Source organism: Rhizobium sp. No.120, assembly GCF_054558365.1.
Genome location: NZ_BAAJNQ010000002.1, coordinates 56,351 through 168,702, shown reverse-complemented (window position 1 = coordinate 168,702; position 112,352 = coordinate 56,351). Strand labels below are relative to the sequence as shown.

The window sequence follows — 112,352 nt, the reverse complement described above, 5'->3', positions numbered from 1 at the left end:
CTACGGCCAGGAAGAATATTGGGAATATCCGAAAACCGCCGGCGACTGCGAGGATTTTGCCCTTCTGAAGCGCAGAATGCTGATGCAGAGCGGCATTTCCGCATCCAATCTGCTGATGACGGTTGTGCGCAAGCCCGATGGCGAGGGACATGCCGTGCTGACGCTGCGCACCAAACAGGGCGATTTCATCCTCGACAATCTCGAAGACGAGATCAAGGTCTGGAACCAGACCCCCTATTCCTACCTGAAGCGCCAGGCAAGCTTCAACACCGGTCGCTGGGTGACTATCGAGAATGGCAACGACGTCCTAGTCGGCGCCGTCAAGTAAGCGAAAGCCAAACTTCTCTTCAATGCAGATAGGCCGGCCCATCGGACCGGCCTTTTGCTTTTCACCACGCATGAAAACGTCCCTTACTTTCGGGTAAGGGCGACGTGGTCATCACCACAAACGTCAACTGTTTTTATGGCTCTGCTGGCCTGCCTTGACGTGCTGCTCATGGGTACCACCGCGCGAGCCGCCAGAGTGCTGCTCGCGAGAGCCGCTGGACGAAGCATTCCTCGCATTGTCGTTTTCCATGTTCTTGTGGCTTTGTTGGCCAGCCTTCACATGCTGCTCGTGGGTTCCACCTTGGTTTGCCATTGGATCGTCTCCTTTGGTTTGCATAGAGGCCAAAAGCGGCCTCGTATTGCTAACCGATGGCAGTGGAAGGCGTTCCGACTTTTAACATTTCGTGATCAGAAAATGACGTCGACCTTCCGGCCGACAAACCAAAACATTGTCCATCCCTTACCGCCGGTCCTTCGCTTGGGCATCCCGAGCTTGTCCGAAGGGCGTTCGACGCTCGAAACGATCATCAGATCGTTTCGTCGGCGACGCCGAACGCATCTCACCCATTTCCGATCAGAATGCCGGCACCCAGCACAAGCGAGCCGCCGAGGACGACCTGGAAGGCAGCCCGCAAGAAGGGCGTTTCCATGTACTTGTTCTGGATGAACGCGATGGCCCATAGCTCAAAGAAAACAACCACGGCCGCAGTAATCGTCGCAGTCCAGAAATGCGGAATGAGATAGGGCAAAGCGTGGCCAAGGCCGCCTATCGCCGTCATGATACCGCAAGCGAGGCCGCGCTTGATCGGCGAACCGCGCCCGGAAATTTTGCCGTCGTCATGAGCGGCCTCGGTAAAGCCCATCGAAATACCGGCGCCAACCGAAGCCGATAGACCGACGAGAAAGGTTTGCCAGGTCTGCTGTGTGGCGAAGGCGGCGGCAAAGATCGGCGCCAGCGTCGAGACGGAGCCATCCATCAGGCCGGCGAGACCCGGCTGCACATAGGTCAGCACGAACTGGCGGCGTGCCTGCGCATCCTCCTCGTGCTTGACCTCTTCCGGCGTATGCTTCTCGCCAAGCATGCGGGCGACGTCTTCATGGCCTTGCTCGGCAAGTGCGAGATCGCCGAGAAGCTGGCGCGTCGAAGCGTCGGAGACCTGCTTGGCCGCTTCGATATAGAAATTATAGGCCTGCTGTTCCATCGCCTCGGCCTCGTTACGCATGGCATCGAGAGAGAGGTTCTTACGCAACCAATCCGGCTTGCGCTCGTAAAAGCCACTCACATGCTCGCGCCTGATCAGCGGAATGCGCTCGCCGAAGCGTCGACGATGCATATCAATCAGCATCTTGCGATGACCGTCCTCGACCTCAGCCATATCCTCGAACACTTTGGCGGACTCGGGATAGTGCGGACGGAGCGTATCGGCATAGGCGAGATAGATGCGGGAATCATCCTCTTCCGCCGCTATGGCGATCGCTAGGATTTCCTGTTCGGAAAGCGAGGTGAAGGGGCGTTTGGACGGGCGGAACAGGCCTAACAGCATCGGAGACAACCTTATGACTTTAGAATTATTCTAAATCTAAAGTCAGCGATGACGCTGGTCAAGCGGGATGTGGCGGCTTGTGGACTGTGCATTGAGGAATTCACGATTCATCGCGATAATGTCAGCCACCGCGCGGCGGTTTGACAGATTGCCGCAACATTCCGATGACGCCTTGGGCCGAACCGGCAAATTGCTTACATAGATGAAGACAGCTGTGGCTTGCGGCGATGTCCCGCCCGAGCCAGGAGATTATCATGGAACAGGAACTGACGGCCCGTGCCGCTCATCTCGCCGGCATTCGCGAGAGAGCCGAGGCGGAAATGGCCGGCATGGGCATCGATGCTGCCTTCATCGACAGGCTGGTCGATACATTTTATGGACGCGTTCAGTCACATCCCCGACTCGGGCCGGTCTTCGACGGACGCCTTGCCGGACGCTGGCCGGATCACATGGAAAAGATGAAACGTTTCTGGTCCTCCGTCGCCTTCAAGAACGGCGCCTATGGCGGCAAGCCGGTGCAGGCTCATCTCGGCGTCGAGGGCATGGCGGCCGACCTCTTTCCCGAATGGCTGGCGCTTTTCTCCGAAACGCTTGGCGACATCGCGCCTTCGGCGGACGCCAAAATGTGGTTCATGGTGACAGCCGAACGCATCGCCAAGAGCCTGACGCTCTCACTCTTCCATAATCCAGCGCTGGACGATCCCGCGCTAAAGAAGGTTTAAAGTTTGTCCGACAATAGGCTCACTGCGGCGTCGTGCATTGGCCGAAGCCATGAGCTGCCGACTTTCGCTCTTTTTATCGCTTTAAGATATTTGACGGTAAATCGATCAGAGAGAGTTTGTTTTGCAATTGAGCATGCCTTTGACGCAGTCCGCCCTGCTGCTCATCCTGACCACACTGTCTTTGGCCGTCTCTTGCCGTTTAGCGCGCTATCCGCAGAGAACCAGTGTGGGGATTGGACTTGGCGTCGGTACTGGCCTTGTACTGATCATCGCCATGTCCTCGCTGGTTGGGTTCCTAAGCGAGGTCCTTCCCTTCGGCCAAATCGATTTTTGGTTGGCAAGCTGGGTGAGCAGCCTCTTTGGCTGAACAAGCGCAGTGCCTGGATTAGCTAGCTGCTGCTTTTCGTCGCAAAAATCGTAGCCCCGATGCTAGCGGCAACAACAAGCGCCGTGCCGAACATTTGTGACGGCGTCATCGGTTGCGACAGGATAACAAAACCGGCAACGGCGCCGATGGCGGGTTCGAGGCTCATGAGAATGCCGAAGGAAGATGTCGGCATGCGCTTGAGCGCCACCATTTCCAGCACATAGGGCAGCAGCGGCACGAGCAGCGCCAAGCCGGCTATTTCAAGCAGGCCGAAGGCCGTCAGATTGGGCACTGCGGAGGCATAGCCAAAGGGCGTGGAGACGACTGCCGCGACCAGGAGCGACATGGAAAGCCCCTCAAGCCCCTGAAAGGCATTGCCGACCTTCTTCGTCAAAAGAATGTAGCAGGCCCATCCTGTCCCAGCCCCGATGGCAAAGAGAATGCCGGGGAGGTTGCCGACCCACTCTTGGCCATCATAGGCCAGCAGCAGAACGCCGACTGCAGCAAGGATCGGCCAGAGAAGCTGGCGGCTGAGCCCGAAGCCGAGGGTCGCGACCAGCAACGGCCCCAGAAATTCGATGGCGACGGCAAGACCCAGTGGAATGCGCGCGATCGCCGAAAAGAAGGAGATTGTCATCAGCGCCGATACGGTGCCGAGCGCCAGCACGCCGAGCCATTGCGAGCGGCTGTAGCTCACAATCTTGGGCCGGACGATAAGCGCCAGCGCGATAGACGCGAAGACGAGGCGCAGCCAGGTCGCGCCGGCCGGGCCATAGGCATGGATGATCGGAGATGAAAGCGCCGAGCCGAACTGGATTGACGACATCGACATAACGCACATCAGTACGCCCGCGGCAACGCCGCCGGTCGATGGCGTAATATCCGGATGCGGCATCAAGGCTGCGCCGCCGTCTGTGCCACTCTCGACAAGTTTCTGTTCCATAACCTCTCCCATCAGGCGAGGTTTTTTAGAAGCTTGACCTTATGCTGGCAAATTCAAACTTTTCATCCTGCGATCAGGCGCTTTGATGCAAGAGTCTCTCACGCTGCGAGGCCTTGCAGCACATTTGCGACGTTAACGCCTATTTCGGACACGCCATAGCCACCCTCCATGCAGACAAGCACGGGCAGCCCGGCGGCCGCGATGCGCTCACCCATGCGGACGAAGTCCTGCGAGGTCAGCTTGAAGAAGGAAATCGGATCGCGTTCGAACGTATCGACTCCGAGCGAGAGCACGATCGTCTCCGCGCCGAACAGCTTGATGCGGGCAAGCGCGTCGTCGAGTGCCGCCGACCAGACCTCCCACCGCGTACCCCGCGGCATCGGGTAATTGCGGTTGGCGCCCAACCCATTTCCCTCGCCTTCCTCGTCGGCATGGCCGAGGAAATAAGGAAAGGCATGGATGGGATCGCCATGCAGCGAGGCCGTGAAAACATCGCCGCGCCGGTAGAATATGTCCTGCGTGCCGTTGCCGTGATGGAAATCGACATCGAGCACGGCAACCTTGGCCGCGCCCTGATCAAGCAGCCGCTGCGCCGCGACCCCGGCATTGTTGATGAAGCAATAGCCGCCGAAGAGATCGATGCCGGCATGATGGCCGGGCGGACGGCAGAGCGCGAAGGCGAAGCGGTTGCCGGCGTTCAGCCAGTCAGCGCCGGTCAGGGCGCAGCGCATCGATGCGAGCGCCGCCTCATAGGAGCCCTTGGTGATCGAGGTATCGGCGGCATTGGCATAATGGCCGATCATGCCGAGGATATTGTCAGGTACGCGCTGACTGGTGCGCCTGACGGGAAAGGAATTGGCGATCGCCTCGCCCTTGTAGCCGGCCGCAACCCAGCGCTCCCATACAACAGCGAGAAAATCGAGATAGGCGGGATTATGCACCTTGCGCGCTGTTTCCAGCCCATGGGCTTCGGGCGCAACGACATCGGTGAAGCCTGCTTCCTTGACGGCGGCGAGGATCCATTCGGCGCGGAAGGGCGCTTCGAAGGGCGTGACGAGCTGGCCATCATGCAGCTCGGTCTTGGCGTCCCTGAGCTTGTGATCCTCCGAATAGATGACCCGCATCATCCCCTCCTCCATCGCCGGCTTTGTTCTGCTGACAATACGAAGGCTTACATGCATCGCGCCCGATAAAAAAGAGCGGGGCGTGGTCTTGAATGCTTCTGCAAACAACTGCACCTTCTGCCTGCATTTGAGGAATTGGAGGCGGCATGAAACTGCTGATGGTCGATGTCGACGGCGTGTTGGTGCATGGCCGTCCGAGCGACGGATTGCCGCTGTTCACCTATCTGGAGCGCGATCTGGGACTGAAGCTGGAGGTACTGCAAGAGGCATTCTTCAAAACCTGCTGGCCTGACATCGTCACCGGCCTCGATGCGCTGGAGCCGAGGCTTGCGGAAGTTCTCGGCAAGATCGCCCCCCATCTCAGCGCTCGAACGCTGATCGACTACTGGTTCGAAAATGACTCCCGCCTGGACTATAGCCTGCTCGACGATCTCGCCGTACTACGGGCCGGGGGAACGAGGATGTTCCTGGCGACCAATCAGGAGCATATGCGCGCCGCCTATCTGATGGACGAACTCGGGCTCTCCGACTATTTCGACGGCATTTTCTATTCCGGGATGCTGGGTTATCAGAAGCCGGCGCCGGAGTTCTTCCGGCTGGCGACCGAGCGCGTCGGCATCGCGCCCGGCGACATCGCCTTCATCGACGACTACCCCGCCAATATCGAAGCGGCGCGGCAATTCGGGTGGAAGGCAATGCATTGGACATCAACCTCCAAGTTGCAGGATGCCATTGCCGTTTTTTCTCAAGCTCAGTCGGAATAGGTGAAGACGACGATCTGTTCGCTCGGCAGTACAATAAGCTGAACGTTCGAGCCAGTCGTAAAAAAGCCGCCGACGCCGGTGGCACCGTCTTTGATAGCTTGCATCCGTCTGGCCCCAAATCCGGCACAGGACATTGATCCTGCCACAGCGCCATCGCCAAACCATTCGCTTGGAGCGGGAGTTGCCTGCCATGCGGCATAAGAGTATCGATAGCTGTTGTCCCGGGCGTTACCCCTTCCTTGGCGGGCGTCGTGGAAGAACGCGATACCCTGATCCTGGATTCTCTCGATCGTATCCGATTTCAGCTGAAAGAGAACGGCGCCGCATACCTCGTGCCGGATGGGCAGCATGATGGTGCGCCAGTCGAAATCGTTACCCCAGATAACGTTGCTTGTTGTCTCAAGCACGCTTGGCAGAGCCTTTCTGTAAAAGCTCACAACACGGTCCTGATAAACGCAATAGGCCAGAATCAATATGAGAACAGCGCCACCAAATATTCGCGTTCGCATCGTCTAAACGTTCTGCCACATTCTGGATCAAGCCATCCTTGGAAACCGCTACCTGACGCATATCAAAAGTTGATAGTCAATCTTAGCGGCACAACCACTCTAAGCAAGTCCTATTTCAACTCCTTCAAGCCGCAATACGCTTATAGAAAATGGTCGTGTCGCAAAGGCCGCCCTGAGGCCACATCGCATAATCCGGCACCACGCCGACGCGCTGCCAACCGAGACGCGGATAGATCGCCTCCGCATCGCTGCCGGTCGCCGTATCGAGCACGAGCAAGGTCTTGCCGATACGGGCTGCCTCGCGCTCCGCCGCCTCCATCAAGAGGCGAGCAAGTCCCTTGCCTCGCGCGGATCTGTGCACAAGCAGCTTTTTTAGATCGCCGCGATGGGGCTGGTTCGGCATCTGGGCTGCGCCCACTTGCACCGTGCCGACGACCCTGCCCTCGATCACGGCGACAAAAAGCAATGTCGCGCCGCTTTCGACGCTGTCGGCTACGCTCTGCCAATAAGGCAATGCGTCGGCAGGTCCATAAGGCTGCATGAAGCCGACGGACGCACCGCCATTGACGCAATCGGCGAGCACGTCGCAGAGATCGGAGAGCATCTCGCGAGCGTCGACAGCGGAGAGAAGACGAATATCGGGCATAAAAAGATCCTTGAGTGTTATGAACGGCCGCGATCGAGGATGACGCTGTAGCGCGCCGGCACCTCGCCCGGATTATGGAAGGCGTGGCCATCGCCAACGCCCATGAAAAGACAATCGCCAGCCGTGAGGCGATGAATGGTGTCACGATGCGTCACCTCCATCTCGCCCTCGAACAGCCAGACATGCTGGGTCATGCCGGCGCTTGCCGTATTCGGCGGGAAGATGACGCGCGCGCCGGCAGGGAAGATGACTTCGACGACATCGACCTTCGATTCGGTTCCCGGCGGCGAGACGGCGCGCCTAACATAGCCGGTGCCGGGGTCGCGCCAGATGGCCTGCTGATCGCGGCGGGCAAGCGGCGACACCTCCTTATCCTCCTCAGCAAAGAAGGCCGAAAGCGAAAGGCCGAGCGCAGCGCAGAGCCGCGACAGCAGCGAGGCCGTCGGGCTCGCCTCCGCCCGCTCGATGCGCGAGATCATGGCACGGCTGACGGCCGAGGCATTGGCAAGCTCATCCAGCGTCAGTCCGCGGGCGATGCGCAACTCCTTGATGCGCACGCCGATCGCCAGTTCCAGATCATCATCCGCCATGACTCATGTCTCACGCTTCGTGATTCTACTATATGAGAAATACACGATCACATGATGGAATCAAGTATGTTTCGACATGGCTCGACGGCGGACCGGAAAAGGCTAACATAACGTGAAGATAGCCGCCAAAACCCCGCTTTTCCGCTTTGCGGCGCGGGGCGGCGCTGCTATATGGCGCGCATGAGCACCAATTCCACTACTCCGCTTTCGCATATCCGCAACTTCTCGATCGTGGCCCATATCGACCACGGCAAATCGACGCTGGCCGATCGCCTGATCCAGACGACGGGCGGCCTTGCCGAACGCGAGATGTCGGAGCAAGTGCTTGACAATATGGAGATCGAGCGCGAGCGCGGCATCACCATCAAGGCCCAGACGGTGCGCCTGCACTACAAGGCCAACAATGGCGAGACCTATATTCTCAACCTGATCGACACGCCCGGACACGTCGACTTCGCCTATGAAGTCTCGCGCTCGCTGTCGGCCTGCGAGGGCTCGCTGCTGGTGGTTGACGCCTCCCAGGGCGTGGAAGCGCAGACGCTAGCCAACGTCTATCAGGCGATCGATAACAACCACGAACTCGTCACCGTCCTCAACAAGATCGACCTGCCGGCGGCCGAACCCGACCGCATCAAGGATCAGATCGAGGAAGTGATCGGCATCGACGCCTCCGACGCCGTGCTGATTTCGGCCAAGACCGGCCTTGGCATCCCCGACGTTCTCGAAGCTATCGTGCACAAGCTGCCGGCGCCGAAAAGCGCAGGTGGCGAAAAGGCACCGCTCAAGGCGCTACTGGTTGACAGCTGGTACGACACCTATCTCGGCGTCATGGTTCTCGTGCGCATCATCGACGGTACACTCACCAAGGGCCAGACCATCCGCATGATGGGCACGGACGCGAAATACCAGATCGAGCGCGTCGGCGTTCTCACGCCGAAGATGGTTGCCGTCGACAGCCTTGGCCCCGGCGAGATCGGCTTCATTACCGCTTCGATCAAGGAAGTCGCCGACACCCGCGTCGGCGATACGATCACCGAAGACAAGCGTCCGACTGCCGAAGCGCTGCCGGGCTTCAAGCCGGCACAGCCTGTCGTGTTCTGCGGTCTCTTCCCGGTCGATGCCGCCGATTTCGAGGATCTGCGCTCGGCCATGGGCAAGCTTCGCCTCAACGACGCCAGCTTCTCCTTCGAGATGGAATCGTCCGCCGCCCTCGGCTTCGGTTTCCGCTGCGGCTTCCTCGGCCTGCTGCACCTCGAAATCATCCAGGAGCGCCTGGAGCGCGAGTTCAATCTCGACCTGATCGCGACGGCGCCTTCCGTCGTCTATCAGCTTACCATGACCGACGGCACAGAGATCGAGCTGCATAACCCGGCCGACATGCCCGACGTGGTCAAGATCGCCGAATTCCGCGAACCGTGGATCAAGGCGACGATCCTGACGCCGGACGATTATCTCGGCTCGATCCTGAAGCTCTGCCAGGACCGTCGCGGCATCCAGACCGAGCTGACCTATGTCGGCAACCGCGCCATGATTACCTATGACCTGCCGCTCAACGAAGTCGTCTTCGACTTCTACGACCGCCTGAAGTCGATCTCCAAGGGCTACGCCTCCTTCGACTACAGCCTGACCGACTATCGCGAGAGCGACCTCGTCAAGATGTCGATCCTCGTCAATGCCGAGCCGGTGGATGCGCTCTCCATGCTGGTGCACCGCTCGGCCGCCGAAAAGCGCGGCCGTGTCATGTGCGAAAAGCTAAAAGACCTGATCCCGCAGCACATGTTCCAGATCCCGATCCAGGCCGCCATCGGCGGGCGCATCATCGCCCGCGAGACGGTGAAGGCGCTGCGCAAGGACGTGACCGCCAAGTGCTACGGCGGCGACGCCACCCGCAAGCGCAAACTGCTCGACAAGCAGAAGGAAGGCAAGAAGCGCATGCGGCAGTTCGGCAAGGTCGAAATCCCGCAGGAAGCGTTTATCGCCGCGCTGAAGATGGGGGATGAGTGAGCGACTCGAAGAGCGGTACCTCACCTCCCATTGAAGATAAGGCCGCTCGCGTCAGCAAGATTGAGCGCGAGCGTCTCTGGTTGATCGAAAATGCCGAGGCGATTGCAAAGGCAAATGCCTATGTCGAAAGACATGGTTTGCCTTTTGCACGATACCGTCAGTTCTGACAGCGGGCTTCACCACGTCAGCCTTACCCCTGCCCCATATACTCCCTCGTCAGCCCCTCATACTCCTCCATCGCCGGCAGCGCGGCATAGCTATGCTTGGCCGGCGTCGTCACCCATGGCAGCTTTTCGCTCGTCCAGGTCTCCATGAAGGGCGTGAACCAGGTGGCGTCGTCGAGCATGGTGGCGCGGATATTGACGAACCAGTCGACGCCTTCGAGCTTCGTAAATAGCCAGCTCATGCAATGCGGGCAGAAATAGTGATGGATGACATCGCCGTGCAAGCCGCCGATGACAGGCTCGCCTTGCGTCACCTCGAAGCCTTGCGAGGGGATGGCGGCGCTCAGCGAATAGGGGCCGCCGGTCATGCGCTGGCAACCCGTGCAGTGGCAGGCCATGGTGAGCATCGGCTTGGCGCTGATCTTCAGCCGCACCTGCCCGCAACGGCAACCGCCCTCGCTCGGTAATTCCAGCGTGCTCATGATGTCATTTCCTCCCATGTCATGAATTATCGACGCGCGGCACATCGCTGTCGGATTCGACTGTCGCGCGATTAACTAGAGATTCTTTACGATCCTCAAGCCTCTGCGACCTGGGGAAGTTTCGCCTCAGCGCCAATCGTCTGCACCCAGGCCCTTGCGATGGCAAGGCCGGCCGTTTCGGCTGCCGCCGCATGCTTGGCGACAAGTTCCGGATAGCGATCGAGCCAGCCCGGCTCCTTACGCTCGATGGTGTCCCTGAATTCGCCGCGCCAGCGCTCGACCACGGCAGCATTGGCCTCGAAGTGGAATTGCGTGCCATAGGTGGCACGGCCGATGCGGAAGGCCTGGTTCGGCGTGACGCCATTGGCGGCAAGGCGCGTGGCTCCATCAGGCAAGGTAAAGGTGTCGCCATGCCATTCGAAGATGGTGAATTCATCGCCGACATCGGCGAGCAACGGGTCCCGCTTCCCCTCGTCAGTGAGGCCGATCGTCTTCCAGCCGAATTCATGGGCGGTGCCGAGCAGATTTTCGGCCTCGTAGGCACGCGCCAGGATCTGGCTGCCGAGGCAGATGCCGAGCACGGCCTTGTCCTCACCCTCGAAGCGGCGCATCAGCCGCGCCAGCTCCGGCAGATAGGGATGGGTGTGGTCGTCGCGGGCGCTCTGTTCGCCGCCGAGCACAACCAGAGCGTCCCAGGACCTCGTTTCCTTCGGCAAGGCCTCGCCGCCCCAGGGGCGAAACCAGTCGATCTCGGCTCCGGCCTCTTCGAGCGCAATGCCGAGAGCGCCGAGCGGGGTGTTCTTCATATTCTCGATGATGGCGACGCGCATACCGTTGATTCCCGAGCAATGTTACCACCGGAGATGAGCATGAGGCGGCAGGAGAGGCAAGTGGCCAGAGCGTTTCAACACTCAACGGAAATGTCGAACCACTCCGGCCGTCTGTCCTTGCGCAATTCCGGACGGAAAACCGCCTGGCACTTTTCCTGGAATTGCTTTGGCTTGCAGCGGACTAAAGTTGAACCTAAATCTCAGCAAACAACGAAGGATCAGGACGATGAGCGACAAGCCCCGCATCACCATTCTCTATTGCACCCAATGCAACTGGCTGCTGCGCTCCGGCTGGATGGCGCAGGAGCTGCTGCAGACCTTTACCGACAGTCTCGGCGAAGTGGCGCTGATACCGGGCACCGGCGGTGTCTTCGAAATCCGCATCGATGGCGAGCTTTTATGGGAGCGCAAACGCGATGGCGGCTTCCCGGGGCCGAAGGAGCTGAAGCAGCGGGTGCGTGATGTCATCGACCCTGAACGTGATCTCGGCCATACCGACCGCGCGTCGCTGGAGAGCTAAGTTCCTGCTGCTCGGGGCATCAGTCGAAGGGCGAACGGCAAGGCCGGGTGCCGTTGTTGATCGTCGTATAGCTGTCGGTGCCGGGATTGTAGGTCCGGTAGCGCTCGGCGCACCAGGTCTGATGCCGCTTCAGCTGCTGGGCCGCCGAGGGATAGACCGTTCGCGGCGGCGGCGTAAAGGTTTCGCGCGGAGGAACCTGAACTCGCGGGCTGCCAAAGCGGTTGAGGCCTCCGTTATTGGGCGGCGTGATCGGAAGCGGTTGACCTGGGCGGGTGTAGAACTGCCGCTCGCCGAAACCGAAGCAGCCGCGGGAATCGCAGATCACGGTATTGGTGCGCGGCGGAGTGATGAGCTTCCGGGAGTCCGAGGCGGCTGTCGCGAAATCCACCTGCGACAGCGAGGCAAGCGCGAGGACGCAGCCAAACGCGATCCTATGAAAAGCAGCCATGACATACTCCTGTTCCGGACGCTGCGAACCTATGGCGGGCGGCCGCACCTCTTATCTTAGTTGGGGTCATGACGATGGCAAAACCAGTGCTGCCGCAACCGGAACCTATCGATCCACGATGAGTTGATCGCCGCCACCGCTTGCGCCATAACAGCCCGACCATTGCAAGGGAGATTGCCTGTGAGCAGCTTGAAATTCGGCACCAGCGGCCTTCGCGGCCTATCCGCAGACCTCACCGGACGGGCATCGGCGCTCTACGCGACGGCCTTTGCCCGTCATCTGCTGAAAAACGGCCATGCCAAACCGAGCGACCTCATCCTCGTCGGCCGCGATTTCCGCGAATCGAGCCCGGCGATCTCCGCCACCTGCATCGGCGCGCTGAAGCGGGCCGGCCTGACGCCGATCGACTGCGGCACATTGCCAACGCCGGCGCTGGCGCTTTACGGCCTGCAGCTGAAGGCAGCCTCGCTGATGATCACCGGCTCGCACATCCCCGCCGACCGCAACGGCATCAAATTCTACCGGCCAGACGGTGAAATCGACAAGCGCGACGAAGTGGCGATCAGCGAGGAGGCGCTTGCGATCGGCGATACAGTGCTCGACGAAACGCCTGCCGAGGCGGAAAACCGCACGGCCGAGACGGAGGCGCTGTTCCTGGAGCGCAACAAGGGCCTGCTGCCACCAGGCAGCCTCGCCGGCCTCACCATCGGCGTCTATCAGCACAGCACGGTGGCGCGCGATCTCTTCGGTCAGGTACTGACCCATTACGGCGCCCGCGTCGTGCCGCTCGGCCGCTCGGAGAGCTTCATTCCGGTCGATACCGAAGCGGTCTCGGCCGAGACCATCCGCCTCATGAAAGCCTGGGCGCCGGAACATGGGCTGGATGCCATCGTTTCGGCTGATGGCGACGGTGACCGGCCGCTGGTCGCGGACGAAACCGGAGAACCGCTGCGCGGTGATCTGCTTGGCCTCATCGCGGCAAATTTCCTCGGCGCGCAAGTGGTCGTCACGCCGGTCACCTCCAATTCCGGCATCGAGGCCGCCGGTTCCTATGCCGTCACCCGCACCCGCGTCGGCTCTCCCTATGTGATCGCCGGAATGGACGAGGCCATTGCGGCCGGCAAGGCCAATGTCATGGGCTTCGAGGCCAATGGCGGCACGCTGACATCAAGCCGCTTCACCGTTGAGGGAAAACCTTTCGAGCCGCTGCCGACGCGCGACAGCTTCCTGCCGATTCTCGCGACGCTCTACGCCGCCGCCAAGGCACGCAAACCGCTTTCGGCCGTTGCCGGCAGCTACCGCCTGCCCTTCGCCGCCGCCGACCGTCTGGAGAATTTTCCCGTGGAAACCAGTGCCGCGCTAATGGCCTATCTGCGCGCCTCCGACGCCAATCTTTCGGATTTCCTGAAGCCGATCGCGACGGTGGCTTCCAAGAGCGATATCGACGGCCTGCGGGTGACACTTGTGGATAACCGAATTATCCATTTCCGCCCTTCCGGCAATGCCCCGGAAATGCGCTGCTACGTGGAAGCATCGAGCGAAAGCGAGGCAAAGGCCCTGCTGGAACAGGGGCTTGGCCTGATCAGCGCATGGGCCGCAGCCCGGGTTTGACCCGGGCTCCACCCGCTTTTTTCACGATTGCCACGAAAACTTCAAAAACCCTGTTGACACCGGACGGCCACCCCCTTACATGCGTGTCCGTCGCCCAGATGGCGGAATTGGTAGACGCGCAGGTTTCAGGTACCTGTGCCGCGAGGCGTGGAGGTTCGAGTCCTCTTCTGGGCACCATTTCCCTTTTCAATTCGGTTTATTCCTATATGGATTTTTTTAAATCCATATGTTTGAAGCCGTTGAGATCTCCACCAAATCGGGATTTCTTATTTCAGGTTCTGCCAATCCGATTTCGCCGGAAGCAGTGGGATCACGATAGATCTACGACTCCGACAACCGCTCTTGATTTGGCGAACGGCTCATTCGGTTTCCAGTTGCCGATGAGCTCTTCCGGCATGATATTCATACTTTGATTACGAGCCCGACGGGCAACGCAAAACCTGCATCTCCGGTGAATATCCGGAGGCACCCTCGCTATCCGGCCGATTGCCAGCGTCAGTTTCCAATATTTTTCCCGTTCCGTACCAGATCATACTGACCGCTATGAGCGACACGACTCCGTCCGAGACGTAATGCCAGCCGGTACAGACCGACATGAAAGCGATCGCGGCAAAGAAACCCCAAGCAATGATACCCAGCCAGCGATTGAGGCTCGCCAGAAAGAAGGCATTTAGCGCGGCAACCGCCACATGAATGCTTGGCATGGCGCTGATGCCGCTGCCGAGATAGGGCCGCCCACTCTGATACGCCTGGAACAAATAGTTGGAGACCGGCCATGTATCCGAGACATTACTCAGACGCTGCATGGAAGTGGCAAGATCGGCAAAACGATCGCCACCGTAAATTCGATCATAGAAAATGGGGCCGACTGACGACAGCGCCATAGCGAGAATAGTTCCGCAAATGATCAAAGTCAGAGCGTGAGCAAGCAGATATCTGGCACCGCTCTTCCGATCCGACCAAAAGCCAACGAAAACGAACATAGCGAACCACATCACCTGCCAGGCGATTTCATACTGGAACGCCAGAATAGCAAGCGTCGGCCTGTTGAGTATCATGTGAGCGAAGACCCATGCGTCAGCGCCCAAGATGGTTCGATCTATGCTGGCCAGCAGAGGATCGGCATAGAAGGGCTTGATTTCGGGGATCGCGATCTTGAAAGTCGTGAAAGCCGTAAGGAACAGCAGGAAGCACATGACAATGGCCGCCGTCTGCAATCCACCGTTGTGAAGCATGCGCACCGCGCCCCGCAGTGGGGCCTTCTTGTCTGTCAGAATACCTCCGGCGATCAGGCTGACGAACAAAATCGTAGCAATGCCGATAGGCAATGTCTGGGCATAAATGCCTAGCAAAGTGAAATAGCGGAAGGGCCAGACGACCACTGCGAGCCCAACATATGATGCGCAAACGCCGAAGAGCGCAGCCCAGCACCGGCTTGCACTGCTCTGTGCTGTTACTGCGATGGAAGGGGACCGGCCCGACATGAACTCAAACTCTTAAATTGAGACGGTGAAATGTACCTTGAGTTGCGTTACCAATTGGTTTTTGCTTTCACTTGAAGCACGGATCTGCAGATGATTTTCTTGGGTGCGAATATATGCCGTTCTCATGGTAGTTATTCGTCCGAAGCGGGAAGCTTTCCAAACGACTCTCCGAAACGAAGCACGAGCCAGCCCGCAAACGGTTGACTGTCGCGACCGCCGCGACGTAGTAAAGAGAAACCTCGAGGGATTTTTGATGGATCACAAGAGCGACTGGTACGATCTCATCGTCGGCAACGGCAATGTCAATGAAGGGCTGGTGAGGATAATCGGTTTCATCCTCGCCGTGATCGTGATCCTCAGCCTAATCTTCTGGATGATCTGAGGGGTTTCGATCCGGATGGTCCGCGCGCTTCACTACGTCTGTTGCATATCGGATCTAGTGAAGGCTCCCAGGGTCCGGCCTGACGCTAAGCCCTGCCTCTTGTGCTGCCTCCAGAAAAGCCTTCCGCGATTCCTCCGCGGAGGCCATGCCGAGCACGGCATCGAGGCATATGAGCACAGCCTCATCCACAACAGGCCCGCCAACCACCGGCCATTCTTCGCTCAAGCAGTTCGCCGCATCGAGTGCATTGGTTATGATCGCATAATTCCCGGCGCCGCCTAGATCGACTATGACGGGATTGTTCCAATCACCATACTCCATCCTCACGCCTCCTCGATATCGAGCGTGATCAATGCCGCTATCAGAAGCGATCCGGTGCCGTCCCATGCGGTGGTTGTCCTGTAATAATGCATGAAATCAACTCCTCCCTGACGCCATGAGGCGATAACGGGAGCGGCGGCGAGAAGTTCCTGGGCGCAGATCTGCCGCCGGATTTTCTTGAGCCTCATCGGCTCGTCCCGCTCACCGAAGGCTTCTTGCCATGCATTGGTGCCGATCACTCCTCCTGCGCTTCGCGCTATGCGCAAACCTCCATCCCATTACGGCGCTAGCTTCCCCGCTTCCGACTGGTTAACTTTTGAAGCAGGGAGGTGAGACGAATAAGGGGAACAACAAAATGGACCACGTCTACAATCTGCTCTGGCTTGCCTTCAGCGTCGCTCTTCTCTTCGCCGCATTGAACCGGCGGCTAGCCGGAGATTTCGTCACCATGTGGTATCTACTCGTCATCACAGCCGTAACTGTGACGGCCTGGGCAGGCTTTTTTCCGACCGATATGGCGAACCTGCGGGCTGGCTAATCTGCGGCCGCATGTCCACGCCGATTGCGGCAGCCGCCGTTTCGTTGCCTGCAAAAAAGCCGCCGAAATCTCTTTCGGCGGTTTGGAATATGATCGAAGGTCTGGCGAGCGTTCTAAAGTGGGAAGCGATCTTTCAGATTCGCTTCCCACACTTTAGGTCTTTGATTTTGCGCATGTCGTTGTCGCAAAACCGCTGCACACTTTTGCGCGACATGCCCTAAAGCTTCGGGCTCAGCGGCACGATGGCGGCAAAGCGCAGCCAATCCTTCTGCGCCTTCGGCGTCCAGGCGGCCTCGGCGATGGCCGGTAGGCGCGGAAAAACGAGGCGGTTGAAATAGTCGCGGGAGATAAAATTTTCCTGCCAGATGCAGGCCTGCACGCCCTTCATCAGGTGCTTCAGCTCATCGGGAAAATCACCCTCGGCCTCGTAGGCATAGGTATGGGCGGGCGGCACCGTTCCCGCCCAGCTCGCGCCCGGTTCCTGCCAGGCATCAGCCTGCACCATGTCGAGGTAATAGGCCTGGCCCGGTGTCATAACGACTTCATAGCCTTCGCGTGCCAGCTCGATGCCGACCTCCGGCTTTTCCCAGGCCATGAGCAAAGTGCCTTGAGGATCGACACCACCGCCATGGGCAACTTCGTTCCAGCCGGCAAGCTTGCGACCGCGTTCGGTGAGCATGGTCTTGATGCGCTTCAGGAAATAGGACTGCAGCGCGAATGTCCCCGATATGCCTTCCCTGTCCATCAGCTTGCGGGCTAAAGGTGAAGCAAGCCAGGAACCATTGGCGACCTCGTCGCCACCGATATGGATATATTCGGAGGGGAAGAGCTCGACCATTTCGTCAAAGACCTTGACGAGAAACTCGTAGGTTAGCTCGATGGCCGGGTTCAGCGCATTGTTCGGGAAGCCTTGTACGGAATGATAGCTGTCGGGAGCTTCCTGCCCATCCGTCAGGTCAGGCAGGGCGACGAGGGTCGCGGTACTGTGGCCGGGGATGTCGATTTCCGGGATCACCTCGATGCCGAGCGCGGCGGCATGGGCAACGATCTCGCGAACGTCATCCTGCGAATAGAAGCCGCCGACCGGCTCGGCGGCATTGCCAAGCTGCGGCAGCAGCGGCTCGTCCGGCCCGCGCAGCACCCCCGTGGTGGTCAGCTGCGGATAGGCACGGATCTCCAGCCGCCAGGCTTCGTCATCGGTCAGGTGCCAATGGAAGATGTTGAGCTTCAGCCAGGCAAGAATGTCGAGCAGGCGAAGGACATCGTTCTTCGGGGTGAACTGCCGGGAGACGTCGAGATGGCAACCGCGCCAGCCGTAACGCGGCCGGTCGGCGATCTGGCCCGATATCGGAAAGCGGAACTTGCCAGGCTCGCGCCGCGCGCCATCGAGAAGCTGTGCCAGTGTCGTCAAACCGTATAGACGGCCCGCCTCGGAGGAGAAGGAAAGCACGACTTCATCGCCGGAGAAGGAAAGCTCATAGGCTTCGCGCGCAAGTGCAGGCCGTTCGACAAAACGTAGCGCCCTGCCCTGCGGTGCGGCGATGAGGCTGAAGGGAATGTGATTGGACGGAAAGAGGCGCCGGAAAAGCGCCTGCGCGGCAGCGAGCGCCTTGACGCTTGCGGCATCGGAACCTTCGGCCGGATAGAGTGCAACCGGAAAATCTTCGCCCGGCTTGACGTCGATCTCCGCCGGCCAGGGCTGGATCGCGTAGGGAAGCTCCAGCTTGCCTTCGGGCAGCAGCGCCGGCGGCGGCTCACTGACGCGATCGGCAAGCAACAGGTCCGAGGTGAAGACTGTGATGTGCGTGCCGTCTTGCAGCGTCACATAGGCGGATTTGGCGCCGTCGGTGCAATGGCGCGCTATGCGGTGAAGTGCAGAGACGGTAAATGTCCAGCTTCCTCCGGGTGCGATGGACAGGCCGGGCGGCGGCGCAAACTCATGAAAATTGGCATTGCGGCGCACGAAGACGGCGTTGTCGCAGGCTTGGGGATCAACGAGGCGCGTCAGGGTCGTGTAGGCGAGACGGAAATTCGAAAGAGGCGCATCCGAGAAATTGAAAAGCGTCAGGGTCAGCCGACCGTGCTTTCCGCCCTCGGGCGACCAGGTGTTTTCGAGATGATAGGAGGAAGGCTGCATGATGTTCCCCTTTGGCAGTGCGCTTCAATAATGTTCGGATTGCGAGAAGGTGTGGGCGAGTTCCGCCTGGCCCGCCGTCAGGCCGCAATCGACCGGCAAGCAGACGCCGGTGATCGCCGCGGCAAGCGGGCTTGCGAGAAATGAGACGGCATTGGCGACATCGACGGGATCGACGACGCGCTGCAGCGCGTACCAGCGTTTGGCTTCTTCGAAGACATTTGGATTGGCCGCAGCACGGACTTCCCAGGCCTGAGTGCGCACGGTACCAGGCGCGACCGCATTCGAGCGGATGCCAAACTTGCCGTATTCGACCGCAACCAGCCGGGTAAAATGCAGAAGCCCGGCCTTGGCGGCGCTATAGGCCGGATGGCCGAAGACGGCCATGCCGTTGACGGAGGCGATATTGATGACCGACCCCTTAGACGCCTTCAGCATATTCTCGACCGCGCGGAAGCAGAGGAAGGCTGCCTCGAGATTGAGGGCGTTGTCGGCGCGCCAGATGGCGGGCGTGGTATCATGAAGGCTGACGGCGCGGGCTGCACCGGCATTGTTGACGAGCGTCTTCACCCCACCGAGATCCGATGCGGCCCTGGCCATGGCAGCGACGTCGTCATCCCCGGTGATATCTGCCTTGAACGTGACGAAACGCTCCGCCGGCCCAAGTTCTCCCGCCGCCTTCTGCATGGCAGCCTCGTCGATATCGACCAGCAGGATGATATCGTGGTCATCCGCCAGGCGCTTTGCGATGGCCCGGCCGATATCACCGGCGGCCCCTGTCACGATGGCAACGGATTTGCTCATATGCTTCCCTCTAATCAGATCTTGAATACTAGTCCCCCAGCAGCTGGCGATCGTCGCCATCACGGTGAGTGACGAGCTGCTGCTTAATACGGCGCAGCGTCACGGTAGCTTGCGGCTGGATACGATAGGCGACCAGACTAGCGAGAATATCCACCACAGCGAGATAGGCGATGCGGGTCGATGTCGGCCGATAGATATTGTCACCTTCCGGAAGATCGACCGGCAGCGTGATTTCCGCAGCATGGGCGACCGGGCTGTCGCTCTGCGTCAGCGCGATGGTCGGCACCTTGGCTTCGCGCGCCAGCGTGAAGGCGCGCACCAGCTCGGCGTTACGGCCGGAGAAGGACGAACCGATCAACACGTCCGTCGGCTTGGCGGCGGCGGCCATCATCAGCTGCATGCTGTGGTCGGAGCTCGCGGTAATGCGAAGGCCTAGCCGGAACAGGCGGTTCTGCAGCTCGGTCGCGATCATCGAGGAATTGCCGCCGGAGCCGAAGGCATAGATCATTTCGGCGCCGGCAAGCCGGTTCGCCGCCCGCTCGATGGCAGCGACATCCAGGCCACGATGCAGCAGGAAGAGTGCATTCTGCGCCTTTGTAATAATATCCTGGGCAACGTCGGCCGGGGCAATGCTCTTCGGCTCGGGCTTCAGATAGCGCATGCCGACATAGGCGGTGCGTGCGAGCTGCACCTTGAAATCGGAAAAGCTCTCGCAGCCTAGCCGCCGGCAGAAACGCGTCACAGTCGGCGGCGATACATCGGCCTTGCCGGCCAGCTCGATGATGGAAGCATTGACGGCGAATTCGAAATCATTGAGGACGATATCGGCGATGCGGATTTCCGATTGTGAAAGCCGGCCCCTCTCTTCCTGCATGGTCGTGAAGATATCCATCAGCCCCCCTTTGTCGCTGGTTCACCCACGTTTGACACGTAGTCAGCGACGCGATCCATCTCAATCTTCCCGATCCCCTCGGCATCTGTGGACAGATGCGGCTCGTCATTCGTTCCCATTTCGCCGGAACCGTGACATGCGATGGCCACCATGCAGTTCCTGCAAATTATTTTCTTGATAAGTTGACAAATGACCATAGAAAGCGGAATTTGACCAGTGAAAATCGCAAATTATGAAAAGAATTTAAATAACGGCGGATACCATGCGTGATCCTTTCAAGAATCCCTTCCCTGCAAGCGATACCGCCAGGCATTCGATCTGGGAGATGCTCGTTCCGCGTGACATCGATGCTTTTCTTGCTGGCGACTGGTCGAAGGTCGCGGGCGATTTCGTCGAGGAAGGCTTCATCGGCATCGACGGCAAGCGCGAGGTCAGTCCGGATAAATGGCGTCTCGCCTTCCCGACGCTGTCAGCCTATCGCGACGAGTGGCTGCGCCAGGCGCGCGACTTCGCCACCCAATCCTTTGCCGAAGACCCGCGCACTGCCATCTTTACCACGACGACGCTCGAAGACATCGAAATTGAGGGCGAAATGGCGCTGGTGCGCAAGAAGTTCGACGGCAGCCTGAAGAAATCGGATGGCGGCATCGACGTTCTGAAGTGGCAGACACTTTACTATTGCCGCCTGCATGAAGGACGCTGGAAGATCTGCGGCTTCACCGGCTACCTGCCGAATCCCATGGAATAGAGGCGACAGCGTTGCGCATTTTCACCGCGGCCCTCGCGACCGAGACAAATACTTTCTCCCCCATCTGCGTCGACCGGCGCGCTTTCGAAGCCTCTCTCTATGCGCCGCCCGGCACGCATCCGGAAACACCGACGCTGTGCTCGGCACCGATCACCGTCGGTCGGCGCATTGCGGCGGAAAAGGGCTGGGAGGTAATCGAGGGTACCGCCACCTGGGCCGACCCGGCCGGGCTTGTCAATCGTCATGCCTATGAGGAACTGCGCGACGAAATTCTTGAGCAATTGCGTGCGGCGATGCCTGTCGATGCCGTTGTTCTCGGACTGCACGGCGCCATGGTTGCGGACGGCTACGAGGATACGGAAGGTGATTTCCTATCGCGCGTGCGCGAGATCGTCGGGCCGGATATCCTGCTCTGCGCCGAACTCGATCCGCACAGCCATCTGACGGCAAAGCGTCTCGCGGCCGCTGATTTCTTCGTCTATTTCAAGGAATTTCCGCATACGGATTTCGTCGATCGCGCCGATGACCTCTGGCGCATTGCCATCGATACGCTGGAAGGCCGCGTGAAGCCGGTCATGTCCGTCTTTGATTGCCGCATGATCGATGTCTTTCCGACCTCGCGCGACCCCATGCGCTCCTTCGTCGACAAGATCATGACGATGGAAAAGAGCGACACCGATATCCTGTCCATTTCGGTCATTCACGGCTTCATGGCGGGCGATGTAGCGGAAATGGGCACGAAGCTGCTCGTCGTCACCGATAACAAGCCGGTTAAAGGCTCTGAAATCGCCCGCAATCTCGGCCTGGAACTCTTCTCAAAGCGCGGCACCTTCATCATGCCACAGATCGACGAGAAGCAGGCGGTGAGCGAGGCGATGGCTGCTGCGTCGGGGCCAGTTGTCATCGCTGATCTCTGGGACAATCCCGGCGGTGGCACGGCAGGCGACGCAACGGTCATCCTGCAGGAATTGCTCGATCGCGGTGCTACCGACACGGCGATCGGCACGATCTGGGACCCGATGGCCGTGCAGATCTGCATGGCTGCCGGCGAAGGCGCGGAAATCCCGCTGCGCTTCGGCGCCAAATCGGCACCGGGCACGGGCAACCCCATCGACGGTCTCGTCAAGATCGTTCGCCTTGTTCCGAATGCCGAGATGCGTTTCGGCGAAAGCTTCGCTCCGTTCGGCGATGCCGCACATATTCAGCTCGACGGAATCGACATCATCCTGAACTCGACGCGCGCCCAGAGTTTCGATCCGAGCCTGTTTTCCGTCATGGGCATCGACCCGACAACGAAAAAGATCCTGGTCATCAAATCGACCAATCATTTCTACGCCTCCTTCTCCAAGATCGCATCGCAGATCCTTTACTGCTCCGCGGGAACGCCTTATCCCAACAATCCGGCGCGCACGCCTTACCGCCGTGCGCGAAAGGATATCTGGCCGATGGTGGCGGATCCCTTTGCAGAAGAACGGAAAGACGCCTGACATGGCTGCCAGTATCGCTCACGACATCGCAGTGGAAATCAGCCCCAAGCCCGGCAACCGAATCGAAGAACTTTCGACCCCTCGCCCGATCATCGACGAAGACCGGCTGGCCGCGAATATTGCGCGCGTGCAGTCCTACATGGATGCGCACGGACTGAATTTCCGCCCTCACATCAAGACGCACAAAATCCCTGCGCTGGCACGCGCCCAGGTCGCCGCCGGCGCCAAGGGCATCAATTGCCAAAAGATCACCGAGGCGGAAGTCTTCGCCAATGCAGGTTTCGAGGATATCCTAATCACCTTCAATATCCTCGGGGTTGAGAAGCTCGCACGCCTTTCGGCTTTGAACGACCGCATTTCCGGCCTGAAGGTTGTGGCCGACAGCACCGTGACGGTTGACGGACTCTCCGATTGGTTCGCCGCCCGCAAGCCGCTGACCGTGCTGGTCGAATGCGATACCGGCGGCGCGCGCTGCGGCGTCCAATCGCCTGCGCAGGCGGCCGCTCTCGGCAAGCATATTGCCGGCAAGCCCGGTCTCGTCTTCGGCGGCTTGATGAGTTATCCGAAGCCAAACGATGCAGCCGCGACACAGGCTTTCCTCGTTGAAGCCGTAGCGCTGCTGAAGAATGATGGCATCGAATGCCCGATCGTCAGCAATGGCGGCACACCGAGCCTTTTCGAGGCTCATCTCGTCACGGCCGCCACGGAGCATCGCGCCGGAACCTATATCTATAATGACCGCTCGATGGTGCGTGCGGGCCATTGCCGAGAAGAGGATTGCGCCATGCACATCCTCGCCACCGTCGTTTCCCGCCCGACCGAAGACCGTGCCGTCATCGATGCCGGTTCGAAGGCTCTGACCTCGGACCTTCTCGGTTTTGCCGATTACGGTCAGGTGGTCGACTATCCCGACGCTGTCATCAAGGGGCTATCGGAAGAGCATGGTGTCATCGATCTGTCGAACTGCGCAGGCTCCCGCCCGCAGATCGGCGACAAGATCCGCATTATCCCGAACCACACCTGCGTCGTTTCCAATCTCTTCGACCAGATGGTGTTCCATCGCGATGGCGTTGTGACCCGCGTAGAAGAGGTGGCGGCTCGCGGTTTGGTCTGGTAAGGCGATCCGCCATCCGCGGGTTGCATTCGGGGCCACCCTCGTCCTTCGACAGGAACATGATGAAGGCTGAGCAAGCTCCGAGCATAAGCTGGGCGAGATTGATCAGCCCTCCTGGTGAGGAGGGCCCAAAGGGCCGTCTCGAACTACGAGGGCGATGGGTTGCTTCCAGGCCTGCTCCCTCAGGAGGCGGCTCGGTTTAGCAGGTCCATATCGATTTCAGCCAGTTCCACCCGCCGCTCGAATGCCTGCCCATTCTCGTCGAAGAGGTGGCAATCGGCGAGGCGGATACCTGTCTTGAGCGGGGCGTCCATGCGGATGGCTGCACTGCCCTCCAGCGTCGCACAGAAATTCTCATCGATGCCATCAGCCGTGGCGTAGGCGACTGTCTGCGCCCCGAGCCGCTCCACGACCGTCGGAACGATGGTCAGGGTCAGATCGCCGTCTCCGAGCTGGACATGCTCCGGGCGGATGCCGAGCGTCAGCGGCTTGCCGACAAAGCCGGGGCGCGGCGTCACGGGCAACAGACCCTTCTGGCCCTTGTAGTCCACCTCCACGCCCGCATCGCTGACGCCTGTGCACGTTACGGGCAGGAAGTTCATCTTCGGATTACCGATGAAGCGGGCAACGAAGGTATTTGCCGGCTTATGATAAAGCTCCAGCGGCGCGCCGACCTGCGATATCTCCCCGGCATTCAAGACGACGATCCGGTCCGCCATGGTCATGGCCTCGACCTGATCGTGCGTCACGTAGATCATGGTTGCCTGCAGCTGGCGGTGCAGCTTCGCGAGCTCGATGCGCATATCGGCACGTAGCGCGGCATCGAGATTCGACAGCGGCTCGTCGAAGAGGAATATCTTCGGCTCTCGCACGATGGCACGGCCGATGGCGACACGCTGGCGCTGACCACCGGAAAGCTGGCCGGGCTTTTCCTGCAGGCGTTTATCGAGGTGTAGAATGCGCGCTGCATTCTCGACCTTGGCCTTGAGCTTGTCCTCTGCCATCTTCTCCACCCGCAGCGGGAAGGCGATGTTCTCGAACACCGACATATGCGGATAGAGAGCATAGGACTGGAAGACCATGGCGATGCCGCGCTTGACGGGCGGCAGATCATTGACGCGGGCGCCGTCGATCTTAATGTCGCCGCCGGTCACATCGTCGAGACCTGCGATCATGCGCAGCAAAGTCGACTTGCCGCAGCCGGACGGACCGACAAAGACGATGAATTCACCGTCATTGACGTCGAGCTCCACCCCCTTGATGACCTCGAAATGACCGTAAGATTTTTTGACCTGATGAAGGTGCAGCTTTCCCAAACTCTGTCTCCGCGCGGCGCCGCCATTTAGCGGGCAGGGCTCCAAAGGCGCCGCGCGCGATGCGCGCGGCCCGGTGACTTGCAGACTTACTTGTACTGCTCGAGATCAGCAGCGGCCTTCTTCAAGGCATCCGCCGGCTGAGCCTGACCTGTCACGACCGACTGAACCATGGCGATCATGACATTCTGGAAGCCCTTATAGTCCTTGAACAGCGGCTCGGGACCACCATAGGCGATACCGTCGATGAACGGCTTCCAGGAAGGATCCTTCTTGACGAACTCGTCAACCATCGGAGACGGGCGCAGCGGCGTGAGGCCGGCACCGCCCTGGAGTTCGTACTCACCCTGCGGGCCGGGAGACGTGATGAACTTGGCGAATTCGATCGCCTTGTCCTCGACGCCAGACCCCTTGAAGACGGCAAGGCTGTCGGTGATGAGCAGCGTGCCCGGACCTTTTGCCGACGGGCCGAGCGGCAGCGGTGCCACACCCCAGTTGATTTTCGTTTCCTTTAGGCGGTAGGCAGCGCCGGAGCCGGCTTGGAGCATACCGACCTTGCCATCAAGGAAGATGGCGCGCATTTCGTTCTGCTCGTAGGCCGTCGGTCCTTCGACCGAATAGGGCGTAATGTCCTTGTAGGCCTGAAGGGCTGCCAGAACTTCGGGGCTGTCGAGGGTGATCTTATCGCCGTCGATGACCTTTCCGTTGTTGGTGTAAACCCAGTGCAGGAACTGGTGCATGGTATTATCGAAGGTTTTGGCCGAGAGGCCGTATCCGGGGATGCCGGTCTTTTCCTTGATCGTCTTGGCGTCGGCGATTTCCTCGGCCCAAGTGGTCGGCGGCTTCTCGGGGTCAAGGCCGGCCTTCTTGAAGAGGTCCTTGTTCCAATAGAGCGCCTTGGTCGAGAAAGCGATCGGCGTACCCCACTGCTGTCCATCGATAGTGACCGTATTTACGATCCCCGGATAATAGGCCTTCTTCTCGTCGTCCGTCATCGGGATCGGAACGATCAGATCGTTGTCAGCGAACTGCTTGAGCGTACGGGAACCGACATAAGCCATGGCGACCGGCGTGCCGGCTGCAGCGAGCGTCGTCGCCTTGTCCTGGCACAATTCCCATCCGACGAGTTCTGGCTTGACGGCCCAGCCCGGATTCTTGTCTTCCCACTGCTTGATATATTTCACATGGATCGGATCGATGCTGTCGCCACAATAGATCCAGCTGATCTCCTTGTCGGCCGCCTGGGCGTTCACAGCGCCAAGCGCGGTGGAGCCGAGCAAAGCAAGGGCAAGAAGCCCCGTCTTGAAATGGAATGTCACGTTTAAGCTCCCGTTCTCTCTGGTGGTTGATTGATTTTATTGCTTCACCGCGCCGGCGGTCAGTCCGCTGACGAGATACCGTTGCAGAAGGAAGATCACGACCAGAGCCGGCGCGATGCCGACGAAACTTGCGGCCATGAGTTCGTTCCAGACGACTTCCTGCCGGCCGAAATAGGCAAAAAGCCCTACCGGCAGCGGCATGTATTCCGTTTTCGAATTGAAGGTAAGAGCATAGATGAACTGCTGCGCGTAGGCCTCGATGAACGAGGAAATCGCAACGACGACGATGCCGGGCATCGCGATCGGCAGGATGACGCGGCGCAGCGTATAAAACTGGCTCGCGCCATCCACATAGGCTGCCTCATCCAGCTCACGCGGGATGCGGCGGATATAGGTGTGCAGCAGCCAGATCCCGGTGGGAATGATGAAGGCCACTCCCGGGACGATCATGGCAAAATAGGTGTTCAGCACGCCGAACGAGCGCATGAGCCGGAATAGCGGGATGAGCAGCACGGCGCCGGAAAACATCTTGACGGCAAGAAAGGCACCCAGCAACAGGCCAGATCCCTTGAACTCGAAACGCGCGAAGGCATAGGCCGCCGGCACGACCAGGATCAGCACGATGATGGTAATCGTGCCAGAAACCAGGAACGAGTTGAAGATATACCAGCCGAAACCCGGCACGCTCGTCCACATGGTGCGGTAGGCCGCAAAAGAGCCGTTCTCGGGAATGAAGCGGTAAGGCGAGGAAAAGAGCTGGCTAAGCGGCTTCAGCGACACCAGGAACCCTTCGATGAAGGGCGCCAGCACGAAAGCCAGAAACAGCAGGATTCCGGCATAAATGCCGATAAGCTCATACCATTTGTAGCGATGAATCATCGAAGGGTGGCTCATCGCTGCTTGGCTCCCATGGAAAAGCGGCTGGTCAGGCGAAAATAGGCAAGGCAGAAGAGCGACAGGAAGATGCAGATCAGCACCGCACGCGCAGCACCCTCGCCATATTTGTAGGAGCCGATCGCCGTTCGGTAGGTGTCGATGATCATCGTCGTCGTTTCACCGTTCGGACCGCCGCGAGTCAAAATCCAGATGATGTCGAAGGAATTGAAGGTCGAGATCAAGGAAAGCATCGACATGGTGACCAAAGACGGCACCAGCAGCGGCAGGGTGATGCGACGGAAGCGATAGAAACGGCCGGCGCCATCCGTCCAGGCCGCCTCATAGAGATCGTGAGGAATCGCCTGCATGGCCGCCAACATATAAAGAGTAACCATCGGCACGCCGATCCAGACGTCGGTGACGATCGTCGCCCAGAAAGCCGAGCTGCCGTAGGCGAGGAACGCGACCGGGCTGTCAACAATGCCGAAGCGTTGCAAGAGGCCGGAAATCATGCCGAACTGGCCATTGTACATCCAGCCCCACATAAAGATGCCGATCGCCATCGGCACGATCCAGGGCGGCATGGTCAGGACACGGAAGAGCGCGCGGCCCGGAACGGCCGAGTTCAAGAGCGCCGCTCCCCACGTGCCTATGATCATCTTGATCGACACGGAGAAGAAGGTCCAGATGAAGGTGCGGACGATAACGCCTGCGAAAGTGTCGTTGAAGATCTTCGCGTAGTTCTCGAAACCGACCCAATTCGTCACCTTCTTCAACGACGCATCGGTGAAGGACAGAATTATCGTGTCGACCAGCGGATAGGCGACGATGACGGTGACATAGAGGAGAGCCGGAAAAAGCAGGAGCCAGGCGAAGATGACCGTGCTGCGTTGAACACCCATCCCGCGCCCCTCCCTAGGCGGCTCTTGAATGAAGCGCTTCGTCGAACTCGTCCCATATCGGTCGGAGATCGACGACGGCCCTCTTCATGCGCGCCTCGTCCATCGAAAGCGCCAGAATGCCGGCTTCCAGCGCATTCTGGGTCGACACCGGCAGGTGCAGGCCCGTCTTGACGTGCGCGATGATATCGGCGGCCATCTGTTCATCGGCGCCGTAATGCTGCGAGAGCGTGGTGGCCGCATAGGTGTTTTCGATCACCTTGTTGCCGGTCAGCATCTCGTGGACGTTCAAATAGCCGCGGATGAAATCACCTTCGGCCATGCCACGCGAGCCCATGATGGCAAAGCGGCGAAACTGATCCGGGACGTTCAGATTGGTGTGGAAGTTCATGCCGACGCCATTGGCATATTCGACGATTGCCACCTGGTAATCGATGATGTCGCCGTCGCTGTCGAAGACCTTGTCCGATCCCATCCAGCCGCTCGGCTTGCGATGGAAGAGTTCGAGATCGTTAATACCTTCCCGTGCCGGGTCGTTTTCCGGAATGAAACTCTTGCGGCCCCCGAAGCTTGCCACCCGCTCCGGCCGCGCGCCGACCACACCATTGTATAGATCGAGGTCGTGGCAGCATTTCTCCAGCATGAAGCTGCCGGAATAATGTTCGTAACGGCGCCAGTCACGCATGAAGAAAGCGCCGTGATAGGGCTCGATATGCTCCGCCGCCTCGATGGAAACGACATGGCCGAGTTTTCCCTCGGCCTGGGCGGTCAGGAGATCGCGGTACATCGGCGAATAGCGCAGGACGAGACCGACATTTAGGCGCTCATGACCGAATTTCGCCATCAGGCGGGCCAGCTCGATACTGTCCTTGATCGTGGTGACGATCGGCTTTTCGCAGAATATCTTGAGTCCAGCTTCGAGGCCGATGCGAATATGATCGAGATGCATGTGGTTCGGAGAGCCGATCATCAGGAGATCGATTTTCTCGTTGGCAATCAGCTCCTGAGGCGTCGCATAGGCCTTCCCGGCAGATATGCCTCGTTCGGTCAAACCGGGCAGGCCCGCCGGCGCCGGATCGACATAGCCAGCAATCTCGAAGCTCTCATCGATCGCCTTGAAGACATAGCCAAGGTAGCCCAGGCGGAATCCCAGCCCAATGATTCCAACGCGCATGCTTTTGAGTTCCCATTACGTAATTTATTTTCGTAAGCTTGGGACAAATTTTCGCATTCGTCAACGACGTTCGCGCATTTTACGAGAAACATGAAATTTATTTTCAGAATGGCAAAACTTGCGCGACATTGGCGCGCTAGCCACGCTCGCCTTGATTGCGATGGTGCTCAACGCTGCTGCTTAAATCGGCAGAGTGCCTGTGGCTTATCTATCCGGGCCGTTATACTGCCAATATTGGTAGTTGGGTTTTCTGGTGCTGCTGGAAACGACGCCATTCTGCTCGCAAACGTAACCGAGGCGTGGCAGGCCACGGTAGAATGGGCCCTCGTGAAAATAATCTGCGTACACGGTGGCTGTGCGGCATTGAAACTTCTCGTCAGCAGCCATTTTTGGCGCAGTAACTCCCGGAAGATCCTTGTAAGGATAGACGGGAGCGACATATGGGTTGGGCAGGAGCGGATTGTCGGCAAGGGCGACCACCGGCATCAAGGCTGCAAGGGACATAGCAGCAATGGCGATTTTCGATTTGACCCACATGAACTGCAACGCTCCTTTGCACCTGCGAGCGCAACGATCATACGCCGCATGCAATAGATATAATGGGGCCGCAGTCATGCGCCAACGGGTTCCGCGACCAAAATCGCGCGTAAGCGGCGGTTTTCATCCAGCCGCGGCCGGCCATTCACGCTACGTTACACCAAACAAAATGCTTTTATCTGCAAATACAACACAGACGTGCCGCCGCAGTTTGCGACAAGTGATAAGCATGTTATATAGTGTGGAAATTGTCATCTTAGTTGCTGTCGCCACGATTTCTGTTTGCAGGAGTAATAGTCATTCTCGAACAGATTAATCGTCTCCCTCCCTTCCTCGATCCCGGAACCGCTGATGATATCGCTCAGCAGGTTTCTATCTATGTCATCAATCTCGATCGCTCGCGTGATCGCTGGGAACGGCTGTGCAAACAGGCGGTCGAATACGATCTGCATCTTACCCGCATTCCCGCCGTAGATGGCCGCATCGTCGCTGACGCCGACCGAGTCGATTTCCACCCCCCTTCATTCACGTATCACAACGGCCGCAAGCTCCTGCCGGGAGAATACGGATGTTATCGCAGCCATCTCATCGCCCTTGAGCAATTTGTCGCCAGCGGCGACAGGATGGCGATCATCATGGAAGATGACGTCGAGCTCAACGAGAGGCTGATACCGCGCGCGATCGCGGCGATGGACGGCGCCAAGGGCGCCCGTCTCGTCAAACTCGTCAACCATCGTCTCGTCGGTTTCAAACCGATCCACGAAACCAGCGAGAATGACGTTGTCGGCCGTTGCATGCATGGTCCGCAGGGATCAGCTGCCTGTTACATCGTCAACCGCAAGGCCGCCAAAAAGCTGCTGATGACGCTGAAGCCCATGCTTCTTCCCTATGACGTCGCCCTGGAACGCGGCTGGTCCACCGGCGTCGCGACGTTCACGACACTGGAAAATCTCGTCGATTTCAGCCCCCACCGCGCCGATACCACGATCGGCAAGCGCGTGCATTACCGCGCCGTAAAGCGCCATCCCCTCTTGCGGCTGACGGCACATTGGTTCCGCACCTGCGATCAGGTGCGGCGCTGGTACTACGCCATTGCGGTGAAACGGTAGCTGCCGGTGTCGCGGCAGGACACGCGTCTATAGCTGTACGACGTTATCAAGGTTCGGCTGGTCGACCGTCAGATCCGCCTCACGCTCGCGATAGACGAGATCGACCACTTCGCTGCTCGGCGTATAGCCGGAAACGAGATTTTGCAGCATGGTTCTGGCCAAGGGAATATCGTTTTCATCCAACGCCGCCTCAAGTGCAGCAAGCCGCTTCAACAGCTCCGGCCAAGGCAGGAAATCCTCCTTGGCCTGCATGATGCGCGGATGACTGGTCGGCTGCGGATTATCGCCGATCAACAGCTCTTCATAGAGCTTCTCACCTGGCCGTAGGCCGGTAATTTCCAACTCAATATCGCCGTCAGGCTCGTTTTGGTTCCGCACGGTCAAACCGGACAGTTCCACCATGCGACGCGCCAGATCGGCAATGCGCACCGGTTCGCCCATGTCGAGCAGAAACACGTCGCCGCCGCCCGACATCGCGCCCGCCTGGATCACAAGCTGCGATGCCTCGGGAATGGTCATGAAATAACGGGTGATATCGGGATGCGTGAGCGTGATCGGCCCACCATCGCGGATCTGCTGGCGAAAGAGGGGCACGACGGAACCGGAGGAGCCGAGCACGTTGCCGAAGCGCACCATGGCGAAATTGGTGCTATCGGCACCGGGCTTGCGATCGGCATCCATCGCCTGTAGCACCATTTCCGCCAGCCGCTTGCTCGCACCCATGATGTTGGTCGGACGCACGGCCTTGTCGGTACTGATAAGAACGAAATTTTCGACGCCATGTTCGCGCGCAGCCTCGGCCGCTATCTGCGTTCCCTGCACATTGTTACGGATGCCTTCGGCGGGATTGTATTCGACGAGCGGCACATGCTTGTAGGCGGCGGCATGATAAACGGTCTTCGGCCGCCAGGCCCGCATGATCTGCCTCATCCGCTGGCCATCCCGCACAGACGCCAGGAAGGGAATGATACGTATATCGGCATAGCCGGCGGAGGCGGCCGTCCTCTCCAGCTCGCCATGGATGGCATAGAGGGCGAATTCGCTCTGCTCGATCAACAGCAGGGCGGTCGGGCCGTTCTTCAAAATCTGGCGGCAGAGCTCGCTGCCGATCGAACCGCCGGCGCCGGTGACCATGACGACCTTATCACGAATATTCTTCTCGATCAGACCGCGGTCGGGAGCGATCACGTTACGGCCAAGCAGGTCTTCGATGTCAAGCTCGCGCAGATCGGAAACCGCGACGCGGCCCTGCGCAAGCGCTGTCAGATCTGGCATAGTCCGCACCGTGACGCGAGCCTTGCGCATATCCTCGAGGATTTCGTTGCGCCGCTGCCGTGTGGCATTCGGCAGGGCGAGCAATACGCCTTTGATCTCGCCCGAGACCACGAGCGCCGGCAGATCGGCAGGATCGTAGATCGGCAGTCCGCCCATGATGCTGCCATGCAGATTGCGATCGTCGTCAAGATAGCCGACGACGTTTAGCTCCGCGCTATTGGCAAGGGCGCCTGCAAGCTGCCGCCCTGACGCGCCGGCGCCGTAGATCAACACTTTTCCGAGCTGATTGCGGTTGAGAAGGCGCTGATAGGCGTTGCCGAGCCAGTAGCGCGTCCACATGCGCGATAGGCCGATCGCGATCAGCAGCAGCAAGGGCTGCAATATGCCGACGGTGCGGGGTACGCCCGGCACGCTGATGGCGGTAAAAATCGTCATGAAGGCCAGCGCATAAATCGCCACCGCCTTGACGACCGTGACGAAGGCCGAAAGACCGGCATAGCGGAAGATCGCGCGATAGAGGCCTAGCACGATGAAGATCGGAATGGCGAGCAGAAGCGAGACGATGGCCGGCAGCCACTCGACGCCTTCGAGGATGACCCAATCGTCGAGGCGAAGACAATAGGCGAACCAGACCGTCAGCACGCACAGGCTGGCGTCGACCAGCAAGGCAAGCGCGCGCTTGGTAGAGCGCGGCAAGGCCAGAAACGGCAGGACGAGTTTATCCGCGGGCACCATCGGTCAGCTTTCCCTGGCGCCAGTCGTCGGAGCAGCGCACCGCTTTTCTCGCATAGATTGTCTCACAAAATACCATACACCACCTAATGACCGGATTGCGCTTCTATTAGCAAGATCCAATCATCCGCAGCGCCGATTTACATTTAGAACAGTCGGCGCGCAATTGCATCCTCAACGCTGAAAAAGCCAGTGACAGGAAAAGATGGGATCGGCGGTTACTTGCCGAAATAGCTGCGGATAACGGGATGCCGGAACAGACCGAGGAGAACAGCAAACGCCATGCCGAGACCGGCACCGAAGATCGCTCCGGCGATAAGACCGGCCACCATCATTACCTTGCGGCTCGGCCCATCGGCCTTTAGCGGCGCTTCCGCCTCGGAGATCACCCGGATGTTGCTCTGCGAGAGATCGTGGGCATCGCTCGCCTGCCCGGATCGTTTCAGAAGCGATTCATAGAGATCGCGGGCCGCGGTCGCCTTACGCTGCAACTCGTTCAGGCCGACAAGTTTGCTTGATGTATTGACCTGTGAGGCCTTTTGCACGGCGAGTTCCTTGGCGACATCCTGTTCGGCTTTCTGCGCCTGCTCGTAATCTGCACGGGCCGAGGTCATCTGCCGCTGCAGCTCCGCGCGGATTTCCGCGGCGAGGCTATCCAGCGATGACTTCGCGGCAAGCAGGCGCGGGTGGCGGGCGCCGAGCTGGCTCTGGAGGCTGCCGACATTGGCGGCCATCGTCGCATATTGCTGCCGCAGGCTGCTCAATGCGGTCGACGTCACCCCCGCTGAAGGATTGTTGGAGACGACCTCCTCGAAGCTCAGCTTTCCGGCTGCATCGGCTCGAGCTTTCGCCTCGATCGTCTTCTGCTGGCTGGTGATGAGCAGGTCGTTCAGCGCAGTCAGGCGCTTGTCGGAAATCAGATTGCCCTCGACGGCGACCATATCGTTGTCGGCGCGGTAGGCCTCGACAGCCTTCTCGGCTGAAAGCACCTGCTGGCGCAGATCTTCGAGGCGGCTGTCCAGCGCCGTATTGCTGCTCTTGTAGCTGTTCGACGCCGCCTTGCTCTCCTCGGCCAAAAAGGAGGTCACGAGCTGATTGGCGATCGCGGCCGATTTCTGCGGATCGCTCGTCGTCACTTTCGCAGTCACGACATAGGTGCTGGATTCGCGGGCGATCAGGATGGCTTTTGCCAAGGCGGCCGTGGCCACATATTTTGCCGCCTCGCCGGTGGCGCCGCCATTGAATTTCGGGTCCTGATCGAGTTTCAGCGCATCGACGACGCGACCAAGCACCTTGCCGGAAGACAGGATTTGCGTCTGGCTTTCGATCATCGTCGTGATCAATTCCGGTGGCGTCGGCGCCTGCTGAGCGGAATCAGAGCCTCCGACGGGGCGGGGGTCGAAGTAGAGGCTGGTTTCAGCCGTGAATTTCTGCGGAATAAGGGGAATGACTGCGCCGCCCAGCAGGGCGCCGGCACTCGCCAGGGCAAGAACCACAAACTTCTTCGCCCAGATCGAAGCGATGGCCGATCGAAGATCGAGCAACGGCAACTTTGCCGTCGATGCCGTCGAAGCAGCGGCAGCCATCGGCGAAGCAGCAACCAGCTCGACGGTCGGCGTCGCCGCAGCAACAACGGGCGGCGCAACCGCCTGCTCCTCTACATCGGATCGCTTCGACGGGCTTTGCGGAACAGCGGCAGCCGCGACGGGAGCCTCAAGCTTTTCGGAGTATGCTACGGGTTCGGCTGCGACAACGAAATCCCGAGGACGCAAGACAGGACTGCGCAGGCGCACGCCATCGCGCCGTCCATCAGACGGCTCGGTGTCGCGCCAACCCGCAAGTCGGTCCGATCGCTGGCTTCGTTCCATTGAGCTCATTACAGACTTTCAGTGCTTCGCAGGCGGATTCCACGCAGCAGACGCGCGAAGTCTAGAAAGGTTTGGCTAACGGAACATTAAGGACGCTTCCAGGAAATCGCGCCGCGGGCATCGACGCAACCCATCCTTTCATCATTGCTCAACACCATAGTTCCTATGAAAAGCCATAGCCGCACGGAAGACAGGGGCATGCTATGACCGCATCGACGACGAAATCTCTGCGACGCCTGCTGGCGGCTGCCGTTATGCTCGCCTTTACGACTGATGCCGGAGGCGCATTTGCCGCCGCGCAACTCTGTTATCGCGGCGTCAATCTCTCCGGAGCGGAATATGGCGAACGCGGCGGGGTCATCAATGTCAATTACACCTATCCGTCCGAACAGACCGTGCGCTACTTTGCCGAAAAGGGCATGAACACGATCCGCCTTCCCTTTCGCTGGGAACGGCTGCAGCCGGTGCTCGGGGCCTCGTTTGACGGTGACGAGCTGAAGCGCTTGAAGGATGCCGTCGACCTCATCCAGAAGCACGGAATGTCCGTCGTTCTCGATCCCCATAATTACGCCTATTACGACAAGATCCAGCTCAAGCAGCCTCCAGCGACGGATCTGGCATTCGGCGATTTCTGGGCGCGGCTTGCGGTGGAGTTCTCCAACCGTAAGGGCGTGGCCTTCGGCCTGATGAATGAGCCGCACGATATCAAGACTCCCGACTGGCTCGAACTTGCCAATACCGCGATCCGCAGCATCCGCACCGTCGGCGCACGCAATCTCATTCTCGTGCCGGGCACGAACTGGACGGGCGCGCATAGCTGGTCCGCCGATGTGCTTGGCGGCGGTGCAAACGGCACGGTCATGCTCGGCGTCAAGGATCCGCTCGATTTCTACGCCTTTGAATTTCACCAATATCTGGATTCCGACAGTTCCGGCACGCACCCGGTCTGCGATGGCACCGACAAAGCCGTAAAGGGCATGAACGACGTCACCGACTGGCTGCGCAAGAACGGCAAACGTGGATTTCTGGGCGAATTCGGCGTCGCCGCCAATGATGGTTGCCTCGACGGTCTCAAGCAGGTTCTCGACATCATGAACGCCAACGGCGACATTTGGCTCGGTTGGACCTATTGGGCTGCCGGCGACTGGTGGCCGCCGGAGGAGCCGCTTAATGTCCAGCCACGCAACGGCCGCGACAAACCGCAGATGAGAGTCCTCGCCGAGGGGCTTAATCGAAAAGTGTCGCTGCCGGCCTCATGTGCGCTGGTCAAGCCTGCGAAATGACCCAAGACGGGCAGCCGGCCCTTTGTCGCGAATCATCGGCCTGATATGCTGCCGCCGCCAGTGAAGAGGTTACCACTCCGGATATCTGATGCAACGTTCAGGCGAAAAGCAGCCGATCAATTTCGTCATTCTCACGATTTCGCTGCTGGCGGTCTGCTATAACTGCATCCTTGCCTTCATCAATCACAATATCACACAGCTGACGCCGAGCTCCGTCGTGCTGTCCGAAGTGCTATTGCAGGTCGCCGCCTTCACCTACCTGCTGACGAAAGGCATATATGAGGAGGACATAGCACCGCTTCTCTATCTGCTGTTGACCATCGTGCTGACGATCTTCGTCATGGCCATCAACAAGCAGGCCTACATCGATCACCTCCGCAACGTGATGATCATCTTCGCTTTTTCCATCATGGGGCGGCTGGCCAACGAGCGCACCGTCAAGCTTGCCTTCAAGATTTCATGCTTCATCGTGCTTGCCGTGCTTGTCCTGGAAATCGTGTCGGTCAAGCAATATGTCGCGCTATTTCATCCGGCTGAATATTTCCAGAATACGCGCGGCGTGCCGCCGGCGACCTATAGCGATCTCGGCCTGTTTCGCGGCGCGCTCGGCTTCGAGGGCCGGTTTTCCTTCGGCCTCATCGACCATCGATCGTCCTCCATCTTCCTGGAGCAGGTCTCGCTTGCCAATTTCTGCGGCGTGATGGTGCTGTATCTGATCAGCTTTTCCAATCGTCTCGGGTTGCTGGACCGACTGCTGTTTTTCTCGACGGTCGTGTTGATCCTGCTCACGAATGACACACGCACGATGCTGATCTTCAGCCTTATCTGCGTGGCCGGCTATTTCATCTATCCCTGGCTCCCGAAGACGCTCGACCTGCTGACAATGCCGGGGATCATCGTAGTCGGCTTCGTCATTCACGCGCTCGAGCCTAGCGTGACGGGCGATAATTTCGTCGGGCGCATCAATGGAACGGTCAAAGCCTTCCTCGGCATGGAACTGCAGAGCACGATCGGCCTGCAGCTCGATCAGGTCGGCATCTTTTTCGACAGCGGATATGTCTACATCATCTATGGCGCCACCATCTTCGGCCTGATCCTGTTCTGGCTCTACGCCTCGCTCTATCCGGGCGGCGAAACGGTCAATCAGCGACGTCTCGGCCATGCGCTTTCCCTTTTCCTCTTCCTCAATCTGATGATCGGCTCGACGGCCATCTTCTCGATGAAGACGGCCGGGCTCGTCTGGCTTCTTGTGGGATTCCTGAAATTCAACGAGGGGAGTCTGGCGAAACGGCCGCAAGAGCTTTCGCTGGCAACCAACAGCTGAGGCGGGGATGCGCCGTTCGAAGGCGCAACGGGAACGGCTTTTTGCCCGTCATCCTGCCTAAATATCCGTCGAAACATGGCTGGGGGGAGGTATTTCCCAGACCTCCGATTTCATCTAAGCAGGCGGACATCCTCGGGATAGAAGAGATAAAGACATGACGAGCTATGTATTGACAGTGACGTGCAAATCGACGCGTGGGATCGTTGCGGCGATCTCGAACTATCTGGCCGAGCAGGGCTGCAACATCGTCGATTCCAGCCAGTTCGACGATCTCGATACCGGCAAGTTCTTCATGCGCGTCTCCTTCATTTCCGAGGAAGGTGTCGGCGGACCGGCGCTTGCCGGAGGCTTCAAGCCGATCGCCGAAAAGTTCGCCATGGATGCGGAGATCCATGATGCCAAGAAGCGCATGAAGGTGCTGCTCATGGTCTCGCGCTTCGGCCATTGCCTGAACGACCTGCTCTATCGCTGGAAGATCGGCGCGCTGCCGATCGACATCGTCGGCGTCGTCTCCAACCATTTCGACTACCAGAAAGTGGTCGTCAATCACGACATCCCCTTCCACCACATCAAGGTGACGAAGGACAACAAGCCGCAGGCCGAAGCCCAGCTTTTGGAACTGGTCGAGCAGACCGGCACCGAACTTGTCGTACTGGCCCGCTACATGCAAGTTCTGTCGGATGCTCTCTGCCGGAAGATGTCGGGCCGCATCATCAACATCCACCATTCCTTCCTGCCGTCCTTCAAGGGAGCGAACCCCTATAAGCAGGCCTATGAGCGCGGGGTGAAGCTGATCGGGGCGACGGCGCATTACGTCACCGCCGATCTCGACGAAGGTCCGATCATCGAGCAGGACACGGCGCGCATCACGCATGCGCAGTCTGCCGAGGATTATGTCTCGATCGGCCGCGATGTGGAGAGCCAGGTGCTGGCCCGCGCCATCCATGCGCATATCCACTATCGCACTTTCCTCAACGGCAACCGCACCGTCGTCTTCCCGGCAAGCCCGGGCTCCTATGCCTCCGAGCGCATGGGGTGAGGCGCGAGCGCGCGATTTCGGCTGGCTTCTTTCCCTTTTCGCTCCGACACGCGATTTGATATCACCGGTATCGAATCGCCCGGAGATCGAGGAGAGGACATGTCATTCTACCGCACTGGAACGCTGCTGCTTGTGGCGTTCCTATTATCTGCGCCGGCATCCCATGCCGAAACGGCGGAACAGGACCCTTCCAAGATCGACCTCGCCAAGCTGATCGAATGCACGACCTATGACGTGCCGAGCTACAATAACTTTGCCCTATGGCTGACCGGGCCGGATAGCGTGGCAGCTATGAAGCAGCTCGGTCTCAGCGAGCTGCCGTCGGACAATCCCTTTCTGCGCGAATTCCAGCTTTCGTCGCCTGTGACCGTCTTCGGGCGACAAACGAACAGGATCGTCTTCGCCTCCACGGGGCCGCTTGCGGTGCTCGACGAGGCAGACCCGCATTCACTCGCCAAGCAGCTTGGCGTGATAGCTTCGGTCGACCAGCCGAATAAGTTTCTTGGCGAGAAGGTCGTCCTATCACAGAAGGATCAGCAGGAAAATTCGGATACCGTGCTGGAAACGCGCATCTCGCTCAACGTCTCCACTGTCAATACTCATCCGGACAAGACGCTGGCCGGCTGCAGCTATTCCATCGAGGTCGAATAGGCTTTGACGCCTAGCCGGCTGCATTCCGTGGCCTATCTTCCTCCCCATCGCTCGACAGCCCTATCTGCTTTGGGTAATTTTCTTTAATATGGAATGGTTTAGTGTCGATGCAAATGAACCATCCGGGGGGATGCCATGGCCGACGCCACGCTCGTGAACCGCATGCAACTGCCGAGACCGGACGTGACGCCGGACGAGGCGGCTGAAATCCTGCGGACGCACTACGGCCTGAGCGGAACGCTGACCGAACTTGGCAGCCAGCAGGACCGCAACTACCGCATCGATGCCGGCGATAACGCCTATGTGCTGAAGATTTGCCGGGCGGAATACGAACTGGTCGAGCTCGAGGCGCAGAATGCCGCAATCCGCCACCTGCACGCCAAGCCGGATGCGCCGCGCGTGCCTGAAGTCGTGCCATCTCTGAACGGCCGCGACATTCTCACCGTTACTATCCGCGAACAGGATTATCTCGTTCGGCTGCTCGGCTTTCTTCCGGGTCAGACGCTGACACGTCGCAGGCATCTGCCGCCTGCCGCAGCCGCCGGGCTCGGCGCGCTTTCTGCCCGGCTTGCCCGAGACCTTGCCGATTTCGACCACCCCGGTCTTCATCGAAACCTGCAATGGGACCTGCGGCGCGCCGGACCGGTCGCTGTACAGCTGCTCTCGGCCATTACAGACCACGAGGCACGCGATCGCATCGCCAAGGCAATGGTCGCAGCCGTCAAGCGCATCCAGCCGCTTGCGAGCCAGTTACGCGTGCAGCCCGTGCATCACGATGTCACCGACGACAATGTCGTCAGCCATCCGGATGCGCATGGACAGCTCGTCCCCGATGGCGTCATCGATTTCGGCGATATCATTCAGGGCTGGCTAGTGGGCGATCTCGCCGTTACCTGCGCGTCATTGCTGCACCATGCGGACGGCAATCCTTTCTATATCCTTCCCGCCATCAAGGCCTATCATGCGGTCTATCCGTTGACAGAAGCGGAGGCCAAGGCGCTTTGGCCGCTGATCGTCGCGCGCGCCGTCATCCTTGCCGCCAGCGGCGAACAACAGCTCGCCATCGATCCCGACAACGACTATGTGCGCGGCAATCGCGATTTCGAACGCGAGATTTTCGATGTCGCGACCGGCGCGCAGCCGGATGTGATGGAAGCGGCGATCCTCAAGGCGATCGACTTCGATGTCGCGCCGATCGCGACCGACGGCTGGACGCCAATGCTGCCGGACATCGACCCGTCGCAGATTGCCGCGGTCGATCTTTCCGTCACTGGCCCCGACTTTACCGACGGCAACTGGCAGAAGCCGGATATGGACTGGCGACTGCTTGCCCAGGCGGCAATCGTCTCCGGGGCCGCGGCAACACGCTACGGTGAATTCCGCCTCTCGCTTGCCGCGCCGCTCGACATGGCGCCGCCGCAGAATTTCGCCCTGCATTGCGATATCTGCCTGCCGGCCGGCGCGACCGTTTCGGCTCCCTTCCCTGGCCTTCTGCAGCGGCAGGGCCAGCATTTCGTGCTGGTCGGGGACGACGTGAGCGTCCATCTCGACGGCATCGAGAGTGCTCTGGAGGACGGAGCGGCGGTCGAGCAGGGCGCTACGATCGGAACGATCGGCAGCGAGGGCTCGGCGATCGGAGGCTTGCGCATCCAGCTTTGCCGCGTGCGGGACCTCGTGCCGCCGCTCTTTGCGACAGTGGATCAGGCGGAGGGCTGGTCAGCTATCTCCCCCTCGCCTGTTGCTCTCTTAAATCCCGCATGCGAAGCGCCGCGGCCGGATGCGTTCGCGCTGCTGTCATTGCGCAACGCCCGCTTCGCCAAGCCGCAGAAGCATTATTATGATGCCCCGCCACAGATCGAGCGCGGCTGGCGTGAATTCCTGTTCGACACGCAGGGACGCTGCTATCTCGACATGGTCAACAACGTCACGACGCTCGGCCATGCCCATCCGCGCCTGACGGCAGCGATTGCCCAGCAGTGGTCGCGACTCAATACCAACTCCCGCTTCCACTATACCGCCGTCGCGGAATTCTCCGAGCGGCTGGCAGCGCTGGCCCCGGAAGGGCTAGACAGCGTCTTCCTTGTCAATAGCGGCTCAGAAGCCAACGATCTCGCGATCCGCCTTACGTGGGCGCACACAGGCAAGAGGAACATGCTTTGCCTGTTGGAGGCCTACCACGGCTGGACTGTTGCGAGCGATGCCGTCTCCACTTCGATTGCCGACAATCTGCAGGCGCTGACGACACGGCCGGACTGGGTGCACCCCGTCCTGTCTCCCAATACCTATCGCGGCCCGTTCCGAGGCCCGGACTCGGCGATCGATTATCTCAACGATGTCACGGCTAAATTGCAGGCTATCGATGACAAGGGAGATGGGCTTGCCGGTTTCATTGCCGAACCGGTCTATGGCAACGCCGGCGGCATCGCGCTGCCGCATGGCTATCTTGCTGGGATCTATGATGCGGTACGCCAGCGCGGCGGCCTTTGCATAGCCGACGAAGTGCAGGTTGGCTATGGCCGGCTCGGCGAGCATTTCTGGGGCTTCGAAACCCAGGGCGTCGTGCCCGATATCATCACCATCGCCAAGGGCATGGGCAACGGTCATCCGCTCGGCGCCGTCATCACCCGGCGCGAGATCGCCGAATCGCTGGAAAAGGAAGGCTATTTCTTCTCTTCCGCCGGCGGCAGCCCTGTCAGCTGCATCGCCGGCCTCACCGTTCTCGATATCCTTAGGGATGAGAACCTGCAGGAAAACGCTCGCGTCGTCGGCGAGAGGCTGAAGGTCGGGCTGATCGCTCTCATGGATCGCTTCCCGCTGATTGGCGCCGTACATGGCATGGGGCTTTATCTCGGCGTCGAATTCGTGCGCGACCGCGAAAGCCTGACGCCGGCCACCGAAGAGACGGCTACCATCTGCGAGCGCCTGCTCGATCTCGGCGTCATCATGCAGCCGACTGGCGATCACTTGAATGTGTTGAAGATCAAGCCGCCGCTTTGCCTTACACCCGAGAGCGCCGATTTCTTCGTGAAAGCCCTTGGAAAGGTGCTGGAAGATGGATTTTGACGATCCCGGCGCGCCGTTAACCATTAAGGTGTTTTAGCGGCGCGTGAATTTTAATGCTCTGGGGCATTGTCGAATCTTGCGGCAACTCCTATCTCTGTCCCGGTGATCGGCGAGCCTTACCGGCACAGGTGGCAATACGAAGGCAGTTAAGACAACCTTCCCTGCAACCTGCCCAGCTCGGAATTTTATTTTCCCGATCGTCGATATTTTGACATCTTTCAGAATATGTTTCTGGGGATGCAATCGCTATTATCTACTAATATAGTGGATAATGGTGCACTCACCGCGGGTTCCGCTACTGGGGCCCTAACAAGTACAACGCCAATTGAGGAAGTGACATGCTGAATAGAAAAGTCATTGCTTCGTTCCTTGGGCGGCCCGTGCTTGGCAATGACCGTTCGGGCGCGCTCTCCCGCTCGTGCTGTCGAATGTGACGTTCGTCCTCCTTCCCGGAATAAGACAGTCAATTCGCCATGTCTGCGCCGTGCGTGCGCAGAGGGAGTCTATTTATGAAGAAGCAAGTCATCGAATACGCTGGCGTTCCCGTCGGCATCGTCGTTCCCGATCAGGATCGGCTCAAGTTCATCGCAGTAAAATATCATGTCCATGATCTGGACGAACAGCATTTCAGAAATGCGGACGAAGTGAGGCTCGCGATCCGCGATCTCCTCTCCCGCCAGCAGGCCAAGCCGATTCATGTTTGATGGGTCGGTTCGCCTAGGTTCTTGCCCAATCCCATCACCAGCCCTCACCTTTTGACAGAATCAAGGTGGGGGCTTTTTCTTGAGCTAAGCTTGCCCCATCGGCTGATGTCCGGTGCCCGCGTTCATACGGGAGTCTGCATTCAGGCTTAAAGGGTGCATGCCGGCACTCCTCTCGACCGAACCCATCTTGTCTTTTGACCCTCTTTACGATCCTATCGCCATGACGACCTCGCGTTGTAAACGGCGAAGGATTTTTCATTGGCTGACCTCCTCAACCTCCTGACCGATGTCGAAGACGTCGCTGTCGGGCACTCTACCGATCTTGCGCTCGGTTCCGGCGTTACCGCCATCGTCTTCGATGAGCCGGCTATCGCCTCCTGCACCGTTCTCGGCGGTGCGCCGGGCGGACGGGATACCGCATTGCTGGACCCTGCAATGACGGTCGGCACTGTGGATGCTATCGTACTCTCAGGCGGCTCGGCCTTCGGGCTCGATGCGGCAGGTGGCGTACAGGCAGGTCTGAGGGAGATCGGCCGCGGCTTGAAGGTTGGCGATGCGCTGGTGCCAATCGTGCCGCAGGCGATCCTGTTCGATCTCATCAACGGCGGCAACAAGGATTGGGGGCTGCACTCGCCCTATCGCGATCTCGGCTATGATGCCTTCAAGGCCGCGAGCAAGGGGGCCTTCGCGCTCGGTACCGTCGGCGCGGGAACGGGCGCCACCACGGCGACAGTGAAGGGCGGTCTCGGTTCGGCAAGCTCCGTCAGCAGCAGGGGATACAGGATCGCCGCCATCGTCGCCGTCAATGCACTTGGCTCCGCTACCATCGGCGACGGCCCGCATTTCTGGGCGGCTCCCTTCGAGCGGAATGGCGAATTCGGCGACCTCGGTATGCCTCAAGCGGTCGATACCCGTCTGCGGCTGAAGGGCACCAATATCACCGCCACGACCATCGGTGCTGTCGTCACCGACGCCCAGCTGACCAAGGCGGAGGCGCATCGCCTCTCCATCTCAGCCCATGACGGCTTCGCCCGGGCGCTCCTGCCGACGCATCTGCCACTCGACGGCGATACCGTGTTTGCCGCATCCACCGGCAAGCACCCTCGCGACGATATGCCTGGCTTCATGGAGCTCTGCCACCTCGCCACTATCGTCATGGCGCGCGCCATCGCTCGCGGCGTCTACGAGGCGACGGCGCTGCCGGTCGAAAGTGGGCAAGCAGCGTGGCGGGATCGTTTCGCCAAGCCCGCCGTTTAACGGGAGATCCCGCGCATGCAGATCCGCGCGCTGATCTATTTCGACGAGCTGGTGCGCACCAACTCGATGCGCCAGGCGGCCGAAAACCTGAACGTAGCGCCGACGGCCATCAGCCGTCAGATCGAGAACCTCGAATATCACTTCGGCACGCAACTGGTCGAGCGAAGTGCCCGCGGCATCAAATTGACGGCGGCTGGCGAATTGCTGGCAGAGCGAGCCGGCCGGACGCTACGCGAGCTCGACCATGTTCACCAGCTGATCGAGGACCTGAAAGGCCTGCAGCGCGGCACCGTCAGCATCTATGCCAATGGCGCATCGGTCGCCAATATCCTTGCTCCGGCGCTGGCCGAATTCAGCCTGCGCTACCCCGGCCTACGCTTCGAAGTGACCATTACCAGCGCCCGCGGCGCCATCGAAGCCGTCAACAATGCCGAGGCCGATATTGCGGTGACGCTGTTTGCCCCGCCGCTTTCCGGTACAAAGGTGCCCCTGCGGTCCGAGCTGATCTATGACGTGATCGCCGCTTCCTCACATCCCCTTGCTGCCGCCAGCGAGATCACGCTTGCGAAAATCTCGGCCCACGCGCTCGCGGTTCCCGATCGCTCCTTCGGCGCAAGACAAGCCTTCGACGCGCTATTTGAACGTGAGGGGCTGAGACTCGATCCAGTCTTTGAGACCGGCTCGCTGGAAATGCTGAAGGAACTGGTGCTGCGCGGCGCAGCAATTACCATGCTGCCGGCGCTGACCGTTCAAAGAGAGATAGAGGCGGGGCAGCTCGTCGCGCGGCCCGTTGCGGGCGGCATGGGGGTGCGGACGCCGGTCGATCTCTGCGTCGCGCCCGATCGCCAGCTCTCCTTCGCGGCCGGCAAGCTGCTCGATTTCATCGAGCGCTTCATGCGTCAGCAACTTTCTGCCAAGGGGAGGCAGGATTGAACCCACCACTATAGATGACAAACCAGTGTAGCGGTTTCGGCTACACCGAGCACACATTTTCGGAATTGTGTGTGCGCCTATGAGATGACACTATCCTGAAAAAGGCCGCAAGCCGGGGGGAAGCCGGACATGCGGGCAAAAAAGCAAGGGAACCGACATGACCAAGTTTTCACGCCCGAGCCTGGGCGACGTCGCGCGCCGGCTTGCCTATGGCGCCGTAGTTTCTGCCGGCCTGCTAATGATGGGCCTGACACAGGCTGAGGCCGCAAAGACGACGCTCAATCTCGGCATGAGCGTCGAGCCAACGGGCCTCGATCCGACGATCGCCGCGCCTGTCGCGATCGGCCAGGTTACCTGGCAGAACATTTTCGAAGGCCTGGTTGCCATCGACCAAAACGGCAAGATCGTGCCGCAGCTCGCCAAGAGCTGGGAGATTTCGCCTGACGGCCTCACCTATACGTTCAAGCTGCAGACCGGCGTGAAATTCCATGACGGCGAAGCCTTCGATTCGGCCGCGGCCAAGTTCACGCTCGATCGTGCTCGCGGCGCCAATTCCGTCAATCCGCAGAAGCGCTTCTTCTCGACCATCGCCTCGACCGACACGCCGGATGCGGAAACGCTTGTGCTGCATCTTTCCTCGCCGACCGGCAGCCTGCTCTATTGGCTTGGCTGGCCGAGCTCCGTCATGGTCGGGCCGAAGTCCTCTGCCAACGACAAGACCACGCCCATCGGCACGGGACCATTCAAATTCTCCTCCTGGACGAAAGGCGACCATGTCGACCTCGTCAAGAACCCGGATTACTGGAACAAGTCGGTCGACGTGAAGCTTGAGAAGGTGACCTTCCGCTTCATTTCCGATCCGCAGGCGGAGGCCGCGGCGCTGAAGGCCGGCGATCTCGATGCCTTTCCGGAATTCGCCGCGCCGGAGCTTATGAGTTCCTTAGAGGGCGATGCCAGGCTGACGACCAAGATCGGCAATACCGAGCTGAAAGTCGTGGCCGGCATGAACAACACCCGCAAGCCTTTCGACGACAAACGCGTGCGCCAGGCGCTGATGATGGCGCTCGACCGCAAGACGATCATCGAGGGCGCGTGGTCCGGCTTAGGCACCGCGATCGGCAGCCACTACACGCCGAACGACCCCGGATACAAGGATCTGACAGGCACGCTGCCCTATGATGCCGCCAAGGCCAAGGCATTGCTTGCCGAAGCCGGCTATCCAAATGGTTTTACCTTCACCATCAAGACGCCGCAGATGGCCTATGCGCCGCGCAGTGCTCAAGTGATGCAGGCCATGTTTGCCGATATCGGCGTGACGATGAACATCGAGCCGACGGAATTCCCGGCGAAATGGGTGCAGGACGTTTTTACCGGCCGCAATTACGACATGACCATCGTCGCCCATGCAGAGCCGCTGGATATCGATATCTATTCGCGCGATCCCTATTACTTCAACTACAAGAACCCGGCCTTCAACGAGCTGATGAAGAAGATCCAGCTGACTGCCGATCCCGCCGAGCAGAACAAGCTCTATGGCGAGGCGCAGAGCATTCTTGCCGAAGATGTGCCGGCGCTCTTCCTGTTCGTCATGCCGAAGCTCGGGGTGTGGGACAAGAAGCTGAAGGGTCTCTGGGAGAACGAACCGATCCCGTCCAACGTGCTGACCAACGTTTCCTGGGAAGATTGAGCTCTTTTGCCTACAGGCGCGGACGGGCGGATCGCTTCGCCCGCCGCGAACCCTTTCGAAGCCAACTATTTCGATGCCGGGCATGATCGGCCATGGACTTGCTATGATCGTACTGCTCACCCGCCGGATTTTGGGACTTGTACTGACGCTGATCGCCGTCTCGCTGCTGGTCTTTGCCGTCATGGCGCTGCTGCCGGGAGACCCCGCCGCGATCACGCTCGGCACCTCGGCGACGCCGGAAACGCTTGCCGCGCTCCGGCATGATATGGGGCTCGATCAGCCACTGATCGTGCGCTATGGACAATGGCTCGCCGGCGCGCTGACGGGTGATCTCGGCACGTCCTATACCTATGGCGTTCCGGTTGCAGGCCTGATTGCCGAGCGGCTTGCCGTCACCCTGCCGCTCGCGCTGCTTGCCATCCTGTTGTCGGTTCTTGTCGCCGTACCGCTCGGCGTTGCGGCAGCGGCAAGACGCGGCGGCGTCTTCGATATCATTGCCACGCTGTTTTCGCAGATGGGCATCGCCGTGCCGGGCTTCTGGGTCGGCCTCTTGCTGGTGCTTGTGTTCGCCACCTCGCTCGGCTGGATGCCGGCCGGCGGTTTTCCCGGTTGGGAAAGCGGATTCTGGCCCTCCCTGAAATCTTTGGTGTTGCCCGCCATCGCGCTTGCGCTGCCGCAGGCGGCGGTACTGACCCGCGTGACGCGCTCGGCTGTGCTCGATACGCTGCATGAGGATTTTGCCCGCACGGCGATCGCCAAGGGTCTGTCGCGCAGCCACGTGATTTGGGGACATGTGGTGCCGAATGCGCTGGTGCCGGTGCTCACCATCCTTGGGCTGCAGTTCACCTTCCTCGTCGCCGGCGCCGTGCTGATCGAAAATGTCTTCACTCTGCCCGGCCTTGGCCGCCTCGCCTATCAGGCGCTCAGCCAGCGCGACGTGATCGTTCTGCAGGATGTCGTGCTATTCTTTGCCGGTCTCGTCATCGTCGTGAATTTTCTGGTCGATCTCTCCTATCTCGCCATCGATCCGCGATTGCGAGCAGGAGGTGCGCGATGACTGTAGTCGAGACCAAAATCGCCGCGGCATCTTCCCGCCGCCGATTCCGGGCGCTGCGACGGATGAATCTGATAGCCGGCGCCCTCATCATCCTCGCTCTTATCGGCATCGCCATCGTCTCCCTGTTCTGGACACCGGTGCCGCCTGCGAAGATGCAGATCCTCCACAAGCTGCAGCCGCCCCTCGGCTTCGGACTTCTCGGGACCGATCAGATTGGCCGCGATGTCCTGTCGATGCTAATGGCGGGCTGCTGGAATTCGCTTTCCATCTCCGTTTCGGCGGTTGCGATCGGCGGGACGCTCGGAACGATCATCGGCGTTTCCGCCGCTGCGCAACGCGGCCTATTCGAGGCGCTGGTCATGCGCGCCTGCGACGTGATCTTCGCCCTGCCACCGATCCTTTCGGCCATGATCCTCGGCGCATTTCTTGGGACCGGGCGCTCAACGGCAATCATCGCCATCGCCGTCTTCATGGTGCCGGTCTTTGCCCGTGTCGCGCTCGGCTCTGCCTTGCAGGCCTGGAGCCGCGACTATGTGCTGGCGGCGCGCGCCATCGGCAATACGCAGCTCTCCATCACGCTGCGCCATGTCCTGCCCAACATCATGGGCAGCATCATCGTTCAGGCGACCATCCAGCTCGGACTTGCGATCCTGACCGAGGCCGGACTTGCCTTCCTGGGCTTGAGCGTGCCGCCGCCCGCACCGACCTGGGGACGGATGCTGGCCGATGCGCAGACCTATTTCCACGTCGCGCCGTGGCTCGCCCTCCTGCCGGGGCTTGCCATTGCGCTCTCCGTGCTCGGCTTCAACCTGCTCGGCGACGGGCTGCGCGATCTCCTCGACCCCCGCGAGGCGACGCGCTGAATGAGACATGAAGAGTATAGACCATGACCGAACCTACCGATCTTTCCATCCGAGACCTGCGGCGCAAATTTGCCGACAAGAGCCTGTCTCCCAGCGAATACTGGCTGGCGCTCGAGGCACATATCGAAGCATGGGAGCCGACAATCGCTGCTCTTTATGCCTATGATCCCGAAGATGCCCGCAAGCAGGCGGCTGCTTCAACGGAGCGCTGGGCGAAGGGCGCGCCGCTTGGAACCTTGGACGGCATCCCGGTCACGCTGAAGGAGCTGATTGCCACCAAGGGCCAGCCGGTACCGCTCGGCACGGCCGCGGTCGAGCTCGTCCCTGCTGCCGAGGATGCACCGATCGCTGCCCGGATGCGCGAGGATGGCGCGGTGATTTTTGCCAAAACCACCTGCCCCGATTACGGCATGCTTTCATCAGGCCTTTCGAGCTTTCACAAGCTCAGCCGCAATCCCTGGGACCCAAGCCAAAATCCGGGTGGCTCCAGCGCCGGTGCGTCCGCCGCCGCCGCTGCCGGTTATGGACCGCTGCATATCGGCACGGATATCGGTGGCTCGATACGCCTGCCGGCAGGATGGACCGGCATTTTCGGCTTCAAACCGAGCAACGGCCGCATTCCTATCGACCCCTATTATCTCGGCCGATGCGCCGGCCCGATGACCCGTACAGTCGAGGATGCCGCCTTTTCCATGGCGACGCTCTCGCGACCCGACTGGCGCGACAGCACCAGCCTACAGCCGAACGGGATCGACTGGATGGATCTCGATATCGACCTCCGGGGCATGAAGATCGGCCTAATGCTGGATGCGGGCTGCGGCTTGCCTGTCGAGGACGAAATCCGCGATGCGGTCACCGCTGCCGCCAAACGCTTCGAGGAAGCGGGCGCAATCATCGTCGATGTCGCGCCGGTGCTGACGAGGCAGATGCTTGATGGCCTCGATGCCTTCTGGCGCGCTCGCTTCTGGGGCGACATGACGGCCTTGAGCGAGGAACGTCGCAACAGCATTCTGCCCTATATCTATAGCTGGGCGCAGGGCGGCGCAGAAATCAGCGGCATCGATGCCGTTCGCGGCTTCAACCAGACCTACGAGATGCGCAAGAGCTGCGCCAAGCTCTTCGCGGAGGTGGATGCGGTGCTTTCGCCAACCAATCCGATCGTCTCCTATCCCGCCGAATGGGCTTCACCCACCAATGACCCGGCGCGACCTTTCGAGCACATCGCCTTCACCGTTCCGTGGAACATGTCGGAGCAGCCGGCGGCATCGATCAATTGCGGCTTCTCCCGCTCCGGCATGCCGATCGGCATGCAGATCATCGGCCCCCGCTTCGACGACATGCTGGTGCTTCGCCTTTCGAAGACCTTTGAGGACTGGAGCGGCGGCGTGACGAACTGGCCGAAACGGCCTGGATGATGGATCACATCCCGCTTGGAGTTAATCCAGGGACAGCGGCACGGACAGACCGACCTTGACCCGGTCCATGGTAACAAGCGACTTGAACTTCGTGACGTTCGGGTTGTCGTAGAACAGGCGCCGGGCCACTTCCTCATAGGCGGACATGCTGGGAACGACGATGATAAGCACGAAATCGGCCTCGCCGGTGACACAGTAGCATTGCTGCACTTCCGGCGCTTCGAGGAAGCTGCGCTTGATCGCGTTGATGAGGTCGTACCGCTCGTTTGCGATATGCACCTCTACGACGATGGTAATCGGCAGGCCTATTGCCGCCGGATCGACTACGGCGATATTGGCCTGGATGACACCGCTTTCCTGCATGCGTTTGATGCGCCTCTGCACGGCCGGCGCCGACAGGTTGATCCGTTCACCGATCTCGCGTTGCGGAACCGTACTGTCCCTTTGAAGAATCTCGAGAATTGCCAGGTCGAACTCATCGAGATCGGCGGGTTTGCGCATTTCAATACATCCTTACCGCAAAGAGGAAACAAAATTGCATGAAAGCCGTCAAAATGAAGCCAAATCCTCTTTCCCTATGTACTAGCTTTGCGCCACACATCATCTGACTTGCGAAGGCACGAGAATGTCACAGCCGGACACCGAATACGATATGCGCAGCGCGAGCCTCGGAAAAAGCGAAAATACGAAAGGCTTTCTTCTTGGCGTTGTGGCAATGATCCTCGCGGCGCTGGCCATGAGCATCTCGCCGAGCCTCGTGCGCCTTGCCGACGTCGGACCTTTCGCCAGCGCCTTCTGGCGTGTCTTTCTGGCGCTGCCGATCCTGTGGATATGGATGCGCTACGCGGAGGCTGCGGAGCCTGATGCGCCTCGCGCCAGCTTTACTATACCGACGATATTCGCGGGCATTGCCTTCACGGGCGACCTGTTCTTCTGGCATCTCTCCATCATGCGGACGACGATTGCCAACGCCACCTTCTTCGCAACGATGGCGCCGCTTTGGGTCGTCATCTTCGGATGGCTTCTTTTGAGACAGCGCGTCAGCCGCGCCACGCTTCTCGGCCTCCTCATCTGCCTTGCCGGCGGTACGGCGCTCGTTGTTCAAAGTCTGGCATTCAATCCGGACCGCGCCGTCGGCGATGCCCTCGCCATCATCACTGGCGCCTTCTTCGGCCTTTATTTCCTGGCGGTCGGCGCGGCGCGCCCTGGGACCAATGCCGCGCGCGTCACCTTCGAATTGAGCGTCATAACCTCGGCGATCCTGTTCCTGATCGCCTTCTTCTTCGAGCCGCGGATAGTGCCGCAGTCGATCTCGGGATGGTGCGTGCTTCTGGCGCTCGGCCTCATCAGCCACGCCGGCGGACAAGGCCTGCTTTCGGTGGCGCTCGGACGGTTGCCGACCGTATTTTCCTCGCTCGTCATTTTCCTGGAATCGATCGCAGCCGCGCTTTTCGCCTGGTTCCTCTTCGGTGAAAACGTCACGCTGTTGCAGGCACTTGGCGGCATCGTCATCGTCGCCGGCATCTGGATCGCGCGTCCGCGCACGCCGTAGACGGACCTATTGCGAAGGCTGGCGGGCGCTGCGGCAATAGGGCTGCGCAGCGCAGTCAGTCGATGAAACGTCGATAGCCGGTCGGCCTTTCATAGAGCCAGCCGATGCGTTCGATGGCGGCAGCGAAATTCTCGCGCGCGACGGTCATGGTATGGCCGTTGGCGTGAACAATGGTTTCCGGATCTTCCATGATCGCAACATGCCCCTTCCAGAAAACGAAGTCGCCGCGCTTCAGCTCCTCGCGCTCGATCGGCTCGCCAAGGCCGGCGGCCTGCATGTCGGTATCGCGCGGCGCGGCACGGCCCGTCATCGATAGCGCCAGCTGCACGAGGCCGGAGCAATCGATACCGAGGCCCGAGCGGCCGCCCCAGAGATAGGGCGTCTCAAGAAAGCGTAAGGCGACATCGACGAAGTCGCCGCCCTGGTTGTATCCGATCGGCTGGACATGCTTTGCGAAAATAGCAGTTCCATCCTCCAGGACGACATAATGATTGCCCCGCGCCTCCGCCGTGCCGGTCACATGCACGAGGCTGCCCATTGAGAGCACTGCGGCATGCGGCTTGCGCAGCTCCGGCTCAGGATAGAGGAAGGTGCGCTGCGGAACGATGACGTGGGTCGGCGCTGCCGCGCCCTCTTTGATCGTCGTTTCCGGGAGATAGCCGACGTAACCATCGGATAGAGCCTTGACCCAGCACCAGCCGTCGCGGCGCTCGAATATCGTTACCTCTTCGCCCATCAAGAGCTCGGTATCGATGCCTGAGGCAAGATCCGGCTTCGGCCGAAGCGCAACGACGGGGACGCCAACGCGTGCAGCAATACCCTCGACGAAGCGCTCGGCTTCGACCTTGCCCTTGAGAGAAACCTCGGCGAGATCAGGCCTGAAAGCATTGAGACGGCGGTCGAGCATCATGGTGAAATTCCTGAGGTTACAATTTTCGGCCGTGCTCGATGATGAGATCGCCGAGTTTTTCAAGATAAAGCGCGCCGGTGACCGTTCGCTTAATGATGACGTTACGACGATCGCGCTCATCGCGGACACGATCGACCAACCCCATCACGCCCATGGTATCAAGCGCCCTAGTTATGACTGGCTTGGTGACACCAAGGGTCGCGGCCAGACCGCGCACGGTATGAGGCGGCGGCACGAGATAGATCTGCAGCAGGATCGCCGTCTGCCTCAGCGTCAAATCATGATCCTCGCGGCGCACCTGAGCGAGTGTCACGCCGTGCCAGAGGCTAAGAGCCTGCGAGGCGGTGAGTTCAAGCGGCAAGGGCAAATCCCGAGATTCGTTACGCTGCCGTTCCAGTTTCCGCCAAGATCGTGGCGGATTCAAGGGGGCTGACGGCAAAACCATCTGGGACCGCCTCGCGGTTCGAAGCCTTGCCGTCTACGCTAACGCTGCGGCTACAAGGCACCTCACGATGAGGCGGGGCGAATTCGCAACTGGTAAGAGGAGTAGCCCTCATGGTGAAGTGCAAAGGTCTCCAGGACCGTAGCCTTGAACCACGAGGGCGGAGGAAGGCGACGCGTCGCCCCTACCGTACGTTCTGCCTGATATGTTGATAAAGCGCCCGGATCGCCTGCGCTTCGCCGCCGCCGGGCGAATGCGGGCGTTCGCTCGGCGCCCAGCCGAAGATGTCGAAATGCACCCAGCTCGGTGTCTTCGTCACGAAGCGCTTGAGGAACAAGGCAGCGGTAATGGAGCCGGCCATGCCGCCTGATGGCGCATTGGTGATATCGGCGAATTTGGTGCGGATATCCTTGTCGTAGCCCATATAGAGCGGCATCCGCCACAGCGGATCGTCCGTCTCCAGGCTCGCTTCCGTCAGGTCGCTGGCAAGATCGCTGTCGTCGGTGAAGAAGGGCGGCAGATCGGGGCCGAGCGCAACGCGGGCGGCACCCGTCAGCGTCGCCATGTCGATCATCAGGTCCGGCGCGTCCTCGTCGGCATAGGCGAGCGCATCGGCAAGGATCAGCCGTCCCTCGGCATCGGTATTGTCGATTTGCACGGTCAGGCCCTTGCGGCTCTTATAGATATCGCCGGGCCGGAAGGCGTTGGATGAAATCGAGTTCTCGACGACCGGAATAATGACGCGGAGATCGACCTTGAGCTTGGCGTCCATGATCATCAGCGCCAGCCCCATGACATTGGCCGCGCCACCCATTTCCTTCTTCATCAGCAGCATCGAGGATGCAGGCTTGATATCGAGGCCGCCGGTGTCAAAGCAGACACCCTTGCCGACCAGCGTGATGCGGCGATGGCCCTTCTTGCCCCAGCGCAGTTCCAGAAGGCGCGGCGCATCGGCGCTCGCGCGTCCCACCGTATGGACCAGCGGGAAATTCTCCTTCAGGAGATCATCGCCGATAATGACGGACATGTCAGCCTTGTAGTGCTCTGCAAGCGCCCGGAAGGCGGCTTCCAGCTGTTCCGGACCCATGTCGTTGGTCGGTGTGTTGATGAGATCACGGGCGAGGAAGACGCCCGCAAGTTGGCGCTTGATATCGGCGGCATCGGCATCGCGCGGGATCATCAACGTCGGCGCCGCGGCTTTTTCCGACTTGTAGCGGTCGAATCGATAGCTGCCGAGGCCGAAACCAAGAGAAAGCCGATTTGCCGTCAGCGGGGCCGTCTCGATATGCCAGTCGCCGGCCGGCAGACTGCGTGCAAGCTTACCCGTCAGGAAAGGCTGCTCCGAGGGATTGGAGCCAAGGCCGAAGAGAGCGCCGCCCAGATGCCCTTCCGCGGTCGGGATCAGCAACAACGAGCCGCTCTCTGCCTTGTAACCCGCCTTCCGCGCCCAATCGAGAGCGATGGGATCGATGGTGCCCGTCTCGATATGCGCCGGGGTGACAGCAAAGATCGGCAGGGTCGCGCCACCCTTCGAATTGAAAGGCGTCGCGCGCTCGATGAATTGAAAGGGGGCCATGACTATCCTTTGGCGGTGACTGAGAGGAATCGAGAGTTAACCGTCTGTTAGGGTTAACAGATTATTGCTGGAGCGAACATTGCGTCGAACCTTTCCCTGTTCCGATTCTAGGCCGGGCGCAAGACTATAGGAATTCAGGGATAAGCGTCATGCCCGCCGTCGCAGCCGCGTCTTCATTCAAAGCCTCTCTTTTGCGGGGAGCTTCCACCGCACTTCTGGTGCTCGCGCTCGCAAGCTGCTCGACGACCGGACAGGACAGGATGGCGACGGGCTCGATCCCCAAGGCTTCGAAATCTCTCGACACGATGAACAGCACCGAACTCGCTCAGGCGACCGCGACGTATGGCAAGGCCTATGATGCCAATCCCAAGGATCGCGATGCCGGCGTCAACTATGCCAATGCGCTGCGGATGAGCGGCCGCAACGATCAGGCGCTTGCGGTCATGCAGCAGGTGGCAATCGCCAATCCGACCGACCGCGGCGTGTTGGCTGCCTATGGCAAGGCTCAGGCCGCGGCAGGCCAGCTCGACGCGGCGCTTTCGACCATCGATCGCGCCCAGCTTCCGGATCGGCCGGACTGGCGCCTGGTTTCGGCGCAGGGCGCTATCCTCGACCAGCTTGGGCGCTCCCAAGATGCACGCGCCAAATATCGGGATGCGCTGGTGCTGGCTCCAAACGAGCCGACCATCCTCTCCAATCTCGGCATGTCCTATGTGCTGACCGGCGATCTCAAGAATGCGGAAAATTATCTCCGCACGGCGATTTCTCAGCCGGGCTCCGATAGCCGCGTGCGGCAGAATCTGGCGTTGGTCGTCGGCCTGCAGGGTCGCTTTACGGAAGCCGAACAAATTGCGCGGCAGGAACTGACGCCGCAACAGGCGAACGCCAATGTCGCCTATCTGCGCAGCATGCTGGCGCAGCAGAATTCCTGGCAGAAGCTCGCCGCCAGCGGCGATAGCAGGAAAGTCGCTCAACAATAACTCTTCAGAGCAGCCATGACGGCTGGCCTGCGCGCAACTTTCGCACTGACAAATCATCCGCGCACCAATTCAGGCGGATGCTCGGCAGCTCCAGGCGCTCAGCGCCAGATGTGGCGCGGCAACCCCTCGGCGACAAGCCGTGCTCCAAGGGCGCCGATGACGACACCCGCCACCCTGTCGACCCAGAGCTTTGATCCGACATAAAGTGCGCGCGGGCGGTTGGAAGAGAAGGCCAGCGTCACCACGGTGTACCAGCCAACCTCGACGAGGAAGACTGCGGGCGGAACCGAAAAGAGCAGCCAGGGAGCCGGAGTGGCCGGCAGAAGCGCGGCGAAGATACTGCCGTAGAAAATAGCCGTCTTCGGATTGCTGAGCTGCGTGCCGAGCGCGAAGAGGAAATTACGCACCACGCCGCCCGCCGCCGGCGTTGCAGGCGCGTCGATCGGAAGATCGTCCTCGGCGTTGCGCCAAATGCGGATGCCGACATAGATCAGATAGAGGCCACCGGCGACTTTTAGCGCGAGATACAACCATTCGACTTTCATCAGCAATGCGCTCAAGCCGAAGAGAGCCAAGGTCGCGAAAATGACGCTGCCTGTTCCCATGCCGAAGGCTGCGGCAAGACCTGCCTTGCGCGAGCGGGAAACGGCGATGCGCGAAACGAGCACGAAGCTCGGGCCGGGGCTTACCGCCCCGATGAAGACCGCCGCGATGACGCTGAAAAATATTGCCAAGGATGACATGCGAGACCTCCCGATATGATCGACACGAACGCCTGGCGCCTTTCCGAGACGATGCGCCTGACGCCCTTCGGCGACATTGCATGGAGGATAACCATACTCGCATGCCGCGAACAAGTCGGCGGCTCAGAATTTGTCCATCGCCTGGATGATCGCCGGGCCGAGAATGACCGCCATAAGGACCGGCAGGAAGAAGATGATCATCGGCACGGTCAGCTTCGGCGGCAGCGCGGCGGCTTTCTTTTCCGCCTCGTTCATGCGTTCGTCGCGGCCCTCTTGCGCCATGACGCGCAGCGCCTGTGAAAGCGGCGTGCCATAACGTTCGGCCTGGATGAGTGCTTGCGTCACCGATTTGACGAGCTCGATCTGCGTGCGGGCCGCGAGGTTGTCAAAGGCAGTGCGGCGATCCTGAAGGAAGGAAAGCTCGGCCGTGGTCAGCACCATTTCCTCTGCAAGCGCGGGGGATTGCTCCGCCATCTCCTCGGACACGCGATGCATGCCCGCCTCGATTGAAATGCCCGACTCCACGCAGATCAGCATAAGGTCGAGGGCATCAGGCCAGGCGCGCTTGATCGATTTCTGACGCTTGCTGACAAGATTGGAGATGTAAATGTTCGGCGCATAGAAGCCCAGATAGGCGAAACCGATGACGCCAAGTAGGCGGATCGGCAGGGGCTTTGCGGCGAACCAGCCGAGAACGAAGACGACCACGATCGCAACTGCCAGAAACAGGAACGGCAGCAGGAACCGCGCCACCAAGAACATGTTGAGCGCATTTTCCGACCGCAGGCCTGCCGACCGTAAGCGATTGACGGTATTGGCATCGACAAGCGCATTGCGCAAGTTGAACCGCTCGACGATCTGCCTGACGTTTCGATTGTTGTGGCTGCGCAGCGATGCCTTGCCGCCTTCCGCATTCAGCCGCGCCCGCTCGCGCGCACGAATTTGTTCACGCTCCGTCGAAACGGCCTTCATGCGCTTGCTGAGATCACCGCGTTCCAGGAGGGGTATCGCGATCGTGTAGAAAGTCGCAAAGACGGCAATGGCGACCACGACGGCAAGAAGAGTGCCGGGATCGGTCAAACTGGCAGCGAGATCGGTCATGGGCTACGCGTCTCCTTCCCGCTCAGATCTCGAAATTGACCATGTTGCGCATGATGAAGATGCCGATCGACATCCAGATGCCGGCTCCGAGCAAGATCAGATGGCCGCGCGGATCGGTGAACAGGATCAGCATGTAGTGAGGCGAGGTCAGATAGACCAACAGCATAACCACGAAAGGCAGAGTGCCGATGATGACAGCGGATGCCTTCGCTTCCATCGACAATGCCTTGACCTTCGCTTTCATTTTCTTGCGCTCGCGCAGAACCTTCGAGAGATTGCCGAGCGCTTCCGACAGGTTACCGCCCGCCTGGGCCTGAATCGCAATAACGATCGAGAAGAAATTCACCTCCTGCAGAGGCATGTGGTTCGAGATGCGCGCGCAGGCATCCGGCATGCTGAAACCGACTTGTTGCGCTTCGACCACCTGCCTGAACTCTGTCTTGACGGGCTCTCGTGCCTCGCCGGCCACCAGCCGCACCGCATCATTGAGCGGCAGACCTGAGCGAAGCGAGCGCGTGATGACATCGAGCGCGTTCGGAAACTCTTCTAGAAATTTGCTTTGCCGGCGCTTGATGAGGAAGCGGACGACCCAGCGCGGCAGGCCGAAAGCAGCGGCAAAGAATATGCCTAGAATGGCAAGCGGCGGTGCGCCGACAATGAAAAGAACCAATGTGACGAAAAGGCCGAACAGCACACTGAAGATGTAGAAGCGCGAGGGCGTCAACGACAAGCCGGCCTGCGCGAGGCGCGCTTTCAGCGACTGCCTCTTTTTTGTGTTTTCGGACTGGCGCCGCTCCAGATCCTTCAGAGAATCCTGCACGGATTTGCGACGCTTCGACATTTCCTGGACGCGGTCACGCGCTGCCTTGACCTTGACGCGATCGGTTTCGGCCTGCTTGACGCGGTTGACTCGGCCTTCTGCCTTCTTCTGGGTCTCGATCCGGGAATAAAGAATGCCATAGCAGACCGCGGCGGCAGAGACCGCCGCCAGCAGCACAATCAACAGCACTATTGGATCGATACCGAACATCGTAAATCCTATTGCGCCTTCTGTTCCATCTCATCGAGGGCTGCTGCCAGGCGGCGCTCCTCGTTATAGTAGCGAGCACGATCCCAGAAATGCGGCTTGCCGATGCCGGTGGAAATGTGCCGACCGATGATCCGGCCGTTCGCATCCTCGCCCTCGATCTCATAGCGCATCAGATCCTGAGTGATGATCACATCGCCTTCCATGCCGATCACCTCGGTGATCTGGGTGATGCGGCGCGAACCGTCGCGCAGGCGGGCGGCCTGGATGACGACGTCGACGGAGCTGGAAATGATCTCGCGCACGGTCTTGGCCGGCAGGCTGAAACCACCCATGGCAATCATCGATTCCATACGGCTCAGGCACTCGCGCGGCGTATTGGCGTGGATCGTGCCCATGGAGCCATCGTGGCCCGTGTTCATCGCCTGCAGCAAATCGAAGACCTCGGGCCCGCGCACTTCGCCGACGATGATCCGTTCGGGGCGCATACGCAGACAATTCTTGACGAGATCGCGCATGGTGATCTCGCCCTCGCCTTCGATGTTCGGCGGGCGGGTTTCGAGACGCACCACATGCGGCTGCTGCAGCTGCAGTTCTGCGGTATCTTCGCAGGTGATGACGCGCTCGTCGCGGTCGATGTAATTGGTCAGGCAGTTCAGAAGCGTCGTCTTGCCCGAGCCGGTACCCCCTGAAATGACGACATTGCAACGCACACGGCCGATGATCTGCAAAAGTGTAGCGCCTTCGGGCGTGATGGCACCGAAACGAACGAGCTGATCGAGGGTAAGTTTGTCCTTCTTGAATTTTCGAATCGTCAGCGCGGGACCGTCGATGGCGAGCGGCGGTGCGATGACGTTGACGCGCGAACCATCGGGAAGGCGCGCATCGCAGATGGGGCTCGACTCATCGACGCGGCGGCCGACCTGGCTGACGATGCGCTGGCAGATGGAAAGAAGCTGCGAATTGTCGCGGAAGCGGATTTCGGATTCGACAGTCTTGCCGCCGACTTCGATGAAGGTCTGGCCGGCACCGTTGACCATGATATCGGCGATGTCGTCGCGGGCGAGCAATGGCTCCAGCGGGCCATAACCGAGCACGTCGTTGCAGATGTCCTCGAGCAATTCCTCCTGCTCGGAGATCGACATCGCGAAATTCTTGATGGTGATGATATCGTTGACGATATCGCGGATTTCCTCGCGCGCGGCCTCGTTGCCGAGCTTGGAAAGCTGCGAAAGGTCGATCGTGTCGATCAGCGCGGAGAAGACTTGCGATTTCGTATCGTAATATTCTTCGGTGCGCGCCACGCGACGGCGGCTGGGCGTCTGCATCGAGGGCGGTACGACCTGCTGACGCGGCTGTGCGGAATCATGGGACGGCTCTATCAGCACGGCCGGTGCTGTTAGGCCGCTGGCAGCGGCGGGCGCACGCGCCGGCGCCGGCGGAGGCATTGCACCGCTCTTTGCAGGACCTTCACTTCCGCGCTTGCCAAACATCTTCCTGATCCAATTCTACTACTGCTGCATGGCCTTCGAAGCCCGTGCGAAATCAAACGATCATTTTCGTTTCAGAAGGCCAAGCAAACCGCCCTTTCTGGCCTTCTTCAAAGCGACACGCCCGGTGACGATGTGCGATATCTGCGAGAACGTTTCCGCGGTCGGCGACTTCGGATCGGTCTCGGCGATCATCTGCCCGCTGTTGGCGGCATTGCCGAACAGATTGATGTCGAAGGGGATGATGGCGATCGGATCCGTCTCCAGCGGCGCGCAGAACTCGGAAGGATTGATCTCCGGACGCTTCGGCATGCCGACCTGATTGAGAATGAGGTGCGGCGCCTTGTCGTTTGGCCGCAGCTTGCGCAGAGCGTCGATCAGATTCTTTGCGTTGCGCAGATTGGCAAGATCGGGCGCGGCACAAATGACGACCTCGTCTACCGCGCCAAGCACCGAGCGCGTCCACTCGGTCCAGACATGTGGCACATCGAGAACCGCGACCGGCGCGCTGCGCTGGAGAACGTCGAGCACCGGCAGGAAAGCCTGCCCTTCGAAATCATAGGCGCGATCCAGCATCGAGGGTGCCGCCAGTAGCGAGAGATGCTGGGAACATTTGGTCAGCAAGCGATCGAGGAAGACCTCGTCGAGGCGCTCCGGCGCGTAGACGGCTTCCGCGATCCCCTGGGCGGGGTCCTGGTCGAAATCGATATTGGCGGTGCCGTAGGGCAGATCGAGATCGGCAAGGATGGTTTCGGTAGAAAAAAGGCTGGAAATTCCGAAGGCGCAATTATGGGCGATGGTCGATGCGCCCACCCCGCCCTTGGCACCAATGAACGCGATGCTGCGTCCGAGCGGCTCGGCATCTGGATCGATGAAGATCGCCGCCATCGCGGTCAACAGATCGACCATGTCGGTCGGCTGCACGATATATTCGGAGATACCGTTGCGGATGAGTTCGCGGTAAAGGCCGATATCGTTGTGATAGCCGACGATGATGACCTTGGTGCTCGGATCGCAGACGGCGGCAAGCGGCTCGAGTTCCGCCAACAGGCCGCGCGGACCGGCGCGCGTCTCCAGGATGATCAGATTAGGGGTCGGCGCCGAGGCGAACATATTCGCCGCGGCCGCGACACCGCCGCTGGTGATGCGAAGGCTGACCTTGGACATGCGCCGGTCGTTGGCGCATTGATCCATCACCTGCTGCAGGTGTTCGCTTTCACAGAAGGCATGTATGGAAATACGCGGCAGCGGCCTTAGATTGTCGAGATTGGCCGAGCGCGAAACCTCCTCCGCTTCCGGGGCAGTCGAGCCGATATCATATTCGATGGCGTTCATGATTTCATCCTGTTCCGCCGGCGCGTAATTCCCATGTTCATTGGCCGGAGCCGCCGGAACCGCTGAAACCGCCAATCGTGGCGGTACTCATCGGAACCGAGCCCTTGCGATAATTGTCGATTACCTTGCTGCGCTGATCGGTATCGATCGGCGACGCGGCGCGCGGCGCGATCAGATCCGTCGGATTGGCGACCTGCGCCGCGAGATTATGCTGTGTCGCGCAGCCGAAATTGTAGTAGTTTTGGTTGTCGAAGGCATTGTCGCTCAAGTCGTCCGGCCATTGACCGCATGTATTGGTGAGTGCCGTCGTCGCTGTGAAGCGCAGGCGAATCGGAGCCGCATCGCGCGGGTCGCCGGCCCCATAGGAACTGTCGACAATACGGGCCGACGGAATGCCGTTCGCAACCAGCTCCCTGCGGATCTGCTGACGCAACGCAGATGCTGCCAACGAATTCATCGATCCCCTGGGTGCAAGGATTTCGACCGTACCGCTCGCACGAGTTCGGTAATCCTGGACAAATCCGCGGATGGTATCGCGCATGCCCGTCGTCAGGCGACGGTCGCTGGCAGCAACCGGAATATCGAGATTGTGTTCCTTCTCCGTCAGCACGATCGGATGACGTTGCCGGTAATCGTCATTGATCGCGCTGGTGGTCATGCGATCACGTGAATCGGCGCAGCTGCTGATAGTTGCAGCCGTCACAATCAGAACAGGAACCATCAGAGCCAGCCTGAGGGAACGGGACCGGCCGGTGCGAGGCGCTTTGTGCTCCAGGCCGGCCATTTTTGGATCTTTCGTTGATCCGGTTGAAAAGGCGCGCGTCATGATCGGTCTCTCCTCACTTGTAGATGAAGCCGACAGTGCCGTGGAAATCGGCATCGGCGACCGGCGGCCCGTCCTTGCGGCCGTAGATCTTGTTGACACGATTCATGAAGACGCCGCTGATGTCGTTGCTCGGCGAGAAGTTGTCGTCGGGGCGGGCAAGCTGGCTACGGGCGACCGGCCGCACCAGATACGGTGTCGCGATGATAACCAGCTCGCTTTCGTCGCGCTGGAAGCTCTTCTGGCGGAACAACGCGCCAAGGATCGGAATCTTCGAGGCCCCGGGCGTGCCATTGGTGGTCTGCTGGATGGTATCGCTCAAAAGACCGGCCAAAGCGATCGAGCCGCCGGAGGGCAACTCGACCGAAGTATCGGCTGCACGCTGGTTGTAGGTTGCCGTGCCGGCGTTGGCGGTGCCGACCGGATTGGAAACCTGGGTCTGCACATGCAGGGCGATTCGTCCGGCAGACAGCACGACAGGCGTGAAGGCCAAGCTGATACCATAGGTGAAGGGTGTGACCGTGACAGTCCCGTCCTTGTTCGTGACGGCGTATAGGGTCTGACCGCCCGAATTGAACGTCGCGGCCTGGCCGGAGATCGCCGTCAATGTCGGCTCAGCCAGCGTGCGGACGGCTCCCGCCTGCTCAAGAGCATTGAGATAGGTGCTGATATCGTATTTGCCGATGGCGGTTTTGAACAAGCTGGCCAGACCGCCGCCGCCTGCTGCCGCAGTCCCGTCGGAGGCAGGGCTGCCAAGCTGGGCAACCGTCAGGCCGGAAGAATTCCTGACGAGGTTATCGAAGCCGATCTGCTTCAGCACGCTCCGCTTGATTTCGGCGACGGTCACCTTGAGCGTGACCTGATCCTCGCCTTCGATCTGCAGCATATTGACGATCTGCGACGTCTGCCGCGTTTCTGCGAAAATGGCGACCGCATTGTTGTCGCCGCTGCCCGAGGCAGTCTGGTTTCGTGTCGTCGCTTCACCGCCTTTGAGGAAGGCCTGTGCAAGCTGCTCGGCCCGTGTCGCATCCTGGGGCGTGCGCACCGTACCGGTCATGACGATGTTGTCGGAAACGATCTCGACGTTGATGTCCGAGTCTGGAATGAAGCGCTTGAGGTTGGCCTGAAGGCCGGCAATGTCTCGCTCGATCTGGAGATCGAGGCTGACGATCTCCTTGCCGTCGGCGCCGAAGATGAAGATGTTGGTCTGGCCGACCGTCTTGCCGAAAAGATAGATGCGGCGCGAGGTTCGCGTCACCGCGTCGGCCATCTTGGGATCGGAGACAAGGATATCGTGGGCATCGGCCGGCAGATCGACGACGAGCGCCTTGTTGAGGCCCAGCTTCAATGTGCGCTTCGTGCCCAGGCCGGCTATCGTCACGATGCTGTCGGAACCGCCCGCGATGGCCGCAGGCATACGCAGAAAGGCCGGCCCCAGAGGCAGCCCGGCAAAGGCAACGGAGAAGGAGAGGCCAAAAGCGAGAGGCAGGCTGGCTTTCTTGCTTGTCTTTAACATCATCTTGCCCCTTCTCACTGCGGTTTCGGCCCTGTTGGGCCGTCAGTCACGATCGCTCCCGATTTGATGACCTGGATCATGCTGCCGCCACTGTCACCGGCTAGCAGATAATCGGCAGCCGTCGTATCGGGCTGCTGTGCATCCGCAACGGAGCGCAATGCCAGCGTCAGGCGATCGGCCATTTGGTGGGCGACCGCCAGGACCTTCGTTTGATCCGGCGTCAGCTCCAGCGTCGCGGTCGCGCCGACGACGGCCTTGCTTCCATCCTGCTTTTCCTCGATCTGCTGATCGACTGCCAGGACGCGAACGTTGCTGAGCACGGTTTCGGTGACGAGCTGCTGCTGGGAGCCCTTGCGCACCATGATGACGTCGACACGGTCATTGGGAAGGATGAAGCCGCCTGCGCCGGTCGCGACGGAAATCTCAGTGGCGACAGCCCGCTTGCCCGCGGGCAGCATGGATGAAAGGATACGGCTGTTGGAATCGGCGACCTTTTCCTCGCGGATGGGCTCGCCCTCGAAGATCGGCAGGCGAACAACCGCCCCGGTCAGATCTTTCAGCGCATCGGGCCGTTCGCGTTCGGTGATGAGGCCTTTGACCAGACCGCTTTCGGGCCAAGGCATCCAATGGATCGATTGTTCGTTGAGACGTGAACCGACGGCCAGATTGGCACCGGCAACGAGGACGTTGACTGTCGCCTCCTTCTGGACAACCGCCGCGATCTGCTGGGGAACGATATCGCGCGAACCCGCCAGGCGCATCGCGAGCAGACCGGCCATACCGGCTGCGACGGCTGCCACTGCGAGGATCATTATGCGAGCGGGTTTCATGGTCATTCCTTGAGGAACAGGATTCTTCGCCCTGCAGAATGACCGGCAATTGGTGTAATTATGGTTAATGTGGGGTTACATTTATTGTTATTTAACCATAATTACTTGGTTTATATTAGAAAATATATATGTTCTGGTTTGTTTTTTACTGGTCGACTCAAGCCAAGGCGCGCGTCGCCGCGATCAACACCGGTGAAGATGGAAAGGCGAGAATGCCACCGATCGCGATGGCGATGCCGTAAGGGATTTTTTTGGCGATCACCAAAGAGTTTGGCAGCGGGAGACCGATGGCCAAGATCGTGTTGGCCTGCGAGCGGAGCATCATGATCAAAACCGTCAATACCCCGCCGATAAAGGCTACGTAGATCAAGAACTCTAGGAGCGATGCATCAAAGCCGAACCAAAGCGCAGCGGCAGCCAGGAGCTTTGCGTCACCACCGCCCATAACGTTCAGCGCAAATAATGTGAAACAGGCAAAGAATACAGCACCAGCGCCAGCCATATGCATGGCGATTTCCGCAAAGGACAGTCCGACAGTGGGCGCCAACACAAAGAATGAGATCGCAAGCGCCACGGATATGCGGTTCGGGATCATCATCGTCAGCAGATCGGAGATCGCTGCGATCGACATACAGAGCGGAAATATTAGCAATGTTGAGGCTTCAAGCATTGAAGATACACCGTCTACTGCGAAGGTCAAAATATCGAAAACCGCTCGCTATATCGAGCGATTTTCGCTGATACGCCCTTATCTAAATAGATATACTAGGCTTATTTTGTTGCCGCGGCGGCAGTGGTCATCTTCGTCGAGATATTCTGGAAGGTAGTGTTCAATGCACCGCCGAGGGTGGTCGCGCCGGTGATGATGGCGACAGAGATCAGGGCGGCGATCAGGCCATATTCAATTGCGGTCGCGCCGGATTCATCTTTCAGGAAACGCGAAAAAAGCTTGGACATAAGTTTAACTCCACTTTGTTGACAGCACGTCCGCCAACTGTTGCCGTTGATCGGATGAACTGCACGGTAGCTGCGCGCCGTTTCCATCGCTTTAAAGAATTAGGTTAATATGCAGTAAATAGGAAAGCGAAAATAGAATAGTTAATGCAAGTTTTATGTTATTCTTTCCGTTTTAAAGAAGTTCTTCAGCCAGATGGAAATTATTAGATAGGCGAATATTAGCGCAATATACGATTTGTCTTGAAACAGTACACGATGTTCGCAATGATGGGATGATATGAGGCGCGAATGACACATCCGCGCCGTAATCGAACGATGCCAGATCCGCTTAATCGTTCATTCACCATTCTTTCTCATTCTATCCGGAAATTCTTCTCGCCATAGCTTTCAAGAGGCCAAGCCATGCCAATCGGCGGCAGAACAGCATTCCTTGCCTGCATTGTTGCCGTGACCGGCATGATGCCGCAGCTTTCTCACGCCGCCGGAGAGAGCATGCTGCGCGTCTATATGGATCACGCGCGCGTTTTGAAGCTGGACCGCCCCGTCAGCAAGGTCATCGTCGGCAATTCGCAGGTCGCCGATGCAACGGTCGCCGATCCGAAGACCATCGTGCTGACAGGCCGCAGCTTCGGCACGACAAATATCATCCTGCTCGACACCGACGGCAACGCGATCGTAGACGAGCAGATCCTAGTATCGATCGACGAAGGCAATACGGTCCGCGTTTTCCGCCAGACGGATCGAGCCGTGCTGTCATGCACGCCGAATTGCGAACAGCACGCTCAGCAAAACAATACGGCGACGCCGACTGCCGCCACCGGGCCATAGTAACATTCGATAACGCAAATATTCTAAAGTACTTTCAAAGAATTATATTGCGATCGATAATCCCGATTTCCTCTAAATATGAATAGAGAAGAGAAACGGATTATCAAGAAAGCAACTCTAGTGTCCTCCGCGTTTAAACATTGCGGATGACCTATGACGCCAGACAACGCGCCCCTCGCCAATACCAGCCCTGTACGGCAACGTGCGCCGGGCAAATTGCGCGAATTCGTGCGTTCTCGCGACGGGACGGCGGCAATCGAATTCGCTCTGCTTGCGATTCCCTATTTTCTGATCATCTTCGCCATTATCGAAACCTTCGTCGCCTTTACTGCAGAACAAGTCGTTTCGAACGCTGTCGATACTCTGTCGCGTCAGATCAGAACCGGGCAGATTACAGCAGCCAATACCACCTCGCAGCAATTCCGGCAGGCATTCTGCAATCAGATTTCCGTGCTCATTACTTGCTCCTCTTCCGAACTGCAGACGCCGACAAATCTCTACCTCGATGTGCAGAGCTATTCGAGCTTCGCATCCATGCCGACAACGATCCCGCGCAAGTCCTCGACCGACCCCTATTCCGACCTCAGCACCACTGGTTTCACTTTCGCGCCAGGCGGTGCCAAGTCGCTGAACATGGTGCGCGCCTACTATCGCTGGGGAATCATAACGGACCTGCTGCGCCCCTATCTTACCAATGTGCACCCGACCGACGGTTCGGCCTCGGTCTATCTTATCGTCGCAACCGCGGCGTTTCAGAACGAGAATTATCCGTGAGCGGCCTCAAGAGCATGATCGGGAAAGAAAGCGCGCCCTCAGGCATCCTGAGACGCTTCACCTGCGACGAACGCGGCGTAGGTGCGATCGAATTCGCCATTCTTTTCCCCGTATTGCTGATGCTCTATCTCGGTGCTTTCGAGCTTACCGTCGGCCTCAGCGCCTCGAAACGCGCCAGCCGTTCGGCCGGTTCGATAGCCGATATCGTCTCGCAGCAATCGTCGGTCACAAAGTCCGTGCTTGCGACAATGCCCTCGGTCGCCGGCGCGATCTTCGCACCCTACAGTACCACCGGCCTGACGCTAAAGATCACCGGCATCGCCATCGACGCATCAGGCAAGGCGACAGTCGCCTGGTCCTGGGCACAGGACGGAACCAGGCCGTATATGGCTGGCTCCACGGTCACCGTGCCGGCCAACATGAACCAGGCAAGCACATTCCTCGTCCGCAGCGAACTTGCCCTCCCCTATCAACTCCTCAGCTTCGGTGCCAATTTCCTGCCAAGCGGCACAAACCAGATCACCATCAGCCGGCAATATTACTATCGCCAGCGTGTCGGCACGTCGATCAGCTGCAGCGACTGCTGAAAACGCCGAGAAAAGGCGCCTGGCGGGTGCTTCCAAACGGAAAATTGCCAAGTCGATGCCTCCGTTATATGGGTGACGTACAATAACCCGGAAGACCTGCCGGGTGACGGCATTCTATCGGGTGATCTATGGCGCGCGCCTTTCTTTTCGTTCTGGATTCTTTCGGCGTGGGCGGCGGCCCGGATGCGGCAAGCTACGGAGATGAGGGCGCTGACACGCTCGGCCATATCGCGGAATTCTGCGCTGCAGGCGCTGCGGACCGGGAAGGCCTGCGTGAGGGTCCGCTGACATTGCCGATAATGTCCGGCCTGGGGCTGCTGGAGATCGCCAAGGCGGCAACGGGCAATTATCCCGCCGGCATGCCGCGGCCGGAAAAACTGTACGGTCTTTATGGATGTGCCGATGAAGTCTCCCGCGGTAAAGATACGCCATCGGGTCATTGGGAGATCGCCGGGACGCCCGTCATGTTCGACTGGGGTTACTTTCCGGCAGAGGGCGACGCCTTTCCGCCGGAGCTGGTGAAGGCCATCTGCGAGGCTGCCGATCTGCCAGGGATTCTCGGCAATTGCCACGCCTCCGGCACCGACATGATCGCCAGGCTTGGAGAGGAACATATCCGCAGCGGCAAGCCGATCTGCTACACCTCGTCCGACTCCGTCTTCCAGATCGCCGCACACGAACAGCATTTCGGGCTCGATCGGCTGATCGGCCTCTGCAAGATCGTGCGCACCCTGCTCGATTCCTACAATATCGGCCGCGTCATTGCCCGCCCCTTCGTCGGCGAGACAGCAGCGACCTTCGAGCGGACCGGAAACCGCCGCGATTTCTCCGTGTTGCCGCCGGAACCGACACTGCTCGATCGTCTGGTCAAGGCCGAGCGAACCGTGCACGCAGTCGGCAAGATCGGTGATATCTTCGCGCATCAGGGCGTCTCCAGGATCATCAAGGCCAATGGCAACATGGCGCTGATGGATGCGACGCTGAAGGCCATGGATGAAGCTGAGGACGGCGATCTGGTCTTCACCAATTTCGTCGATTTCGACATGGTCTATGGCCATCGCCGCGACGTGCCGGGCTATGCCGCAGCGCTCGAAGCCTTCGATGCGCGGCTGCCTGAGGTGCACGAAAAGCTGAGGGCCGGCGATCTCGTCATTCTGACGGCTGATCATGGTTGCGACCCAACCTGGCGCGGCACCGATCACACGCGCGAGCGCGTGCCCGTCATGGCTTATGGGCCGGGCATTCGATCTCGTTCCATCGGTATCCGCCAGACCTATGCCGATATCGGCGAGACGGTTGCGCGACATCTGGGAATTGCGGCCGGGCCGCATGGGAGGAGTTTCCTTTGACATCGCATTTGAAGAAAGTGGAGCTGCACTGCCATCTGGAGGGCGCCGCCCCACCTGCATTGACGCTCGCACAAGCAGAAAAATATGGAGTCGACACCAGCGCCTTCCTCAAGGACGGTGTTTACCTTTGGAAGGATTTTGCCGAGTTCCTCCTCTGCTACGACAAGGTTTCCGAGGTCTACCGCACCGAGGAAGACTATGCGCTGCTGACGGAAACCTATCTGGAAGAGCTTGCCGGCATCGGCACGATCTATAGCGAGCTCATCGTTTCGCCCGACCATGGCGATCGAATCGGCCTCGGCGCCGAGACGTATATGGCAGGCGTTTCCGCCGGCATCCGTGCCGCCAAGGCAAAGACCGGCATCGAGGCTCGGCTGATCGTAACCGGCGAACGCCACTTTGGGCCTGAGCGCGTCGTGAAGGCGGCAGAATATGCCGCCAAGAGCGACAATCCGCTGATTACCGGCTTCAACATGGCCGGCGAGGAGCGCATGGGCCGCGTCGCCGATTACGCTCGCGCCTTCGACATCGCTCGCGAGGCCGGTCTCGGCATTACCATTCATGCCGGCGAGGTCTGCGGCGCATTCAGCGTCGCCGACGCGGTGGATCTGGTGCGCCCGCAGCGCATCGGCCATGGCGTGCGCGCCATCGAGGACATGGATCTCGTCAAACGCCTTGCCGATCTCGGCACCGTGCTGGAAGTCTGCCCCGGCTCCAACGTCGCACTCAACGTCTTCCCGGATTTCCAGTCGCATCCGCTGCGCACGTTGCGCGACGCCGGCGTGAAGGTCACTATCAACTCCGACGACCCGCCCTTCTTCCACACCTCGCTGAAGCGCGAATACGAGTTGGCGTCGTCAGCCTTCGGCTTTAGCGACGCCGAAATCGATGCCATGACCCGCACGGCGATCGAGGCAGCGTTTGTGGACGAGGCGGCACGGGCGACGTTGCTTGCGAAGCTCTAAATGCATAGTTAAGGCCCCATATTGGGGATGAAATCTCCCAAAGTGGCCTATTTTCTTGCACCAGAGGCGATTTCCGTGGAAGAACCATCTTATATCGCGGAATTACTGGAAGGCTGAAACCATGGACGGCGTCACTGTCATCGATCACCCGCTTGTGCAACACAAGCTCACAATCATGCGGAAGAAGGACACGTCGACGGGAAGCTTCCGCCGGCTGCTGCGCGAGATTTCGACACTGCTCTGTTACGAAGTGACGCGCGACCTCGAACTGACGATCGAGACCATCGAGACGCCGCTACAGCCGATGGATGCGCCGATCCTCGAAGGCAAGAAGCTGGTCTTCGCCTCGATCCTGCGTGCCGGCAATGGCCTGCTCGAAGGCATGCTCGACCTGGTGCCCTCGGCGCGCGTCTCGCATATCGGCGTCTACCGCGATCACGAAACGCTGCAACCGGTCGAATATTACTTCAAGGCGCCCGAGGATATTTCCGAGCGCCTGATCATCGTCGTCGATCCGATGCTGGCAACAGGCAATTCCTCGATCGCCGCGATCGAAAAGCTGAAGGAGCGCGGCGCGCACAATATCCGCTTCCTCTGCCTGCTGGCGGCTCCGGAAGGCATCGCCAATTTCCGCAAGGCGCATCCGGATGTGCCGGTCTTTACCGCTGCGATCGACAGCCATCTGAACGAGAAGGGCTACATCGTGCCCGGCCTCGGCGATGCCGGCGACCGGATGTACGGAACGAAGTAAATCCGCTATTATACTTTTTATTTAGCCCGGCAGTTACACAACTGCCGGGCTTTTTATTGATTGCATTAGTGTCCTTTCAGCACACTTGGCCTATAGATGGAATGACCCGCAGGAGGGGCCTTGCCGATGCTCGTTCGTGTTCTTGCCTTTGCCGGTGTCATCGCCGTTGCGGCGACCCAGGTGCCGATGCTGGTGAGCAGCTATAGCGAACATGCCGCGAAGCCCGTGCCGGTCGAAGCGGTTTCGCTTGCCCCACCGCAGGCGGAAGCTCCTGTTTCCTATGGCAGTGTTCAGCTGCGCGCCAATGCGGGCGGTCACTATGAGGGCGATTTCACCATCAATGGCCGCTCCGTACACGGGATGATCGACACCGGCGCAACCTATGTGGCGATGAACGAAAGTACCGCGCGCAGCCTCGGCTTCAGCAGCGTCGATCTCGACTATCGCTACTCAGTCCAAACAGCGAACGGCATCTCAAAGGTCGCCCACATCAAACTCGACCGCCTGGAAATCGGCACGATCCGGGTCCGCGATGTCGATGCCGTGGTGGCGAAGGACAGTGCGCTCGGTGCGACGTTGATCGGCATGAGCTTCATGAAGAAACTGAACTCCTATGGAGTGCAGAACGGCACCCTGCTTCTGAAGCAATAGGGCAGAGAACATCTCACAAGGTTCTACCAGGCGTCCTCGACCGCCTTCACATCAGATCTTTCTGACAATGACAGGCGATAAAGTGGGCGCCGCATCCGCGATGCGATAATTGGCCGACAAATCCGCCATGGCTTTTTCCGCGCTTGCCTCGTCCGCCGCATGGACGGTGGCGATGCGATCACCCCTGCTCATCTTCGTACCGAGCGGCAGAATATCGCTGAAGCCGACGCGATGATCGATCCTGTCCTGCGGGCGGCGGCGGCCGCCGCCGAGATCGATCACACTCATGCCGATCCTCCGCGCATCGCAGGCGCCGAGCCAGCCATCGGTGGCCGCGAGAACCGGCTTCTGCACCGGCGCACTCGCCAAATGGCGATCCGAGTGTTCAAGCAGATCCGCAGGACCTCCGAGCGCATGCACCATGCGGCTGAATATTTCCGCCGCCTTGCCGGAGGCCAAAGCCCCGCGCGCCCTGCCCTCCGCCTCGGCAACGTCCGCGGCAATGCCGGCCTGAACGAGCATTTCGGATGCGAAGGCCAGCACGACCGTTTCGAGCCGCGTGCCTGCCTTGTTACCCTTCAAGAAATCCAGGCAGTTGCGAAGCTCGACCACGTTGCCGGCCGCATCGGCCAGAGGCTGGTTCATGTCGGTAATCAGGGCCGAGGTCTTGACCCCGCCGCCGTTTGCCACCTCGACCAGCGAGCGCGCCAGCGTCTCGGCCTCTTCCAGCGAGGTCATGAAGGCGCCGCTGCCGATCTTGACGTCGAGCACCAGCGTTTCCAGCCCCGCGGCCAGTTTCTTCGACAGGATGGAGGCGGTAATCAACGGTATGGAATCGACGGTCGCGGTGACATCGCGCACCGCATAGAGCTTGCCATCGGCAGGCGCCAGCGCGCCGGTCTGGCCGATGATGGCACAGCCGACTTCTTCGACCACCTTGCGGAAACGGGCCGCATCCGGCGTGATCCCGTAACCAGGAATGGATTCCAGCTTGTCGAGGGTGCCGCCGGTGTGGCCGAGGCCTCGACCCGAGATCATCGGCACGGCAAGACCGCAGGCGGCCGCGACGGGCGCGAGCATCAGAGAGACATTGTCGCCGACGCCGCCTGTCGAATGCTTGTCGGCGATCGGCCTGCCGATGCCCTCCCAGGAGAGCGTATCGCCGGAGCGGGCCATGGCGAGCGTCAGCGCCACCGTCTCCTCGCGCGTCATGCCGCGAAACCAGACGGCCATGGCGAAGGCACCGATCTGGCTTTCCGCCAGTTCGCCACGCCCCAGCGCGCCGATAAACGCATCGATATCGGCGGCAGAGAGGGTGGCGCCGTTACGCTTTTGACGGATGATCTCCTGCGGGATCATAGATCAGTAGCCTGACGAGGCCGTCTTGGACTCGCCGCCGGCCAGCACGTTCAGAATATCGTCGAGCAGGCTCGACGCACCGAAGCGGAAGGTCGACGGCATGGCCCAATCGGGCGCCATGATGGTCTCGGCGAGGCTGAGATACAGAGCCGCATCGGAAACGGAGCCGATGCCGCCGGCGGGCTTGAAGCCGACCTTGCGGCCGCTGTCGCGAATGGCACGCAGCATGATGTCAGCGGCTTCCAGCGTCGCGTTGACGGCCACCTTGCCGGTGGACGTCTTGATGAAATCGGAGCCGGCCTCGATCGCGAGTTCCGACGCGCGCCGGATCAGCGTCGCGTCCTTCAATTCGCCGGTTTCGAGAATGGTTTTCAAGATGACCGGTCCCTTGCACTCGGCCTTGACGGCGGTCACCATGTCGGTGACGGCCTTCTCATTGCCGGCCAGAAAGGTACGATAGGGAATGACCAGATCGATTTCGTCAGCGCCATCGGCAATCGCTTCGCGCGCTTCGGCAGCAACATCGGCCACCTCCATATCGCCGGCCGGGAAATTCACCACGGTCGCGATATTCACGACATGATCGGTTCCGAGAATGGCGCGCGCCTGGGCGACAAAGCGCGGCCAGATGCAGATGGCGGCCGTATTGCCATAGGGCGATTGCGCGCGGGCGCACAGCGCCTCGATCTGAGCCGGCGTGCAGTCATCCTTGAGATTGGTGAGATCGAGAAGGGAAAGCGCAACAGCTGCCGTTTCTCTGAGGGAATGGCCCGTCATTGTGGATCTCCTTCGTCAGCGATCATTTCTTTCAAAATGGCGGCAAGGCGCGCGCCGCCGACCGGAGCCATATCTTTCGTCTCTTCATGCGAGAGTTCTCCACCGGTCATGCCAGCACCATAGTTAGTGATGACGGAGGCAGCGGCAACCCTCAGACCGAAAAGACGCGCCAGTATGACTTCCGGCACCGTCGACATGCCGACGGCATCGGCGCCCAGGATGCGCGCCATGCGGATTTCTGCCGGCGTTTCGAAACTTGGGCCGGAAAACCACATATAGACGCCATGTGACAGCTTGATCTCGGCCTTTTCCGCCGCCTTGCGCATGCGCATGATGAGGTCGGTATCATAGGCGCTGGTCATGCCGACGAAACGCCTGTCGCTTTCCTCGCCGATCAGCGGGTTCATGCCGGAATAATTGATGTGATCAGTGATCTGCATCACCGAGCCCGGCGGCATCTCTTCCCGCAGCGATCCGGCCGAATTCGTCAGGATCAGCGTGTCGACGCCAAGCGCCTTCAGGGTCTCGATCGGCGCGCGCATGGCATTGGCGTCGCCCTTTTCGTAATAATGTACGCGACCGGAGAGCATGATGACGGGGACGTCGCCGAGCTTGCCTGTGACCAGCGTGCCGGCATGACCTGATACCGCACTGACCGGGAAGCCGGGTAGGTCGGCATAGGGAATGCGCAGGGCGTCTTTGACCTCATCCACGAGAGAGCCGAGGCCTGAGCCCAGGATGATGCCATAGCGCGGCTTCAGCTCGCCGAGCTTCTCGGTGAGGATATCGACAGCTGCGCTCATCCGAGCACCTCCGTTTCGAAGCTGAAGGGCAACATTTCGTCCATGGTCATGGTCTTCTTCACGCCGGTCTCGTCGCAAAGATAGATGCGCGTTTCCTTGCTGGCAAATTCGGCGATCTTCTGCCTGCAGCCGCCGCAGGGCGGGCAGAGTGGCAGCTTCTCGGCGATGACGGCAATCTCGACGATCTTCTTGGCGCCGCCCATGATCATCTGGCCGATCGCCGTCGGTTCGGCACACCAGCCCTGCGGGAAGGAGAGATTTTCGATATTGGCGCCGGTGTAGATCTTGCCATCCTCGGCGCGGATCGCCGCACCGACCGGGAATTTCGAATAGGGAGCGTGAGCAAAGGCCATCGCTCCGCGCGCGGCCTCGAACAGATCATGCGACATGGTTTAGCGCTCCTTGGTATAGGGCACGCCACCGGCCTTCGGAGGCTTGGCGACGCCGATAAAGCCTGCAAGCAGGATGCAGGTGAGGATATAGGGCAGCGCCTGGAAAATCTGTACCGGCACCTCTCCAATGCCCGGAACCGCCTTGCCCTGCATGAAATTGGCGAAGGCATCGAGGAAGCCGAAGAGAAGGCAGGTGAACATGACCGGCACAGGCTTCCATTTTGCGAAGATCAGTGCGGCAAGCGCGATATAGCCCTTGCCCGCCGACATATTGTTGATGAAGGCGGCCGACTGAGCGATGGCTAGATAGGTGCCGGAGAAGCCGCAGAGGATGCCCGCGACGATCAGCGAACGATAGCGCAGCCATTCGACCGAGATGCCGGCGGTATCGACCGCGCCGGGATTTTCACCGACAGCACGCAACCGCAGACCGAAACGGGTACGATAGAGGATCCACCAAGAGATCGGCACCGTCAGGAAGGCGAGATAGGTCAGGATATTGTTGCCAGAGATGACATTGGCGTAGAGCGGACCGATGAACGGAACGTCGTGAATGGCATCGGCGCCGGGCAGCGTGATGCCAGAGAAGCGGGCAGTAGCAGGCAAAGTCGGCGTGCGGCCGCCCTGACCGAACCAGGCATTGCCAAGAACGATAGTCAACCCGGCCGTCAAGAAGTTGATGGCAACCCCCGAGACGATCTGGTTACCGCGATTGGTGATCGATGTGAAGCCATGGAGCAGACCGAGAAGAACCGAAACGACGATGCCGGCGACAAGGCCGGCCCAGGGCGAGCCGCTGATCGAGGCAACACAGGCGGCAGCGAAAGCAGATGCCAGCATCTTGCCTTCAAGGCCGATATCGAAGATGCCAGCACGTTCGGAAAACAAGCCTGCTAATGCTGTAAAGATCAGTGGAATCGACAGGCGGATCGTCGAGCCAAATATAGCGATCAAAAGATCGTAATAATTCATCGTCCGATCCTCACGTCCTGGCGAATTGCTGGTAGATGCGCACGAGCGCAGGGCGGAACATGTATTCGAGGGCTCCCGCAAACAGGATGACGAGACCCTGGATCACCACGATCATGTCCCGTGTGATCTGAGGTATGTCGAAGGGCAGCGTGTCGCCCCCTCTATAAAGAATGCCGAATAGAAGTGCTGCCGGGATGATGCCCAAAGGATGATTGCGGCCCATCAGCGACACGGCGATACCGACGAAGCCCGCACCAAGCACAAACTCGATTTGCAATCGGCCGGAAGCGCCCATGACCGGATTAAGCGCCATCATGCCGGCAAGGCCGCCGGAAAGCAGCATGGCGATGATGACCGTGCGGGCATAGGGGATGCCTGCATAAACAGCAGCGGTCGGACTGAGACCCAGCGTGCGCATTTCATAGCCGAGCTTGGTGCGCCACACGAGCATCCACACCAGGAAGCACATGACCAGCGCGATCAAGAAGGAAACGTTGAGCGGCGCGGCACCGATGGTCGAGCCGAACATATCCATCAACCAGCCGAGCTTCGGCAGCTGACCGCCCTCAAGGAACGTACGGGTTTCCGGCGCCATCTTGCCCGGCACGATCAGTATATGCACCAGCAGGAAGTTCATCATCGCCGACGCGATGAAGTTGAACATGATCGTCGTGATGACGACGTGGCTGCCGCGCTTGGCCTGCAGCCAGGCAGGAATAAAGGCCCAGAGCGCACCGAAGATTGCCGCGCCGATGACGGCGAAGGGCATCGTCACATACCAGGGCACATAATGGTCGAGAGTCAGCGCCACCAGGGCGCAGCCGAGACCACCGAGATAGGCCTGGCCTTCCGATCCGATATTGAAAAGGCCGGCATGGATGGCGACGGCGACCGAAAGACCGGTGAAGATGAAGCTCGTTGCGTAATACAGTGTGAAACCGATACCTTCGCCACTGCCGAGCGCACCATCCAGCAGAGATGTGAGCGCATCGAGCGGGCTGGCGCCGATAAACCAGACGACAAGCCCGGAGATCAGGAAGGCAACAATCAAATTGAGAAGGGGGATCAGGCCATAGGTGATCCAATTGGGGAGAGAAACGGAAGCCGTGCTCATATACGCCTCACGCGGCAATGCCGGCCATCATCAGGCCGAGTGTTTGTTCACCGGCCTCAGCCGACTTTTCACCGACGATATGGCCGGCGAACATGACGAGGATACGGTCTGAAAGCGCACGGATCTCATCCAGCTCCACAGACACCAGCAGGATCGCCTTGCCGGCGTCGCGCATCTCGATGATGCGGCGATGGATGAATTCGATGGCGCCGATATCGACGCCGCGCGTCGGCTGGCCGATCAGCAGCGCCTTCGGATCTCGCTCGATCTCGCGGGCAACGACGATCTTCTGCTGGTTGCCGCCGGAGAAATTGGCGGTCTTCAACCGCGCGTTCGGCGGGCGGATATCGTATTTCTCGATCTTCTCGATCGCATCCTTGCGCATGGCGTCGAGATCGAGCATGCCGCCGCGCCCGTATTTGCGGTCGCGGTGATAGCCGAGCATGGAATTCTCATATTCCTCGAACTTGAGGACGAGGCCCATGTGATGGCGATCTTCCGGAATATGGGCAAGGCCGAGGTCGCGGAGTGCTGCTGGATCGGCGTTGCCGATCGGTTTGCCGTGCAGAAGGATTTCGCCCGAAGCCGGCTTGCGGATACCGGCGATCGCCTCCAGCAATTCCGATTGACCATTTCCGGCAACACCGGCAATGCCGACGATCTCGCCGGCACGGACATCGAAGGAGACATTGTCGACCATGGTGACGCCGCGGCCGTCCTTGACGGTGAGATTGCGCACCGAGAGCAGGATTTCGCCCGGATTGGGAGCCCCCTTTTCGACGCGCAGCAGCACGCGGCGGCCGACCATCAATTCTGCCAGTTCCTCGACGGTGGTTTCCGCCGTCTTGCGCGTGGCAACCATCTCGCCGCGGCGCATGACCGATACCGTATCGGTGATCGCCATGATCTCACGCAGCTTATGGGTGATGAGGATGATCGTCTTGCCCTGATCACGCAAAACGCGAAGGATACGGAAGAGATTATCCGCCTCTGCCGGCGTCAAGACACCGGTGGGCTCATCGAGAATGAGGATCTCCGCGCCGCGATACATTGCCTTCAGGATTTCCACGCGCTGCTGCTGGCCGACGGGAAGCTCTTCGATCAACGCATCCGGATCGACTTCCAGGCCGTAATCCTTCTCCAGCCGGTTGAGCTCGGCGCGCGCGGCGGCAACGCCCTTGGCGAGAAGCGCGCCGCCTTCGGCGCCCAGCATGACGTTTTCAAGGACGGTAAAATTGTCGACCAGCATGAAGTGCTGGTGCACCATGCCGATGCCGGCTGATATCGCCGTCTGGCTGTCACGGATGGTGATGGGCTTGCCGTTGATGCGGATTTCGCCGCTGTCGGCATGATAGAAGCCGTAGATAATCGACATAAGGGTCGATTTCCCGGCACCGTTTTCGCCGATGATCCCGTGGATCGAGCCCTTGGCGACGGTTAGATTGATATCTTTATTGGCGTGGACAGCACCGAACTTCTTGTCGATGCCCACGAGCTCGATGGCGGAGATTTGGTTCACTATAGGGGCTCCAGAAACCGGTTTCCGGATAAGAAAAGGGCGTATGACGTTTTGCTCCGTCATACGCCCTTATTTCATATCAGTTCTTCGGGCAGGCGTTGTCGGTCAGATAGTCGTGGACCTTGATGGTGCCAGCAACGATATCGGTCCGAGCCTTGTCGACGGCAGCCTGGATTTCCGGAGTGACGAGCGACTTGTTGTTGTCGTCGATAGCCACGGCAACGCCATCTTCCTTGAGGCCGAGCTCCTGCGTGCCAGGCGTGAACTTGCCGTTCTTGGCGTCGCTGAAGGCATTGTAAACGGCGAGGTCGACGCGCTTGACGACGGAGGTCAGAACGGAACCCGGATGCAGGTAGTTCTGGTTCGAGTCGACGCCGATCGACAGCTTCTTGTTGTCGGCAGCGGTCTGCAGCACGCCGAGGCCGGTGGCGCCGGCAGCCGCATAGACAACGTCTGCGCCCTGGTCGATCTGGTTCTTGGTGAGTTCGCCGCCGCGAACCGGGTCATTCCAGGCAGCGCCGGTCGTGCCGGTCATGTTCTGGAAAACTTCGATTTTCGGATTGGTGGCGCGCGCACCCAGCTCGTAGCCGCATTCGAACTTGCGGATCAGCGGAATGTCCATGCCGCCGACGAAACCGATCTTGCCGGACTTCGATGCAAGGGCGGCCATGACGCCAGCGAGATAGGAACCTTCGTTTTCCTTGAACTTGACGGAGCGGACGTTCGGCAGGTCAAGGCTGTCGTCGATCAGGACGAATTCGGTCTTCGGATATTCGGCAGCAACCTTCTGGAGAGCAGAGGTCCAGGCGAAAGAAACAGCGATAACCGGATTGAAGCCCTTGCTGGCGAAGTTGCGCAGCGCCTGTTCACCCTGGGTGTCGCCGGTCGGCTCGAAGTCGCGATAAGCGATGCCGGTTTCCTTCTTGAACTTTTCGGCGCCGTTATAGGCAGCTTCGTTGAAGGACTTGTCGAACTTGCCGCCGGTTCCGTAAACGATGGCCGGCTTGATATCGGCCGCAAGCGCCGTCGCCGACATGGCAGCCAGGGCAAAAAGGGTCAAAAGGGATTTTTTCATGTGGTGCAGCCCTATTGTTTCTATCTTGTTGGGTCCTCCCGCAAGCCCGTTGACCGGGCAAGTCTGCGGAACCGCCGGCCTCCCCGAGGCCAAGCTGGCGCGCATCCTTGCATGGCTGCATGAAAAATTCACGAGAAATTTTTCAGTTGGTAAAGATTTGTGGGAATTGGTGAAAACCCATCCAAACGACCCGTTTTTTAAACAATTTCGGCCTAAAAGTGCATTTTTATTGATCAGAAATGTTGCCGATCCGTCTGCAGCAATCGCCGGCTTTGCTCGCTACGGCATTGCTGCAAGCCCATCGCCGAACACTCTTCAGGCGACCGAAATCCTCAAATGGCACAGACCGGGAGGCGGCCCCCTCTGTCAGGCGCTGAAGCGTCCGGCTGCGGGCTGACGCTTATAGGCGATCACCCACAGAAGCAGCGAGATCACCAGAAAGACAGCGAAGGCCGGCTGAAACAGCAACCATTGCATCGCCAAGTCATAAAAGCGAGGATGAACATAATAGGCGATCGTCGAGCGAAGGCTTGCCAGCGACGAAGGGCTGACATCATTCCACGCATCCCCCATCGGTGTCATGACCACGGCGGAAGCCGCTACGGATTGAATGGAATCGATGGTGCCGGCGATCACAGCCACCACCAGCGCGACAAGGCTGGCAAAACGCAACAGGAAACGCATAAACTCCTCCCGATACTTACTACGTCCGGCCTTCGCGGGCCGACCGGTCTGATGCCGCCTCATCTATCTCATTAGATAAGTTGCGTGCAAAATAAGCGCAATGGGGAGGAGATGCAGAGTTTTGCGTCAACAAGTCAAAAATCTGTCAGATTCGGGTTGATTGCCGGGAATTCATCGGTATATATCGCGGCCGTTCCGACGATTTGCTTCCTGACTGGGTGCGAAACGCCAAAGGACAGGTGGCCGAGTGGTTTAAGGCGCACGCCTGGAACGCGTGTGTACGTGAAAGCGTACCGAGGGTTCGAATCCCTCCCTGTCCGCCATTTTCTGATTTGTCCAGACCGGAAGCATAGGTAACCATTTACCCTAGAGCCTGAGTGCCCGAGCGGGGAAGTCACCTTGCTTTTCAGCAGCGACGCTCTCTCGAACAGCGTCGCGTAGCTGCTTCCTCGTCCCGACACAGGCGGAATTCGGTTTTCGGGGCCTAGATCGACCCCAAAAACGAGGAGTTGCGGCAGCGCTCGCCGCCGGTGGGCTTCTTTCTTTGACCCGGCAGAGCGATGAGAAAGGTCAAAGGCTTTCTACTTGCCTACAGGCTTTCCCATGAATTGCGAGAGCGCCGCGAAATCACTGTGCTCGTGGCCAGCAGCAATCGCTCGCTTGAAGATCGCGTCGTAACCATCGACCAAGGAGCGGTCGATTCTGCGTGCTTCCATCAAAGCAAGGAGATGCTGGAGCGAAGTGTGATGCGGGAAAATGGTCGAAAGCGTCTCGTCGTCGCTGGCAAAGCGGCCGGCATTTGTTCGCTTGATGAGATCCGAAACAAGTCCGTCAACCACGGGTACCGTCGCACTCCACTGCCGCGCCAGTTCGTCAAGATCGATCCCTTCGGCCTGAGACACCGCAATGGCATGGAGTGTTCCGAACAAGGCACCCCACAACAGGGCAAGCAGGGCACTGTCAAGCGCGTTCGCCCGCCCCGGTTCCTCGCCGATATGCTGGACATTGCCGCCCAAGACACCAAACATGCCCACACTCGCATCGAAAGCCTGCTTCGGCCCCGAGATCACGATCGTCCCGGCCTCAGTGCCGATGAAATCCGGCGTCGCCATGATTGCGCCATCGAGATAGCTGACTCCTTGCGTGGTGAACCATTCAGCCGCTTCGCGAGCGCCGTCCGGTGTTCCAGATGTCAGTTCCACAATCAGTTTGCCTGGTATGGCGGAGACGACATCGTCGCTACGCAGCAACGTGCGAGTTGCGGAGTAATCGATGATATTCACGATAATTATATCAGCCGCTTCGACGGCTTCCCGCACGGAGGCCGCGACGATGGCTCCGGCAGCGGCCAGAGTCCGGGTCTTCTCCACCGTCCTGTTCCAGACGATCGTGCGGTATCCCGCCCGCAGCAGTGCATTGGCGAGCGCCGATCCCATACGTCCGGTCCCCAGGATGCTAATTGCAGGTTTCATTCCGACTCTCCATATGATTAGCGCAGCACTTGGCTCGCCTGCTGTTTTCGGGAGAGCTATGATTTTAAAAGTGCAGGGACAATACGCACGCAAGTGTAAGTGGTTACTCAGAGGTAAGGAGGGTGAAGTGAACACGTATAAGGAGAATGGCTTTTCGACCGCAGTAAAGATGGTCGCCGGCAAGTGGAAGATTAATATTCTTTGCGAACTTGGCGCAGCGCCCCGCCGGTTTGGCCGGCTGCGGCAATCCATTCCGGCGATCAGCGAAAAGGTGCTGACGCAGAGCTTGCGTGAATTGGAAGCTGATGGGCTGATTAACCGAACGGTCTATCCCGGGTCGCCGACTAAAGTTGTCTATTCCTTGACGGAACGCGGAACGGCGCTCCATGCCGGAGCGGAGGGGCTATGCCAATGGGGTGAACAGTTTACCCACTCGGCTCAGCCATAAAGATCGACGGCAAGATGCGGAGGGCCGAGTGATCCGGCCCGGTCAACTTACGTCTTGCATGCAAGGTTGTGAATGTTCCTGAACCCAGCGGATCGGATAAAGCAAAGATGGTGATCACGGCTTGAAATCGCGGTGCTCAATGCCATCTGTGCTCCAATCGGACGCTGCGCTTCTCAGGCAGATGCATGCTCTTTGTCAGGTTCGCCAAACCATCTCAATGTGGCCTTTGCAGCTTCCTTGGTATCAAGTTTAGCTTCGCAGACCCAGGCAACGACACCGTCGGGCCGCACGAGCATGGCGCTGACACCTAGCCGATCCCTGACATCGCTGGCGATATAAGTGATCCGGTCACCCCGGCGGCCCGCGAGCGCTTCAAGCGATGCACGAGCATCGAAATCCAGTAGCAGGCCGCCGCCCGTTCTGAAATGATCGCCGAGCTTCGTCCCATCGGCCAGCTCAAAATCGGGAGCGCTGCGGCCGACGAGCGGATTGATGTCGCCGAGATCATAGCGAAGAGAGATGCCCCAGACGCGCTCGGCGAAATAGGTGGTGCCATCACGCGTGTCGATCAGATCGCGGATGATGGCTTCGAGGGCGCGCGAGCTCGGGCTTGGCCGCATGAGCGCGACCTGGGCGCGTGACCAATCAAGCACCTGCGATCCAATGGGATGCCGTTCGCTGGAATAAGTATCGAGCAGGCCGTCCGGCGCATCGCCACGGATCGTGGCGGCAAGCTTCCATCCAAGGTTCATCGCGTCGCCCAGACCAAGGTTGAGGCCTTGGCCGCCCAAGGGGGAATGGATGTGCGCGGCGTCGCCGGCCAGCAGAACCCGCCCCTTGCGGTAGGTGGTCGCCTGGTAGGCGCGGTCCGTCCATGTGGTGGCAAGCTTGAGCGTGGTCACGGTGACGTCGGTGACGGAGATGCGGCGCAGCACCGCCTGCACATGGTCGAGCGTGATCGGCTGGGTCCGGTGGAAAGCGCCTCCGTCGAAGTCGACCATCGTGACCGTCCCGGGCGGCGCATAGGTGTACATGCCCGTCGCGGTGTAATGGCGGCCGGGACGAAGCTTGTCCGGGTCCGCCATCTCTATTTCGGCGGAATAGCCGGTGAATTCGGGATCGGTGCCGACGAACCCGAAGCCGCCGGCCTTTCGGGCGGTGCTGCGGCCGCCGTCGCAGCCAACGAGCCAGCGCCCGCGAAAGGTCGCGCCTCTGGCGCAGACGACAACACCTTCATCCAACTGCTCGAAGCTCTCGACGCCGAAGCCGCGCCTGATCTCGACACCCATGGCCTCCGCACGCGCCGCAAGGACAGCTTCGAGGCTTTCCATTTCGACCATCATGCTAATGCCGAGTGTGGTTGGCAGGCGATAGAGCCACTTCGAAGCGTCGATCCTATCGTGGAAGAACTGGATGCCGGCAAAATGGCCGCCGGGCTTGCGCGACTGATGCATCCAGTGCGCAGCTTCCTTTGCAGGCTTTGGCTGGGCGATATCGTTCAATAGGCCGCGACGATGGAAGGTCTCGATGGTCGGCGCCGAGAGACCGCGCATGCCGAAAGGAAGGCGCTTCAAGGGCGAGCGTGGATCCTCGGCCTGCTCCAGCACCAATACGGAGAGACCGACGAGACGCAGCTCGCAGGCGAGAAACAAGCCGACGGGTCCGCCGCCGGCGATCAGAACATCATAAATCAAGGCAGAACTCCTCAAGCGAACGGCGCCGCAAGGGCGTCAGACATTCCGGCTTCGGGCCACCTCAGCCGGCGCGAGTCGCTAAAAACGCTCACCCGTATTCGGGCGGCGACGGTCCAGGCACGGAACAGTCGTAAAACCTGTGCCAATTTCACCGATTTGGTGATTGCAACGCAGTATTTACACTCGGTATAAATTTACTTATGGTATAAATATCCTCATGTCAAACCGAATCAAACTCCGAGACCGCAAGAAGGAGATGACGCGTCAGGCGATCTCCAACGTCGCGACACGCCTCTTCGTCGAGCATGGCTTCGATAAGGTTTCCGTCGCCGACATTGCTGATGAAGCGGAGGTCGCCAGAAAGACGGTGTTCAACTACTTCCGCCGCAAGGAGGATCTGGTTTTCGATCGCGAGGATGAGGTACGGGAGCTGGTTCGGCAAGCGCTCGCCGATCGCGGCCGAGCGCCCCCCGTCCGCTCGTTCCAGACCCTCATGCGGGACTTGGTGGAAACGCAGCATCCTCTGTTCAGGATCACGGAACGGCCCATCCAGTTCTGGCGCATGGTGGCCGAGAGCCCGACGCTGACGGCATATGCGCGCGGCCTGCAGGTGACGCTTGCTGACGATCTCTCGGAAATGCTGTCGGATGCGGCGGGGCGGCCGCGCTCCGATGCGAATGCACATCTTGCGGGCGCAATGCTGATAGCGGCGTTGGTGGTCGCCTATACCGAGGCGCTGCGCGTCTTTCGAGAAAAAGGAGATCCTCAAGCCGCGCTGCTTGATGTCATGGAGCGCGGCTTTATCGGCGTCGACGCCGCTCTTGCCGGAACAGCTTACATCTGACGACGACACTGGACGGAAGATCATCCACAAATGACAAAAGCCCGGCCGGCGAGCGGTCAGGCCTTTGACCATCAAGCTCCAGCCCGCCAATGGACTAGAAAGCAGGGCACGCCTTACGCTGCGGCAACCCTGAGCTGGGCGAGGTCTTCAAGCAATGTCGGGCCTTTGGGTTCCCAGCTGAGCTTCTGGCGGGTCTTGGCGCTTGAAGCCGGCATGTCGCGGCCGGCAAACAGGGCGAGCCAGCCGAAATAATCCTGCGCCTCTTCCCTGGCAATGGATTTGACCGGCAGGTTCAGTTGCCGCCCGATCGTCTCGACGATATCGCGCATGGGCACGCCTTCCTCAGCGGCCGCGTGATATTTGGCATTCGGTTCGGCGCGCTCGACGACGAGGCGGTAAAGACGGCCGACATCGGTAAAATGCGCCGCCGGCCAGCGGCTGAGCCCGTCTCCCACATAGGCGCAAACCCCCTTCTGCCTGAATATATCGATCAACGGCGTAATAAGCCCCTGGCTGACCGGATCATGCACCTGGGGCAGCCGGACGACCGAGACATTGACCCCGATCTCGCTTGCCAGGATTCCTGCCTCCTCGGACGCTGCCCGCGGATGCATGTCGGAACCGGCAATCGGGTTATCCTCCCTGGCCGGCTCGCCCGGCACCGTGTTGGCGATCGGCGTGCCCGACGTAATAACCAGCGGACGAGCCGAGCCGGCAAGCGCCGAGGCCAGCGTTGCGATGACGCGGCGGTCATCCTCGCAATTCTGGACGAATCTCGTGAAGTCGTGGTTGAAGGCAAGGTGGATGACGCCGTCGGATTGTGAGGCGCCGCTTTTCAGGATTTCCGCATCCTCGATCGTGCCGTGCAGGACCTCGGCGCCGGCAGCGGCGAGTGTGACCGCCTTTTCCTTCGAGCGCGAAAGGCCGAGCACCTGGTGGCCCGCACCGATCAATTCCTTGACGACATGCGAACCGACATTTCCGGTCGCACCAGTAACGAATATACGCATATGCACTGTCTCCTTATTTCGTCGGAGACAAATCTGTGCCCATCGTTTATTCTGGTAAAGTAGTGACCTTATCATAGTAAAGACACTAACAGGATGACCGATCTCATCGAAACCGAAAACGTGCTCGGCGCCTATCTGCGGGACCGGCGGGCGAAGCTTGATCCATCCGCCCTCGGCTTTGGCGGCGAACGGCGGCGCACGCCCGGACTTCGGCGCGAGGAAGTGGCGCAGCGCGCCAATATCAGCCCGACCTGGTACACATGGCTGGAGCAAGGCCGTGGCGGTGCGCCCTCGGCCGACGTGCTCGACCGGATTGCCCGTGCATTGATGCTGACGGAGGTGGAGCGCGAGCACCTGTTCCTGCTCGGCCTCGGCCGACCGCCGGAAGCGCGTTACCGCAAAAATGATGGTGTTACGCCGCGGCTGCAGCGCGTGCTCGATGCACTGGAGCCGAGCCCCGCCATTATCCGGACCGCCACCTGGGACGTCATCGCATGGAACCGGGCGGCACCCGTGATGCTGATCGATTACGGATCGCTGCCGCCAGAAGAACGCAACATTCTGCGCTATATCTTTCTCGATCCGCGTGCGCGCGCCGTGCAATATGATTGGGAAAGCGTCGCCCGCTTCGCCCTGGGCGCATTCCGTGTCGATGCAGCGCGCGCAGGCGCATCGAGTGAGATAGAGCCTTTCGTGGCGGAACTTTGCCGCATTAGTCCGGAATTCAGGGCCATGTGGCGCGAAAACGATGTTCCTGGCACCCATACCGAAGCCGTCAAACATATACGCCATCCTATCCTCGGCCCGCTGGCATTCGAGTATTCGGCCTTTTCGGTCGACGGCCGGACGGATCTCAGCATGATCGTCTACAATCCGGCAACACCTGACGATGCCGAGCGGATCAAATCGCTGCTGCCGCGGCCATAAGGATATGCTTGGCGCAACCAACCGTCACTCGCTCATCTTTCGATTGACGGCGGCGAGGAAGGCGTCCTAAATTCCCGTCGTCGAAAATGGCTGGCTTGGTCTCGGTAGGCCCAGGCCCTTCTCCCTCCATGGAGAAGCTCTGTTCCGCGCTAGCGCGGATACCCCGACAGACCCTGCGCCTCGTGCGCGTTTAGGGTCTGCGCGGTAGCCATTGGACGATGCTCCCTCAGCAGACCATGTTCGAAGGAGCCGCACCATGTCCACTATCGATCAGCCCCAGCCGATTCTCGTCTATCTCGCCGCCGGTGTGCAAGGCAGCGCCGTCGTTCGCGCCGCGCTTCAACGCGGCTTCAAGGTCCGGGCGCTTGTCCGGGACCGAAGGCGCGCCACAGCGCTCTCCGCGCTCAGTGTCGAGCTTGTCGAGGGGGATCTTCGCGATGCGGCTTCGCTTCGCGCCGCCAGCACCGGCATCACTCACGCCGTGCTGCAGATTCCGATCGGATCACAAGGCGACATGCGCATCCAGGCGGATAATGCGATATCCGCTTCTCTCGACCAAGGCCTGAAATCCCTTATCCTCAAGCTCGCCAGCGCCAGCCGCCCGGCACCTTGCCAGGAGCCAAGCTTTGTTGCCAACGCGATGCTCGAAGATGTGGTCCGCGCGTCAGGCCTGCCCTTCGCAATCGTCCGCCCGACCATGTATCTCGATAATCTCCTGAAGCCATCAGCGCGCAAAGACATTGTTGGCAAAGGGATCTTAGCGCCGCCGATTGCCGAAGCCCAGCGTATCGCCTGGACCTCGGTCGATGATTGCGCCCGGGCCGCCATTACCCTTCTGGAACGTGGCATCACCTCCGGCGATCATCGCATTGCCGGGCCGGAAAGCGTTGATGGAAACGAACTCGTCTCGCGGATCGGTGCTGGACTCGGTCGCCTAATCACCTATCGCCAACAGCCGCTCGACGAGTTCGAGCGGGATGTCGATGCTGCGATGGGGCCGGGAACAGGGCGCCGCGTCGCCTCGAAATTCCGCTTCTTCGCATCGCATCGGGAAGAGGCGGATGCGATGCTGGCCGCGCCGTTCAAGCCGCAAGCCGACCTTGAGGATTTCAAGCCGACAGGCATTGAGGAATGGGTTCGCCAACATCGGGCACAGTTCTTCGATACGGAACAAGCGCCATCAGGCGGCCAGGGCTGATCGACAGGATACGCCTTCAATCGTAATAGGCCGGGGCCTGCTTGAACCGAGGCCATGCCTCGGGATCATGCCCCGTCACCACCATCGCATCGGTCTGTTCGGCAAGCGTGCGAAGCTTGCCGACGGATCGCACCGTGTCAACGGCGGAAGCCATGAAGCCAGGGAGCGCCTTTTCGTTCCAGTGATCGAGCGTGTAGGCGGCATCGACGGTCAGTAATATTGCACCCGTCTTCGGGAGCCGTACCAGGAAGGATTGGTGGCCGACGCTATGGCCCGGCGTGAAGATCATCCGCAGCACGCCGTCACCATAGAGATCGTAGCCATCGGTGGCGGCACCCTCCAGGAAGTGCCATTTCAAGCCGGGACGATCGAAATCCCGGCGAACATAGGCGCCAGCGGCGAACCAGTCCGGCGCGAAGGCATATTCATATTCGCGGCGCTGGACGATGTGGGTCGCGTTGGGGAAGCGGCCGATCGCGCCGCTATGGTCGGAATGCAGATGGGACAGCGCGACGAAACGGATGTCTTCGCTGGATAGGCCGAGCTTCGCCAATTGAGCTAAGCATCCTTGCGCCTCCGTCATCACGGGCTGATAGCTGTCGATGGCATCGCCCCAATAGCCGCGCGGATCGGCCAGACCTTCCGCCGCCAGTCCGCCATCGATGATGACGTTGCCCTTCGGATGCGTCAGCAGAAACCAGGGAACCGGAATTTCGTAATCGGCGTCGCCGCCCTGATTCATCCTGATGTCGTGGGCCTTGCAGCGCTGCGTGCCCGATTGAAACATATAAAGCCTGATGTCGCTCATGAACCTGACCTGCGGTTGATGTTTGAGCGCCGTTTTCGGCGATCGAACGTTTCCCCACTAGGCGACATCATCCACTTACATTTATCGGATAAGCCGATATGTTGGCGCGCATGGATCTGTTGGCAGCAATGCGCGTCTATGTCAGGGTGGTGGAAAGAGGCGGCATGTCGGCCGCCGCCCGTGATCTTGGCATGGGCCAACCCGCCGTCAGTGAACGGATTGATCGGCTGGAGCAATATCTCGGCACGCGATTGCTGCTCAGAAACACCCGCAAGCTTTCCGTCACCGATGTCGGTGCCGTTTTTTTTGAGCGCAGCAAGCAGGTGCTCGAAAGTGCCGACGATGCGCTGACCGTCGTGGATGGCGATCAGTCACTGCGCGGCACGCTCAGGATCGCAGCACCGCATGGCCTCGGCGAGGTCCTCCTGCCATCGATCCTACTGCAGATGCGCAAGCGTCATCCGCTGCTCAAAATCGATCTGATCCTCAACGACAGGATTGTCGATCCCGTGACGGAAGGCGTCGACATCTCGCTGCGCCTGGGGAATCTTGGTGTGGGCAGCTTCATTGCCCGCAAGCTCGGCCATGTCGGCCGCGTGCTGGTGGCTTCACCCACCTATCTCGATGAGCATGGGACGCCGACGACACCCGACGAGCTTGCCGACCACCCTTTCCTGCGGGTCTCCGGCCTGTTCAACAACGGCCGGATTCCGTTCATCGATCCGAGCGGACAGACCGAACTTGCCGCCGTCGATATTGCCTTGAGCATCAGCCATTGGCGGCCGCTGCACCGCCTGCTGCTGGATGGAGCCGGCATTGGTGTCCTGCAGGAGCCGGTTTGTGCCGATGATTTGGCGGATGGTCGGCTGATCCGCCTACTGCCCGAATTTACCACGCCGGGATTTGACCTGCATGCGCTTTATCCGGCGATAAGGCCGATTCCGCCGCGGATTCGGATGGCGCTCTCACTGTTGGAAGAACAGCTGGGCACGGCTTGTCTGGCGGAAAGCTAGCTATTTTTCCAATCGATGCTTCGCGTCGCCACCTCTGGGGTTGCCCGCAAGGTCAGCGCCCAGAAGAGCAGCGTTGCGAGGCTTATGGCAGCACCCGATAGGCAGACGCCCGTCCAACCCGAATGGGCATAGACGATAGTGGATGTCGAGGAGCCGACGGCGCTGCCGATAGAGTAGAAGATCATATAGGCGGCAGTCAGCCTGTTCTGCGCGTCCGGCCTCACACGATAGATCATGCCTTGATTGGTGACATGCGTTGCCTGCAGACCGAAATCGATGACGAGCACGCCGAGAATCAGCCAGAAGATCGAGCGATCCAGCATGGAGATCGGTAGCCAGGCAACGAGCATCAGCGCCAGTGCAATGCCTGTCGTGCGCTGGCCGTGGCCGCGATCCGCCCATCGCCCTGCCCTCACCGCACCGAGTGCGCCCGCTGCGCCGGCAAGGCCGAACAGGCCGACTTCGGTATGAGATAGGGAATGCGGTGGCACCGTCAGCGGCAGGACGAGGGGCGCCAGCAAGGTGGTTATATTGGCGAAAATCAGCATGGCGATCACGGCGCGGATGCGCAGGACCGGTTCTTCGACAAGCAGCGTGCCGAGCGATCGGATGAGACGGAAATAGGAAAGGCCACCCTTCGGCCTTTCCTGCCTCGGCAGCGCTCGCCAGAGGAGAAGCGCGATTACCAACGTCAGCACGGCGGAGACGACGTAGACGGTCCGCCAGCCGGAGAGATCGGTCAGCGTTCCCGCGACGCTGCGCGCCAGAAGAATACCAAGGACGATGCCGCTCGTGACCATGCCGACAATATGGCCGCGCTCGGCGGGGTGCGCGAGGCTCGCCGCATAGGCGACCAGCGCCTGTGTCACGACGGCCAGAAAGCCGACGGTGGCCATGGAGGCGAGCAGCATCGCGGCACTGGACGAGAAGCCGACGCTGATGAGGGCCGCCACGCTTAGCAGCGATTGCACGATGATGAGCTTGCGTCGGTCGACAAGGTCGCCGAGCGGCACCAGCAGGATCAGGCCGAGCCCATAACCGAGCTGTGTTGCGCCGACAATGAGGCCGGCAGCCGTGCGCGACAGCTTGAGATCGTCGGCCATGACATCGAGGAGCGGATGGGCGAAATAGGCATTGGCGACAGCGAGGCCGCTCGCGACGGCAAACAGGAAAATCGTCGCTCGTGTCAGCTGCGAATTGACCTCTCCCGGATACTCGGCGCCCTTAAACGAACCCTCTCGTGAGGAATGTGGGCGCAGAACGTCCTTCGCGCTGCCGGCCGGCGGCGCGTCCTGATCGATCGTCATTGCAAAACTCCCGATTCTTCGGTTTAATAATGAAACCATCGATCGAGTAACATTATTGGTTTAATAATGCAACCATTCCTGCAAGCAAACGACCGGAAAGACTAAGCCGATGGTCGCGCGGAAAAGCCTTAAAGGTGATTATTGCCCGAGCGCACGGTCGCTCGACGTGATCGGCGACTGGTGGTCGCTCCTGATCGTGCGCGACGCCTTCGACGGGCTGACGCGCTTTGGCGAGTTTCAAAAGAGCCTCGGCATTGCCAAGAATATTTTGACCGAGCGACTGCGGACGCTTGTCGCAAGCGGCATTCTGGAGCTTGTACCGACAAGCGAAGGCGGTACGCGCATGGAATACCGGCTGACGGCGATGGGAAAGGATCTCTTCCCGGTCATGGTGGCGCTGCGGAAGTTCGGCGAGCGCCATCTCTTCGCGCCGGCCGAGGAACATTCACTGCTGGTGGATCGCGCTACGGGACAACCAGTGCAGCTCGACATCCGGGCGCAGGACGGCAGGGCGATCGGCCCTGACGAGACAGTTATCTTGAAGGTACCGGAAGGGGAATAGATGAGGCAGGGCTGCAGCTAAGCTCGCTCTTTGAAACGAACCTCGCGTGCCGAGGCGCAGATCCCGATCTCGTCGCCGAGCGACCATTCGGCTGCCCGTGCCGCCATGGCGGCAGGCACACTCTGCGAGCCCGGGCCGGCGGGGACATCATAGGTGGCATGCGCATCATGCGGCAGAAGCACGCCGTAACCGCGCTCAAGCGCTCCCCGCGCCGTCGCGGCAACGCACATCTCCGAGAGCACGCCGCAGATCACCAGATGCTTCACGCCGAAGGCTGTGAGAATGGCGTCAAGTTCGGTGCCGTCAAAGCCGTCATCCTCCGCTTTCCTGATGACCACTTCGCCTGATAGTGGCGGAAAATGGAGTTTCCATCCCGGCTGAAGCGGCTCGTCCAGCGCACCGGGCAGGCCATCGTTCTGCAGGAAAATCACCGGTGCCCATTCCGACCGCGCCTTGTCCAGCAGGAGCTCCACCGCCGACCTCAACATGGCATGGTCGGGGACCGCGCCTGGACCTTGTACGAAGGCATTCTGGACATCGACGACCAGTAGGGCATCGGCCAATGGATTATTATCGAAAATCTCCCGCTGCTCTTCTTCCATCAATCCGTCAGATCCTGCCATGAAACAAACTCCATATGGGTGCGCACCGGGCAGCCCGGCAAGACTGCTTCAGAAAGAGGCCTTCATCACCATCTCTGCGCCAAGCACCAGCAGACAAATCAGAAACCAGCGGCGGAAAGTGGCAGGACTGACGCGATTGCGAATGATCTGGCCGGCCCACATGCCGACAAGTGCCGGGACGATCGCCAGAGTAGAGAGCGCGAGATTGTCGATGCGGAAGGCGCCGTGCCAGGCGAGTGCGGCGGCCAGTGCAACGGTGGACACGGTGAAGGAAAGGCCGAGCGCCTGGACCAGCTCCTCCTTCTCCAGTCCGAGCGACTGCAGATAGGGTACTGCCGGCACGACGAAAACACCGGTCGCTCCTGTAAGCAGGCCCGTGACCCCGCCGACGAACGGCGATAACAGCGGCTCGAACCTTGCGGGCACATGCAGTTGACGGGCGAGTAAAGCATGGCCGGCATAGAGGATGAGGGCGAGACCCAGCGCCGCCGTGGTCTTGCGGGTATCGCCGGCAGCCAGCAGATATGAGCCGGCGAAGGTTCCGATGATTATGGCAAGAACCAAGAGGAGGAAACGACGGGCAAGCGCGCCAAAACGCGGGCCGGCCAGCAGCTGCCAGACATTGGTAACGAAAGACGGGACGATCAGCAGGCTAGCCGCAGCAAGCGGCGAGATCAACGTACCCAAGACGCCCATCGCCACGGTCGGCAACCCCATGCCGGTGACGCCCTTGACCATGCCGGCGATGAAGAAGGTCGCGAAGATTGCCGCGACGAGCCATATCGAATGATCCATCATGCCTTTTCAGTAGCAGAGACAAAGACTAGCACAATGCGGATGATGCGAAGCCAGCCTTCGGCTATTCCGAAGGCTGGATATGCGGTAATCTGCGTTTCATGCGCTTTGACCTGACCGACCTTCGCCTGTTCCTCGCCGTCGTCGATGCCGGCAGCATCACGCATGGAGCGGCCGATGTCGGGCTCTCGTTGCCGGCCGCCAGCGAGCGGCTGCGTGACATGGAGGCGAATGGCGGCCTAAGGTTGCTGGAGCGCGGCCGACGCGGCGTGAGCCCGACCCCCGCAGGCGAAGCGCTGGCGCATCATGCCCGGCTGATCCAGCGGCAACTGGCCCAGATGCGCGGCGAGCTTGGCGAGCACGCAAGCGGCCTGCGCGCGACCGTTCGGCTTCTCGCCAACACCGCGGCGATCGCCGAATATCTGCCGCCTCGCCTTGCCGAATGGATGGCGAGAAACCCGCGAACCGACATCGATCTCAAGGAGCGCCAGAGCGTCGAGATCGCCCGGGCCGTTTCGGCTGGGCTGGCAGAGATCGGTATCCTGTCGGACGCGGCCGATACCTCCGGCCTGATATTGCGCCCCTTCGCAGTCGATAGGCTGGTGGTGGCGATATCTAGCAATCATGCACTGGCAGCATCAAAGCAGACCAGCTTCACGGAAATCCTGCATGAGCATTTCATCGGACTTGCCGGTGGAGCGCTGCAGGATCACATCGACGCGCAGGCGGCCCGGCTCGGCAGCCGATTGAAAATGCGGGTGCGGATGCGGACATTCGAGAGCATCTGCGAGATGGCAGGCCAGGGTATCGGCCTCGGCATCGTACCAGAAACGGCCGCGCGGCGCTGCAGCCGATCCGCAAAAATTGCGATCCTTCGCCTTACCGACTCATGGGCGACGCGCCGACTTTCGATATGCGCACGCTCCCTCGAAGAGCTTCCATCCCCGGCGCGCGATCTTTTCGAGCATCTGGCAACGATATGACCCCGGCCTGTTGAAAAGACGCGTTGAGATCGCCTAGTCTCCCGCATGGCTGTCGGGGGAGACGGCGCAATGGGAGGTGGCTATGGAATTTCACGACGACGAGCTTCATCGCTTCGAAGCCGATGGGGCCGCGCCCCTGCCGCATACCGAGGTGGAAGGCCATGTCGATCATGATGGCGCGTGTATCTGGTATGCCTCCTACGGCAGCGGCGCTCCGGTGATCCTTCTGCATGGCGGGCTCGGAAACAGCGGCAATTGGGGCTATCAGGTGCCGGCGCTGATCGACGCAGGCCATCAGGTTATCGTCATCGACAGCCGCGGCCATGGCCGCAGCACCCGCGATGAGCGACCCTATACCTATGAGTTCATGGCCACCGACGTTCTCGCCGTCATGGACAGGCTGGAGATCGAAAGAGCTGCCATTGCCGGCTGGAGCGACGGCGCCTGCATCGGCATGGTGCTTGGAAAAACCCATCCGGAGCGTGTTTCCGGCGTCTTCTTCTTTGCCTGCAACATGGACCCGAGCGGCACGAAGGAATTCGTGGCGACGCCGATTATCGAGCGCTGCTTCTCCCGCCATACGAAGGATTATGCCGCCCTGTCGGCCACGCCGGATAGGTTCGATGCCTTCGTCGAGGCTGTCGGCCTGATGCAGCGGACCGAGCCGAACTACAGCATTGCCGATCTCGCAGAGATCAACGTGCCTGTCGCCATCGTCCAGAGTGAGCATGACGAGTTCATCAAGCGGGAGCATGCCGATTATCTTGTGCGGCACATTCCCGGCGCAGAGTTGATCCTTCTGCCCGGCGTCAGTCATTTCGCGCCAGTGCAACGGCCGGCGCGGTTCAATGCCGCCCTGCTCCGCTTTCTTTCCAAACTTCCGGTCTGACAGCAGATTCAGTTGCGCACGTCCGATCGTTGGAATAAATGATGACCATCATCTTATTCGAACTCCCGAGACCGAATCGCCGCTGACAGGCCCTTCCGCCCCGGGGAGCAATTTGGCTCCAGGCAGGAGAATTTTATGACAGCCACTTTGTTTTCGCCTCTTTCCGTCGGCCCCTATGAGCTTGCGCATCGCATCGTCATGGCGCCTCTTACCCGCATGCGGGCGAGCCAGCCGGGCAATGTGCCCTCTGCACTGAATGCCGAATATTATGCCCAGCGCGCCAGCGAGGGCGGGCTCATCATTTCCGAGGGCGCGCAGATTTCCCGCGCCGGTCAGGGCATGCCGGCAACCCCGGGCATCCACACGGCCGAACAGGTCGCTGGCTGGAAGCCGGTGACGGATGCGGTTCATTGCAAGGGCGGCAAGATCTTCCTGCAGCTCTGGCATGTTGGCCGCATCTCCCATTCTTCCCATCAGCCCGATGGAGCTCCACCGATTGCCCCTTCCGCCATCGCCGCAAAGGGACAGGCTTTCACGGCCTCTTTCCAGCGCGTGCCCTTCGAGACGCCGCAGGCGATCGATATCGATTTGATACCGCTTCTGATCGACGTCTATGCTGAAGCCGCCGCCAATGCCAAGCAGGCCGGCTTCGACGGTGTCGAGATCCATGGCGCCAACGGCTATCTGATCGAGCAGTTCCTGCAGGCCCGCACCAATCAGCGCACCGATCAATATGGCGGCTCTATCGAGAATCGCACGCGGCTGCTGCTTGAGGTTGTCGAGGCGGTTTCCGATGTCTGGGGGTCGGATCGCGTCGGCGTCCGCCTTTCGCCGTTTGGCATCGCCAATGACAGCGGCGAGGACGATCCCTTGCGCCTTTACGGCCATGTCATTCGCGAGCTGGACCGGCTCAATCTCGCCTATCTGCATCTGATCGAGCCGCGCGCCAGCGGTGCCGGCCAGGCCGAGGTCGACCACAAGAACGTGCCGTCGGCTGCGGAACTCTTCCGGCCTGCCTGGTCCGGCACGTTGATCGCCGCGGGCAATTTCCGGCCGGATACTGCCGAGGCCGCACTTGCCGCCGGCCATGCCGATGCCATCGCTTTCGGACGGCTGTTCATCGCCAATCCCGATCTGCCGGAGCGCATTCGTCTCGGTGCACCCCTCAATCCCTATCACCGCCCGACCTTCTATGGCGGCGGCGCCGAGGGCTACACCGACTATCCGACACTGAAAGCCAGGGAGGCCGCTGAATGAGCACGCCAAGCGCAATTATTGTCGGCGTTGGTGCCGAGCAGGGTCTGGGTGCGGCGCTCTGCCGGCTTCTCGCAGACAAGGGCTATCACGTCGTCATCGCCGGCCGGACGGCTGCAAAGATCGATCAGGTGGCGGCCACCATCATTGCGTCCGGCGGCAGTGCCGAGGCGATCGAAACAGATGCCACAGATGAAGCTGCGGTCACGCGGCTGTTCGATCATGCTTTTACCGCTCGAGACGATATTGCCGCGCCTGATTTCGTCGTCTTCAACGCCGGCATCAACCGCCAGATCGGCTTTCGTAATCTGACGGCCGCCCAGTTCGAGGAATTCTGGCGAGTGTGCTGCTTCGGCGGCTTCCTCGTCGGCCGCGAGGCGGCGCGGCATCTGGCGCCGCTCGGCCGCGGCACTGTGATTTTCACCGGCGCCTCCGCGAGCCTGCGCGGCAAGGCGGGTTTCGCCCAGTTCGCCGCTGCCAAGGCCGGTCTTCGAATGATCAGCCAGAGCATGGCGCGGGAATTCGGACCAATCGGCCTTCATGTCGCCCACACCATCATCGATGGCGGCATAGACGGCGAGCGGCTACGCTCGCGCCGACCGGATGTGGATGCCGATGGGCTGCTGAACATTGATGCCATTGCCGAGAGCTACTGGCACATCCACCGGCAGCATCCTTCAGCCTGGACGCAGGAGCTCGATTTGCGTCCCTATAAGGAAAACTTCTGAGGCTCGGCATTTCGAGCGCTTCACGGTCTAGCTCTAGCAATTCCGCGACAGGGCCTTGGCGATTGCGAGAAACTTTGGGCCTTCAGGCCCATTGCAATGCCGGATCTCGGCCTCACTTTCGGCCTCAGGCGCCTCGCTTGGAATTGTGAAGGACCATGCCGACGGCCGCTTCCGGCGGCGGAAAAACCCCATAAGACGGCTCAGCGCGCTTTGTTCGTCAGCCCCGCCCTTATGTTCTGAAGGCGGATCGACGGCATTCGGATTGCAGGGATCACCCCATCGCTCATCATAAAGATCCTTGAAGAGATATTTGGTCAGCATTGGTTCACCTTTCTGGTTTGAATCGATTCAATTCGATTGCGCAATATTCTCTTGAATCGGTTCAATCTTATGCCTCAAAACTCTGCTGTCAAGAAGAATTGAACCGATACAACTTCATTGCTAGTATCCCACCGGAAACATACGGAGGATTTCATTGGCCAAAGGCACCATAAGGCTCGCGGATGTCGCGAAGGCGGCAGGCGTATCGCAGGGAACTGCCTCCAATGTTTTCAACCGGCCCGAAGTGGTGCGCGAGGAGGTGCGCGAGCATGTGCTCCAGACGGCCAAACGGCTCGGCTATGCCGGGCCGAGCCTGACGGGCCGGCTGCTGCGGGCGGGAAAAGTCAATGCCATCGGTGTTGCTGCGGTCGAACCGCTTTCCTATTTCTTCAACGATCCTTGGGCCAGGGCGCTCCTGGCCGCCGTATCCCAGGTCTGCGATGCCAGCGGCACGGGTCTCGCCCTGGTCTCGGCCAAGGATAGGCACAAGCTCGACTGGAACATCAAGAGCGCGCTGGTCGACGGCTTCATTCTGCTCTGCGTGGAAGGCGGCGAAAAGCTGGTTCAGTTGACGCGCGAGCGGCAATTGCCTTTCGTCGCTCTCGCCCTGAATGACGAGGATGCGTCGATCCCCTCGATCAGCGTCGACAATCTTGGTGGTGCGGCCGTTGCGGCCCGGCATCTGGCAGAACTCGGCCACAGGCGTTTCGGCGTGCTCGCGACCGAACTTTCGGACGATCATGTCGGGCCGGTTAGTGTCGCCGGGATCGGGCGGGCGATGTATTCCACCTCGCGCGATCGCGTACTCGGCTATTGGCAGGCACTCGAAGCGTTCGGAATTGGACGCGAAAACGTGCCGATCTATGAGACGCTCAACGACAAGCCAAGCGTCGAAGCCGGGCTTGAGTACCTGTTTTCCGCGCAAGAACCGCCGACGGCGATCCTTGCCATGTCCGACAATATCGCGCTTCTGGCGATCAATTGGCTGCGGGCGCGAGGCCTCTCAGTGCCGCAAGACGTCTCCGTCATCGGCTTCGATGGCGTGCCGGAAGGCGGCATGGTGGAGCCGGGCCTGACAACGATGGCCCAGCCCTTTGCCGAAATCGCGGAACGCGCGGTGCAAGCTGTTCTCCACGATGCCGTACCGGCTGAACGCGAGATGATCGGTGTCACGCTGATCGTGCGAGGCAGCACGGCGGCGCCGAAACCTGACGGGATCTAACCCGCCTGCTGCGCGCCATCCACGTTCGCTGCCCGCATCTCGATGAGCTGCCGGGCAGCGGCGGCAGCAGCATCCTTGTCGCTCGCCACCTGTACGGTCGGGAAGGCGAACTGGATGCCGTTTTCGTCGAAGGACTGCTTGATCAAGGCCAGTGCGCTGCGGCGGATGACGGAGAGCTCATCGGGCTTGGCGGTGATCGCCAGCCTGATCTCGATCGCGAAATCACCGAACTGCTCGACACCCTTCATCTTCAGCGTCTGGATGATGCTCGGTTTCAGCTCCTCGTCTTCAAGCAGGCGCTGGCCGATGTCCTTGATAATGCGCTTCAGTTTCACGAGATCGGTATCGTAGGTGACCTTGACGATGATCTTATCGATCGCCCAGTCGCGGTTCATGTTGCTCACGGCACCGAGCGAGCCGAAGGGGATCGTCGCCAATGGGCCGCGCTGATGGCGCAGCTTGACCGAGCGCAGGCTAAAGGATTCCACCACGCCCTTGTAATGGCCGCTTTCGATATATTCGCCGATGCGGAAAGCATCGTCCCAGAGGTAGAAGATGCCGCTTATGACATCCTTGACGATGGTCTGCGCACCGAAGCCGACCGCAACGCCGACAACGCCGGCGCCGGCGATCAACGGCCCGATCTGAACGCCGAGGCCCGACAGCACCATCATGACCGCGATGATGCCGATGACGACGGCAAGAATGTTGCGGAAGATCGGCAACAGCGTCTGCAGCCGGGCACGGCTCGCTCTCATCTCGTCGGATTCGCCTGCTGCCGGCAGGGATTGCATGACTTTGCCGTCGATATAGGTTTTCGCCAGCTGCCACACGAGATCGGCAACCAGGAGGATGATGATGCCGCCCAGAATGCCGCGAGCGATGCGGCCGACATTCGATTCGCTGCCGCTCATCATCGCATGCGCCTCGACCCCCAGCATGTGGCCGAGCCATAAAGCCGCGAAGGTGATGATCAGCGCCCGTAAACCGCGGTCGAGCAATACGGCCGCGATCTTGCCGGTGCCGAAGATGCCGTCGGCGGCATCATGCAGGGCTTCGATCGCTTTCGTCGATACCGAGAGGACGCGCGGCAGCAATATCGCATAGATGCCGAGCCACAAAAGGCCATCGAAGCCGGCCACCCAGAGAGACCATAGCGCCGCGAAGAAAATCGTCAGCAGCCAGGAAATCGTCTTCGCTCCACGCTTTTCCGGCGGAAGCGGCCTCGACCACACGGCTGCCGTGGCGATGAGAAACAGACCGATGCCGAGCATGTAGCCGATGAGGTCGCGCGCACCTGCAGAGAAGCCCAGCGACGTGACGGCCTGTATGATCGCCCAGCCACAGGCAAAATAGATGGCAAACAGCGTGCAGCGCCGATACCAGTAGGAGGCCACGCGCCGCCGTTCGGCGATGCGGGCGACACCGCCGTCCTCATCCAGAACATCGTTGGCGCGGCGCATCGCGATCAATTCCATGACAAGCTTGCCGATAGAGATCGCCAGCCTGATCGAGACCATCGCGATGACGCAGGCGATGGCGAAATTTTCGATGGCAGGCGGCCAATCGAAGGCAAGAAGCGGAACAAGCGTCACCAGGCCATGGATGATGGCGGGCACGACGCCGCCCAGAAACTGGAAGCGCGCTGCCTGCAGTTCCGTCTCGGTACCGGCAGCCCTCTCAGTACGCTGCATATGCCTTGTGTTGATAAAGCGGGCAACGGCGAATTCGGCCACCAACCCCAGGAAGAAAAGGAGGACAATCTGAACGATGATGCGCACGAGGCCGACCGACTCGCCTTCGCCCGCCAGCTTTTCCGATGCGGTCATCACCTCGTAGGGCAGCGTCATTGTCGCGCCGGAGACCAACTCAAGGTGATGCCGCGTATGGCCGAGCATGCCTGATAGAACCGACATCTGATTGCCGTCGGCCGACGCGGGATCGCTGGTAGCCGCGGATTTATCGCTGACGGACGCAGGCTGATTGTTGAGCTGCGTGGTCAGCCATTGCCTGACATCGGGCTCGTTCAGCAGCTGAATCAGCTCACGAACCTTTTCGGGCGGTGGCGCTGACGGCTGCGATACGGCCGCATTTTGTGCGAAGGCTGCGATGGGCACGGTCAGTGCGAAAAGACAAAAAAGCAAGCCCTTAATCGTCCACCTGCCGCCCCCGACATTCTTCATCTGCGCTGCCCTTCTTGCCATCGGACCATCCGGTCCGCTTCTGCAGACTATACGCGTTTTTGACGCGAACAAGCATGCACTTACAGCGCCTGCCCCGCGGCACCATTGCCCCGCAACGGCAGCCGCGCTAGGTTCTGCGGCAATACCGTTCAGTACTCGGGGATGCGCGTGTTCAATTTCCTGAAAAGGCTCTTCGGCAGAGGCGAGCGCGCGGAAGTGCGCCCCGGCCAAGCCTACCCGATGGAGGAGCCAGAGAACACGGCCGCCGCCAAAACCCTCGATCTCAACATTCCCGACGAAGCGTTGCAGGATGAAGCGGTCTTCGCCGCCTATCTGCAGGAACGCCTGCCGTTTTTCGGCGACCTGATCCGCGTCGACTACGATCCTGCCGCCGGCAGCCTGACGCTGCATAGCCGCAACGGCGATATGATGACGAAATTCCTGAGCAACGCGCTGCTGGCGCTGCGCGAAAAGCGCGGTCCGGCGCGCGCGCAGGCGCTCCTCAACTATCTCAACATGACGGAAGCCATGGTCGACAGCGGCGAACTCGCCAAAGTTCTTCCGGTCCTCAAAGCGCGCGACTTTGTCGAGGTTGCGCGGCAGCAGATGATACAGGCCGTCAAGGACGAGCCCAATCCGCCGCAATTCGTCTATCTGGAGGAAGCCGAAAACCTGATCAAGCTCTTCGTCGTCAACGGCGAAACGACGGTCAACTACGTCATGGCCGAAGCACTCGACGACTGGGGCATCGATGTCCGCGAACTTGCCGAGATGGCTCAGGCCAACCTGCAGAAATTCCTTGCCAAAACCGGCGTCCAGATCGCCAAACGTAGCCGGTTCCAATATATCGAGGTGGACGGTCAGTTCGAATCCAGCATCGCGTTCCTGCCGAATTTCTGGGCGCAGGTGCAGGAGCAATCAGATGGCGCGGCGCCGATCGCCGCCTTCCTGTCACGCGACAAGGTGTTCTTCACGCATGAGAACGACATAGAGGGCCTGCAGCTTCTGGAGCTGATCAGCACCGATCTCAGCGACGTGCCCTATGTTATTTCGCCGGATCAGTATCGGTGGGAAAATGGCCGCTGGACGCTATTTCGGCGCGTCGCGCGAATGGAAGCGGCGATCCGCCACTAGGCCTTTTCCGCAGTCCGGACGGAAAACGCTTTAAACCAGCACTTCCTGATCGACGCGATCCTCTGCGCCGAAGAACTTCAGATAGCGCTCGACTTCCGCTGGCTCGCCCGTCGCCTTCTGGGGATTGTCGGAGAGCTTCACGGCCGGCCGGCCGTTTGCCTCGATGACCTTGCAGACGATCGAGATAGGGTTCAGGCCCTTGAGCTCCGTCGGCGCGCAGCCGGCGAAGTCATTGGTCAGATTGGTGCCCCAGCCAAAGCTCATGCGAACACGGCCGTCAAAATGCTCGTAGGTGTCGATGATGGCATCGACATCAAGGCCGTCAGAGAAGATCAGCAGCTTCTGGCGCGGATCGCGGCCCATCTTCTTCCACCATTCGATGATCTTTTCGCCGCCCTCGATGGGTGGGGCGCTGTCTGGGCGGAAGCCGGTCCAGTCGGCTACCCATTCCGGCGCATTGCGCAGGAAGGAAGCCGTACCGAAGGCATCGGGCAGGACGACAAGCAGATTGCCGCCATAGAGGCGGTTCCAGTCACGCAGCACCTTATAGGGTGCCTTTCCGAGCTCTTCATCATTTTTCGCAAGTGCTGCGGCGACCATCGGCAGTTCATGGGCATTGGTGCCGACGGCTTCGAGATCGGAATCCATGGCGAGCAGGACGTTGCTCGTGCCGGTGAAAGCGTGCGGCACGCCTTCCTTCAAGGCCTCGACGCACCAGCGCTGCCAGAGGAAGCTGTGACGGCGGCGGGTTCCGAAATCGGAAATGCGCAAGTCCGGCAGCTCCCGCAACCGTTCCACCTTTTCCCACATCTTGGCCTTGGCCCGCGCATAGAGCACATCGAGCGTGAAGGGACCCAATGCCTTCAGAGCCGAGCGTGAACGAAGCTCGTTGATGATGGCGAGTGCCGGGATTTCCCACATCGTCGTTTCCTTCCACGAGCCGTGGAAGTCGAGAATATATTGGCCGTCGCGCTTCGAGAGCTCGTATTCCGGCAGCTGGAAATTCGACAGCCAGGCGAGGAATTCCGGCTCGAAGATCTGCGCGCGGCCATAGAAGGTATTACCCGCGAGCCAAATCATCTCTTTCTTCGAGAGGCGGAGCGTGCGGGCGTGGTCGAGCTGCTCGCGCAATTCCTTTTCATCGATCACCTCGGCAAGGCGGACGCTCTTGGTGCGGTTGATGAGCGAGAAGGTGGCGTCGACATCCGGATAGAGTTTCCAGATCATCTGCAGCATGAGGAGCTTATAGAAATCCGTATCGATCAGGCTGCGGATGATCGGATCGAGCTTCCAGGTGTGGTTATAGACGCGGGTGGCGATATCCGTCTTGGTCATGTCGTTCCTGCCCCGTCTCCTGCCCTGCGGACGTCATGCTAGCTGCCGACTATCCTGCCGGCATGCGGTTGTAGCGTCCTGTTATCAAAAAATGTTGAGCGAAAGTCCAGTCGCTGAAAGAAAATTGATACCAGGCAAATGCGCCGCATCTTGCCGGCGACAGCCCATAAGCCTCGCCCACCGTCATCCGAGGATAGACTTAGTAACCCCGGTTGCGATCCACCAGATGCTGCAGCGGCTCGCCGCGTTCGAAGCGGGCGATCTGCTCCTCGACATGACGCATCAGCGCCTTTTCGTCAGACACGGCGGAATCATGCGGCGTAATGATGACATTTTCCAGATCCCAGAGCGGATCGTCCGCAGCCAGAGGCTCGACGGCGAAGACATCGAGCGAGGCGCCGCCGAGGATGCCCGTGCGAACAGCCGAAGTGATATCGGCCGCAACCTGGCTCTTGCCGCGGCCAGCATTGATGAAGACCGGCTTGCCGAGCGGGCCGTTGCGATGCAGCTTGGAAAAGAGCGAGGCGTTGTAGATCCCGGTTGTCTCTGCCGTCAGCGGCAGCAGACCGACGAGAATGTCCGTCCGCGCCAGAAATGCATCGAGCCCGGCGGCATCGAAGGTTTCCATACCATCGATCTCTTTCCTGCTGCGGGACCAGCCGATGACGTTGAAGCCCATGATTTTCAATTTCGCGGCGGCATCGCAGCCGAGAACGCCGAGGCCCATGACGCCGACGGTAACGTCAGCGGCTTCCGGACCATGCTGTGGCGCCCAAACGTGCTGTCGCTGATTCCCGAAATGCCCCTGCACATCGCGCAGATGCATCAGGCACTGCATGACCACCCATTCGCTCATCCGCGTCGTGAGACTGCGATCCACGAAACGGACCATCGGAATATCGGGCAGGCCGGCAATCGACATCATGGAATCGACGCCGGCGCCGCCCGAGAAGATGACCTTGAGATTGGGCGCGCGCTCGAAAAGATCGGCATCCGGCTTCCACAGCAGCGCGTAATCGACATGCCTCAGATCCAGCCCCTTGCTGGCGGGGTCGGCGAGATTGATGCTGCCGCGATCCGCAAAAGCGGTTTCGAGTGCCCTTGCGACGGTCTCGGGGTTGAATTTGAGGTCGACGAGAACCGGGCTTTTGGCTGGCATGATGGTGGTCTCTATTGCTGGATGGCGGCGGTCGGCACCGCCTCGATATTGAAGGCGGCAGCGAGAAGCGCCCTAGTGTAATCCTCTTTCGGCGCCCGGAAAATATTGGCGGATGCGCCCTGCTCGACAACCTTGCCGAAGCGCATGACGATCAGCTCATTGGCAAGCGCCTTCACCACCTTCAGGTCGTGGCTGATGAAGAGGTAGGCAAGATCGTGCTTCTGCTGCAGGTCCCGCAGCAGATCGACCACCTGCGCCTGCACGCTCATGTCGAGCGCCGAGGTGGGCTCGTCTAGCATGACGAAGCGCGGCTTCAGCACCATGGCGCGCGCGATGGCGATGCGCTGGCGCTGGCCGCCGGAGAATTCATGCGGGAAGCGCCAGCGGGTGGATGGATCGAGACCCACTTCCTCGAGTGCCCAGCAGACGCGCTTGTCGCGCTCATCGGCAGAAAGCGACCGCTCATGTACCTTGAGCCCCTCGGCGATGATCTCGCCGACCGACATGCGTGGGCTGAGCGATCCATAAGGATCCTGGAAGACCACCTGCAGCTGGTTGCGCAGCGGCCGCATTTCGCGGAACGAATAGCCGGCTATATCCTTGCCAACAAAGGCGATACGACCCTTGGAGGAGATAAGCCGGGCGAGTGCGAGGCCGAGCGTGGTCTTGCCTGAGCCGGATTCGCCGACGACACCGAGCGTCTGGCCGGCCCTGAGCTTCAGATCGATGCCGTCGACCGCCTTTACATGATCGACGACCTTGCGCATGAAGCCCGCCTTGATCGGGAACCAGACGCGAATATCGCTGCCTTCCATGACCACCGGCTTGTTCGCATCGCTTGCCGGCGGCTCGCCGCGCGGCTCGGCGGCCAGCAGATGACGGGTATAGTCATGCTGCGGCCGAGTGAAGACGTCCTCCACCGTGCCGGTCTCGACGATCTTGCCCTTGGTCATGACGCAGACGCGGTCGGCGAACTTACGGACGATGCCGAGATCATGGGTGATGAACAGCATCGACATGCCGTGCGCACCCTTGAGCTCGCGCAGGAGTTCGAGGATCTGCGCCTGCACGGTGACATCGAGCGCCGTCGTCGGTTCGTCGGCGATCAGCAGTTCCGGGCGGTTGGCGAGCGCCATGGCGATCATCACGCGCTGGCGCTGGCCACCGGACAGTTCATGCGGATAGGCCTTGAGCCGCTTTTCCGGCTCGCGGATGCCGACCTGATTCAAAAGCTCCAGCGTGCGGTTGCGCGCGGCCTCGCCCACCATGCCCTGGTGCAGCGCCAAGATTTCGCTGATCTGCTTTTCGATCGAATGGAGCGGATTGAGCGAGGTCATCGGCTCCTGAAAGATCATTGTGATGTCGTTGCCGCGCACGGCGCGCAGCTCGTTGTCCGACGCCTTCAATAGATCCTTGCCCTTGAACAGGATTTCGCCGGAAGGATGGCTTGCTGTTGGATAGGGCAAGAGCTTCAGGATCGAATTAGCCGAAACCGATTTGCCCGAGCCGGATTCGCCGACCAGCGCCAGCACCTCACCCTTGCGGATATCGAAGGAGACGCCATCGACGGCAATCGACGTCTGCCCGCCTTGATGAAAGGCGACGGAGAGATTGCGGACTGACAGCAGCGGAGTGGAATTTTCGCTCATCGGAACGTCTTCCTCGGATCGAAGGCGTCGCGCACGGCCTCGCCGATGAAAATCAGCAGCGATAGCATGATCGACATGGTGAAGAAGGCCGAGAGCCCCAGCCATGGAGCCTGCAGATTGGATTTGCCCTGGGCGATCATTTCACCCAGCGACGGCGAGCCGGGCGGCATGCCGAAGCCCAAGAAATCCAGCGAGGTCAGGGTGGTAATCGAGCCCGACAGGATGAAGGGAACGAAGGTCAGCGTCGCCACCATCGCGTTCGGCAGCAGGTGGCGATACATGATGGTGCGGTTGTTGACGCCGAGCGCGCGGGCGGCGCGCACATATTCGAAATTGCGCGCCCGCAGGAATTCGGCGCGGACGACGCCGACGAGGCCAACCCAGGAAAACAAGAGCAATATGCCGAGCAGGATGAAGAAGCCGGGCGGCAGCACCGAGGCGATGATCAGCAGGATGTAAAGCACCGGCATGGACGACCAGATTTCGATGAAACGCTGCATCAGAAGATCGGTCCAGCCGCCGAAATAGCCCTGTATCGCACCGGCGCAGACGCCGACGACGGCCGAGCAGATGGTGAGCGCCAGGCCGAACAGCACCGAGATGCGGAAGCCGTAGATCAGGCGGGCTAGCACGTCGCGCGCCTGGTCATCCGTGCCGAGCCAATTGAAATTGCTCCAGTTGCAGTTCGGATCGGCAACGCCGCCGGCATAGCCCGAGCAGCGCGTCTCCTTGCTCATCGCCCAGAAAGGCGGCGTCGGCGCCGACATCCCCTTGGGAAGATTAGAGTTGGCAGTCTGATAGGAATAGTGGATCGGCGGCCAGATCATCCAGCCATTAGCGTTGATCTCGTCCTGAATATCCGGTGCGCGGTAATCCGTCTGCGCCAGGAAGCCGCCGAACTTCTCCTCCGGATAGTCGACGAAGACCGGCGTCAGGATCTCGCCCTTGTAGGAAACGAGAATCGGCCGGTCGTTGACGATGAACTCGGCGCCGAGGCTGAGGACGAACAACACCAGGAAGATCCAGAGCGACCAGTAGCCGCGGCGGTTTGCCTTGAAGTTCTCCCAGCGGCGTACATTGGTCGGCGAGAACAGTCCCTTGCGCGGCGGCTTTACCGTCGTCGGAACCGCTTGTTGGTTGGCTGCATCCATCACACGTCCCTCCGCTCGAAGTCGATGCGCGGATCGATCCAGGTGTAAATCAGGTCGGAGACGAGGCTGACGACGAGGCCGAGCAGCGAGAATATGAAAAGGGTGGCAAAGACCACCGGATAGTCGCGCTGGACGACGGAGAGATAGCTGAGACGGCCAAGGCCATCGAGCGAGAAGATATTCTCGATCAAAAGCGAGCCGGTGAAGAAGGCGGAAATGAAGGCGCCGGGAAAGCCGGCAATGACGATGAGCATCGCGTTACGGAACACATGGCCATAGAGCACCCGCCGTTCGGAAAGACCCTTGGCGCGGGCAGTGATAACATATTGCTTCTTGATCTCCTCGATGAAGGAATTCTTCGTAAGCAGCGTCGTGGTGGCGAAGGCGGCGAGCGACAGCGAGATCAGCGGCAGCACCAGATGCCAGAGATAATCGAGGATCTTCTGCCACCAGCTGAGGTCGGCGAAATTATCCGAAACGAGCCCGCGCAGCGGGAACCAGTCGAAGAAGGAGCCGCCGGCAAAGAGCACGATCAGCATGATGCCGAACAGGAAGCTCGGGACGGCGTAGCCGACGATGATAATGCCCGAGGTCCAGACATCGAAGGTCGATCCATCCTGCACCGCCTTGCGGATGCCGAGCGGAATGGAAATGGCATAGGAGAAGATCAGGATCCAGATGCCGAGCGAAATCGACACCGGCAGTTTCTGGGCGATCAGGTCGATGACGGTGGTATTGCGGAAGAAGCTCTCGCCGAAATCGAAGCGGATATAGTTCCACATCATCTGGCCGAAACGCTCCAGCGGCGGCTTGTCGAAGCCGAACTGCTTGTCGAGCTTGGCGATCAGTTCGGGATCGAGCCCCTGTGCGCCCCGATATTTCGAGCTGCTGTCATCGAAGGATTGCTGTGCAGCCAGGTCCGTACCGCCACCCGACAGGCGGCCGTTGGCATTGTCGCCCTGCCCGGTCAGCTGCGCGATGACCTGCTCGACCGGACCGCCCGGCGCAAACTGCACGATGGTGAAGGAAATCGCCATGATGCCGACAATGGTCGGGATCATCAGCAGGAGGCGTCGCAGGATATAGGCGCCCATCAGCCCACCGCTCCCTCATGGAGGGGTATGATCCGCCTCACCTCAATCCGTCCGTCGATCAAATCACATTCCCTTCCGCCGGATGCAAGCCGGCGCCGTCATATCAGCGTGAAACTATCCGAATCAGCCTCGAGCATTTGGAGCCAGCAGGCCCCTCATTGCAAGAGAGGCTCACTTGCCGGCGCTTTTCGACCACCAGACATCGGGGAAGCCGATTGAGTATTCGGGCAGTTGGGCCGGATGAGCGAATTTGTCCCAATAAGCGATATGGAAGCTGGTCGTGTAAAAGAGTGGAACCACGTAGTGATGAGCGAGCAATACACGGTCGAGCGCCTTGGCGACGGCGTCCTTCTCCTCGACGTCTTTGGCGAAAATGACCTTATTGACGAGAGCATCGATGCCTGGATCAGAAATACCGGCAAAATTGCGCGAACCCTTACGATTGACGGAGGCAGATCCCCAGAAATCAATCTGCTCGTTGCCGGGATTCAATGTTTGCGCCCAAACTGTCCAGATCATGTCATAGTCGAAGTTCTGCACACGATTGATGTATTGCGACGAATCGACCGTACGGACGCTAGCGTTGATGCCGATTCTCTTCAAATTCTGGGTATAGGGTAGAACCCACTTCTCCACGAAGGGACTGCCGAGCAGAATCTCGATCGATAAGGGTTTGCCCGTCTGGGCATTCACCATCTGGTTGCTCTTCAGAACATATCCTGCCTGTTTGAACAGATCGAGCGCTTTCCGCAGATTATCGCGGGCCTTCTGCTGATCGCCGCCGACCGGGTTGGTATAAGGCGTCGTGAAAACTTCAGCCGGAACCTTGTCCTTCACTTCATTGAGAACGCTGAGCTCTTTACCTTCTGGCAGGCCCGACGAAGCAAGCTTCGTGCCGAAAAAGAAGCTATTGATGCGGCTGTACTGATTAAAAGCGATGGTACGGTTCAGCTCTTCGAAATCGAAAGCATAGTTCAGCGCCTCACGAACACGCTCGTCTTTGAACTGATCGCGGCGCATGTTTGGCACAAGCGCCTGCATAACGCCGGTGGCGCGAAGCGGATTGGGCACTTCCTCGCGCTTGATGCGGCCGTCCTTGGCAGCAGGAAAATCGTAGCCGGTGACCCAGCGGCTTGCGACGTTATCCTGCCAATAGTCGATAGTGCCGCCGCGGAAGGCCTCGAATTCCACATCATTATCGGTGAAGTAGGTGTAGGAGATCGACTTTAAATTGTTCAAGCCAACATTGACGGGCAGGTCCTTGCCCCAATAGTCGTCGCGCAATTCGTAACGGATGGTGGAACCGGGCGAGACCGAAACGATCCTGTAGGGTCCGGATCCCATAACGGGCTCGAGCGTGGTGCGGGAAATATCGCGCGGTTTACCGTCCGGCCCCGTACCTTCCCACCAGTGCTTTGGCACGATCGGGAACTGGCCGAGAATCGACGGCAGTTCGCGATTGTTCTTCTCATCGAAATAGAAGGTCACGTCGCGATCGCCGGTCTTCGCGGCGCGCGTCACATGGCTGTAATAGCTGGTAAAGAGCGGGTTGAGTTCCTTCGCCTTGTCGAAACTGAAGACGACATCCTCTGGCGTCACCGGCTGTCCGTCTGCCCATTTGGCTTCGGGCCGCAGGCGGAAAGTAGCACTAGCAATATCTTCCGGATAGGAAACGCCCTCGGCGAGCAATCCATAGGAGGAGGAAACCTCGTCATCCGCCGACTTCAGAAGGCTGTCAAAGACAAGGCCCGCACCCAGAGAGCTTATTCCCGCAACGGTATTGCCCTTATAAAGTACCGGATTGAGGGTGTCGAAGGTGCCATTGCTAGACAGCTTCACCTCGCCGCCCTTCGGCGCATTCGGATTGACGTAGTCAAAATGCTTGAAGCCGGGCTGATATTTCAGGTCGCCGAGAATGGCGGTGCCGATGCGGAATTGCGGCTCTTCGGCTTTCGTGGATAGAGGCATTGCCAGCAGGCAAAAAAGAGAAACGACCAAACCTGCTTTCAATCGCGACAATGCCATTCATGATCTCCTGATGATGTCTGAGGAATCAGCATACGGCAAATGAGGGCAAAAAGCAGGACGCAACAATTCATCTCGTTGCAAAGACTGAAGACCGTCCCGGGTTCAATCTTTTGCTGTTGCATCCTCAAGACGTTTGCGCAGCATCAGCCGCAGTTCCGCGAAGACACGCCGGTCCTCGGCGGCATCAGGATCGCTGGAAACGACGACTGCAATGCGCAGCAATTCGAGCACGATGCCCGCCATCAGCACGATATCGTCCGTAATCGGTGGATGGGCCTGCCGCAGAATGGCGGCAATCAGCTCTCGCAACTCCGCGCGCGAGCGCGCCTTGCGGTCCTTCGGAATATCGCGGCGCCCGGCCAGCACGGGAAACTCTGGATATTGCTCGATGAAAGCGGCGAGTGCATCGAAAATTGCCTCGCCGCTATCGGCGGCGGAAAGCCCCGTGCTCCGTTCCGCCAAGTCGCGAAGCCCAGCCTTGAGCCGCTCCAGCCGATCGATATGCAGCGCCTCGGCAAGCAATGGCTTTGTCGGAAAGAACTGGTAGAGCGAGCCGATCGATGAATGCGCCTCCGCGGCGATCTCCGTCATCGTCGCCGCATCGTAACCCCTGCGCGCAAAGACCTTTGCCGCCGCTTCGAGCAGAATAGCGACGCGATCATGCCCCCGCTGCCGCTTCGGCGTGCGCGTCTTCAATTCTTCACTTGATTTTTGTGAGGCTACCCTCATATTTTCCATTGTGAGGATATCCTCATGTTTTTCTCGGAGCCCCCAGATGTCACTTTACGATCCCAAGACCACCGCCCTTGTTTCCATAGACCTGCAAAACCTCGTTCTCAGCCGCCCGCTCGCGCCTTACTCCGCCCAGCAGATCGTCACCAATACGGTCGCCATCGCAAACAGACTGAAGGCCGATGGCGGAACGACCGTGTTCGTGACAGTCGGATTTTCGGCAAACTATGCCGATGCTGTCAATCAGCCGACCGACGAAAGCTTCCCGCTTCCCCCCGGAGGCTTGCCGCCGGCTGCGCTGGAAGCTCCCGCGGAAATAGCGGCGCTGACGCCGGATGTCGCCATCGTCAAACACCAGTGGAGCGCCTTCTACGGCACGGAACTCGATCTGCAGTTGCGCCGCCGTGGTATCAAAACGCTGATCCTGACTGGTGTTGCCACCAATTTCGGTGTGGAAGGCACCGTGCGCGATGCCCATGCGGCAAACTACGCCGTCATTGTCGCCGAGGATGCCGTAACGACCCTTTCGCAGGAAATGCAGGATTTCGCCTGCACGAAAGTGCTGCCGCGGCTGTCGCGTATCCGCAAGACGGCGGAAATCCTGGCGAACTGATCCGTCTGAGAAAGGGTCCATTCGAGGAAGGGCGGCCGACCGGCAGCACCTGCGATTGCCGCGGATTCACATCCATCCTGTTTCAGGATAATCTCGCGGCAAATCACTTCGGCATCAGCCGACCGCCTTTCAAGGATATGCATGGCTTCACTTCTGGCTCGCGCCTTTCGAACGATCGGCAAATTCTCTCTCGCCACCTCGATCGGGATGGGCCTCGTCGCCGGCGATGCGCTGGCACAGCAGGCCGCCCCTTCGCCCGGCAGCGCCAAGGCTGTTTTCGGTGCGATGACGCTGCCAACGCAGGGACCGCCGCAATCGATCGGCTTCTATGCCAAGGGCTGCCTTGCGGGCGCCATCGCCCTGCCTGCGGATGGCCCGACATGGCAGGCGATGCGCCTGTCGCGCAATCGTCGCTGGGGACGACCGGAGACGATCGGCCTGCTCGAGCGCCTATCGCGCGATGCTGCGAAGAATGACGGCTGGCCGGGTCTGCTCGTCGGCGATATCTCGCAGCCGCGTGGCGGCCCGATGATCAACGGCCACGCCTCGCATCAGATCGGCCTTGATGCAGACGTTTGGCTAACGCCAATGCCGCGACGGAAGATGACGGCGGAAGAGCGCGAAGCCCTGCCTTTCACCTCGATGCTCGCCAAGGACAAGTTCCTGACGATCAACGACACAGTCTGGACACCGGCGCATGCCCGCCTCTTGATGCGCGCGGCGAGCTATCCGGAAGTCGAGCGCATCTTCGTCAATCCGGCGATCAAGAAGAAGATGTGCGAGACATGGACGGGCGACCGCACCAATCTCGGCAAGCTGCGGCCGGAATACGGGCACGATTCGCATTTCCATATCCGCCTCCGCTGCCCTCCCGGTTCTGTCGACTGCACGGGCCAGGCGCCGGTCGCCGCCGGCGATGGCTGCGACAAGTCGCTCGCCTGGTGGTTCGGGCCAGAGCCCTGGGCCAAGCCGAAGCCTAGCAACAAGCCGCCCCAAAAGCCGCGCGAAGTCATGGTTGCCGATCTGCCCAAGGCCTGCCAGGCGGTATTGGCGGCACCTTCGATTGCTTCCGCACGCCCCGTCGCATCCGGCGCCAAAACCGCCGGCGTTTCAGCGGAGACGGAGGCAATGCCGGCTTCAGGCGATACGCCGCCGGGCCAGATCCCGCAGCAATAGATCCTGGATCGTCCTTGCCAGAGGCGTCTTTCAAAACACGTCCCCTTGGTATAGAAGGCGGATAAATCGATTGAAAACATCGAGCGGAGCAAGGATTTCATGGCTGTCAGCAAATGCATCGCATTGATCGCTCACGATCAGAAAAAAGATGCGATGGCAGAATTTGCACGGCGCAATGAGGTCGCCCTCACCAATTGGAACATCGTCGCCACAGGCACGACGGGCGGCCGCGTGCTCGATG

At 60.0% G+C, this 112,352-nt stretch carries 113 protein-coding genes, 2 tRNA genes and 1 pseudogene (2 of these 116 running past the window's edge); 53 read left to right on the top strand and 63 right to left on the bottom strand.

The window, feature by feature from the left end; all coding sequences use genetic code 11:
- Nucleotides 1-328, top strand: the 3' portion of a protein-coding gene (locus ACYJRZ_RS06515; protein WP_459457271.1) for a transglutaminase-like cysteine peptidase. It extends 272 nt beyond the left edge of the window; 328 of the gene's 600 nt are visible here — the last part of the coding sequence; the start codon falls outside the window, past its left edge; the stop codon is at nt 326-328.
- Between the two features lie 123 nt (nt 329-451).
- Here ACYJRZ_RS06515 and ACYJRZ_RS06510 read toward each other — a convergent pair whose 3' ends face one another.
- Both ACYJRZ_RS06510 and mbfA read right to left on the bottom strand, forming a co-directional pair.
- Nucleotides 452-640: a hypothetical protein gene (locus ACYJRZ_RS06510; protein WP_459457269.1), complete on the bottom strand. Its 189-nt coding sequence runs from the start codon at nt 638-640 to the stop codon at nt 452-454.
- A 247-nt stretch (nt 641-887) separates the two neighbouring features.
- The gene (gene mbfA / locus ACYJRZ_RS06505; RefSeq protein ID WP_459457267.1) at nt 888-1,871 is read right to left on the bottom strand and encodes an iron exporter MbfA; all 984 of its coding nucleotides are present in this window, start codon (nt 1,869-1,871) and stop codon (nt 888-890) included.
- A gap of 254 nt (nt 1,872-2,125) precedes the next feature.
- Here mbfA and ACYJRZ_RS06500 point away from each other — a divergent pair, with 254 nt between their 5' ends.
- The gene (locus tag ACYJRZ_RS06500) at nt 2,126-2,593 is read left to right on the top strand and encodes a group III truncated hemoglobin (protein WP_459457265.1); all 468 of its coding nucleotides are present in this window, start codon (nt 2,126-2,128) and stop codon (nt 2,591-2,593) included.
- A gap of 389 nt (nt 2,594-2,982) precedes the next feature.
- Here the strand turns inward: ACYJRZ_RS06500 and ACYJRZ_RS06495 are convergent, their stop codons facing one another.
- Nucleotides 2,983-3,903 (bottom strand): EamA family transporter, encoded by a 921-nt coding sequence (locus ACYJRZ_RS06495; RefSeq protein WP_459457263.1) that lies wholly within the window; start codon nt 3,901-3,903, stop codon nt 2,983-2,985.
- 98 nt (nt 3,904-4,001) lie between these two features.
- Entirely contained in the window at nt 4,002-5,027 is a 1,026-nt protein-coding gene (locus ACYJRZ_RS06490) for a histone deacetylase family protein (protein ID WP_459458663.1), read from the bottom strand.
- Nucleotides 5,028-5,173: 146 nt separating this feature from the next.
- Between ACYJRZ_RS06490 and ACYJRZ_RS06485 the strand changes: the two genes are divergently transcribed.
- Nucleotides 5,174-5,791 carry an HAD-IA family hydrolase gene (locus ACYJRZ_RS06485; RefSeq protein ID WP_459457261.1) on the top strand — a complete coding sequence of 206 codons (618 nt, stop codon included), beginning with the start codon at nt 5,174-5,176 and terminating at the stop codon, nt 5,789-5,791.
- On the opposite strand, the gene ACYJRZ_RS06480 is transcribed toward ACYJRZ_RS06485, so the two are convergent.
- From ACYJRZ_RS06480 to ACYJRZ_RS06470, 3 genes are all read right to left on the bottom strand, one after another.
- Nucleotides 5,779-6,228: a hypothetical protein gene (locus ACYJRZ_RS06480; protein ID WP_459457259.1), complete on the bottom strand. Its 450-nt coding sequence runs from the start codon at nt 6,226-6,228 to the stop codon at nt 5,779-5,781. The genes ACYJRZ_RS06485 and ACYJRZ_RS06480 overlap by 13 nt on opposite strands.
- Nucleotides 6,229-6,424: 196 nt before the next feature.
- Nucleotides 6,425-6,946, bottom strand: a complete 522-nt coding sequence (locus ACYJRZ_RS06475) for an N-acetyltransferase family protein (RefSeq protein ID WP_459457257.1) — start codon at nt 6,944-6,946, stop codon at nt 6,425-6,427.
- 17 nt (nt 6,947-6,963) lie between these two features.
- Nucleotides 6,964-7,536, bottom strand: coding sequence for a helix-turn-helix domain-containing protein (locus ACYJRZ_RS06470; protein WP_459457255.1), 573 nt, complete (start codon nt 7,534-7,536; stop codon nt 6,964-6,966).
- A 171-nt stretch (nt 7,537-7,707) separates the two neighbouring features.
- On the opposite strand from ACYJRZ_RS06470, the gene lepA reads away from it, so the two are divergent.
- Both lepA and ACYJRZ_RS06460 read left to right on the top strand, forming a co-directional pair.
- On the top strand, nt 7,708-9,540 hold the full coding sequence (gene lepA, locus ACYJRZ_RS06465) for a translation elongation factor 4 (RefSeq protein ID WP_092714740.1): 1,833 nt from the start codon (nt 7,708-7,710) through the stop codon (nt 9,538-9,540).
- 53 nt (nt 9,541-9,593) lie between these two features.
- Nucleotides 9,594-9,707: pseudogene (locus ACYJRZ_RS06460) on the top strand (type II toxin-antitoxin system CcdA family antitoxin); the annotation flags it as partial.
- A 23-nt stretch (nt 9,708-9,730) separates the two neighbouring features.
- Here ACYJRZ_RS06460 and ACYJRZ_RS06455 read toward each other — a convergent pair.
- Nucleotides 9,731-10,186 (bottom strand): GFA family protein, encoded by a 456-nt coding sequence (locus ACYJRZ_RS06455; RefSeq protein WP_459457252.1) that lies wholly within the window; start codon nt 10,184-10,186, stop codon nt 9,731-9,733.
- A 95-nt stretch (nt 10,187-10,281) separates the two neighbouring features.
- Nucleotides 10,282-11,016: a type 1 glutamine amidotransferase gene (locus ACYJRZ_RS06450; protein WP_459457250.1), complete on the bottom strand. Its 735-nt coding sequence runs from the start codon at nt 11,014-11,016 to the stop codon at nt 10,282-10,284.
- A 226-nt stretch (nt 11,017-11,242) separates the two neighbouring features.
- On the opposite strand from ACYJRZ_RS06450, the gene ACYJRZ_RS06445 reads away from it, so the two are divergent.
- Nucleotides 11,243-11,536 (top strand): Rdx family protein, encoded by a 294-nt coding sequence (locus tag ACYJRZ_RS06445; protein ID WP_034514177.1) that lies wholly within the window; start codon nt 11,243-11,245, stop codon nt 11,534-11,536.
- 19 nt (nt 11,537-11,555) lie between these two features.
- On the opposite strand, the gene ACYJRZ_RS06440 is transcribed toward ACYJRZ_RS06445, so the two are convergent.
- Nucleotides 11,556-11,984, bottom strand: coding sequence for a BA14K family protein (locus ACYJRZ_RS06440; protein ID WP_459457248.1), 429 nt, complete (start codon nt 11,982-11,984; stop codon nt 11,556-11,558).
- A 189-nt stretch (nt 11,985-12,173) separates the two neighbouring features.
- Here ACYJRZ_RS06440 and ACYJRZ_RS06435 point away from each other — a divergent pair, with 189 nt between their 5' ends.
- Together ACYJRZ_RS06435 and ACYJRZ_RS06430 are read left to right on the top strand one after the other, a co-directional pair.
- On the top strand, nt 12,174-13,595 hold the full coding sequence (locus ACYJRZ_RS06435; RefSeq protein ID WP_459458661.1) for a phosphomannomutase: 1,422 nt from the start codon (nt 12,174-12,176) through the stop codon (nt 13,593-13,595).
- Nucleotides 13,596-13,687: 92 nt separating this feature from the next.
- Nucleotides 13,688-13,772: transfer RNA gene (locus tag ACYJRZ_RS06430), tRNA-Leu, on the top strand.
- Nucleotides 13,773-14,008: 236 nt separating this feature from the next.
- Here the strand turns inward: ACYJRZ_RS06430 and ACYJRZ_RS06425 are convergent.
- Nucleotides 14,009-15,079 (bottom strand): phosphatase PAP2 family protein, encoded by a 1,071-nt coding sequence (locus ACYJRZ_RS06425; protein ID WP_459457246.1) that lies wholly within the window; start codon nt 15,077-15,079, stop codon nt 14,009-14,011.
- 253 nt (nt 15,080-15,332) lie between these two features.
- Here ACYJRZ_RS06425 and ACYJRZ_RS06420 point away from each other — a divergent pair, with 253 nt between their 5' ends.
- A complete protein-coding gene (locus ACYJRZ_RS06420; protein ID WP_459457244.1) occupies nt 15,333-15,461 on the top strand; it encodes a hypothetical protein in 129 nt (42 codons plus the stop codon).
- Between the two features lie 54 nt (nt 15,462-15,515).
- On the opposite strand, the gene ACYJRZ_RS06415 is transcribed toward ACYJRZ_RS06420, so the two are convergent.
- Both ACYJRZ_RS06415 and ACYJRZ_RS06410 read right to left on the bottom strand, forming a co-directional pair.
- Nucleotides 15,516-15,782 carry a DUF982 domain-containing protein gene (locus ACYJRZ_RS06415; RefSeq protein WP_459457242.1) on the bottom strand — a complete coding sequence of 89 codons (267 nt, stop codon included), beginning with the start codon at nt 15,780-15,782 and terminating at the stop codon, nt 15,516-15,518.
- A 2-nt stretch (nt 15,783-15,784) separates the two neighbouring features.
- Entirely contained in the window at nt 15,785-15,970 is a 186-nt protein-coding gene (locus ACYJRZ_RS06410; RefSeq protein ID WP_459457240.1) for a hypothetical protein, read from the bottom strand.
- Nucleotides 15,971-16,137: 167 nt separating this feature from the next.
- Here ACYJRZ_RS06410 and ACYJRZ_RS06405 point away from each other — a divergent pair, with 167 nt between their 5' ends.
- Both ACYJRZ_RS06405 and ACYJRZ_RS06400 read left to right on the top strand, forming a co-directional pair.
- Complete coding sequence (locus ACYJRZ_RS06405; RefSeq protein WP_459457238.1) at nt 16,138-16,320, top strand: hypothetical protein; 183 nt, start codon at nt 16,138-16,140, stop codon at nt 16,318-16,320.
- 11 nt (nt 16,321-16,331) lie between these two features.
- Nucleotides 16,332-16,541 carry a hypothetical protein gene (locus tag ACYJRZ_RS06400; protein WP_459457236.1) on the top strand — a complete coding sequence of 70 codons (210 nt, stop codon included), beginning with the start codon at nt 16,332-16,334 and terminating at the stop codon, nt 16,539-16,541.
- Here ACYJRZ_RS06400 and ACYJRZ_RS06395 read toward each other — a convergent pair.
- The 3 genes from ACYJRZ_RS06395 to ACYJRZ_RS06385 are packed head-to-tail and all read right to left on the bottom strand — an operon-like array spanning nt 16,538 to nt 20,150.
- Nucleotides 16,538-18,457 carry a beta-N-acetylhexosaminidase gene (locus ACYJRZ_RS06395; RefSeq protein ID WP_459457234.1) on the bottom strand — a complete coding sequence of 640 codons (1,920 nt, stop codon included), beginning with the start codon at nt 18,455-18,457 and terminating at the stop codon, nt 16,538-16,540. The genes ACYJRZ_RS06400 and ACYJRZ_RS06395 overlap by 4 nt on opposite strands.
- A gap of 24 nt (nt 18,458-18,481) precedes the next feature.
- A complete protein-coding gene (locus ACYJRZ_RS06390; RefSeq protein WP_459457232.1) occupies nt 18,482-19,258 on the bottom strand; it encodes an SDR family oxidoreductase in 777 nt (258 codons plus the stop codon).
- 28 nt (nt 19,259-19,286) lie between these two features.
- Entirely contained in the window at nt 19,287-20,150 is an 864-nt protein-coding gene (locus tag ACYJRZ_RS06385; protein ID WP_459457230.1) for a MurR/RpiR family transcriptional regulator, read from the bottom strand.
- A gap of 262 nt (nt 20,151-20,412) precedes the next feature.
- Here ACYJRZ_RS06385 and ACYJRZ_RS06380 point away from each other — a divergent pair, with 262 nt between their 5' ends.
- The 3 genes from ACYJRZ_RS06380 to ACYJRZ_RS06370 are packed head-to-tail and all read left to right on the top strand — an operon-like array spanning nt 20,413 to nt 23,502.
- Nucleotides 20,413-20,898, top strand: a complete 486-nt coding sequence (locus ACYJRZ_RS06380; RefSeq protein WP_459457228.1) for a hypothetical protein — start codon at nt 20,413-20,415, stop codon at nt 20,896-20,898.
- Between the two features lie 11 nt (nt 20,899-20,909).
- Nucleotides 20,910-22,385 carry a M81 family metallopeptidase gene (locus ACYJRZ_RS06375; protein ID WP_459457226.1) on the top strand — a complete coding sequence of 492 codons (1,476 nt, stop codon included), beginning with the start codon at nt 20,910-20,912 and terminating at the stop codon, nt 22,383-22,385.
- Nucleotide 22,386: 1 nt separating this feature from the next.
- Complete coding sequence (locus ACYJRZ_RS06370) at nt 22,387-23,502, top strand: D-TA family PLP-dependent enzyme (RefSeq protein ID WP_459457224.1); 1,116 nt, start codon at nt 22,387-22,389, stop codon at nt 23,500-23,502.
- A 179-nt stretch (nt 23,503-23,681) separates the two neighbouring features.
- Here ACYJRZ_RS06370 and ACYJRZ_RS06365 read toward each other — a convergent pair whose 3' ends face one another.
- The 6 genes from ACYJRZ_RS06365 to ACYJRZ_RS06340 form a co-directional block, all read right to left on the bottom strand.
- Nucleotides 23,682-24,815, bottom strand: a complete 1,134-nt coding sequence (locus tag ACYJRZ_RS06365; protein WP_459457222.1) for an ABC transporter ATP-binding protein — start codon at nt 24,813-24,815, stop codon at nt 23,682-23,684.
- A gap of 86 nt (nt 24,816-24,901) precedes the next feature.
- Nucleotides 24,902-26,131, bottom strand: a complete 1,230-nt coding sequence (locus ACYJRZ_RS06360) for an extracellular solute-binding protein (protein ID WP_459457220.1) — start codon at nt 26,129-26,131, stop codon at nt 24,902-24,904.
- 36 nt (nt 26,132-26,167) lie between these two features.
- A complete protein-coding gene (locus tag ACYJRZ_RS06355) occupies nt 26,168-27,025 on the bottom strand; it encodes a carbohydrate ABC transporter permease (protein ID WP_459457218.1) in 858 nt (285 codons plus the stop codon).
- The gene (locus ACYJRZ_RS06350) at nt 27,022-27,909 is read right to left on the bottom strand and encodes a carbohydrate ABC transporter permease (RefSeq protein ID WP_459457216.1); all 888 of its coding nucleotides are present in this window, start codon (nt 27,907-27,909) and stop codon (nt 27,022-27,024) included. Before ACYJRZ_RS06350 ends, ACYJRZ_RS06355 begins: the two co-directional genes overlap by 4 nt.
- Before the next feature lie 13 nt (nt 27,910-27,922).
- Nucleotides 27,923-29,080 carry a Gfo/Idh/MocA family protein gene (locus ACYJRZ_RS06345; protein WP_459457214.1) on the bottom strand — a complete coding sequence of 386 codons (1,158 nt, stop codon included), beginning with the start codon at nt 29,078-29,080 and terminating at the stop codon, nt 27,923-27,925.
- 204 nt (nt 29,081-29,284) lie between these two features.
- Entirely contained in the window at nt 29,285-29,617 is a 333-nt protein-coding gene (locus tag ACYJRZ_RS06340) for a hypothetical protein (protein WP_459457212.1), read from the bottom strand.
- A 260-nt stretch (nt 29,618-29,877) separates the two neighbouring features.
- Between ACYJRZ_RS06340 and ACYJRZ_RS06335 the strand changes: the two genes are divergently transcribed.
- Entirely contained in the window at nt 29,878-30,726 is an 849-nt protein-coding gene (locus ACYJRZ_RS06335) for a glycosyltransferase family 25 protein (RefSeq protein WP_459457210.1), read from the top strand.
- Between the two features lie 27 nt (nt 30,727-30,753).
- Here the strand turns inward: ACYJRZ_RS06335 and ACYJRZ_RS06330 are convergent, their stop codons facing one another.
- Entirely contained in the window at nt 30,754-32,736 is a 1,983-nt protein-coding gene (locus ACYJRZ_RS06330; protein ID WP_459457208.1) for a polysaccharide biosynthesis protein, read from the bottom strand.
- A 215-nt stretch (nt 32,737-32,951) separates the two neighbouring features.
- Complete coding sequence (locus ACYJRZ_RS06325; protein WP_459457206.1) at nt 32,952-34,610, bottom strand: GumC family protein; 1,659 nt, start codon at nt 34,608-34,610, stop codon at nt 32,952-32,954.
- Nucleotides 34,611-34,804: 194 nt separating this feature from the next.
- Between ACYJRZ_RS06325 and ACYJRZ_RS06320 the strand changes: the two genes are divergently transcribed.
- From ACYJRZ_RS06320 to ACYJRZ_RS06265, 12 genes are all read left to right on the top strand, one after another.
- Nucleotides 34,805-35,884 carry a glycoside hydrolase family 5 protein gene (locus tag ACYJRZ_RS06320; protein ID WP_459457204.1) on the top strand — a complete coding sequence of 360 codons (1,080 nt, stop codon included), beginning with the start codon at nt 34,805-34,807 and terminating at the stop codon, nt 35,882-35,884.
- Nucleotides 35,885-35,972: 88 nt separating this feature from the next.
- Entirely contained in the window at nt 35,973-37,208 is a 1,236-nt protein-coding gene (locus ACYJRZ_RS06315; RefSeq protein WP_459457202.1) for a hypothetical protein, read from the top strand.
- 154 nt (nt 37,209-37,362) lie between these two features.
- Nucleotides 37,363-38,247, top strand: a complete 885-nt coding sequence (purU, locus tag ACYJRZ_RS06310; RefSeq protein ID WP_459457200.1) for a formyltetrahydrofolate deformylase — start codon at nt 37,363-37,365, stop codon at nt 38,245-38,247.
- A gap of 99 nt (nt 38,248-38,346) precedes the next feature.
- Complete coding sequence (locus ACYJRZ_RS06305; protein WP_459457198.1) at nt 38,347-38,898, top strand: hypothetical protein; 552 nt, start codon at nt 38,347-38,349, stop codon at nt 38,896-38,898.
- A 135-nt stretch (nt 38,899-39,033) separates the two neighbouring features.
- The gene (locus tag ACYJRZ_RS06300; protein ID WP_459457196.1) at nt 39,034-41,961 is read left to right on the top strand and encodes an aminotransferase; all 2,928 of its coding nucleotides are present in this window, start codon (nt 39,034-39,036) and stop codon (nt 41,959-41,961) included.
- A gap of 509 nt (nt 41,962-42,470) precedes the next feature.
- Nucleotides 42,471-42,665 (top strand): hypothetical protein, encoded by a 195-nt coding sequence (locus ACYJRZ_RS06295; RefSeq protein ID WP_034489296.1) that lies wholly within the window; start codon nt 42,471-42,473, stop codon nt 42,663-42,665.
- Between the two features lie 258 nt (nt 42,666-42,923).
- Nucleotides 42,924-43,922, top strand: a complete 999-nt coding sequence (locus ACYJRZ_RS06290; protein ID WP_459457194.1) for a P1 family peptidase — start codon at nt 42,924-42,926, stop codon at nt 43,920-43,922.
- A gap of 15 nt (nt 43,923-43,937) precedes the next feature.
- On the top strand, nt 43,938-44,855 hold the full coding sequence (locus tag ACYJRZ_RS06285) for a LysR family transcriptional regulator (RefSeq protein WP_459457192.1): 918 nt from the start codon (nt 43,938-43,940) through the stop codon (nt 44,853-44,855).
- 157 nt (nt 44,856-45,012) lie between these two features.
- The gene (locus ACYJRZ_RS06280; RefSeq protein WP_459457190.1) at nt 45,013-46,542 is read left to right on the top strand and encodes an ABC transporter substrate-binding protein; all 1,530 of its coding nucleotides are present in this window, start codon (nt 45,013-45,015) and stop codon (nt 46,540-46,542) included.
- Nucleotides 46,543-46,645: 103 nt separating this feature from the next.
- Nucleotides 46,646-47,599: an ABC transporter permease gene (locus ACYJRZ_RS06275; protein WP_459457188.1), complete on the top strand. Its 954-nt coding sequence runs from the start codon at nt 46,646-46,648 to the stop codon at nt 47,597-47,599.
- Complete coding sequence (locus ACYJRZ_RS06270) at nt 47,596-48,462, top strand: ABC transporter permease (RefSeq protein WP_459457186.1); 867 nt, start codon at nt 47,596-47,598, stop codon at nt 48,460-48,462. The genes ACYJRZ_RS06275 and ACYJRZ_RS06270 overlap by 4 nt, the downstream gene beginning before the upstream one ends.
- A 23-nt stretch (nt 48,463-48,485) precedes the next feature.
- Nucleotides 48,486-49,877: an amidase gene (locus tag ACYJRZ_RS06265; RefSeq protein ID WP_459457184.1), complete on the top strand. Its 1,392-nt coding sequence runs from the start codon at nt 48,486-48,488 to the stop codon at nt 49,875-49,877.
- Between the two features lie 21 nt (nt 49,878-49,898).
- Here ACYJRZ_RS06265 and ACYJRZ_RS06260 read toward each other — a convergent pair whose 3' ends face one another.
- Nucleotides 49,899-50,378 carry an Lrp/AsnC family transcriptional regulator gene (locus ACYJRZ_RS06260; protein ID WP_459457182.1) on the bottom strand — a complete coding sequence of 160 codons (480 nt, stop codon included), beginning with the start codon at nt 50,376-50,378 and terminating at the stop codon, nt 49,899-49,901.
- A gap of 124 nt (nt 50,379-50,502) precedes the next feature.
- Here ACYJRZ_RS06260 and ACYJRZ_RS06255 point away from each other — a divergent pair, with 124 nt between their 5' ends.
- On the top strand, nt 50,503-51,429 hold the full coding sequence (locus ACYJRZ_RS06255; protein ID WP_459457180.1) for a DMT family transporter: 927 nt from the start codon (nt 50,503-50,505) through the stop codon (nt 51,427-51,429).
- A gap of 55 nt (nt 51,430-51,484) precedes the next feature.
- Here ACYJRZ_RS06255 and ACYJRZ_RS06250 read toward each other — a convergent pair whose 3' ends face one another.
- The 3 genes from ACYJRZ_RS06250 to ACYJRZ_RS06240 form a co-directional block, all read right to left on the bottom strand.
- Nucleotides 51,485-52,339 carry a C40 family peptidase gene (locus ACYJRZ_RS06250; RefSeq protein WP_459457178.1) on the bottom strand — a complete coding sequence of 285 codons (855 nt, stop codon included), beginning with the start codon at nt 52,337-52,339 and terminating at the stop codon, nt 51,485-51,487.
- A gap of 16 nt (nt 52,340-52,355) precedes the next feature.
- Nucleotides 52,356-52,700: a MarR family transcriptional regulator gene (locus ACYJRZ_RS06245; protein ID WP_459457176.1), complete on the bottom strand. Its 345-nt coding sequence runs from the start codon at nt 52,698-52,700 to the stop codon at nt 52,356-52,358.
- Nucleotides 52,701-52,965: 265 nt separating this feature from the next.
- Nucleotides 52,966-54,357, bottom strand: coding sequence for a leucyl aminopeptidase family protein (locus ACYJRZ_RS06240; protein ID WP_459457174.1), 1,392 nt, complete (start codon nt 54,355-54,357; stop codon nt 52,966-52,968).
- A 149-nt stretch (nt 54,358-54,506) separates the two neighbouring features.
- Between ACYJRZ_RS06240 and ACYJRZ_RS06235 the strand changes: the two genes are divergently transcribed.
- The gene (locus tag ACYJRZ_RS06235; protein WP_459457172.1) at nt 54,507-55,337 is read left to right on the top strand and encodes a tetratricopeptide repeat protein; all 831 of its coding nucleotides are present in this window, start codon (nt 54,507-54,509) and stop codon (nt 55,335-55,337) included.
- Between the two features lie 98 nt (nt 55,338-55,435).
- On the opposite strand, the gene ACYJRZ_RS06230 is transcribed toward ACYJRZ_RS06235, so the two are convergent.
- The 10 genes from ACYJRZ_RS06230 to ACYJRZ_RS06185 all read right to left on the bottom strand — a co-directional run bounded on the left by ACYJRZ_RS06230 (nt 55,436) and on the right by ACYJRZ_RS06185 (nt 65,159).
- Entirely contained in the window at nt 55,436-56,080 is a 645-nt protein-coding gene (locus tag ACYJRZ_RS06230) for a LysE family translocator (protein WP_459457170.1), read from the bottom strand.
- Nucleotides 56,081-56,203: 123 nt separating this feature from the next.
- On the bottom strand, nt 56,204-57,181 hold the full coding sequence (locus tag ACYJRZ_RS06225) for a type II secretion system F family protein (protein ID WP_459457169.1): 978 nt from the start codon (nt 57,179-57,181) through the stop codon (nt 56,204-56,206).
- Nucleotides 57,182-57,203: 22 nt separating this feature from the next.
- The gene (locus ACYJRZ_RS06220) at nt 57,204-58,211 is read right to left on the bottom strand and encodes a type II secretion system F family protein (protein WP_459457167.1); all 1,008 of its coding nucleotides are present in this window, start codon (nt 58,209-58,211) and stop codon (nt 57,204-57,206) included.
- An 8-nt stretch (nt 58,212-58,219) separates the two neighbouring features.
- Nucleotides 58,220-59,701: a CpaF family protein gene (locus ACYJRZ_RS06215; RefSeq protein ID WP_459457165.1), complete on the bottom strand. Its 1,482-nt coding sequence runs from the start codon at nt 59,699-59,701 to the stop codon at nt 58,220-58,222.
- A gap of 60 nt (nt 59,702-59,761) precedes the next feature.
- Nucleotides 59,762-61,033: an AAA family ATPase gene (locus ACYJRZ_RS06210; protein ID WP_459457163.1), complete on the bottom strand. Its 1,272-nt coding sequence runs from the start codon at nt 61,031-61,033 to the stop codon at nt 59,762-59,764.
- A gap of 37 nt (nt 61,034-61,070) precedes the next feature.
- A complete protein-coding gene (locus tag ACYJRZ_RS06205; protein WP_459458659.1) occupies nt 61,071-61,817 on the bottom strand; it encodes a CpaD family pilus assembly protein in 747 nt (248 codons plus the stop codon).
- A 55-nt stretch (nt 61,818-61,872) separates the two neighbouring features.
- A complete protein-coding gene (locus ACYJRZ_RS06200) occupies nt 61,873-63,372 on the bottom strand; it encodes a type II and III secretion system protein family protein (protein WP_459458657.1) in 1,500 nt (499 codons plus the stop codon).
- Between the two features lie 14 nt (nt 63,373-63,386).
- A complete protein-coding gene (cpaB, locus tag ACYJRZ_RS06195; protein ID WP_459457161.1) occupies nt 63,387-64,202 on the bottom strand; it encodes a Flp pilus assembly protein CpaB in 816 nt (271 codons plus the stop codon).
- 157 nt (nt 64,203-64,359) lie between these two features.
- A complete protein-coding gene (locus ACYJRZ_RS06190; protein ID WP_459458655.1) occupies nt 64,360-64,872 on the bottom strand; it encodes an A24 family peptidase in 513 nt (170 codons plus the stop codon).
- Between the two features lie 101 nt (nt 64,873-64,973).
- A complete protein-coding gene (locus ACYJRZ_RS06185) occupies nt 64,974-65,159 on the bottom strand; it encodes a Flp family type IVb pilin (protein ID WP_459457159.1) in 186 nt (61 codons plus the stop codon).
- Nucleotides 65,160-65,561: 402 nt separating this feature from the next.
- Between ACYJRZ_RS06185 and ACYJRZ_RS06180 the strand changes: the two genes are divergently transcribed.
- The 7 genes from ACYJRZ_RS06180 (at nt 65,562) to ACYJRZ_RS06150 (ending at nt 71,064) form a co-directional block, all read left to right on the top strand.
- Nucleotides 65,562-65,987 carry a pilus assembly protein N-terminal domain-containing protein gene (locus ACYJRZ_RS06180; RefSeq protein ID WP_459457157.1) on the top strand — a complete coding sequence of 142 codons (426 nt, stop codon included), beginning with the start codon at nt 65,562-65,564 and terminating at the stop codon, nt 65,985-65,987.
- 153 nt (nt 65,988-66,140) lie between these two features.
- Nucleotides 66,141-66,761 carry a TadE/TadG family type IV pilus assembly protein gene (locus ACYJRZ_RS06175; protein WP_459457155.1) on the top strand — a complete coding sequence of 207 codons (621 nt, stop codon included), beginning with the start codon at nt 66,141-66,143 and terminating at the stop codon, nt 66,759-66,761.
- A gap of 14 nt (nt 66,762-66,775) precedes the next feature.
- Entirely contained in the window at nt 66,776-67,348 is a 573-nt protein-coding gene (locus ACYJRZ_RS06170) for a TadE/TadG family type IV pilus assembly protein (RefSeq protein ID WP_459458653.1), read from the top strand.
- A gap of 128 nt (nt 67,349-67,476) precedes the next feature.
- Nucleotides 67,477-68,697: a phosphopentomutase gene (locus tag ACYJRZ_RS06165; RefSeq protein ID WP_459457153.1), complete on the top strand. Its 1,221-nt coding sequence runs from the start codon at nt 67,477-67,479 to the stop codon at nt 68,695-68,697.
- Nucleotides 68,694-69,662 (top strand): adenosine deaminase, encoded by a 969-nt coding sequence (locus tag ACYJRZ_RS06160; RefSeq protein ID WP_459457151.1) that lies wholly within the window; start codon nt 68,694-68,696, stop codon nt 69,660-69,662. The genes ACYJRZ_RS06165 and ACYJRZ_RS06160 overlap by 4 nt, the downstream gene beginning before the upstream one ends.
- Nucleotides 69,663-69,783: 121 nt before the next feature.
- Nucleotides 69,784-70,413, top strand: a complete 630-nt coding sequence (upp, locus tag ACYJRZ_RS06155) for a uracil phosphoribosyltransferase (protein WP_015338410.1) — start codon at nt 69,784-69,786, stop codon at nt 70,411-70,413.
- Nucleotides 70,414-70,539: 126 nt separating this feature from the next.
- Nucleotides 70,540-71,064, top strand: coding sequence for a TIGR02281 family clan AA aspartic protease (locus ACYJRZ_RS06150; RefSeq protein ID WP_459457148.1), 525 nt, complete (start codon nt 70,540-70,542; stop codon nt 71,062-71,064).
- A 51-nt stretch (nt 71,065-71,115) separates the two neighbouring features.
- Here the strand turns inward: ACYJRZ_RS06150 and deoA are convergent, their stop codons facing one another.
- From deoA to ACYJRZ_RS06110, 8 genes are read right to left on the bottom strand one after another with little or no spacing between them, the layout of a single operon-like run.
- Nucleotides 71,116-72,423, bottom strand: coding sequence for a thymidine phosphorylase (gene deoA / locus ACYJRZ_RS06145; protein ID WP_459457146.1), 1,308 nt, complete (start codon nt 72,421-72,423; stop codon nt 71,116-71,118).
- A 3-nt stretch (nt 72,424-72,426) separates the two neighbouring features.
- Nucleotides 72,427-73,200: a deoxyribose-phosphate aldolase gene (gene deoC / locus ACYJRZ_RS06140; RefSeq protein WP_459457144.1), complete on the bottom strand. Its 774-nt coding sequence runs from the start codon at nt 73,198-73,200 to the stop codon at nt 72,427-72,429.
- The gene (locus ACYJRZ_RS06135) at nt 73,197-74,003 is read right to left on the bottom strand and encodes a purine-nucleoside phosphorylase (RefSeq protein ID WP_459457142.1); all 807 of its coding nucleotides are present in this window, start codon (nt 74,001-74,003) and stop codon (nt 73,197-73,199) included. Before ACYJRZ_RS06135 ends, deoC begins: the two co-directional genes overlap by 4 nt.
- Nucleotides 74,000-74,392: a cytidine deaminase gene (locus tag ACYJRZ_RS06130; RefSeq protein ID WP_015338405.1), complete on the bottom strand. Its 393-nt coding sequence runs from the start codon at nt 74,390-74,392 to the stop codon at nt 74,000-74,002. The genes ACYJRZ_RS06135 and ACYJRZ_RS06130 overlap by 4 nt, the downstream gene beginning before the upstream one ends.
- Before the next feature lie 3 nt (nt 74,393-74,395).
- Entirely contained in the window at nt 74,396-75,367 is a 972-nt protein-coding gene (locus ACYJRZ_RS06125; protein ID WP_459457139.1) for an ABC transporter permease, read from the bottom strand.
- A gap of 10 nt (nt 75,368-75,377) precedes the next feature.
- The gene (locus ACYJRZ_RS06120) at nt 75,378-76,481 is read right to left on the bottom strand and encodes an ABC transporter permease (protein ID WP_459457137.1); all 1,104 of its coding nucleotides are present in this window, start codon (nt 76,479-76,481) and stop codon (nt 75,378-75,380) included.
- 7 nt (nt 76,482-76,488) lie between these two features.
- On the bottom strand, nt 76,489-78,063 hold the full coding sequence (locus ACYJRZ_RS06115; protein WP_459457135.1) for an ABC transporter ATP-binding protein: 1,575 nt from the start codon (nt 78,061-78,063) through the stop codon (nt 76,489-76,491).
- A gap of 16 nt (nt 78,064-78,079) precedes the next feature.
- Nucleotides 78,080-79,075, bottom strand: coding sequence for a BMP family lipoprotein (locus tag ACYJRZ_RS06110; RefSeq protein ID WP_113230221.1), 996 nt, complete (start codon nt 79,073-79,075; stop codon nt 78,080-78,082).
- A 49-nt stretch (nt 79,076-79,124) separates the two neighbouring features.
- On the opposite strand from ACYJRZ_RS06110, the gene ACYJRZ_RS06105 reads away from it, so the two are divergent.
- A complete protein-coding gene (locus ACYJRZ_RS06105; RefSeq protein WP_459457133.1) occupies nt 79,125-79,472 on the top strand; it encodes a hypothetical protein in 348 nt (115 codons plus the stop codon).
- Here ACYJRZ_RS06105 and ACYJRZ_RS06100 read toward each other — a convergent pair.
- Complete coding sequence (locus ACYJRZ_RS06100; protein ID WP_106996277.1) at nt 79,442-79,759, bottom strand: hypothetical protein; 318 nt, start codon at nt 79,757-79,759, stop codon at nt 79,442-79,444. The genes ACYJRZ_RS06105 and ACYJRZ_RS06100 overlap by 31 nt on opposite strands.
- Before the next feature lie 233 nt (nt 79,760-79,992).
- On the opposite strand from ACYJRZ_RS06100, the gene ACYJRZ_RS06095 reads away from it, so the two are divergent.
- Nucleotides 79,993-80,082, top strand: a tRNA-Ser gene (locus ACYJRZ_RS06095).
- A gap of 258 nt (nt 80,083-80,340) precedes the next feature.
- Here ACYJRZ_RS06095 and ACYJRZ_RS06090 read toward each other — a convergent pair.
- Complete coding sequence (locus ACYJRZ_RS06090) at nt 80,341-81,231, bottom strand: NAD(P)-dependent oxidoreductase (protein ID WP_459457130.1); 891 nt, start codon at nt 81,229-81,231, stop codon at nt 80,341-80,343.
- Between the two features lie 127 nt (nt 81,232-81,358).
- Here ACYJRZ_RS06090 and ACYJRZ_RS06085 point away from each other — a divergent pair, with 127 nt between their 5' ends.
- Complete coding sequence (locus tag ACYJRZ_RS06085; protein WP_459457128.1) at nt 81,359-81,679, top strand: winged helix-turn-helix transcriptional regulator; 321 nt, start codon at nt 81,359-81,361, stop codon at nt 81,677-81,679.
- 173 nt (nt 81,680-81,852) lie between these two features.
- Here ACYJRZ_RS06085 and ACYJRZ_RS06080 read toward each other — a convergent pair whose 3' ends face one another.
- A complete protein-coding gene (locus ACYJRZ_RS06080) occupies nt 81,853-83,373 on the bottom strand; it encodes an FAD-dependent monooxygenase (RefSeq protein WP_459457126.1) in 1,521 nt (506 codons plus the stop codon).
- 217 nt (nt 83,374-83,590) lie between these two features.
- Here ACYJRZ_RS06080 and ACYJRZ_RS06075 point away from each other — a divergent pair, with 217 nt between their 5' ends.
- Nucleotides 83,591-84,217: a TetR/AcrR family transcriptional regulator gene (locus tag ACYJRZ_RS06075; RefSeq protein WP_459457124.1), complete on the top strand. Its 627-nt coding sequence runs from the start codon at nt 83,591-83,593 to the stop codon at nt 84,215-84,217.
- Nucleotides 84,218-84,330: 113 nt separating this feature from the next.
- On the opposite strand, the gene ACYJRZ_RS06070 is transcribed toward ACYJRZ_RS06075, so the two are convergent.
- Nucleotides 84,331-85,227, bottom strand: coding sequence for an SDR family oxidoreductase (locus ACYJRZ_RS06070; RefSeq protein WP_459457122.1), 897 nt, complete (start codon nt 85,225-85,227; stop codon nt 84,331-84,333).
- A gap of 93 nt (nt 85,228-85,320) precedes the next feature.
- Here ACYJRZ_RS06070 and ACYJRZ_RS06065 point away from each other — a divergent pair, with 93 nt between their 5' ends.
- Together ACYJRZ_RS06065 and ACYJRZ_RS06060 are read left to right on the top strand one after the other, a co-directional pair.
- On the top strand, nt 85,321-86,154 hold the full coding sequence (locus tag ACYJRZ_RS06065; protein WP_459457120.1) for a helix-turn-helix transcriptional regulator: 834 nt from the start codon (nt 85,321-85,323) through the stop codon (nt 86,152-86,154).
- Nucleotides 86,155-86,410: 256 nt separating this feature from the next.
- Nucleotides 86,411-87,352, top strand: a complete 942-nt coding sequence (locus ACYJRZ_RS06060) for an SDR family oxidoreductase (RefSeq protein WP_459457118.1) — start codon at nt 86,411-86,413, stop codon at nt 87,350-87,352.
- Nucleotides 87,353-87,368: 16 nt separating this feature from the next.
- On the opposite strand, the gene attM is transcribed toward ACYJRZ_RS06060, so the two are convergent.
- Nucleotides 87,369-88,160 (bottom strand): AttM family quorum-quenching N-acyl homoserine lactonase, encoded by a 792-nt coding sequence (attM, locus tag ACYJRZ_RS06055; RefSeq protein ID WP_459457115.1) that lies wholly within the window; start codon nt 88,158-88,160, stop codon nt 87,369-87,371.
- A gap of 98 nt (nt 88,161-88,258) precedes the next feature.
- Between attM and ACYJRZ_RS06050 the strand changes: the two genes are divergently transcribed.
- Nucleotides 88,259-89,173: a LysR family transcriptional regulator gene (locus ACYJRZ_RS06050; protein WP_459457113.1), complete on the top strand. Its 915-nt coding sequence runs from the start codon at nt 88,259-88,261 to the stop codon at nt 89,171-89,173.
- On the opposite strand, the gene ACYJRZ_RS06045 is transcribed toward ACYJRZ_RS06050, so the two are convergent.
- A complete protein-coding gene (locus tag ACYJRZ_RS06045; RefSeq protein WP_459457111.1) occupies nt 89,170-90,480 on the bottom strand; it encodes an MFS transporter in 1,311 nt (436 codons plus the stop codon). The two genes, ACYJRZ_RS06050 and ACYJRZ_RS06045, sit on opposite strands and share 4 nt — an antisense overlap.
- A gap of 109 nt (nt 90,481-90,589) precedes the next feature.
- Between ACYJRZ_RS06045 and ACYJRZ_RS06040 the strand changes: the two genes are divergently transcribed.
- Nucleotides 90,590-91,042 (top strand): winged helix-turn-helix transcriptional regulator, encoded by a 453-nt coding sequence (locus tag ACYJRZ_RS06040; protein ID WP_459457109.1) that lies wholly within the window; start codon nt 90,590-90,592, stop codon nt 91,040-91,042.
- Between the two features lie 17 nt (nt 91,043-91,059).
- On the opposite strand, the gene ACYJRZ_RS06035 is transcribed toward ACYJRZ_RS06040, so the two are convergent.
- A complete protein-coding gene (locus tag ACYJRZ_RS06035; protein ID WP_459457107.1) occupies nt 91,060-91,665 on the bottom strand; it encodes an isochorismatase family protein in 606 nt (201 codons plus the stop codon).
- 48 nt (nt 91,666-91,713) lie between these two features.
- Entirely contained in the window at nt 91,714-92,463 is a 750-nt protein-coding gene (locus ACYJRZ_RS06030) for a sulfite exporter TauE/SafE family protein (RefSeq protein WP_459457105.1), read from the bottom strand.
- A gap of 98 nt (nt 92,464-92,561) precedes the next feature.
- On the opposite strand from ACYJRZ_RS06030, the gene ACYJRZ_RS06025 reads away from it, so the two are divergent.
- The 4 genes from ACYJRZ_RS06025 (at nt 92,562) to ACYJRZ_RS06010 (ending at nt 96,314) form a co-directional block, all read left to right on the top strand.
- Complete coding sequence (locus tag ACYJRZ_RS06025; RefSeq protein ID WP_459457103.1) at nt 92,562-93,443, top strand: LysR family transcriptional regulator; 882 nt, start codon at nt 92,562-92,564, stop codon at nt 93,441-93,443.
- Nucleotides 93,444-93,525: 82 nt separating this feature from the next.
- Nucleotides 93,526-94,332 (top strand): alpha/beta fold hydrolase, encoded by an 807-nt coding sequence (locus ACYJRZ_RS06020; RefSeq protein WP_459457101.1) that lies wholly within the window; start codon nt 93,526-93,528, stop codon nt 94,330-94,332.
- 135 nt (nt 94,333-94,467) lie between these two features.
- Nucleotides 94,468-95,589 (top strand): alkene reductase, encoded by a 1,122-nt coding sequence (locus ACYJRZ_RS06015; RefSeq protein WP_459457099.1) that lies wholly within the window; start codon nt 94,468-94,470, stop codon nt 95,587-95,589.
- Nucleotides 95,586-96,314 (top strand): SDR family NAD(P)-dependent oxidoreductase, encoded by a 729-nt coding sequence (locus ACYJRZ_RS06010; protein ID WP_459457097.1) that lies wholly within the window; start codon nt 95,586-95,588, stop codon nt 96,312-96,314. Before ACYJRZ_RS06015 ends, ACYJRZ_RS06010 begins: the two co-directional genes overlap by 4 nt.
- Before the next feature lie 33 nt (nt 96,315-96,347).
- Here ACYJRZ_RS06010 and ACYJRZ_RS06005 read toward each other — a convergent pair whose 3' ends face one another.
- A complete protein-coding gene (locus ACYJRZ_RS06005; protein ID WP_459457095.1) occupies nt 96,348-96,635 on the bottom strand; it encodes a hypothetical protein in 288 nt (95 codons plus the stop codon).
- 154 nt (nt 96,636-96,789) lie between these two features.
- Between ACYJRZ_RS06005 and ACYJRZ_RS06000 the strand changes: the two genes are divergently transcribed.
- Complete coding sequence (locus ACYJRZ_RS06000; protein WP_459457093.1) at nt 96,790-97,857, top strand: LacI family DNA-binding transcriptional regulator; 1,068 nt, start codon at nt 96,790-96,792, stop codon at nt 97,855-97,857.
- Here the strand turns inward: ACYJRZ_RS06000 and ACYJRZ_RS05995 are convergent.
- Complete coding sequence (locus ACYJRZ_RS05995; protein ID WP_459458651.1) at nt 97,854-100,040, bottom strand: mechanosensitive ion channel family protein; 2,187 nt, start codon at nt 100,038-100,040, stop codon at nt 97,854-97,856. The two genes, ACYJRZ_RS06000 and ACYJRZ_RS05995, sit on opposite strands and share 4 nt — an antisense overlap.
- Nucleotides 100,041-100,208: 168 nt before the next feature.
- Between ACYJRZ_RS05995 and ACYJRZ_RS05990 the strand changes: the two genes are divergently transcribed.
- Entirely contained in the window at nt 100,209-101,174 is a 966-nt protein-coding gene (locus ACYJRZ_RS05990) for a DUF1444 domain-containing protein (RefSeq protein WP_459457091.1), read from the top strand.
- 30 nt (nt 101,175-101,204) lie between these two features.
- Here ACYJRZ_RS05990 and pncB read toward each other — a convergent pair whose 3' ends face one another.
- The 7 genes from pncB to ACYJRZ_RS05955 all read right to left on the bottom strand — a co-directional run bounded on the left by pncB (nt 101,205) and on the right by ACYJRZ_RS05955 (nt 110,328).
- Nucleotides 101,205-102,509, bottom strand: coding sequence for a nicotinate phosphoribosyltransferase (gene pncB / locus ACYJRZ_RS05985; protein ID WP_459457089.1), 1,305 nt, complete (start codon nt 102,507-102,509; stop codon nt 101,205-101,207).
- 199 nt (nt 102,510-102,708) lie between these two features.
- Nucleotides 102,709-103,668, bottom strand: a complete 960-nt coding sequence (locus tag ACYJRZ_RS05980) for a 2-hydroxyacid dehydrogenase (protein WP_459457087.1) — start codon at nt 103,666-103,668, stop codon at nt 102,709-102,711.
- Nucleotides 103,669-103,679: 11 nt separating this feature from the next.
- A complete protein-coding gene (locus ACYJRZ_RS05975) occupies nt 103,680-105,317 on the bottom strand; it encodes an ABC transporter ATP-binding protein (protein WP_459457085.1) in 1,638 nt (545 codons plus the stop codon).
- On the bottom strand, nt 105,314-106,468 hold the full coding sequence (locus ACYJRZ_RS05970) for an ABC transporter permease (protein WP_459457083.1): 1,155 nt from the start codon (nt 106,466-106,468) through the stop codon (nt 105,314-105,316). The genes ACYJRZ_RS05975 and ACYJRZ_RS05970 overlap by 4 nt, the downstream gene beginning before the upstream one ends.
- Entirely contained in the window at nt 106,468-107,562 is a 1,095-nt protein-coding gene (locus ACYJRZ_RS05965; RefSeq protein ID WP_411906232.1) for a microcin C ABC transporter permease YejB, read from the bottom strand. Before ACYJRZ_RS05965 ends, ACYJRZ_RS05970 begins: the two co-directional genes overlap by 1 nt.
- Before the next feature lie 171 nt (nt 107,563-107,733).
- Nucleotides 107,734-109,587 carry an extracellular solute-binding protein gene (locus ACYJRZ_RS05960; RefSeq protein ID WP_459457080.1) on the bottom strand — a complete coding sequence of 618 codons (1,854 nt, stop codon included), beginning with the start codon at nt 109,585-109,587 and terminating at the stop codon, nt 107,734-107,736.
- Between the two features lie 105 nt (nt 109,588-109,692).
- Entirely contained in the window at nt 109,693-110,328 is a 636-nt protein-coding gene (locus ACYJRZ_RS05955) for a TetR/AcrR family transcriptional regulator (protein ID WP_459457078.1), read from the bottom strand.
- Between the two features lie 37 nt (nt 110,329-110,365).
- Between ACYJRZ_RS05955 and ACYJRZ_RS05950 the strand changes: the two genes are divergently transcribed.
- The 3 genes from ACYJRZ_RS05950 to ACYJRZ_RS05940 form a co-directional block, all read left to right on the top strand.
- Nucleotides 110,366-110,935, top strand: coding sequence for an isochorismatase family protein (locus ACYJRZ_RS05950; RefSeq protein ID WP_459457076.1), 570 nt, complete (start codon nt 110,366-110,368; stop codon nt 110,933-110,935).
- 141 nt (nt 110,936-111,076) lie between these two features.
- Nucleotides 111,077-112,111 carry a penicillin-insensitive murein endopeptidase gene (gene mepA, locus ACYJRZ_RS05945; protein ID WP_459457074.1) on the top strand — a complete coding sequence of 345 codons (1,035 nt, stop codon included), beginning with the start codon at nt 111,077-111,079 and terminating at the stop codon, nt 112,109-112,111.
- 99 nt (nt 112,112-112,210) lie between these two features.
- Nucleotides 112,211-112,352: the beginning of a methylglyoxal synthase gene (locus ACYJRZ_RS05940; RefSeq protein WP_459457072.1), read on the top strand. It continues 239 nt past the right edge of the window; 142 of the gene's 381 nt are visible here — the first part of the coding sequence; its start codon is at nt 112,211-112,213; its stop codon lies beyond the right edge, outside the window.

Coding starts and splice junctions, on each gene's coding strand:
- ACYJRZ_RS06510 (WP_459457269.1), bottom strand. CDS start 640: ATGGCAAACCAAGGTGGAACCCACGAGCAGCATGTGAAGGCTGGCCAA.
- mbfA (WP_459457267.1), bottom strand. CDS start 1,871: ATGCTGTTAGGCCTGTTCCGCCCGTCCAAACGCCCCTTCACCTCGCTT.
- ACYJRZ_RS06500 (WP_459457265.1), top strand. CDS start 2,126: ATGGAACAGGAACTGACGGCCCGTGCCGCTCATCTCGCCGGCATTCGC.
- ACYJRZ_RS06495 (WP_459457263.1), bottom strand. CDS start 3,903: ATGGAACAGAAACTTGTCGAGAGTGGCACAGACGGCGGCGCAGCCTTG.
- ACYJRZ_RS06490 (WP_459458663.1), bottom strand. CDS start 5,027: ATGCGGGTCATCTATTCGGAGGATCACAAGCTCAGGGACGCCAAGACC.
- ACYJRZ_RS06485 (WP_459457261.1), top strand. CDS start 5,174: ATGAAACTGCTGATGGTCGATGTCGACGGCGTGTTGGTGCATGGCCGT.
- ACYJRZ_RS06475 (WP_459457257.1), bottom strand. CDS start 6,946: ATGCCCGATATTCGTCTTCTCTCCGCTGTCGACGCTCGCGAGATGCTC.
- ACYJRZ_RS06470 (WP_459457255.1), bottom strand. CDS start 7,536: ATGGCGGATGATGATCTGGAACTGGCGATCGGCGTGCGCATCAAGGAG.
- lepA (WP_092714740.1), top strand. CDS start 7,708: ATGGCGCGCATGAGCACCAATTCCACTACTCCGCTTTCGCATATCCGC.
- ACYJRZ_RS06455 (WP_459457252.1), bottom strand. CDS start 10,186: ATGAGCACGCTGGAATTACCGAGCGAGGGCGGTTGCCGTTGCGGGCAG.
- ACYJRZ_RS06450 (WP_459457250.1), bottom strand. CDS start 11,016: ATGCGCGTCGCCATCATCGAGAATATGAAGAACACCCCGCTCGGCGCT.
- ACYJRZ_RS06445 (WP_034514177.1), top strand. CDS start 11,243: ATGAGCGACAAGCCCCGCATCACCATTCTCTATTGCACCCAATGCAAC.
- ACYJRZ_RS06440 (WP_459457248.1), bottom strand. CDS start 11,984: ATGGCTGCTTTTCATAGGATCGCGTTTGGCTGCGTCCTCGCGCTTGCC.
- ACYJRZ_RS06425 (WP_459457246.1), bottom strand. CDS start 15,079: ATGTCGGGCCGGTCCCCTTCCATCGCAGTAACAGCACAGAGCAGTGCA.
- ACYJRZ_RS06420 (WP_459457244.1), top strand. CDS start 15,333: ATGGATCACAAGAGCGACTGGTACGATCTCATCGTCGGCAACGGCAAT.
- ACYJRZ_RS06415 (WP_459457242.1), bottom strand. CDS start 15,782: ATGGAGTATGGTGATTGGAACAATCCCGTCATAGTCGATCTAGGCGGC.
- ACYJRZ_RS06410 (WP_459457240.1), bottom strand. CDS start 15,970: ATGAGGCTCAAGAAAATCCGGCGGCAGATCTGCGCCCAGGAACTTCTC.
- ACYJRZ_RS06405 (WP_459457238.1), top strand. CDS start 16,138: ATGGACCACGTCTACAATCTGCTCTGGCTTGCCTTCAGCGTCGCTCTT.
- ACYJRZ_RS06400 (WP_459457236.1), top strand. CDS start 16,332: ATGTCCACGCCGATTGCGGCAGCCGCCGTTTCGTTGCCTGCAAAAAAG.
- ACYJRZ_RS06395 (WP_459457234.1), bottom strand. CDS start 18,457: ATGCAGCCTTCCTCCTATCATCTCGAAAACACCTGGTCGCCCGAGGGC.
- ACYJRZ_RS06390 (WP_459457232.1), bottom strand. CDS start 19,258: ATGAGCAAATCCGTTGCCATCGTGACAGGGGCCGCCGGTGATATCGGC.
- ACYJRZ_RS06385 (WP_459457230.1), bottom strand. CDS start 20,150: ATGGATATCTTCACGACCATGCAGGAAGAGAGGGGCCGGCTTTCACAA.
- ACYJRZ_RS06380 (WP_459457228.1), top strand. CDS start 20,413: ATGCGTGATCCTTTCAAGAATCCCTTCCCTGCAAGCGATACCGCCAGG.
- ACYJRZ_RS06370 (WP_459457224.1), top strand. CDS start 22,387: ATGGCTGCCAGTATCGCTCACGACATCGCAGTGGAAATCAGCCCCAAG.
- ACYJRZ_RS06355 (WP_459457218.1), bottom strand. CDS start 27,025: ATGAGCCACCCTTCGATGATTCATCGCTACAAATGGTATGAGCTTATC.
- ACYJRZ_RS06350 (WP_459457216.1), bottom strand. CDS start 27,909: ATGGGTGTTCAACGCAGCACGGTCATCTTCGCCTGGCTCCTGCTTTTT.
- ACYJRZ_RS06345 (WP_459457214.1), bottom strand. CDS start 29,080: ATGCGCGTTGGAATCATTGGGCTGGGATTCCGCCTGGGCTACCTTGGC.
- ACYJRZ_RS06340 (WP_459457212.1), bottom strand. CDS start 29,617: ATGTGGGTCAAATCGAAAATCGCCATTGCTGCTATGTCCCTTGCAGCC.
- ACYJRZ_RS06330 (WP_459457208.1), bottom strand. CDS start 32,736: ATGGTGCCCGCGGATAAACTCGTCCTGCCGTTTCTGGCCTTGCCGCGC.
- ACYJRZ_RS06325 (WP_459457206.1), bottom strand. CDS start 34,610: ATGAGCTCAATGGAACGAAGCCAGCGATCGGACCGACTTGCGGGTTGG.
- ACYJRZ_RS06320 (WP_459457204.1), top strand. CDS start 34,805: ATGACCGCATCGACGACGAAATCTCTGCGACGCCTGCTGGCGGCTGCC.
- ACYJRZ_RS06315 (WP_459457202.1), top strand. CDS start 35,973: ATGCAACGTTCAGGCGAAAAGCAGCCGATCAATTTCGTCATTCTCACG.
- purU (WP_459457200.1), top strand. CDS start 37,363: ATGACGAGCTATGTATTGACAGTGACGTGCAAATCGACGCGTGGGATC.
- ACYJRZ_RS06305 (WP_459457198.1), top strand. CDS start 38,347: ATGTCATTCTACCGCACTGGAACGCTGCTGCTTGTGGCGTTCCTATTA.
- ACYJRZ_RS06300 (WP_459457196.1), top strand. CDS start 39,034: ATGGCCGACGCCACGCTCGTGAACCGCATGCAACTGCCGAGACCGGAC.
- ACYJRZ_RS06295 (WP_034489296.1), top strand. CDS start 42,471: ATGAAGAAGCAAGTCATCGAATACGCTGGCGTTCCCGTCGGCATCGTC.
- ACYJRZ_RS06285 (WP_459457192.1), top strand. CDS start 43,938: ATGCAGATCCGCGCGCTGATCTATTTCGACGAGCTGGTGCGCACCAAC.
- ACYJRZ_RS06280 (WP_459457190.1), top strand. CDS start 45,013: ATGACCAAGTTTTCACGCCCGAGCCTGGGCGACGTCGCGCGCCGGCTT.
- ACYJRZ_RS06275 (WP_459457188.1), top strand. CDS start 46,646: ATGATCGTACTGCTCACCCGCCGGATTTTGGGACTTGTACTGACGCTG.
- ACYJRZ_RS06270 (WP_459457186.1), top strand. CDS start 47,596: ATGACTGTAGTCGAGACCAAAATCGCCGCGGCATCTTCCCGCCGCCGA.
- ACYJRZ_RS06265 (WP_459457184.1), top strand. CDS start 48,486: ATGACCGAACCTACCGATCTTTCCATCCGAGACCTGCGGCGCAAATTT.
- ACYJRZ_RS06260 (WP_459457182.1), bottom strand. CDS start 50,378: ATGCGCAAACCCGCCGATCTCGATGAGTTCGACCTGGCAATTCTCGAG.
- ACYJRZ_RS06255 (WP_459457180.1), top strand. CDS start 50,503: ATGTCACAGCCGGACACCGAATACGATATGCGCAGCGCGAGCCTCGGA.
- ACYJRZ_RS06250 (WP_459457178.1), bottom strand. CDS start 52,339: ATGATGCTCGACCGCCGTCTCAATGCTTTCAGGCCTGATCTCGCCGAG.
- ACYJRZ_RS06240 (WP_459457174.1), bottom strand. CDS start 54,357: ATGGCCCCCTTTCAATTCATCGAGCGCGCGACGCCTTTCAATTCGAAG.
- ACYJRZ_RS06235 (WP_459457172.1), top strand. CDS start 54,507: ATGCCCGCCGTCGCAGCCGCGTCTTCATTCAAAGCCTCTCTTTTGCGG.
- ACYJRZ_RS06230 (WP_459457170.1), bottom strand. CDS start 56,080: ATGTCATCCTTGGCAATATTTTTCAGCGTCATCGCGGCGGTCTTCATC.
- ACYJRZ_RS06225 (WP_459457169.1), bottom strand. CDS start 57,181: ATGACCGATCTCGCTGCCAGTTTGACCGATCCCGGCACTCTTCTTGCC.
- ACYJRZ_RS06220 (WP_459457167.1), bottom strand. CDS start 58,211: ATGTTCGGTATCGATCCAATAGTGCTGTTGATTGTGCTGCTGGCGGCG.
- ACYJRZ_RS06215 (WP_459457165.1), bottom strand. CDS start 59,701: ATGTTTGGCAAGCGCGGAAGTGAAGGTCCTGCAAAGAGCGGTGCAATG.
- ACYJRZ_RS06210 (WP_459457163.1), bottom strand. CDS start 61,033: ATGAACGCCATCGAATATGATATCGGCTCGACTGCCCCGGAAGCGGAG.
- ACYJRZ_RS06205 (WP_459458659.1), bottom strand. CDS start 61,817: ATGGCCGGCCTGGAGCACAAAGCGCCTCGCACCGGCCGGTCCCGTTCC.
- ACYJRZ_RS06200 (WP_459458657.1), bottom strand. CDS start 63,372: ATGTTAAAGACAAGCAAGAAAGCCAGCCTGCCTCTCGCTTTTGGCCTC.
- cpaB (WP_459457161.1), bottom strand. CDS start 64,202: ATGAAACCCGCTCGCATAATGATCCTCGCAGTGGCAGCCGTCGCAGCC.
- ACYJRZ_RS06190 (WP_459458655.1), bottom strand. CDS start 64,872: ATGCTTGAAGCCTCAACATTGCTAATATTTCCGCTCTGTATGTCGATC.
- ACYJRZ_RS06185 (WP_459457159.1), bottom strand. CDS start 65,159: ATGTCCAAGCTTTTTTCGCGTTTCCTGAAAGATGAATCCGGCGCGACC.
- ACYJRZ_RS06180 (WP_459457157.1), top strand. CDS start 65,562: ATGCCAATCGGCGGCAGAACAGCATTCCTTGCCTGCATTGTTGCCGTG.
- ACYJRZ_RS06175 (WP_459457155.1), top strand. CDS start 66,141: ATGACGCCAGACAACGCGCCCCTCGCCAATACCAGCCCTGTACGGCAA.
- ACYJRZ_RS06170 (WP_459458653.1), top strand. CDS start 66,776: ATGATCGGGAAAGAAAGCGCGCCCTCAGGCATCCTGAGACGCTTCACC.
- ACYJRZ_RS06165 (WP_459457153.1), top strand. CDS start 67,477: ATGGCGCGCGCCTTTCTTTTCGTTCTGGATTCTTTCGGCGTGGGCGGC.
- upp (WP_015338410.1), top strand. CDS start 69,784: ATGGACGGCGTCACTGTCATCGATCACCCGCTTGTGCAACACAAGCTC.
- ACYJRZ_RS06150 (WP_459457148.1), top strand. CDS start 70,540: ATGCTCGTTCGTGTTCTTGCCTTTGCCGGTGTCATCGCCGTTGCGGCG.
- deoA (WP_459457146.1), bottom strand. CDS start 72,423: ATGATCCCGCAGGAGATCATCCGTCAAAAGCGTAACGGCGCCACCCTC.
- deoC (WP_459457144.1), bottom strand. CDS start 73,200: ATGACGGGCCATTCCCTCAGAGAAACGGCAGCTGTTGCGCTTTCCCTT.
- ACYJRZ_RS06135 (WP_459457142.1), bottom strand. CDS start 74,003: ATGAGCGCAGCTGTCGATATCCTCACCGAGAAGCTCGGCGAGCTGAAG.
- ACYJRZ_RS06130 (WP_015338405.1), bottom strand. CDS start 74,392: ATGTCGCATGATCTGTTCGAGGCCGCGCGCGGAGCGATGGCCTTTGCT.
- ACYJRZ_RS06125 (WP_459457139.1), bottom strand. CDS start 75,367: ATGAATTATTACGATCTTTTGATCGCTATATTTGGCTCGACGATCCGC.
- ACYJRZ_RS06120 (WP_459457137.1), bottom strand. CDS start 76,481: ATGAGCACGGCTTCCGTTTCTCTCCCCAATTGGATCACCTATGGCCTG.
- ACYJRZ_RS06115 (WP_459457135.1), bottom strand. CDS start 78,063: ATGACGGAGCAAAACGTCATACGCCCTTTTCTTATCCGGAAACCGGTT.
- ACYJRZ_RS06110 (WP_113230221.1), bottom strand. CDS start 79,075: ATGAAAAAATCCCTTTTGACCCTTTTTGCCCTGGCTGCCATGTCGGCG.
- ACYJRZ_RS06100 (WP_106996277.1), bottom strand. CDS start 79,759: ATGCGTTTCCTGTTGCGTTTTGCCAGCCTTGTCGCGCTGGTGGTGGCT.
- ACYJRZ_RS06090 (WP_459457130.1), bottom strand. CDS start 81,231: ATGAAACCTGCAATTAGCATCCTGGGGACCGGACGTATGGGATCGGCG.
- ACYJRZ_RS06075 (WP_459457124.1), top strand. CDS start 83,591: ATGTCAAACCGAATCAAACTCCGAGACCGCAAGAAGGAGATGACGCGT.
- ACYJRZ_RS06070 (WP_459457122.1), bottom strand. CDS start 85,227: ATGCGTATATTCGTTACTGGTGCGACCGGAAATGTCGGTTCGCATGTC.
- ACYJRZ_RS06065 (WP_459457120.1), top strand. CDS start 85,321: ATGACCGATCTCATCGAAACCGAAAACGTGCTCGGCGCCTATCTGCGG.
- ACYJRZ_RS06060 (WP_459457118.1), top strand. CDS start 86,411: ATGTCCACTATCGATCAGCCCCAGCCGATTCTCGTCTATCTCGCCGCC.
- attM (WP_459457115.1), bottom strand. CDS start 88,160: ATGAGCGACATCAGGCTTTATATGTTTCAATCGGGCACGCAGCGCTGC.
- ACYJRZ_RS06050 (WP_459457113.1), top strand. CDS start 88,259: ATGTTGGCGCGCATGGATCTGTTGGCAGCAATGCGCGTCTATGTCAGG.
- ACYJRZ_RS06045 (WP_459457111.1), bottom strand. CDS start 90,480: ATGACGATCGATCAGGACGCGCCGCCGGCCGGCAGCGCGAAGGACGTT.
- ACYJRZ_RS06040 (WP_459457109.1), top strand. CDS start 90,590: ATGGTCGCGCGGAAAAGCCTTAAAGGTGATTATTGCCCGAGCGCACGG.
- ACYJRZ_RS06035 (WP_459457107.1), bottom strand. CDS start 91,665: ATGGCAGGATCTGACGGATTGATGGAAGAAGAGCAGCGGGAGATTTTC.
- ACYJRZ_RS06030 (WP_459457105.1), bottom strand. CDS start 92,463: ATGATGGATCATTCGATATGGCTCGTCGCGGCAATCTTCGCGACCTTC.
- ACYJRZ_RS06025 (WP_459457103.1), top strand. CDS start 92,562: ATGCGCTTTGACCTGACCGACCTTCGCCTGTTCCTCGCCGTCGTCGAT.
- ACYJRZ_RS06020 (WP_459457101.1), top strand. CDS start 93,526: ATGGAATTTCACGACGACGAGCTTCATCGCTTCGAAGCCGATGGGGCC.
- ACYJRZ_RS06015 (WP_459457099.1), top strand. CDS start 94,468: ATGACAGCCACTTTGTTTTCGCCTCTTTCCGTCGGCCCCTATGAGCTT.
- ACYJRZ_RS06010 (WP_459457097.1), top strand. CDS start 95,586: ATGAGCACGCCAAGCGCAATTATTGTCGGCGTTGGTGCCGAGCAGGGT.
- ACYJRZ_RS06005 (WP_459457095.1), bottom strand. CDS start 96,635: ATGCTGACCAAATATCTCTTCAAGGATCTTTATGATGAGCGATGGGGT.
- ACYJRZ_RS05995 (WP_459458651.1), bottom strand. CDS start 100,040: ATGAAGAATGTCGGGGGCGGCAGGTGGACGATTAAGGGCTTGCTTTTT.
- pncB (WP_459457089.1), bottom strand. CDS start 102,509: ATGACCAAGACGGATATCGCCACCCGCGTCTATAACCACACCTGGAAG.
- ACYJRZ_RS05980 (WP_459457087.1), bottom strand. CDS start 103,668: ATGCCAGCCAAAAGCCCGGTTCTCGTCGACCTCAAATTCAACCCCGAG.
- ACYJRZ_RS05975 (WP_459457085.1), bottom strand. CDS start 105,317: ATGAGCGAAAATTCCACTCCGCTGCTGTCAGTCCGCAATCTCTCCGTC.
- ACYJRZ_RS05970 (WP_459457083.1), bottom strand. CDS start 106,468: ATGGATGCAGCCAACCAACAAGCGGTTCCGACGACGGTAAAGCCGCCG.
- ACYJRZ_RS05965 (WP_411906232.1), bottom strand. CDS start 107,562: ATGGGCGCCTATATCCTGCGACGCCTCCTGCTGATGATCCCGACCATT.
- ACYJRZ_RS05960 (WP_459457080.1), bottom strand. CDS start 109,587: ATGGCATTGTCGCGATTGAAAGCAGGTTTGGTCGTTTCTCTTTTTTGC.
- ACYJRZ_RS05955 (WP_459457078.1), bottom strand. CDS start 110,328: ATGGAAAATATGAGGGTAGCCTCACAAAAATCAAGTGAAGAATTGAAG.
- ACYJRZ_RS05950 (WP_459457076.1), top strand. CDS start 110,366: ATGTCACTTTACGATCCCAAGACCACCGCCCTTGTTTCCATAGACCTG.
- mepA (WP_459457074.1), top strand. CDS start 111,077: ATGGCTTCACTTCTGGCTCGCGCCTTTCGAACGATCGGCAAATTCTCT.